Source organism: Paenibacillus sp. NPDC056579, from assembly GCF_042793215.1.
GTDB lineage: Bacteria > Bacillota > Bacilli > Paenibacillales > NBRC-103111 > Paenibacillus_S.
The window spans coordinates 173,015-288,357 of sequence record NZ_JBHTVD010000008.1 but is presented as its reverse complement, the minus strand read 5'-3'; the positions used below and the strand labels follow the sequence as shown (position 1 = coordinate 288,357).

Annotated in this window: 107 protein-coding genes and 4 riboswitches (2 of these 111 running past the window's edge); of the genes, 52 read left to right on the top strand and 55 right to left on the bottom strand. The window is 54.0% G+C overall.

The window, feature by feature from the left end; genetic code table 11:
- Positions 1–419: the 5' portion of a sulfurtransferase gene (locus ACFQ88_RS28070; protein ID WP_239630818.1), read on the bottom strand. The gene continues 418 nt to the left of window position 1, outside the view; 419 of the gene's 837 nt are visible here — the first part of the coding sequence; the start codon lies at positions 417–419; its stop codon lies off the left edge, out of view.
- Between the two features lie 167 nt (positions 420–586).
- Here ACFQ88_RS28070 and ACFQ88_RS28065 point away from each other — a divergent pair, with 167 nt between their 5' ends.
- Entirely contained in the window at positions 587–1,090 is a 504-nt protein-coding gene (locus ACFQ88_RS28065) for a GNAT family N-acetyltransferase (protein ID WP_379459383.1), read from the top strand.
- Here ACFQ88_RS28065 and ACFQ88_RS28060 read toward each other — a convergent pair.
- Together ACFQ88_RS28060 and ACFQ88_RS28055 are read right to left on the bottom strand one after the other, a co-directional pair.
- On the bottom strand, positions 1,087–1,392 hold the full coding sequence (locus ACFQ88_RS28060; RefSeq protein ID WP_239630816.1) for a 4a-hydroxytetrahydrobiopterin dehydratase: 306 nt from the start codon (positions 1,390–1,392) through the stop codon (positions 1,087–1,089). The two genes, ACFQ88_RS28065 and ACFQ88_RS28060, sit on opposite strands and share 4 nt — an antisense overlap.
- Before the next feature lie 21 nt (positions 1,393–1,413).
- Entirely contained in the window at positions 1,414–1,707 is a 294-nt protein-coding gene (locus tag ACFQ88_RS28055) for a hypothetical protein (protein WP_239630815.1), read from the bottom strand.
- A 162-nt stretch (positions 1,708–1,869) separates the two neighbouring features.
- Here ACFQ88_RS28055 and ACFQ88_RS28050 point away from each other — a divergent pair, with 162 nt between their 5' ends.
- The 3 genes from ACFQ88_RS28050 (at position 1,870) to ACFQ88_RS28040 (ending at position 7,011) form a co-directional block, all read left to right on the top strand.
- Positions 1,870–3,468: an SWIM zinc finger family protein gene (locus ACFQ88_RS28050; protein ID WP_379459380.1), complete on the top strand. Its 1,599-nt coding sequence runs from the start codon at positions 1,870–1,872 to the stop codon at positions 3,466–3,468.
- Complete coding sequence (locus ACFQ88_RS28045; protein WP_483875135.1) at positions 3,456–6,497, top strand: DEAD/DEAH box helicase; 3,042 nt, start codon at positions 3,456–3,458, stop codon at positions 6,495–6,497. Before ACFQ88_RS28050 ends, ACFQ88_RS28045 begins: the two co-directional genes overlap by 13 nt.
- A gap of 178 nt (positions 6,498–6,675) precedes the next feature.
- Positions 6,676–7,011, top strand: coding sequence for a winged helix-turn-helix transcriptional regulator (locus ACFQ88_RS28040; RefSeq protein WP_379459376.1), 336 nt, complete (start codon positions 6,676–6,678; stop codon positions 7,009–7,011).
- A 14-nt stretch (positions 7,012–7,025) separates the two neighbouring features.
- On the opposite strand, the gene ACFQ88_RS28035 is transcribed toward ACFQ88_RS28040, so the two are convergent.
- Positions 7,026–8,219: an EAL domain-containing protein gene (locus ACFQ88_RS28035; RefSeq protein ID WP_239630811.1), complete on the bottom strand. Its 1,194-nt coding sequence runs from the start codon at positions 8,217–8,219 to the stop codon at positions 7,026–7,028.
- Between the two features lie 290 nt (positions 8,220–8,509).
- On the opposite strand from ACFQ88_RS28035, the gene ACFQ88_RS28030 reads away from it, so the two are divergent.
- From ACFQ88_RS28030 to bluB, 4 genes are all read left to right on the top strand, one after another.
- Positions 8,510–8,926, top strand: coding sequence for an Lrp/AsnC family transcriptional regulator (locus ACFQ88_RS28030; protein WP_379459374.1), 417 nt, complete (start codon positions 8,510–8,512; stop codon positions 8,924–8,926).
- 125 nt (positions 8,927–9,051) lie between these two features.
- Positions 9,052–11,994 (top strand): ATP-binding protein, encoded by a 2,943-nt coding sequence (locus ACFQ88_RS28025; protein ID WP_379459372.1) that lies wholly within the window; start codon positions 9,052–9,054, stop codon positions 11,992–11,994.
- Between the two features lie 137 nt (positions 11,995–12,131).
- On the top strand, positions 12,132–13,550 hold the full coding sequence (locus ACFQ88_RS28020) for an MATE family efflux transporter (protein WP_379459370.1): 1,419 nt from the start codon (positions 12,132–12,134) through the stop codon (positions 13,548–13,550).
- Between the two features lie 51 nt (positions 13,551–13,601).
- Positions 13,602–14,252, top strand: a complete 651-nt coding sequence (gene bluB / locus ACFQ88_RS28015) for a 5,6-dimethylbenzimidazole synthase (protein ID WP_379459368.1) — start codon at positions 13,602–13,604, stop codon at positions 14,250–14,252.
- A 67-nt stretch (positions 14,253–14,319) separates the two neighbouring features.
- Here bluB and ACFQ88_RS28010 read toward each other — a convergent pair whose 3' ends face one another.
- From ACFQ88_RS28010 to ACFQ88_RS27995, 4 genes are all read right to left on the bottom strand, one after another.
- Complete coding sequence (locus ACFQ88_RS28010) at positions 14,320–16,533, bottom strand: methyl-accepting chemotaxis protein (protein WP_379459366.1); 2,214 nt, start codon at positions 16,531–16,533, stop codon at positions 14,320–14,322.
- A 175-nt stretch (positions 16,534–16,708) separates the two neighbouring features.
- Entirely contained in the window at positions 16,709–18,289 is a 1,581-nt protein-coding gene (locus tag ACFQ88_RS28005) for a UDP-glucose--hexose-1-phosphate uridylyltransferase (RefSeq protein WP_379459364.1), read from the bottom strand.
- Positions 18,290–18,346: 57 nt separating this feature from the next.
- Entirely contained in the window at positions 18,347–19,333 is a 987-nt protein-coding gene (gene galE, locus ACFQ88_RS28000) for a UDP-glucose 4-epimerase GalE (RefSeq protein ID WP_379459362.1), read from the bottom strand.
- Positions 19,334–19,398: 65 nt separating this feature from the next.
- Positions 19,399–20,571 (bottom strand): galactokinase, encoded by a 1,173-nt coding sequence (locus ACFQ88_RS27995; RefSeq protein WP_379459360.1) that lies wholly within the window; start codon positions 20,569–20,571, stop codon positions 19,399–19,401.
- Between the two features lie 239 nt (positions 20,572–20,810).
- Here ACFQ88_RS27995 and ACFQ88_RS27990 point away from each other — a divergent pair, with 239 nt between their 5' ends.
- Positions 20,811–21,680: an AraC family transcriptional regulator gene (locus ACFQ88_RS27990; RefSeq protein WP_379459358.1), complete on the top strand. Its 870-nt coding sequence runs from the start codon at positions 20,811–20,813 to the stop codon at positions 21,678–21,680.
- Here ACFQ88_RS27990 and ACFQ88_RS27985 read toward each other — a convergent pair.
- A complete protein-coding gene (locus tag ACFQ88_RS27985; RefSeq protein WP_239630801.1) occupies positions 21,677–23,815 on the bottom strand; it encodes a sensor histidine kinase in 2,139 nt (712 codons plus the stop codon). The two genes, ACFQ88_RS27990 and ACFQ88_RS27985, sit on opposite strands and share 4 nt — an antisense overlap.
- Positions 23,816–23,880: 65 nt before the next feature.
- Between ACFQ88_RS27985 and ACFQ88_RS27980 the strand changes: the two genes are divergently transcribed.
- A complete protein-coding gene (locus ACFQ88_RS27980) occupies positions 23,881–24,579 on the top strand; it encodes a response regulator transcription factor (RefSeq protein ID WP_239630800.1) in 699 nt (232 codons plus the stop codon).
- 58 nt (positions 24,580–24,637) lie between these two features.
- Here ACFQ88_RS27980 and ACFQ88_RS27975 read toward each other — a convergent pair whose 3' ends face one another.
- Positions 24,638–25,942, bottom strand: coding sequence for a hemolysin family protein (locus tag ACFQ88_RS27975; RefSeq protein WP_379459355.1), 1,305 nt, complete (start codon positions 25,940–25,942; stop codon positions 24,638–24,640).
- 385 nt (positions 25,943–26,327) lie between these two features.
- Here ACFQ88_RS27975 and ACFQ88_RS27970 point away from each other — a divergent pair, with 385 nt between their 5' ends.
- A complete protein-coding gene (locus tag ACFQ88_RS27970; RefSeq protein ID WP_379459353.1) occupies positions 26,328–27,314 on the top strand; it encodes a cation diffusion facilitator family transporter in 987 nt (328 codons plus the stop codon).
- A 35-nt stretch (positions 27,315–27,349) separates the two neighbouring features.
- Here the strand turns inward: ACFQ88_RS27970 and rluF are convergent, their stop codons facing one another.
- Positions 27,350–28,051 carry a 23S rRNA pseudouridine(2604) synthase RluF gene (rluF, locus tag ACFQ88_RS27965; RefSeq protein WP_239630798.1) on the bottom strand — a complete coding sequence of 234 codons (702 nt, stop codon included), beginning with the start codon at positions 28,049–28,051 and terminating at the stop codon, positions 27,350–27,352.
- A 181-nt stretch (positions 28,052–28,232) separates the two neighbouring features.
- Here rluF and ACFQ88_RS27960 point away from each other — a divergent pair, with 181 nt between their 5' ends.
- From ACFQ88_RS27960 to ACFQ88_RS27950, 3 genes are all read left to right on the top strand, one after another.
- A complete protein-coding gene (locus ACFQ88_RS27960; protein ID WP_379459351.1) occupies positions 28,233–28,643 on the top strand; it encodes a hypothetical protein in 411 nt (136 codons plus the stop codon).
- A gap of 133 nt (positions 28,644–28,776) precedes the next feature.
- Entirely contained in the window at positions 28,777–29,235 is a 459-nt protein-coding gene (locus ACFQ88_RS27955) for a hypothetical protein (protein WP_239630796.1), read from the top strand.
- 237 nt (positions 29,236–29,472) lie between these two features.
- Positions 29,473–31,647 carry a transglycosylase domain-containing protein gene (locus tag ACFQ88_RS27950; RefSeq protein ID WP_379459348.1) on the top strand — a complete coding sequence of 725 codons (2,175 nt, stop codon included), beginning with the start codon at positions 29,473–29,475 and terminating at the stop codon, positions 31,645–31,647.
- Between the two features lie 343 nt (positions 31,648–31,990).
- Here ACFQ88_RS27950 and ACFQ88_RS27945 read toward each other — a convergent pair whose 3' ends face one another.
- A complete protein-coding gene (locus ACFQ88_RS27945) occupies positions 31,991–32,995 on the bottom strand; it encodes a hypothetical protein (RefSeq protein ID WP_379459346.1) in 1,005 nt (334 codons plus the stop codon).
- Between the two features lie 137 nt (positions 32,996–33,132).
- On the bottom strand, positions 33,133–33,729 hold the full coding sequence (locus ACFQ88_RS27940) for a hypothetical protein (RefSeq protein ID WP_379459344.1): 597 nt from the start codon (positions 33,727–33,729) through the stop codon (positions 33,133–33,135).
- 205 nt (positions 33,730–33,934) lie between these two features.
- Between ACFQ88_RS27940 and ACFQ88_RS27935 the strand changes: the two genes are divergently transcribed.
- A complete protein-coding gene (locus tag ACFQ88_RS27935) occupies positions 33,935–34,084 on the top strand; it encodes a hypothetical protein (RefSeq protein ID WP_379459342.1) in 150 nt (49 codons plus the stop codon).
- Between the two features lie 242 nt (positions 34,085–34,326).
- Complete coding sequence (locus ACFQ88_RS27930; protein WP_379459340.1) at positions 34,327–34,563, top strand: hypothetical protein; 237 nt, start codon at positions 34,327–34,329, stop codon at positions 34,561–34,563.
- Positions 34,564–34,582: 19 nt separating this feature from the next.
- On the opposite strand, the gene ACFQ88_RS27925 is transcribed toward ACFQ88_RS27930, so the two are convergent.
- The 14 genes from ACFQ88_RS27925 to ACFQ88_RS27860 form a co-directional block, all read right to left on the bottom strand.
- A complete protein-coding gene (locus tag ACFQ88_RS27925) occupies positions 34,583–35,146 on the bottom strand; it encodes a DNA-deoxyinosine glycosylase (protein WP_379459451.1) in 564 nt (187 codons plus the stop codon).
- A 57-nt stretch (positions 35,147–35,203) separates the two neighbouring features.
- Positions 35,204–36,097 carry a DMT family transporter gene (locus tag ACFQ88_RS27920; RefSeq protein WP_379459338.1) on the bottom strand — a complete coding sequence of 298 codons (894 nt, stop codon included), beginning with the start codon at positions 36,095–36,097 and terminating at the stop codon, positions 35,204–35,206.
- A 470-nt stretch (positions 36,098–36,567) separates the two neighbouring features.
- The gene (locus ACFQ88_RS27915; RefSeq protein WP_379459336.1) at positions 36,568–38,550 is read right to left on the bottom strand and encodes a methyl-accepting chemotaxis protein; all 1,983 of its coding nucleotides are present in this window, start codon (positions 38,548–38,550) and stop codon (positions 36,568–36,570) included.
- Positions 38,551–38,751: 201 nt separating this feature from the next.
- Positions 38,752–39,123, bottom strand: coding sequence for a hypothetical protein (locus ACFQ88_RS27910; RefSeq protein ID WP_379459334.1), 372 nt, complete (start codon positions 39,121–39,123; stop codon positions 38,752–38,754).
- Between the two features lie 176 nt (positions 39,124–39,299).
- Complete coding sequence (locus tag ACFQ88_RS27905; protein WP_239630787.1) at positions 39,300–40,496, bottom strand: class I SAM-dependent methyltransferase; 1,197 nt, start codon at positions 40,494–40,496, stop codon at positions 39,300–39,302.
- Positions 40,497–40,537: 41 nt separating this feature from the next.
- Positions 40,538–41,743 carry a PQQ-dependent sugar dehydrogenase gene (locus ACFQ88_RS27900; protein ID WP_379459332.1) on the bottom strand — a complete coding sequence of 402 codons (1,206 nt, stop codon included), beginning with the start codon at positions 41,741–41,743 and terminating at the stop codon, positions 40,538–40,540.
- A 204-nt stretch (positions 41,744–41,947) separates the two neighbouring features.
- Positions 41,948–42,400: a Dps family protein gene (locus ACFQ88_RS27895; RefSeq protein WP_239630785.1), complete on the bottom strand. Its 453-nt coding sequence runs from the start codon at positions 42,398–42,400 to the stop codon at positions 41,948–41,950.
- Positions 42,401–42,600: 200 nt separating this feature from the next.
- Positions 42,601–42,846 carry a hypothetical protein gene (locus tag ACFQ88_RS27890; RefSeq protein WP_239630784.1) on the bottom strand — a complete coding sequence of 82 codons (246 nt, stop codon included), beginning with the start codon at positions 42,844–42,846 and terminating at the stop codon, positions 42,601–42,603.
- Positions 42,847–42,994: 148 nt separating this feature from the next.
- Positions 42,995–43,771: a sporulation protein gene (locus tag ACFQ88_RS27885; protein WP_379459330.1), complete on the bottom strand. Its 777-nt coding sequence runs from the start codon at positions 43,769–43,771 to the stop codon at positions 42,995–42,997.
- Positions 43,772–43,840: 69 nt separating this feature from the next.
- Positions 43,841–44,488, bottom strand: coding sequence for a serine/threonine-protein kinase (locus ACFQ88_RS27880; protein ID WP_239630782.1), 648 nt, complete (start codon positions 44,486–44,488; stop codon positions 43,841–43,843).
- 28 nt (positions 44,489–44,516) lie between these two features.
- Positions 44,517–45,398, bottom strand: coding sequence for an SMP-30/gluconolactonase/LRE family protein (locus ACFQ88_RS27875; RefSeq protein WP_379459327.1), 882 nt, complete (start codon positions 45,396–45,398; stop codon positions 44,517–44,519).
- Positions 45,399–45,646: 248 nt separating this feature from the next.
- Positions 45,647–45,934 carry a hypothetical protein gene (locus ACFQ88_RS27870; protein WP_239630780.1) on the bottom strand — a complete coding sequence of 96 codons (288 nt, stop codon included), beginning with the start codon at positions 45,932–45,934 and terminating at the stop codon, positions 45,647–45,649.
- An 83-nt stretch (positions 45,935–46,017) separates the two neighbouring features.
- Positions 46,018–46,824, bottom strand: a complete 807-nt coding sequence (locus ACFQ88_RS27865) for a M48 family metallopeptidase (RefSeq protein WP_379459325.1) — start codon at positions 46,822–46,824, stop codon at positions 46,018–46,020.
- A 405-nt stretch (positions 46,825–47,229) separates the two neighbouring features.
- On the bottom strand, positions 47,230–47,688 hold the full coding sequence (locus ACFQ88_RS27860) for a hypothetical protein (RefSeq protein WP_379459323.1): 459 nt from the start codon (positions 47,686–47,688) through the stop codon (positions 47,230–47,232).
- Between the two features lie 112 nt (positions 47,689–47,800).
- Positions 47,801–47,969: riboswitch (cyclic di-AMP (ydaO/yuaA leader) on the bottom strand.
- Positions 47,970–48,305: 336 nt separating this feature from the next.
- A riboswitch (cyclic di-AMP (ydaO/yuaA leader) is annotated at positions 48,306–48,521 on the top strand.
- A gap of 143 nt (positions 48,522–48,664) precedes the next feature.
- Positions 48,665–48,848, top strand: a riboswitch (cyclic di-AMP (ydaO/yuaA leader).
- Between the two features lie 124 nt (positions 48,849–48,972).
- On the opposite strand from ACFQ88_RS27860, the gene ACFQ88_RS27855 reads away from it, so the two are divergent.
- The 6 genes from ACFQ88_RS27855 (at position 48,973) to ACFQ88_RS27830 (ending at position 54,460) form a co-directional block, all read left to right on the top strand.
- Positions 48,973–49,386 (top strand): hypothetical protein, encoded by a 414-nt coding sequence (locus ACFQ88_RS27855; RefSeq protein ID WP_379459321.1) that lies wholly within the window; start codon positions 48,973–48,975, stop codon positions 49,384–49,386.
- A 184-nt stretch (positions 49,387–49,570) separates the two neighbouring features.
- Positions 49,571–49,648: a potassium-transporting ATPase subunit F gene (locus ACFQ88_RS27850; protein ID WP_379459449.1), complete on the top strand. Its 78-nt coding sequence runs from the start codon at positions 49,571–49,573 to the stop codon at positions 49,646–49,648.
- A 28-nt stretch (positions 49,649–49,676) separates the two neighbouring features.
- On the top strand, positions 49,677–51,356 hold the full coding sequence (gene kdpA, locus ACFQ88_RS27845; RefSeq protein WP_379459319.1) for a potassium-transporting ATPase subunit KdpA: 1,680 nt from the start codon (positions 49,677–49,679) through the stop codon (positions 51,354–51,356).
- A 21-nt stretch (positions 51,357–51,377) separates the two neighbouring features.
- The gene (gene kdpB / locus ACFQ88_RS27840) at positions 51,378–53,405 is read left to right on the top strand and encodes a potassium-transporting ATPase subunit KdpB (RefSeq protein WP_379459317.1); all 2,028 of its coding nucleotides are present in this window, start codon (positions 51,378–51,380) and stop codon (positions 53,403–53,405) included.
- A gap of 64 nt (positions 53,406–53,469) precedes the next feature.
- The gene (kdpC, locus tag ACFQ88_RS27835; RefSeq protein ID WP_239635246.1) at positions 53,470–54,078 is read left to right on the top strand and encodes a potassium-transporting ATPase subunit KdpC; all 609 of its coding nucleotides are present in this window, start codon (positions 53,470–53,472) and stop codon (positions 54,076–54,078) included.
- Positions 54,079–54,289: 211 nt separating this feature from the next.
- Positions 54,290–54,460 (top strand): hypothetical protein, encoded by a 171-nt coding sequence (locus tag ACFQ88_RS27830; protein WP_379459315.1) that lies wholly within the window; start codon positions 54,290–54,292, stop codon positions 54,458–54,460.
- A gap of 142 nt (positions 54,461–54,602) precedes the next feature.
- Here ACFQ88_RS27830 and ACFQ88_RS27825 read toward each other — a convergent pair whose 3' ends face one another.
- Complete coding sequence (locus ACFQ88_RS27825) at positions 54,603–55,451, bottom strand: DUF72 domain-containing protein (RefSeq protein WP_239630773.1); 849 nt, start codon at positions 55,449–55,451, stop codon at positions 54,603–54,605.
- A gap of 36 nt (positions 55,452–55,487) precedes the next feature.
- Positions 55,488–56,948, bottom strand: coding sequence for a cardiolipin synthase (gene cls, locus ACFQ88_RS27820; protein WP_239630772.1), 1,461 nt, complete (start codon positions 56,946–56,948; stop codon positions 55,488–55,490).
- 174 nt (positions 56,949–57,122) lie between these two features.
- Between cls and ACFQ88_RS27815 the strand changes: the two genes are divergently transcribed.
- Complete coding sequence (locus ACFQ88_RS27815) at positions 57,123–57,470, top strand: DUF3889 domain-containing protein (protein ID WP_239630771.1); 348 nt, start codon at positions 57,123–57,125, stop codon at positions 57,468–57,470.
- Here ACFQ88_RS27815 and ACFQ88_RS27810 read toward each other — a convergent pair.
- Positions 57,437–58,072 (bottom strand): DsbA family oxidoreductase, encoded by a 636-nt coding sequence (locus ACFQ88_RS27810; protein WP_379459312.1) that lies wholly within the window; start codon positions 58,070–58,072, stop codon positions 57,437–57,439. The two genes, ACFQ88_RS27815 and ACFQ88_RS27810, sit on opposite strands and share 34 nt — an antisense overlap.
- A 280-nt stretch (positions 58,073–58,352) precedes the next feature.
- On the opposite strand from ACFQ88_RS27810, the gene ACFQ88_RS27805 reads away from it, so the two are divergent.
- On the top strand, positions 58,353–59,039 hold the full coding sequence (locus ACFQ88_RS27805) for a 3D domain-containing protein (RefSeq protein ID WP_239630769.1): 687 nt from the start codon (positions 58,353–58,355) through the stop codon (positions 59,037–59,039).
- Between the two features lie 213 nt (positions 59,040–59,252).
- Positions 59,253–60,914, top strand: a complete 1,662-nt coding sequence (locus ACFQ88_RS27800) for a glutamine--tRNA ligase/YqeY domain fusion protein (protein WP_379459309.1) — start codon at positions 59,253–59,255, stop codon at positions 60,912–60,914.
- A gap of 368 nt (positions 60,915–61,282) precedes the next feature.
- Here ACFQ88_RS27800 and ACFQ88_RS27795 read toward each other — a convergent pair whose 3' ends face one another.
- Entirely contained in the window at positions 61,283–63,169 is a 1,887-nt protein-coding gene (locus ACFQ88_RS27795) for an FAD-dependent oxidoreductase (RefSeq protein ID WP_379459307.1), read from the bottom strand.
- 239 nt (positions 63,170–63,408) lie between these two features.
- On the opposite strand from ACFQ88_RS27795, the gene ACFQ88_RS27790 reads away from it, so the two are divergent.
- Together ACFQ88_RS27790 and ACFQ88_RS27785 are read left to right on the top strand one after the other, a co-directional pair.
- Positions 63,409–65,187 carry a 5'-nucleotidase C-terminal domain-containing protein gene (locus ACFQ88_RS27790; protein ID WP_379459305.1) on the top strand — a complete coding sequence of 593 codons (1,779 nt, stop codon included), beginning with the start codon at positions 63,409–63,411 and terminating at the stop codon, positions 65,185–65,187.
- A gap of 223 nt (positions 65,188–65,410) precedes the next feature.
- Positions 65,411–66,076 carry an MgtC/SapB family protein gene (locus tag ACFQ88_RS27785; RefSeq protein ID WP_239630765.1) on the top strand — a complete coding sequence of 222 codons (666 nt, stop codon included), beginning with the start codon at positions 65,411–65,413 and terminating at the stop codon, positions 66,074–66,076.
- A gap of 55 nt (positions 66,077–66,131) precedes the next feature.
- On the opposite strand, the gene ACFQ88_RS27780 is transcribed toward ACFQ88_RS27785, so the two are convergent.
- Complete coding sequence (locus ACFQ88_RS27780) at positions 66,132–66,587, bottom strand: hypothetical protein (RefSeq protein WP_379459302.1); 456 nt, start codon at positions 66,585–66,587, stop codon at positions 66,132–66,134.
- 11 nt (positions 66,588–66,598) lie between these two features.
- Positions 66,599–67,150: an NAD(P)H-dependent oxidoreductase gene (locus ACFQ88_RS27775; protein WP_239630763.1), complete on the bottom strand. Its 552-nt coding sequence runs from the start codon at positions 67,148–67,150 to the stop codon at positions 66,599–66,601.
- A gap of 157 nt (positions 67,151–67,307) precedes the next feature.
- Here ACFQ88_RS27775 and ACFQ88_RS27770 point away from each other — a divergent pair, with 157 nt between their 5' ends.
- From ACFQ88_RS27770 to ACFQ88_RS27690, 17 genes are all read left to right on the top strand, one after another.
- Positions 67,308–67,946 carry an HlyD family secretion protein gene (locus tag ACFQ88_RS27770; RefSeq protein WP_239630762.1) on the top strand — a complete coding sequence of 213 codons (639 nt, stop codon included), beginning with the start codon at positions 67,308–67,310 and terminating at the stop codon, positions 67,944–67,946.
- Between the two features lie 11 nt (positions 67,947–67,957).
- On the top strand, positions 67,958–69,511 hold the full coding sequence (locus ACFQ88_RS27765; protein ID WP_379459299.1) for a DHA2 family efflux MFS transporter permease subunit: 1,554 nt from the start codon (positions 67,958–67,960) through the stop codon (positions 69,509–69,511).
- 118 nt (positions 69,512–69,629) lie between these two features.
- Positions 69,630–70,163, top strand: coding sequence for a helix-turn-helix domain-containing protein (locus ACFQ88_RS27760; RefSeq protein ID WP_239630760.1), 534 nt, complete (start codon positions 69,630–69,632; stop codon positions 70,161–70,163).
- Between the two features lie 234 nt (positions 70,164–70,397).
- Entirely contained in the window at positions 70,398–71,168 is a 771-nt protein-coding gene (locus ACFQ88_RS27755) for an IclR family transcriptional regulator (protein WP_379459296.1), read from the top strand.
- Between the two features lie 183 nt (positions 71,169–71,351).
- Complete coding sequence (locus ACFQ88_RS27750) at positions 71,352–72,287, top strand: nucleoside hydrolase (RefSeq protein WP_379459294.1); 936 nt, start codon at positions 71,352–71,354, stop codon at positions 72,285–72,287.
- 17 nt (positions 72,288–72,304) lie between these two features.
- On the top strand, positions 72,305–73,231 hold the full coding sequence (locus ACFQ88_RS27745; protein WP_379459292.1) for a carbohydrate ABC transporter permease: 927 nt from the start codon (positions 72,305–72,307) through the stop codon (positions 73,229–73,231).
- 18 nt (positions 73,232–73,249) lie between these two features.
- Positions 73,250–74,524 (top strand): ABC transporter substrate-binding protein, encoded by a 1,275-nt coding sequence (locus ACFQ88_RS27740; RefSeq protein WP_239630756.1) that lies wholly within the window; start codon positions 73,250–73,252, stop codon positions 74,522–74,524.
- 37 nt (positions 74,525–74,561) lie between these two features.
- The gene (locus ACFQ88_RS27735; RefSeq protein WP_239630755.1) at positions 74,562–75,380 is read left to right on the top strand and encodes a carbohydrate ABC transporter permease; all 819 of its coding nucleotides are present in this window, start codon (positions 74,562–74,564) and stop codon (positions 75,378–75,380) included.
- A 28-nt stretch (positions 75,381–75,408) separates the two neighbouring features.
- The gene (locus ACFQ88_RS27730) at positions 75,409–76,746 is read left to right on the top strand and encodes an amidohydrolase family protein (RefSeq protein ID WP_379459288.1); all 1,338 of its coding nucleotides are present in this window, start codon (positions 75,409–75,411) and stop codon (positions 76,744–76,746) included.
- Between the two features lie 1,191 nt (positions 76,747–77,937).
- Positions 77,938–78,345 (top strand): DoxX family protein, encoded by a 408-nt coding sequence (locus ACFQ88_RS27725; protein ID WP_239630753.1) that lies wholly within the window; start codon positions 77,938–77,940, stop codon positions 78,343–78,345.
- Positions 78,346–78,371: 26 nt separating this feature from the next.
- Entirely contained in the window at positions 78,372–79,148 is a 777-nt protein-coding gene (locus tag ACFQ88_RS27720) for a DODA-type extradiol aromatic ring-opening family dioxygenase (RefSeq protein ID WP_379459285.1), read from the top strand.
- Positions 79,149–79,365: 217 nt separating this feature from the next.
- Entirely contained in the window at positions 79,366–79,542 is a 177-nt protein-coding gene (locus ACFQ88_RS27715) for a hypothetical protein (RefSeq protein WP_239630751.1), read from the top strand.
- A gap of 189 nt (positions 79,543–79,731) precedes the next feature.
- Positions 79,732–79,971 (top strand): hypothetical protein, encoded by a 240-nt coding sequence (locus ACFQ88_RS27710; RefSeq protein WP_379459282.1) that lies wholly within the window; start codon positions 79,732–79,734, stop codon positions 79,969–79,971.
- Positions 79,972–80,284: 313 nt separating this feature from the next.
- A complete protein-coding gene (locus tag ACFQ88_RS27705; RefSeq protein ID WP_379459280.1) occupies positions 80,285–80,827 on the top strand; it encodes a DoxX family protein in 543 nt (180 codons plus the stop codon).
- Between the two features lie 223 nt (positions 80,828–81,050).
- Positions 81,051–82,664 carry an MDR family MFS transporter gene (locus ACFQ88_RS27700; RefSeq protein ID WP_379459278.1) on the top strand — a complete coding sequence of 538 codons (1,614 nt, stop codon included), beginning with the start codon at positions 81,051–81,053 and terminating at the stop codon, positions 82,662–82,664.
- 91 nt (positions 82,665–82,755) lie between these two features.
- Positions 82,756–83,430: a response regulator transcription factor gene (locus ACFQ88_RS27695; protein WP_379459276.1), complete on the top strand. Its 675-nt coding sequence runs from the start codon at positions 82,756–82,758 to the stop codon at positions 83,428–83,430.
- Complete coding sequence (locus ACFQ88_RS27690) at positions 83,427–84,815, top strand: HAMP domain-containing sensor histidine kinase (protein WP_379459273.1); 1,389 nt, start codon at positions 83,427–83,429, stop codon at positions 84,813–84,815. The genes ACFQ88_RS27695 and ACFQ88_RS27690 overlap by 4 nt, the downstream gene beginning before the upstream one ends.
- Positions 84,816–84,877: 62 nt before the next feature.
- Here ACFQ88_RS27690 and ACFQ88_RS27685 read toward each other — a convergent pair whose 3' ends face one another.
- The 9 genes from ACFQ88_RS27685 to ACFQ88_RS27645 form a co-directional block, all read right to left on the bottom strand.
- On the bottom strand, positions 84,878–85,099 hold the full coding sequence (locus ACFQ88_RS27685; protein WP_379459271.1) for a hypothetical protein: 222 nt from the start codon (positions 85,097–85,099) through the stop codon (positions 84,878–84,880).
- Positions 85,096–86,289, bottom strand: coding sequence for a Ger(x)C family spore germination protein (locus ACFQ88_RS27680; RefSeq protein ID WP_379459269.1), 1,194 nt, complete (start codon positions 86,287–86,289; stop codon positions 85,096–85,098). Before ACFQ88_RS27680 ends, ACFQ88_RS27685 begins: the two co-directional genes overlap by 4 nt.
- The gene (locus ACFQ88_RS27675) at positions 86,286–87,389 is read right to left on the bottom strand and encodes a GerAB/ArcD/ProY family transporter (protein ID WP_379459267.1); all 1,104 of its coding nucleotides are present in this window, start codon (positions 87,387–87,389) and stop codon (positions 86,286–86,288) included. The genes ACFQ88_RS27680 and ACFQ88_RS27675 overlap by 4 nt, the downstream gene beginning before the upstream one ends.
- Before the next feature lie 61 nt (positions 87,390–87,450).
- Positions 87,451–88,557, bottom strand: a complete 1,107-nt coding sequence (locus ACFQ88_RS27670; RefSeq protein ID WP_379459265.1) for a GerAB/ArcD/ProY family transporter — start codon at positions 88,555–88,557, stop codon at positions 87,451–87,453.
- A 14-nt stretch (positions 88,558–88,571) separates the two neighbouring features.
- Positions 88,572–90,146, bottom strand: coding sequence for a spore germination protein (locus tag ACFQ88_RS27665; protein WP_379459263.1), 1,575 nt, complete (start codon positions 90,144–90,146; stop codon positions 88,572–88,574).
- On the bottom strand, positions 90,143–90,331 hold the full coding sequence (locus ACFQ88_RS27660; protein ID WP_379459261.1) for a hypothetical protein: 189 nt from the start codon (positions 90,329–90,331) through the stop codon (positions 90,143–90,145). Before ACFQ88_RS27660 ends, ACFQ88_RS27665 begins: the two co-directional genes overlap by 4 nt.
- Positions 90,332–90,339: 8 nt before the next feature.
- Positions 90,340–91,221 carry a carbohydrate ABC transporter permease gene (locus tag ACFQ88_RS27655; RefSeq protein WP_239630742.1) on the bottom strand — a complete coding sequence of 294 codons (882 nt, stop codon included), beginning with the start codon at positions 91,219–91,221 and terminating at the stop codon, positions 90,340–90,342.
- Between the two features lie 21 nt (positions 91,222–91,242).
- Entirely contained in the window at positions 91,243–92,142 is a 900-nt protein-coding gene (locus ACFQ88_RS27650; protein ID WP_239630741.1) for a carbohydrate ABC transporter permease, read from the bottom strand.
- A gap of 203 nt (positions 92,143–92,345) precedes the next feature.
- Positions 92,346–93,707, bottom strand: a complete 1,362-nt coding sequence (locus ACFQ88_RS27645) for an ABC transporter substrate-binding protein (RefSeq protein ID WP_379459225.1) — start codon at positions 93,705–93,707, stop codon at positions 92,346–92,348.
- A gap of 310 nt (positions 93,708–94,017) precedes the next feature.
- On the opposite strand from ACFQ88_RS27645, the gene ACFQ88_RS27640 reads away from it, so the two are divergent.
- Complete coding sequence (locus ACFQ88_RS27640) at positions 94,018–97,332, top strand: DEAD/DEAH box helicase (RefSeq protein ID WP_379459223.1); 3,315 nt, start codon at positions 94,018–94,020, stop codon at positions 97,330–97,332.
- Between the two features lie 262 nt (positions 97,333–97,594).
- Here the strand turns inward: ACFQ88_RS27640 and ACFQ88_RS27635 are convergent, their stop codons facing one another.
- The 9 genes from ACFQ88_RS27635 to ACFQ88_RS27595 all read right to left on the bottom strand — a co-directional run bounded on the left by ACFQ88_RS27635 (position 97,595) and on the right by ACFQ88_RS27595 (position 105,252).
- Complete coding sequence (locus ACFQ88_RS27635) at positions 97,595–99,214, bottom strand: response regulator transcription factor (protein WP_379459221.1); 1,620 nt, start codon at positions 99,212–99,214, stop codon at positions 97,595–97,597.
- Positions 99,195–100,973 carry a sensor histidine kinase gene (locus ACFQ88_RS27630; protein ID WP_379459219.1) on the bottom strand — a complete coding sequence of 593 codons (1,779 nt, stop codon included), beginning with the start codon at positions 100,971–100,973 and terminating at the stop codon, positions 99,195–99,197. The genes ACFQ88_RS27635 and ACFQ88_RS27630 overlap by 20 nt, the downstream gene beginning before the upstream one ends.
- Positions 100,974–101,123: 150 nt before the next feature.
- On the bottom strand, positions 101,124–101,672 hold the full coding sequence (locus tag ACFQ88_RS27625) for a glutathione peroxidase (RefSeq protein WP_379459217.1): 549 nt from the start codon (positions 101,670–101,672) through the stop codon (positions 101,124–101,126).
- A gap of 3 nt (positions 101,673–101,675) precedes the next feature.
- Positions 101,676–102,125 carry a MarR family winged helix-turn-helix transcriptional regulator gene (locus ACFQ88_RS27620; protein WP_379459215.1) on the bottom strand — a complete coding sequence of 150 codons (450 nt, stop codon included), beginning with the start codon at positions 102,123–102,125 and terminating at the stop codon, positions 101,676–101,678.
- 477 nt (positions 102,126–102,602) lie between these two features.
- Positions 102,603–103,577, bottom strand: coding sequence for an aldo/keto reductase (locus tag ACFQ88_RS27615; protein WP_379459213.1), 975 nt, complete (start codon positions 103,575–103,577; stop codon positions 102,603–102,605).
- Between the two features lie 35 nt (positions 103,578–103,612).
- Entirely contained in the window at positions 103,613–103,999 is a 387-nt protein-coding gene (locus tag ACFQ88_RS27610) for a ribosomal maturation YjgA family protein (protein ID WP_239630733.1), read from the bottom strand.
- Positions 104,000–104,077: 78 nt separating this feature from the next.
- Positions 104,078–104,506 carry a hypothetical protein gene (locus ACFQ88_RS27605; RefSeq protein ID WP_379459211.1) on the bottom strand — a complete coding sequence of 143 codons (429 nt, stop codon included), beginning with the start codon at positions 104,504–104,506 and terminating at the stop codon, positions 104,078–104,080.
- Positions 104,507–104,546: 40 nt separating this feature from the next.
- Entirely contained in the window at positions 104,547–104,702 is a 156-nt protein-coding gene (locus ACFQ88_RS27600) for a hypothetical protein (protein WP_379459209.1), read from the bottom strand.
- A gap of 196 nt (positions 104,703–104,898) precedes the next feature.
- The gene (locus tag ACFQ88_RS27595; protein WP_239630730.1) at positions 104,899–105,252 is read right to left on the bottom strand and encodes a hypothetical protein; all 354 of its coding nucleotides are present in this window, start codon (positions 105,250–105,252) and stop codon (positions 104,899–104,901) included.
- 80 nt (positions 105,253–105,332) lie between these two features.
- Here ACFQ88_RS27595 and ACFQ88_RS27590 point away from each other — a divergent pair, with 80 nt between their 5' ends.
- On the top strand, positions 105,333–105,893 hold the full coding sequence (locus ACFQ88_RS27590) for a GNAT family N-acetyltransferase (RefSeq protein ID WP_379459206.1): 561 nt from the start codon (positions 105,333–105,335) through the stop codon (positions 105,891–105,893).
- Positions 105,894–106,016: 123 nt separating this feature from the next.
- Here the strand turns inward: ACFQ88_RS27590 and ACFQ88_RS27585 are convergent, their stop codons facing one another.
- On the bottom strand, positions 106,017–106,436 hold the full coding sequence (locus tag ACFQ88_RS27585; RefSeq protein WP_379459204.1) for an Rrf2 family transcriptional regulator: 420 nt from the start codon (positions 106,434–106,436) through the stop codon (positions 106,017–106,019).
- Positions 106,437–106,576: 140 nt separating this feature from the next.
- Positions 106,577–107,575 (bottom strand): hypothetical protein, encoded by a 999-nt coding sequence (locus ACFQ88_RS27580; RefSeq protein ID WP_379459202.1) that lies wholly within the window; start codon positions 107,573–107,575, stop codon positions 106,577–106,579.
- 104 nt (positions 107,576–107,679) lie between these two features.
- Here ACFQ88_RS27580 and ACFQ88_RS27575 point away from each other — a divergent pair, with 104 nt between their 5' ends.
- The 3 genes from ACFQ88_RS27575 to ACFQ88_RS27565 are packed head-to-tail and all read left to right on the top strand — an operon-like array spanning position 107,680 to position 111,795.
- Positions 107,680–108,129: a MarR family winged helix-turn-helix transcriptional regulator gene (locus ACFQ88_RS27575; RefSeq protein ID WP_379459200.1), complete on the top strand. Its 450-nt coding sequence runs from the start codon at positions 107,680–107,682 to the stop codon at positions 108,127–108,129.
- 29 nt (positions 108,130–108,158) lie between these two features.
- Entirely contained in the window at positions 108,159–109,925 is a 1,767-nt protein-coding gene (locus ACFQ88_RS27570; protein WP_379459198.1) for an ABC transporter ATP-binding protein, read from the top strand.
- Complete coding sequence (locus ACFQ88_RS27565; protein ID WP_379459196.1) at positions 109,918–111,795, top strand: ABC transporter ATP-binding protein; 1,878 nt, start codon at positions 109,918–109,920, stop codon at positions 111,793–111,795. Before ACFQ88_RS27570 ends, ACFQ88_RS27565 begins: the two co-directional genes overlap by 8 nt.
- Here the strand turns inward: ACFQ88_RS27565 and ACFQ88_RS27560 are convergent.
- A complete protein-coding gene (locus ACFQ88_RS27560; RefSeq protein ID WP_379459194.1) occupies positions 111,763–111,975 on the bottom strand; it encodes a hypothetical protein in 213 nt (70 codons plus the stop codon). The two genes, ACFQ88_RS27565 and ACFQ88_RS27560, sit on opposite strands and share 33 nt — an antisense overlap.
- Positions 111,976–112,273: 298 nt before the next feature.
- Between ACFQ88_RS27560 and ACFQ88_RS27555 the strand changes: the two genes are divergently transcribed.
- Both ACFQ88_RS27555 and ACFQ88_RS27550 read left to right on the top strand, forming a co-directional pair.
- Positions 112,274–112,597 (top strand): hypothetical protein, encoded by a 324-nt coding sequence (locus ACFQ88_RS27555; protein ID WP_379459192.1) that lies wholly within the window; start codon positions 112,274–112,276, stop codon positions 112,595–112,597.
- Positions 112,598–112,754: 157 nt separating this feature from the next.
- On the top strand, positions 112,755–113,132 hold the full coding sequence (locus ACFQ88_RS27550; protein WP_379459447.1) for a VOC family protein: 378 nt from the start codon (positions 112,755–112,757) through the stop codon (positions 113,130–113,132).
- Between the two features lie 288 nt (positions 113,133–113,420).
- Here ACFQ88_RS27550 and ACFQ88_RS27545 read toward each other — a convergent pair whose 3' ends face one another.
- On the bottom strand, positions 113,421–114,860 hold the full coding sequence (locus tag ACFQ88_RS27545; protein ID WP_379459190.1) for an NAD(P)/FAD-dependent oxidoreductase: 1,440 nt from the start codon (positions 114,858–114,860) through the stop codon (positions 113,421–113,423).
- 80 nt (positions 114,861–114,940) lie between these two features.
- Positions 114,941–115,040, bottom strand: a riboswitch (purine riboswitch).
- A gap of 287 nt (positions 115,041–115,327) precedes the next feature.
- Here ACFQ88_RS27545 and ACFQ88_RS27540 point away from each other — a divergent pair.
- On the top strand, positions 115,328–115,343 hold the beginning of the coding sequence (locus ACFQ88_RS27540) for a DHH family phosphoesterase (RefSeq protein WP_379459188.1). It continues 1,193 nt past the right edge of the window; only the first 16 of its 1,209 coding nucleotides appear in the window; its start codon is at positions 115,328–115,330; its stop codon lies off the right edge, out of view.

Genomic DNA, 115,343 nt, shown 5'->3' with positions numbered 1-115,343 from the left:
TGAACGGCAGCCGGTTCATCCGTAACCGGATAGCCCGCCGCCTTCCACTTGGAGTAGCCGCCGTCCAGAACATAAACCTTCGGATGCCCGAGATAGCGCAGCATCCACCACAAGCGCGAAGCCATGGCTCCCCCTTGATCGTCGTAAGCGACGACAGTCGATTCGCTGCTGATTCCCGCCTCTCCCAGCCTGCGGGCGAACGACTGCCAATCCGGCATTGGATGGCGTCCCCCGTGCGCGCCTTTCGGAGCCGACATGTCCTGCTCCAGATCGAAATAAATAGCGCCCGGAATATGATCCGCCGCATACTCGCCTTGACCCGATTTCGGGCTTCCAAGCGCAAAGCGGCAATCTACAATGACGATATTCTCGTCGGTGCCGTGCTCGAACAACCATTCCTGATTTACAATATGCTGCATCTGCATTCACTTCCCTTGCTGGAATTAATGGCCTTTTCTTATAGTATACAACGGAACGCAGCGCGAGCAAACCGCAGGAATCGATAGCGACAGCCGGTTCGGGTCGACAAACGCCCGGTCTCTGGGTACAATAGGCATGGAAATCAATTGGAAAGAGGTGCTTCTCGATGGAGAATTCATGGGGATTGCGCATCGTCCCTTTAACGGAAGAGCACTGCAAGGAAATTTGCTCGTGGACCTATCCCGTCCCTTATCATATATACAATTGGCCGTCGTGGGAAAAGATGGTGGCGGATCAAGAGGAATTCGCCGACGAAACGCTGCGGGAGCAGCAGTATCGCGCCGTAGTGGACGCCGATGGCGAGATGGTGGGCTTCGCCCAATATTTCCCTATGACCGGGGTGACGCGTCTAGGCTTGGGCATGCGGCCCGACCTGTGCGGCCAAGGTCTGGGAGTGGAGTTCGTTCGAACGATTGCCGCCGAGGCCAAACAAAAAGCACCTTCCAACGAAATCGATTTGGAGGTGCTGGTCTGGAATATTCGTGCTTTCCGCGTGTATCAAAAGGCCGGCTTTGTCCATACCGACACGTATGAGCGTATGACGCCTACAGGCATGGAGACGTTCCACTGCATGGTGTGGAAACGGCTCATGGATAAGGGCCGCAGCTAACGGTCGGTGCGCCGCCGTTCGAAAGCTTCGTCGAACCGTGCAGCCGCTTCGAAATCAAGCGCTGTCAAGCCTCCTGCCCGCCAGGAGGTAAGACGAACTTTGATCAGCTTGTAGTCGATGGCGATCATCGGATGGTGATTCAGCTCCAGCTCGGCGATTCCGGCAATGTCCCGAACAAACTCGATCCCGTCCAAATAGGCGGCAAACCGGTACGATTTCACAATCCATTTGCCGTCTTCCCTGCTCCAGCCCTCCGCATCCTCCAGCTTGCGCGACAGCTCTTCCTCCGTCAGCTTCGTCAACCGGGGTCCCTCCTTAAATCCTTACACCAAATAAACGACGCTGATCAGCGTACCTTCGTGGTGAATGACGATCACGTGCTTTTCCCTGTCGTGTGTGACGGTACAGCCGCCGACGCGCATTTTGGGCTCGCTGCCAAGTCCGTAGAACAGATCGTCAGCCAATGTCTTGATGCATTCCTGACGCTCCTCTGCCTCCAGCTCGTTCCAATCGTCCGGGGTCATATCCAAAAATGTGTAGCATTCGTCGATACTGTGTAAAGCTTGGGTGAAATCGTCAATAATGTCATTATATTCACGGCCGAATTTAATCCCCATGACACCGTCAGTCCTTCCGGATGGAAATGGATGAAATTGCTTATTAAGCATTTTAACCCGAAAAAAGCTTCTCATGCAACCGCTTCGAAATAAAGCATTTGCTTGCAAAATCTGTTACACTGTAAGGATACACACAATAAGTTCGGAGGCGGAACGTTTCCTATGCTGAAGCTGCAAATCCCCAAAAACCGAATGAATTATTTGATCGAACGGATGCAGCATGATTTCGAGCTGGCGGAGCTTACGCAGGGCTGGGAGTATTACCACAAAGGCCGCGTTGCAGGGATCGAGCTGGTTCACGGAGTGGAAATTCATGCGCTCGTCAACGGCACTCGTTCATATGAGGTCATTCTGGATATGGACCGTTTCGAAAAAAGCGAATGCAGCTGTCCGTACGAAGGCTGCTGCAAGCATATGGCTGCCGTCATCTTCACATTATATGCATCGTTCGCACGCCCGGAACTGCTGTTGGCACAGCTGAAGCAGGCCATTATGGTAAAAAACCGCCAGCAGCTGACCCGTACGGGAACCGCCAAGCCGGAGAAAAAGCAGGAGCGGCTGGAAGCACCGAAGGCCGAGCAGATGCCTTCCGTCTGGCACCGTTTTTTCGATCAGCAGTTTTACGGATATTCCTTATCCCAGCAGCACTCGATCGAGCTGTTCTACAGCACTGCGCAGGAGTCTCTCCTGCCTCTCGCCGATTCGTGGAACGAAGACCTTCGCCCGCTCTTCCAGCTGCACGTGCTGCTGTTCGTCATGCGCAAGATCGAACAGTTTTACTCGGATACGAAGACATCGTATATGTCCTATTATATAGAAACGGGCTGTAAAGCGGTCGCCAAGCAGTGCATGGAGCAATTCAGCGCTTTGGTGCCAAAGCTGCATATGAAGGAGCTGGCCCGGCGCCATACCGCCGCATTGGACGACACGCTCGCGATGCTTGGAGAGGCCGCGCTGAGCGGCAAAGACTCCCCTCTCGATTGGCTGCTGGCCTATCGCAGCATATGGTGGAGGCTGGCGGAGTTTCCCGAGCGTATTGCGAAAGAGAAGAAGCGTCTACAGCTGCTGTCCTCCAAGACGGGGCTTCTCCCGCGACGAAGAGACGCGCTGCTCGTAGCGCAAGCGCATTTCGATGTGATCGAGGGCGAGGACGACCGCGCACGCTCGCTTTTGGAGGAGCTCTCGAAGCGGGAAGCCCGGGATACGTTCTTGTATTTGAACCGGTGCTACGAAGACCAGCAGTGGGACCGAATGCTCACCTGGCTGCGCTGGATGCTGCCGGCCATGCAACGGGCGCAGCAGGATGAGCTGCGCACCTTCTGCACGTACTGGATGGAGGCGGTCAGCCGGCAGCCGGACGACGGCGAATGGGTCGAGGTGATGATCGCGCTGCTGCCTCGGACGTACTATTTCTACACCGCCTATTTGCTGAAGGCGAACCGGTTTAAAGCGTGGGTCGATCTGCAGCTGGCCAACCGCGTTTCCCCGGTCAATCTGTATGCGATGGACTTGAAAACCGTCGAAAGCCACGATCCTTCCCTGCTGCTGCCGCTGTACCACCAAGCGGTGGAGAGGTGCATCGAGGAGAAAAACCGCAACGCTTACAAGACGGCGATCAAGCTGCTTAAGAAGCTGCACGCCTATTACAAGAAGCTGAACCGGTTGAACACATGGGAGGAATACGTCTACCGCCTGGCTACGCGGTATTCCCGCCTGCGGGCGCTGCAAGAAGAGCTTCGGAAAGGGAAGTGGATTCCATGATCGACACAACTGCGATTACCGTTCATGCCAAATGGACCGCCCCGGGCCGCTTCTTTCTGTGGGGCACCCGCTACAACGGCGGCATCAGCGATGCCTACGACCTGAAGAGCCTGTTGTTCGCCTGGCACGAACCGTCGTTTTACGGCACGTTCATCGAGGTCGCAGAGTCGATGAACGTGGAGGGGCTGCAGCTGTCCGCGCTCGAAGCGCTGGACTACTTCTGCAGCCCGAGCGCCGTCCAGCACCTGAAGCTGGACTGGAGCGGCGAGCTCCGCGAGCTGATCCGGCTCGCGCCGCACGTCAAGGAGGCGCTCGTGCAGGGCCGCTGCATGCCCGACTTCGCGAAGTGGAAGGCGGGCGAGCTCGGCTGGAAGCTGCAGCTGCCCGAGCACGCGGCAGCCGACGGGCTGTCACCGCTCGCGCAGCAGTGGATGGATAAGCTCATCCCCGAGTGGAGCGAGGAAGACAGCATGCTGGCGCAAAGCATCCGCCAGCTGGAGGCGGCGTATCCGCTGCTCCAGCGGGGGAAGCTGCCGGCCGACCTGTGGATGGACGAGGAAGACTGGCTCGTCTCCATCGGCTGGCAGACCGACGGCACGCCGTTTAGGACGTGCCTGCAGCTGAGCGAGCCGCCGCAAGGCCGCGGCGACATCTGGCCGCTGCGCGTCGTGCTGCAGGACCGCGCCGACAAGACGCTCATGCGCGAAGTCGATCCGCATGCGCTGGCCGCGTTCGCGGTCGGCTCGGGCGCCGAGACGGTCGACGCAGCACAGCAGGCAGCTGCGGACGCAGCCGGTCCGGCGGCTCATGCCGGCGCCGACGCCACGGCGAGCGCGGCCGATGCCGCCGAGCCCCTGCCAGCACCAGCACCGCAAGCATCGCCGGCGCTGGCAGAACTGCCCGATGCGTGGCAGGCTGAGCTGCCCCGCGCGGCGCGCGATCTTGCCAAATGGCAGCGTATCCTGCCATGGCTCGAGCAGAGCTCGGAGCCCGGCGTGCTTCGCTCCGAGCTCTCGCAGGACGAGGCTTGGCAGCTGCTGACCGACGGCAGCCTGCGCCTCATGGAGGCGGGCTATTCGGTCTTCCTGCCCGCCTGGTGGGAGCGGATCCGGCGCTGGCGTCCCCGCCTGAAGGCGAAGATCAAATCGTCGGTCGGCTCCGGACCGCAATCGATGTTCGGGCTCGAACAGCTGATGCAGTTCGACTGGAAAATCGCGCTCGGCGATATCGAGCTGACGGAAGAAGAGTTCCGCGCCCTGCTGGAGGAGAACCGCAAGCTCGTGCAAGTTCGCGGCCAGTGGATCCAGCTCGATCCCGACCAGCTGCTTCAGCTCCAGCAGGTCATGAAGCAGGTGCAGAAGAAGCAGGGACTCTCGCTGCGCGACGTGCTTGAGCTTCATCTCCTCGGCTCATCGGAAGGCGAGGAGGAGCTTGGCTTCCAGCGCTCCCTGCAGATGGAGGTGGAGCTGAACGGCCAGCTTCAAGAGATGGTCGATCTGCTCAACCATGCCAAGCGCCCGCCGCTCGTCGAGCCCCCTGCATCGTTTCGCGGCACGCTGCGTCCTTATCAGGTCGAAGGCATATCGTGGCTCTTGTTTTTGCGCCGATTCGGCTTGGGCGGCTGTCTCGCCGACGACATGGGTCTCGGCAAGACGATCCAGATGATTACGTACCTGCTGCATTTGCGTGAGCAGCAGGCGACCGCCGCTAAGGAGACGGGAGCTCCCGCCGCCCCTTCTCTCCTGATTTGCCCTACTTCGGTGCTGGGCAACTGGCAGAAGGAGCTGCAGCGGTTTGCGCCCGAATTGAACGTTCATCTTCATTACGGCCCGGGCCGGGCCAAAGGCGAAGCCTTCAAGGAGACATGCGAAGGCTACGATCTCGTATTGACTACGTACACCTTGTCTCATCTGGACGAAGCGGAGCTTGCCCAGCTCGAATGGAGCTGCATTTGTCTCGATGAGGCTCAAAATATAAAGAATGCTTACACCAAGCAAGCCACGTCCATCCGCGGCCTGAAAGGAAAGCATAAGATCGCCATGACCGGCACGCCGATAGAAAACCGGCTTACCGAGCTGTGGTCGATCTTCGACTTCCTCAATCCCGGATACCTGGGGACGCTGCGCGAGTTCTCTCACCGCTTCGTGAGCGCGATCGAGCGGACGAACGATGCAGAGCTCGTGTCCAAGGTACAGCGGCTCATCCGCCCGTTCCTGCTGCGCAGAGTGAAGAAGGACCCTGCCATCCAGCTCGATCTGCCGGATAAGTACGAGTACAAAACCTTCGTCTCCTTGACGGCCGAGCAAGGGACGCTGTACGAAAATTACATTAAAGACATGTTCGACAGGCTGGACCGCCTAAGCGCCATGGAGCGGAGAGGCCTCATCTTGTCCGCCCTGACCAAGCTGAAGCAAATATGCAACCATCCGGCGCTCATGCTGAAGGAGCCCGCAGGCGTCCCTTGGCAGCAGCGCTCCAACAAGGTGGAGCGGCTGCTGGAGATGGTGCAGGAGCTTCGCCAGGAAGGCGACAAGTGCCTGATCTTCACGCAATTTGTGGAAACCGGCCATTTGCTGCAGCGCATTTTGGAGCAGGAGCTGAGCACTGCGGTCATGTTCCTGCACGGCGGAACGCCGAAAGCGGCTCGCGACCGCATGATTACGGAGTTTCAGGACGATTCGCTCCCTCCTGAGCGGCAGCCCGGCATTTTCCTGCTGTCGCTGAAAGCGGGCGGCACGGGGCTTAACCTGACCGCCGCCAACCATGTGTTCCACTTCGACCGCTGGTGGAATCCGGCTGTTGAGAACCAGGCTACCGACCGGGCGTTCCGCATCGGCCAAACCCGGCACGTTCAAGTGCACAAATTCGTTACGCTCGGAACGCTCGAGGAACGAATCGACGATATGATCGAGAAAAAGCAAGGCTTGAGCCAACAAATTGTAGGCAGCGGCGAACAGTGGATTACCGAAATGTCGACCGACGATTTGAAGGAGCTCTTCACGCTGCGCAAAGAGTGGGTGGAGCTGTAACATAGGTGCGGGCCGCGGGAGGTCCGCTATCCTTTTTTTTGCTGCAAGCGCCTGCCCGGGGCCGGCGAGGTAACCGCCCCTATACGCTGCCTAACGGGAGAAGCTCGGACTCGTTAGGCTTTTTCTTGGAATCGGCCGCCTTAGGATGATATCCGCTTTACCATGAAGGAGGATCTATATGACGGATGAGCCCCGTTACCCGGAGCTGAAGGATAAGCAAGCCCCTTTTGACTATACGCTATCGGTCATTGGAGGCAAATGGAAAATGAAAATCATGTATCAATTGGCTTGCCAAGGAGTGATGCGGTACGGGGAGCTGAAGCGCGGCATTCCGGGCATTACCCACAAGGTGTTAAGCTCCCAGCTAAGCGAGCTGGAGGGCAGCGGGATCATAAGGCGGCAGGAGTACGAGCAAATTCCGCCTAAGGTGGAATATTCCTTAACCCCGAAAGGCAGAACCTTGATGCCGATATTGAACGGGATGTGCTTGTGGGGATTGGAGCATCAATCATAATCAACGAGCCTTCCTCAGACCTGCAAATCGAGAAACAAATAATGCGAATCGCCGGCGGGACATGAATAGGTCTGCATGAGCAAAGACGTGTCCAGATCCGTATATACTTGCGACAATATGCCTTGTCTCTGGTTGTTCATCCGCAGCATATTCGGTATGAAGTACGGGCGCCATATCCAATTGGCCCCCTGGTAGCGGGCATCCCGCTTCCACCCCCCATCCGTTTCCCTTATAAAGTTGGAGGAAACCTGACACCCGTCCTCCCGGCATATATAAATTCTCACAACATTCGGCTCGACATTAGCCAGCAGGCTTTCGATCATAGTATCGGCGTCCTGCGCCCCGGACAGATGCACATCGGACGTCACCAGCTCGTTCAAATTGTTCTGCACGGCAAACAGTGCGCGGTATCGCGCCATCTCCTGCTCGGTATACAGCCGGATCTGCTCTTTTAATAAAGGCTCGTATGCCCGCTCCTGCTGAAACTCCGCCCTGGCTTCCGAGAACAGAAAGCCCTGCACATACCTCGCCCCCGCCTTCAGCGCGTGGTACAAATCCTGCTTCGTCTCCACCCCTTCGATCAGCAGGGACGACCCCATTTGCGAGGACAAAATGGAAAAAGAGTTCAGCAGCGCCTTGTACCCGTCGTGCAGCGTGCTTTTTTTCAACAGCTTCAGGTCGATTTTCAATATATTCGGCTTGATGGAAGCAATTCTATCATAATTACTGTACCCGCTCCCAATGTCGTCAATCGCAATAAGGCAGCCGTGCTCCCGGTAGACGTCGACGATAGCGGACAATTCGTCCAATCTTCCATGAAACTCTTCCTCCGTCACCTCAATGACGACCCGGCCCGGGTCGAGCCCGTGCTTTTCCACGAACTGCAGCGTCGGCAAAGCCCCGGTTTCCTTATAGACGCGATAAATCCAGGAAGGCTTTAAATTCAAGAAAAGCATAGCCTCGCTGCCCGATTGAGCCATTTGCGAAATGGCTTTTTCCCGCAGAATGCGGTCTACATGGAGATGCTGCTCATCGCTAATTGCAGGATTTTGAAAAAAAGCGCCCAAGCTTCGAGCTTCATTCCCCGTCACACTCCGTCCCAGCGCCTCGTATGCTATGATTTTTTGAGTTTGAAGCGATAAGATAGGCTGAAAATAAGGGGTCAGCTCCCGTTCTTGAACCTGCAATACACGATGCTCCTCTGTCATGCCTGCTTGCCTCCTACCGACCAACGCACGTTAGTTTCGTGATATGTTATCTTACACAATAAATCTTAACGATATTGTAAAGGAGAATGAAGAAACTGGCAAATGGTAATGGAAACTAAAGGATTTTGTCGATTGTTTGTCGAATAATCTACGTTAGAAGGAAAGGACGGTGTATAAATCATCAAAGCATCCCAAAACCGCCTTTTCTGATAATATGACGTCTTCTTTAGCGCTTCGAATGCGCTATCGCCGTACGATGATTTCAAACCGAACGGGAAAGGATGACCGTTATGCTCGACGCGACCGATCTGAAAATACTGGAATGCTTGCTCAACGACACGCGCCGGGCGCACAAGGAAATCGGGGAACGCGTACATTTAACCGGTCAGGCTGTAGGTTCTCGTATCCGCAAGATGGAGGATGCCGGAATTATTGAAGGGGTTACCGTAACCCTCAATTACGAAAAGCTGGGGCACCATCTCATGGCCCATATCACCGTGACTATAAACGCGGCCGGCTCGGTTGCGCAGTTTCAAACATTTTTGCAGGAGCATCCCGATGTACGTGAAGCTTACCGGATCAGCGGCGAAGGCTGCTATATGCTCAGGCTGCTCGCGACGTCAGACACCGAGCTCAATGATTTTCTCGAACAGCTTCAGCAGTACGCCCATTACGAGGTACATCTATGTCTGAATCGGATCAAATGATTCAATATATAACACGGCGGCTGCCTAACGGTACTTCCGTATCCGATGCGGCTAGGATTCTGCACAAGCCCGTTTCCTCCGGAGGCGAACATTCATTTCTCTATAGCTAAGGTGGTACAAATTCTATGAAGGTTACCCGTTCGAACGTTTCGCTCGTTTATGTCATTATCATCATCTTCCTGCTTATGTTTGTGAGCATCTCCAGCTACATAGCCTCTACTAACATGGAAGCGGAAATGAATCGGATTACTAAGGAAGGCATTCCATTATCCACAGCAGCCTCCAATATTCTAGAGGATGTCATCAATCAGGAAACAGGCGTCCGCGGCTATGTGGCGACGAGCGACGCCAAGTATTTGGAGGCTTATGAGCTCGGCAAAACGCAGCTGGTCACCGATCTGGAGCTTCTCGCCGAATACGAGAAAAAATATCCCAGCCTGAGAGGCTTGATGGAAGCGGATATCCTCCCGCAGATCAAACGGCTGCAGGAGCATTACCAAATGCAAATCGACCTGGTGCGGTCCGGCAAGGTGGATGAAGCGAGGGATCGCATTAACAACGGCAAAACGGTGATGGACCGCTTCCGCCAGCTTCATCTGAAGCTTCGCGCCGATATTGAATCTCTGAGCTCGGAGGCGTATGCCGATGCGCAGCGGGCAGGTCATGCCGCCCGGGTCATTATCGCTATCGGAGGGGCCGTAGCCCTCGTTATCGGCGCCTTCTCCGCCTTCATCTTCAATCGTGCGAACCGGGCCGAAGCGGCTCTGCGCCGAAGCGAGGAAACGTACCGCTATATGGCGGAGAGCCTGGAAGCGCAAAACGAAGAGATCATCGCCCAGCAGGAAGAGCAGGAGCAGACGTTGGAGAAGCTGTCGCAGCGTGAGCTGGAGCTGGAAACGGTTACGACGTATCAGGAGAAGCTGTCCGGCGCATTGAATATGCAGCAATTTCTGCAATCGTCTATCCCTGCCCTTCTCAGCTCGCTGCAGATGGATGCCGCCCTTCTTGTGGTCAAATCGCGAATGGACGGCCGTTCGGTTGATGTCGGAGGACTCCCGGACGCTTCCTATATCCCGGAACAGTACGACATTTTATATGCCATCGGCTATCCGAAGCAGCTTCCGTCCCATATCGAGCATGAGCTGTTCGGCCCTGCGCTGCGCGTGTTTACCGAAAAGGCTCCGATCGAGTGCAAGCGCGAGCTGTCTCTTGAAGAATCGGGCGTTCACCAGACGATGTCGCATGCAGTTGATCAATATCATCCGCTGTTCGACGATCGCCAGGAGGTCATCGGCTTCCTTCTCTTGACCGGCTACTTGTCGTCGCGAAGCGAACAGACCGCCCGGGCCGGCAAAGGACTCGTTCAGCAATTCGAGCTGGCCTTCCTGGCCCAGCAAATGAACGAAGAGCGCCGCCGTCAATCGGCTTATCTAGAGGAGCTGAACGAGCAGCTCCAGCAGGAGAAAGTACTGATCGAGGAGCAGCGCGATTTGATCGAAAGCATCCTTGAGTCGACTCATGAAGGCATGGTCTTGTGCGACGCATCCGGCAAGCTGTTGTTCGCCAATCACCGGATGGAGGACTTTTTCGCACTGAACGACCATATCGGCGAAAGCTGGATCGATCTGGGCTTCCGGATCGAGAAGTCGACACCTTCCTTCTCCACCGTGAGATTGTCTATCGATCGCCTGCTGAACGGGACGCTCGATAAGCTGACCGAGCGCTTCACGCTGATGGATAACGAGGAGCAGCGGTATATCGAGCTGTACGCCACCAAGGTCGGCGACCGCAAAAAACAGGTGGACCGCGGCTTCCTGTTCGTCTTCCGCGACCGGACTGAAGAAGAAAAAGTCGATGAAATGAAGAACGAATTCATCAGCATCGTCTCCCACGAGCTGCGCACTCCGCTTGCGAGCGTGCTTGGATTTATTGAAATCCTGCTGCACCGCCAGCTGACGCCGGACAAGCAGCAGCGGTACCTGGGGACGATCTACAAGGAAGCGAACCGTCTGTCGACGCTGATCAACGATTTCCTTGATTTGCAGCGGATGGAGTCCGGCAAGCAGGTGTACCATTATGCTCCGGTCGAGCTGACCGGCCTCATCGGGGACATCGTCGAGCAATGGAACGAGAAGCACAGCCACACCATCGAGCTCCAGTCCCCCGGCGGCGAAATTTGGGTTCGCGCCGATGCCGACAGGCTCAAGCAGGTGGCACATAATTTGCTTAGCAACGCGATCAAGTATTCTCCGCAGGCCGACAAGGTGGATGTGGCCATTGAGGTGGAGCATAACGATGTCCGCCTGCTCGTTACGGATTACGGACTTGGAATACCGGAGGAAGCCCGAGGTAAGCTGTTCTCCAAGTTTTACCGCGTCGACAATTCCGACCGCCGCCAAATCGGCGGGACCGGGCTCGGACTCGCCATTGTCAAGGAAATCGTGGATGCCCACCACGGGACCATCTCCTTCGATTCCGTCATGGGCGAAGGTACTACGTTTACCGTTGCAATGAAGACGTATGAGCTGCCGTCCGTCGACGGAAGCATCATCATTCTGGAAGACGACGATAATTTGGCCAAGCTGGTTCAAATCGCTCTCGGCAAGCTGGAGATCCCGACCGTTCATCTGCGCTCCGCCGAAGAAGGCATCGTAGCGTTAGCCCGCGTTCGCCAGCAGCCGCCGAAGCTGTGCATCGTCGATATTCATCTCGAGGGCTCGAAGAACGGCTGGGATTTCATGGCCGCGCTGTACGATCACCCGGTATTTTTCCGGACACCGGTTATCGTATCGACGGCATTGGAGCCGCCTCTGCATTATCACGAGAAGGATATCGAGAAATTTTTGCGCAAGCCGTTCTCGATGGAGAAGCTGCTGCAGGTAGCCGAACAGCTGCTCTTCCATACTCCGAACTACCCGGCGTACATTTTCCCGGAGCAGGACGAGAATCTTATCACCGCCCCACTGAAGCAAAAGGGGATCGAGGTCAACGAAATTACGCACGATCGGGATACGATTCATGTGGAGCTGAAACGCAAGCCGTCTTCCGACATCCCGAAAGAAGGATGATTACTCCCGGATCGCTCTGCTGCAGGCCAGGATTCAGTTCGGGCGCACAAACAAATAAAACGTTTTCAACTTAACGTCCCTTTTTCCATCGTTTGTGTTATGATGAAAGAACATCATAATCGGATGAAGGTGATCATTTGAACACCCCGTTACCACCGAAAGCGGAGCAGCAGCCTGCAGACGTTCGAAGCCTCGGCTCCGAAGCGGTCACGGCCGACCCGAACGACCTTCGCCATGTCCGTAAAATGATTCTTCAGCTGGCAGGGCCGTCGCTTGTAGAGATGCTCTTGATTAACTTTATGCAAATGTTGAATATGATTTTGGTAGGGCGAGTGGGACCTGATGCCGTGGCGACGGTAGGGTTAACCAGTCAGCCCTATTTCCTTCTTCTGGCCATTTTTATGACCTTGAACGTAGGGACCACCGTCATCGTCGCCCGATCGGTCGGGGCGGGACAGCTTGCGGATGCGAACAAAGCCGCGAGCCAGGCATTTGCACTCAACATCGGGCTATCCTTCATCGTCGTGGCCTTCGGCTATTGGTACGCCGCCGATTTGCTGCGCATGATGGGCGCGAGCGAGGAAGTCGTTGCGGAAGGTCTGCTTTATGCGAAAATCATCTTTTTATCGATCGGCTTCAATACGATTTCCATGGCTTTGACGGCCATCCTGCGAGGAGCAGGAGATACCCGGACGCCGATGAAGATCAACGTGCTCTCGAACGTGTTGATCGTCCTGATCGGCTTTCCGCTCATTTACGGCTTGTTCGGTTTGCCTGAGCTTGGCGTAACGGGCGCCGCCGTGGCGACCATCACGTCCCAGCTCGTATCGATGATCTGGGTGATCATCGTTATGTTCAGCGGGAAATATACGATCCGCCTGACCGTCAGAGGGCTGCTTCAGCTGGACCGGGACATGATCGGGCGCATCTTAAAAATCGGGCTGCCTACCGCCGTCGAACAAATCGTCATGCGTCTCGGCATGCTCGTTTTCGTCAAAATCGCCGCCAGCCTCGGCACTATCGCATTGGCAGCGACTCAAATCGCCTTCAACGTGTTCGGACTGACGTTCATGCCCGGGATGGCGTTCTCGATTGCGGCCTCCACTCTGGTTGGCCAATGCTTGGGCGCGGGAAACCCCGACCTTGCGGAAAAGTACGGATGGCAGGTGCGCAAAATCGGCATGATCGTGGCGGGAGCGATGGGCGTCGTCTTCATCCTGTTCGCCAAATACATGATGATGCTCTATACTACCGACCCGGAGGTTATTGAAAAAGGCGCGGTCGGCCTGACCATCATGGGATTTATTCAAGTGTCGCAGGCGACCCAGTTCATTCTTGGCGGAGCGCTGAGAGGAGCCGGAGATACGCGGTATCCGCTCTACTCCACCGTCATCGGCGTCTGGGGCTTCCGGGTCGTATTAAGCCTCTTGTTCGTCTACGGGCTGAATTGGGATATAGCCGGGATTTGGGCTGCCGCCGCAGCGGATCAGTTTGTCCGCTCCATCCTCATCTTCCGAAGGTTCAAAAAAGGCGCCTGGAAAACCGTTCGCGTATGAAAGCTTCGTCCTCCGGCAACGTATACTAGAAAAAAAGAGGTGCTATCCGACATGAATCAATTTCGCGATGAAGAAAAAGAAGCGGTGTACAAAGCTATCTATACTCGCAGGGACGTCCGCACCTTCCTTCCCGATCCGATTGAAGAGGATATCATCATGAGGCTTTTGGATGCGGCGCATCACGGCCCTTCCGTTGGATTCATGCAGCCTTGGAACTTTATTTTGGTCCGGTCCGCAGACGTGAAGAAGAAGCTGGCCTGGGCGGCGGACAAGGAGCGCAGAGCGCTTGCCATCCATTACGAGGGTGAGCGGGAAACGAAATTCATGTCGCTCAAAATCGAAGGCCTGGAGCAAGCACCATTGACCATCTGTGTAACGTGCGATCCGACCCGGGGCGGTTCTCACGTGCTCGGGCGCAACTCGATTCCGGAAACGGACATGATGTCGACCGCCTGCGCCATTCAGAACATGTGGCTGGCCGCCTGTGTCGAGGGACTGGCTATGGGCTGGGTAAGCTTTTATAAGAAAAACGATATCCGCGATATCCTCTCCATCCCGCCGCATATCGACCCTGTCGCGCTGCTGTCGGTAGGCTATACGGATCAGTATCCGTCGATGCCTATTTTGGAGTCGGCCAACTGGGAGAAACGAAGATCGCTCGAGCCGCTTATATTCAATGAGGCCTGGGGGGCGCAAGCGTAAAATAAACGGAAAACCGGCTCGAATCCTTCAAGGAAGCGAGCCGGTTTTGTGCATTTATGCAAGATAGCTATCTTCTGCGTGTTTCCGTGAGCTGGAACTGATTGACCAGCTGCTGCAGGAAATCGGTTATTCCTTCTACGTGTCGCGACGTATAGCGCACGTTCACGATGTCGGACAGCAGCTCGTGCACTTTGCCCTCCACCTCGGTCGATATTTTACGGTTTTCCATGCTGACCGCCGCAATTTTCTCCATCAGCCCTACAACCTCGTTGACGACCTGGGTCTTCTGCGAATCCATGCCCGCATCATTCAATAGCTCGGAAGCCGCTGCAGCCAGCTGCGTCCCTTCCTCTACGACCTGCGTCCCCTCTTCCATAGACGAGAAGGCTTCCTTGGCGTTTTTATAAATCAGCTGAACCGTTTCATGAATTTCCTCGGTCGATTTGCGCGTCATGTCGGCCAGCTTGCGTATTTCTCCGGCAACGACGGCGAATCCTTTGCCATGCTCGCCAACCCTCGCCGCTTCAATCGACGCATTAAGCGACAGCAAATTCGTTTGATTGGAAATTTCCTCAATGACCTGCAGCACGTTCTTGATCTGCTGCGTCGTCTCCATGAACGTCAAGATCGTATGATTCGTCTCGGCCACCTTGCTCGAGATTTGCCTCATCTTATCGCCGATCCGCTCCACTTCCGTCTGAGCCACCGCTATTTGGCCGGCCGCTTTATCCTCAAGTACCCGCAGCGTCCCCTGCATATCGCCTACCGCATCCTTCGCTACGTCGATATCCTTCAGCTGACTGCGTATGCTGCGGATCATATCGTGGATTCTGCCGCTCATCCGCTCTGTAGATACGGCCGTGCTGGCGGTCGAATCGTTCAGCAGCCGCTGGCTGTCGAGCACATCGGATGCCGCCTGCTTCACCTGCAGCATAATGCCCTCGAGCGAATCGATCATGTTATTGATCCACTTCGCGAGCTCTCTTGTCTCATCCTGTTCAAAACGGGCTGGATCCAGACGCTGGGTCAAATCGCCCTTGCCTTCGGCATTGATGCGGATGAACCGGTTAATCCGGTGCAGGCTGCCGACAATCGGCTGCGAGCCCCGCTTATGAACCGACCATGCTTGGACGACGCCGTACAGCACATTGAGCAGCGCTATGCCGCAAGCGGCAGCAAGCGGCGATACGGCATGCCAGTTCAGCATGAAGTAGACCAACAGCGCCGATAGGACGGCGAAGGCGCCGATCAGGGGCAGCTGCAGCTTCGTCAGCTTCCACCCGATACCCCGTATCCGGTATACTTCCTCCAGATCGCCTTCGCACATCATCCCCCATACATCGGGGCAGTGCGGAAGCTGGAATGTCACCCCTTTGCCTATAACCGGGATGTGCCGGTAGTCGGAGTAGCCCGGGAAGGCGACGAACAGGTTGCTCCCGTTAGCGATCGTATTGTCCACGCCCGGATGGAGCTTGCCTGTCGCCGGGTCGGTGAACATCAGCTCCAGCTCCGTATGCTCCTTGACCGACACCGTGCCCCAGTCGGTTGTAACGCCGTCCTTTAAATTTTCGCCGTGCGTAAACGTCCGGTCCTCGAAGCGGCTGCGGGAGAGCGCCGTTCCCGGTGCAATATGGCTGTTCATGTGTGCCCGGGCCATGAAAATATAGTTATCGCCGGAATCCGGGTACACGTGCCCCGATTCCCGTTGGATCAGGTCGCCTATTACGTCGTTCGGCACCCTGCCGCATAACGCTCCCCTCCACTTCCCTTCCACCATAATTGGAACGATGAACAGCAGCGTCATTTTATCATGAAAGGCGGAGGTCGATGGTCCGATCTCCAGTGTCAGCGGATCGGCATAGGGACCGAACAAGCATTTGTTTCCTTTATACGTATATTCAAGCCCTTTGGCTATCAGGCTGCGCCCTGCATAGCCGGTGCTTATATGGCGTTGGTACGACGAAAAGACAACGTCCGACCGCTCGTTTAACACAAACAATTCGGAAAAATCGGACGCCCGGTTGCGCACCGCCGTAAACAGCTTATCCCATTCGGCAGAATGCCCCCCGCCAGAAGACTCTTCTTCCCCGGAAACGGAGCCCATCTGTGCAAGCAGACGATCGAGATGAGACCAATACTCGTTGGTCCAGCTTCTTAAAAGCTCCATTCTCGTGTTAGCAATTCCTTCGAAAATGTCCTCTACATCTTCTTTCAATCCGCGATTCAAACGGTAAGACCACCAGAGAGGAAGCCCCTTTCTAACGCCTAACCAGTCAAACATATGTCTTTCCTCCCATCCAATGAATCTTATGTCATCTTATGTGAAATACTATAACATAAAATGGTAATGAATGTGAGCATTTTTTCCTAATTTCCGTATATAATTTTCCATCAGCCAATGAAACGTAGTCAAAAAAGCCCACCGATATGCCGGTGGGCCCTTAACTGTTGCCGTATTAAGCTTTAAACCCGAACGATCCCAAGAAACGAATGAATCCTTCGCGCCCCTGCTCCGTCCGTTTGTACACTCCGGCGTCCCTTAGCACGTCGGCGAACTTTTGCCCTATGGCGGAGCGCAGCATCGCTTCGGCCTCCGGTGCCTTCATCGCAGTTCCGTGCTCGGCGATCAGCTCGCGGATCCAGCTTGTATGCTTGTGCAGCGGGTGATCCGCCTGCTCCGTAATGGATGCATCCAAAGGCAGCGTGCCGGTCATCACTTGAGCCAGCAGCTCCATCTCGTCCTTGAGCCGGCCTGGCAGCACAGCAAGACCCATCACTTCAATCAGGCCGATATTTTCCTTCTTGATATGATGGAGCTGCTGATGCGGATGGAAAATACCGTCCGGATGCTCTTCGCTCGTCCGGTTGTTCCGGAGCACCAGATCAAGCTCGTACTCGCCGTTCGCATTGTTGCGTGCGATAGGAGTAATGGTGTTATGAGGAACCTGCACACCGTTTCGCTCCGTGTAAGCATAGATATCATTGTCCGGATCGCTGTAGCTTTTCCACTCGTTCAAAATCGTATCGGCCAGCTTGAGCAGCTGCATCTTGTTATGGCTCGATATGCGGATGACGGACATCGGCCATTTGACGATGCCGAGCTTCACATTCGGATAATCGGAATGGGTCAGGCTAAGCTCAACCGGCGATTTTTCCATTGGAAACTGATGCTTGCCGCCCTGGAAATGGTCGTGGTTGAGAATCGATCCGCCCACAATCGGCAGATCGGCATTCGAACCGATGAAGTAATGCGGAAACTGGTCGATGAAATCAAGCAGCCGGTAGAACGTCTGCTTCGACGTCTTCATCGGGCGATGCTCCCGGTCGAAAATGATGCTGTGCTCATTGTAGTACACATAAGGGGAATATTGGAAATACCATGGCTCCCCGTCCAGCTCCAGCGGAATGACCCGCAGATTTTGCCGTGCCGGATGATTCAGCCGGCCTGCGTAGCCGACATTTTCGATGCACAGCAGGCATTTCGGATAATGGCTCTGCGGCGCGTTCTTGAGCATCGCAATTTCCTTGGGATCCTTCTCCGGCTTCGACAAGTTGACGGTGATCTCCATATCGCCGTATTCTGTCGGCGCCAGCCAATATTGATTTTTGCCAATCCGGTCGACGCGGATATAGTTGGAATCAATACAAAGCCGGTAAAACTCATCGGTCGCCTGCTCTACGCTGTCCTGCTTCGCCGTAGTCCAGAAGCGGCGGGCAACCTCCGACTGCCGCGGCATAAGGCAGCCCATAATTTTGGCGTCCAGCAGATCGCGAAGCGTCGTGTTATTGTCTTCGAGAATGCCGGTTTCCGCCGCATAATCGAGCAGCGATTCCAGCAGCGGAACCGGGCTGTCCGCTTCCGCTCCGTCCGTCTCGCCGCCGTACGGCTCGCTGACAGACAGCAGCTCAAGCAATGCATTGCGGGCGGCGTAAGCGTCAATCGGCTCCAGCAGCTTATGCCGGATGCCGAACTGCAGCAGCTGCTCTATCGTGTAAGCCGCTGCTTCCTGGCGGTTGTTGCCGGTTGCGTCGTTCATTGCGCAAGCCTCCTTCATGTAAGTAAATCATAAGAAGTGATAGAACCATCAATGCTATTAGCTTTTATATCCATTCGGGTGGCTCTTGTGCCAAGCCCACGCCGTTTCAATAATTTGCTCCAGACTGTCGCGCTGCGGCTTCCAGCCAAGCTCCGCTTTCGTCCGCTCCGAGGAAGCGATCAGTACCGCCGGATCGCCGGCACGACGGGCTTCGATAACGGCAGGAATCTCGTGTCCCGTCACTTTGCGTGCGATCTCGACGACTTCTTTAACGGAGAAGCCTTTGCCGTTGCCCAGATTGTATACGCTGCTGTCTCCGCCGCCGCGCAGCTTTTCGACTGCAAGGATATGCGCGTCGGACAAGTCCGTCACGTGAATATAGTCGCGGATGCAAGTTCCGTCCGGCGTAGCGTAATCGTCGCCGAAGATCGAGATGTGCGGCCGTTGGCCCAGCGCAACCTGAAGAATGATGGGGATGAGATGCGTCTCCGGCGAATGATCCTCACCGATGCGTCCGCTCTCGTGAGCTCCCGCCGCGTTAAAGTAGCGGAGCGACACATATTTGATCCCGTGCGCGGTATCAAACCAGCGCATCATTTTTTCCATCGCCAGCTTGGTTTCGCCGTATGCGTTCGTCGGCAGAGTGCGGTCGCTCTCCATGATCGGCACGTTTTCCGGCTCTCCGTAGGTTGCCGCGGTGGAAGAGAATACGATTTTCTTCACGCCGTACTCGTTCATCTTCTCCAGCAGGCACAGCGTTCCGTACACGTTGTTATGATAATATTTGCCCGGATTTTGCATGCTCTCTCCGACGAGAGAGTTGGCGGCGAAGTGAATGACCGCTTCGATCTCGTTTTCCTTGAACACCGTATCCAAAAAGTCCGCGTCGCGAAGATCGCCGACATACAGCTTACCGCCAAGCACCGCTTCACGGTGTCCTTGCTGAAGGTTATCGACCACGACAACCTCTTCGTTTCTAGCCAGCAGCTCCGCAACCGTATGCGAGCCGATATAGCCCGCACCGCCCGTTACCATGATTGCCATCTAAAACCCTCCCTTTTTTATAGACGATATCACTTACATCTCTTATATCACTTACAGTTTACAGCTTACGCCAGTTCCTTGACTCCGTCACCGATGTCGCATACATAGAAATCCGCAGTCAAGCCGGTTCTTTCTTTGTACGCCTGACCTACCTGCTCGATAAATACTGCAACGCTCTCCTCATGCACCAGCGATACCGTGCAGCCTCCAAAGCCTGCGCCTGTCATGCGGGAACCAAGCACGCCTTGAACCTTCAGCGCTTCCTCCACCATAACGTCCAGCTCCAGACCCGTCACTTCGTACAGATCGCGAAGCGAATCGTGGGACGCAATCATCAGCTTGCCGAAGGCTGCCAGATCGCCTTGCTCCAGAACCCTCATCGACTGCAGGACACGATCGATCTCTTCAACTACATGCTTCGCCCGCTTGCGGACCGTTTCGTCCTTGATCAAATGCCGGTACTCATTGAACTGCTCCAGGCTCAGCTGTCCGAGCAGCGTCAGCTCAGGGAATTGCGCCTGCAAATCTTTAACCGCTTGCTCGCATTGAGCTCTTCTCTCGTTGTAGGCTGAATCGACCAGCCCGCGTTTTTTGTTCGTATTGCCGATGACGAGCTTGTACGCGCCGCTCTCGAACGGCACATGCTTATATTCCAGCGTATCGCACATCAGCAGGATCGCATGGTCTTGCTTCCCGTTGGCGACCGCAAACTGATCCATAATGCCGCATTTGACACCTATAAATTCGTTTTCCACCTTTTGCGACAGCAGGGCGATCTCCACCTTGTCCGTCGGTTGGCCTTCCATGGTCAGCAAGCCGAAGGCTGTAACCACTTCGATCGAAGCGGAGGAGGAGAGACCCGAACCGTTAGGAATCGCTCCGCTGAACAGGATGTCATACCCGCTGACGGCTATTCCGCGCTGCTGCAGCTCGGCGATGATGCCCTTCGGATAGTTCATCCATTCGTCGGCCGGATCGAACGCCACGTTAGTAATGGAAATATGTTTGTGCAGCGGGAAGTTCGTGGAAGCAAATCCTACCTGCCCGTCGCCGCGCTTGCGGATCAGCATCGTCGTTCCGAACGTCAGAGCCGCCGGGAATACGTAGCCTCCGTTGTAATCCGTATGCTCGCCGATCAGATTCACCCTGCCCGGAGCGTGGAACACATGAAGCTCTCCCGCTCCGTCATTGCCGTATAATTCAATAAACCGTTCTTTCAATGCCTGTAAGTCTGCCATAGAAATACACCGCCTGATTCAAATTGGATTATGGATGAAGAATGGTTTTCTTGTCTGAATTCAGTATACTGCCTGAGCGCTCTCCCGCACTATGGAACGATGTCAGCTTCACATGGAAAAATGTTAGATTCGTTTCTTGCTGCACCCTCTCCCATGATATACTGAAACAAAACGAACCACAACTTCGGGCTGTGCCATACAATGTGCCATTCAAGGAGAAGGAGAGGTGCTATCGCTTTATGAACGCCAAAAGAACGGACAGCTACTACGTCGTGTCCAATCCGCAGCCGCCGACCGATGACGAGCTGGCCGTGCTCTTCACCGGCAACAGCCAAACGAAGCCCGGGCACAAGCCCGGGCCTAAAGTCGTCGACTACTATTTGCTTCACCATATCCAATCGGGATCGGGAACGTACACGTGTCAAGGGATCACCTACCGGCTCGGAGCCGGCGACAGCTTCCTGATCGAGCCGGGCAAGCTCATCAGCTATAAGGCCGATGATGAGGATCCTTGGTTTTACCGCTGGATCGCCTTCGAGGGTCCTCAGGCGGCCCGCATTTTGCACGAGATCGGGCTCTCTTCGAGTCAACCCGTCGTTCATACAGGCCGCAAGCGCAGCGTAGGCGTGCTGTACCATCAGGTGCAGACGGTGTTCCAGGCGCGGCTGCCTCATGCCAACTTGAAGGCAAGCGGCTATCTGCAGCTTCTGCTTGCCGAATATGCCGAGGCGCTTCAGCCGGAAGCGGCAGCCTCTCCTCAGCTGGCCGGCGGCAGCGATCAGATCGTGCAGCAGGCCGTCCACTACTTGTCGTCGCAATATGCCGAGCCGATAACGATCGAGCTGATGGCCGAAGCGCTCGGTTATAACCGCGCCTATTTGTCTACGCTGTTCCGGAAGCACACGGGAGTCACTCCGGTCTCGTTCCTGCTCAAGCTGCGCACCGACAAGGCGCGCCTGCTTTTGCGCGAGCGGCCGGAGCTGACGGTAGAGCAGATCGCCTCCTCCGTCGGCTTCCAGGACCCGCTTTACTTCTCGAAGCAGTTCAAGCGGCTCTACGGCACTTCTCCTACCGAATACCGCCATGCCATGCAGCGGCTTCAGCTTTAGGAGTGGAGCAATTGCCGCGACATCTGCAGCGGCAGGGCGAAGCAAATGCACGCTCCCTGCCCCAGGCGGCTTTCGGCCCAGATCCGTCCGCCATGAAACTCCACGATCTCCTTGGCGATAGCAAGCCCAAGCCCGCTGCCGCCTCCTGCGGAATTACGGGACTTATCCTTTTTGTAGAACCGGTCGAAAATATACGGCAGATCGTCGGGATCGATTCCGCTTCCGTTATCCTGCACCCGCATTACGATCGAGGAGCCGTCCACCGCGATCTGCAGCTGAATAAAGCCGCCTACCGGCGTATGCTTGATGGCATTGTAAATAAGGTTGGTCAGCACCTGGTCGATCCGGTCGATATCGATAAACACGCTGCCCCCGTAAGGTGCAGCGGGAGCGTGAACGCTGAAGCGCAATCCCGCATTGTTCACCTCCAGATCGTACCGGTCGGTGTAGTAGGCCGCCACGTCCTCCACCATCATTTCCTGCATCGAGAAATCGATCTGCCGCGCCTCCAGCTTCGACAGCTGGAACAAATCGGCTATGAGCCGGTTCAAGCCGGTAATTCGGCCGAGAATGAGCCGCAAATATTTCTCCTGCTGGTCCGGCTCCACCACAACGCGGTCGATTAAAGCCTCCACGTACCCTTGGATCAGCGTCATCGGCGTGCCTAGATCGTGCGATATGTTGCTCAGCAGGTGGCGCCGCGAATTTTCCAGCCTTCCCAGCTCTTCGTTCATCTTCTCCAGGCTCCGGTTCGAGCGCTCCAGCTCCGCGGTACGCTCCTTGATCCGATGCTCGAGCCCCATGTTCAGCTCTCGCAGCTGGCGGGAGAGCGTCTCCACGGATGCGAACGCCTTGAACGATTTCAGGCTGATGATGAACGAAGTCATAAAGATAAAGAAAAATAACCCGATCGACGATACGTTGCCTATTTGAATCCATTCGTTATAGTACAGAATATCGATGGTCACCGTGATGATAAAAAACATGCCGCCGAACATGGCGAAGCCTGCGCCTTCCTTGCCTTTGGCCAGCGCTTTTACAATACCCGACATCACGTAAGCGCATACGAGCAGCGTAATGGCCTGGTACCACTGCGTCGTATAAGAAAACGCATACGGAGAAAGCAGCAGAACCGTGAGCGAGAACAAACCTCCCGCCGCCTGCAGGCCCAGCACGAACAACGGGCTGATTTCCTGCGGAAACAGCGTCCGGCAAAACATGACGGCCAACGGCAGGGCGATGTAATAGCATAAATATTCCACCCGCAGCCCGGTATCGTAAGAAATGAACGGAAGCAGCTGATATGCGGCTCCCTCCCCGACCAGCATGGCGCGTATGCCGATGGCGAGGCAAAACAGCGCAAAGTAAAGCGAGCCCTTATCCTTAAACCGGATTAAGAACAGCCCCAGATGGTACAGCCCCATCACCAGCAAGCTGCCCACAAGCGTCAGCTCCACGCCCAGATGGAATTGATGATGCGATGTCAGCTGCCGGGCTTCGCCCAGCTTCAGATCGTTCCAGATGCCGCCGAGCCTATGGTCGTAATTGGACACTTGCAGCATAATATCGAGCACCGGGCTGTCCGGACTGAAGTAGACGAGCTGAGGCAAATAACGGGCTTGCGCAGTCTCCGGACTCGTGCCTACGGTCCCCGCCCCGCCCAGCTGTTCGCCGTTGATCCATATGGAATAAGAAGACCGGATGGTCGGCAGCTCCAGAGCGAGCACATCGCCGGTCAAATCCGTCGTTACCTTCAAATGATATGTAGCGTACCCTTTGCCCGGAATCGGCTGCCCGTCGACGACGTGCCCGTTCCATGAGCGGGACAGCCTGAGCCAGTCCGCTGCCGGCGAACCGGAGCCATGACCAGCGGAAGCAGCCTGATCTGCAGTCAACAGCTGATTCCAGTAAAAATCCCACTCGCCTTCCAGCTCCACCGCCCCGTCCTTGACGAAATCCCAGCCTCTCAAATCCAGCACTCCCTGAACCGCCGACGGACTTACCCGATCCTCCCGGTCCGAATTATAGCTGCAGCCGCCTAACAAAAGGATGGCAAAAATAGCTGGAATCCATATATAATAGAGATAGATTCTGGAAACGGGAACCACATACTTTCTTTCTATGTTTTCTCTCATCGTAACGCAAATTTTGCCATTTGGAAACAGCTTTGTGATTTCAATAGGAGGAGTAGGGAGAACCAATGTCAGCGGAAAAAATATTGATTGTCGATGACGAGCCGGAGATTACGGAGCTTATCCGACTGTACCTGGCTAAGGAAGGTTATGAAGTGATCAGCACGGACAACGGCCCGGGCGCTTTGGAATATATGGAGCAATACAAACCGGACATGGTCATTCTGGACATTTTGCTGCCCGGTATGGACGGCATTGAAATATGCAGACAAATCAGGCGCAATTATGATATCCCCATCCTGTTCATCAGCTGCAAAAGCGAGGATATGGACATTATTCTAGGGCTCAGCATCGGCGGCGACGATTACGTGACCAAGCCGTTCAGCCCGAGCCAGCTCGTAGCCCGCGTAAAGGCTCACCTGCGGCGCAAGCAGCTGCACGACCAGCATAAGGAGGATTCGCAGCAGCTCTCGTTCCCGGGGCTCGAAATCGACTTGCTGAGCCGCAACGTCTGGGTTAACGGCAGCATCGCCCCGTTATCCTCCAAGGAGTTCGACCTGTTGGCGCTCATGGCCAAAAAGCCGAACAAGGTCGTGCCGATCGAGCAGCTGTATAAGATGGCCTGGGGCGTCGACAGCAATGGCGATACGCGAACGCTGCTCGTACATATAAGCAATCTGCGCAAAAAAATCGAGCCGAATCCGACCGAGCCCGTCTTTGTGCAAACGGTCCGCGGAGTCGGGTATAAATTCAACAGCCTTGTATAGCGTCTAGCGACAAAAAAAGCGGTGCCGTCCTGAGGATGGCACCGCTTCTTTATTTGATTTAAGCCGTCAATGTTTCTTCCGATTCCGGTGTTGCTTCGGAAACCAGCTTTTTGACAATAATTCTGGAAATTCTAAGCTCGTCGGTTTCTTCGACAATGAACTCGAATTCTTCGTTGTAGGCGATCTTCTGCCCTTTTTTAGGCGGAATCTCAATGTGGGAGTACACCCAACCGCCGATCGTGTCGTAATCCTCCGTATCGATCTCCAGTCCGAAACGGTCGTTCACTTCGTCGATCAGCATCCGGCCGTCGATCGAGAACGTTCTCTCGTCCTTTTGCTCCAGAACCGGCCGCTCGTCGCCGTCGAATTCGTCCTGAATTTCTCCGACGATTTCTTCAATGATATCCTCAAGCGTGACCATACCTGATGTGCCACCGTATTCGTCGATCAACAGCGCGATTTGCGCGCTCTTCTTCTGCATCAGCTTCAGCAGGTTGCTGATCGGCATCGATTCCGGCACTTTCGTAATGGGACGAATCACTTTGCGAATGTCCGTGCTGTTCGCGTTCGCCTTCATCAAATCTTTTATATGGACAAACCCGATAATGTTATCTTTATCCGGATCACACACCGGGTAGCGTGTTCGCATTTCATCCAGCGCAATTTTCATGTTCTCTTCAAACGAAAGCTGGACATACAAGCAGCCCATGTCGGTACGAGGAATCATGATTTCGCGTGCGTTCGTTTCTGCAAATTCAAATATATTATCAACCAGCGTAAGCTCGGTATTGTCGATCAGACCGCTTTTGTGGCTCTCTTTCATCAGTACCCGAATCTCTTCCTCGGTGTGGGCGGAATCATGCTCGGAGGCAACCTCGATCCCCGCTTTGCTCAGCATCCAGTTGGAGATGGTATTCAACAGCCAGTTAAAGGGAAACATGATTTTATAAAAAATAATCATGGGCACTGCAGACATCAGAGTAATTTGCTCCGGCTTGCGGATCGCGTACGTCTTAGGAAACTGCTCCCCAAGCGTAATGTGCAATGTCGTAATAACGGAAAAAGCAATAATGAATGATACCGTATGAATAACCGCATCGCCGAAGCCCATATCCTTGAGCACGGGATCAATGATCCGCGAGATGGTCGGTTCGCCGACCCAGCCCAATGCCAGTGACGCCAATGTGATACCTAGCTGGCAAGCCGACAGATACGCGTTCAAGTTGCTTGTAATATGCTGGGCAAACTTGGCGCTTGCATTCCCTTCCTTCACTAACGTTTCAATCCTGCTGTTACGAACCTTAACCATCGCAAATTCTACTGCGACAAAAAATCCATTCAATAAGATCAAAACAAGAATCAATACTAGACTCCACAATAAAGGTAACGGGTCACTACTCAATAACTCCCTATCGCCTCGGTGAGACGGATAGGTACACCTCCCTCAAAGACTCAAAATGTGAGACGCCTCTTCAGGCAGCCTCGATTAAAGTATACATTTGCAACCAGTATATTTATTATATCCTAATTAAGAAGAGCGTCCAAGGAACGGCTTGCTTATTTACAGCGCCGAAATGAAAGCTTTAACGGTTAAAATATAGGTATACAAACTATTTTTCCCCGTTTTTGAGCTGTTTTGAACCGTATTCGGCTTCTGGGGGTATTGAGCATACATATTTGAAATGCGGATGAAGCATAGTAAGCAAAAATAAGACCGCGCTGCCCAATACGGACAACAGGAGGCACGAATGAGCACCAACTGGATGGAGCTGATAAAAAAAGGGAATACATCGTCAGCCGCGGCGGCTTTGGGAAATACGGGGATTGCCGTACTGAAGGGGATTGCGGCGGCTTTCAGCGGCAGCGGGGCCATGTTCGCTTCGGCTATGCATTCGATAGCGGATGCGATCAATCAGGGATTCGTGTTTCTCGGAAGCGTGCTGGCCGAACGAAAGCCGACTCCGCGCTTCCCGACCGGGTTCGGACGGTTAATCAATCTGTTCTGCATGATTGCTGTTATTGTAGTTACCATTATGGCGTACGAGACGGTAAAAGAAGGCATCCACCTGCTTAGCCATCCTTCGGCCGCGCATCATTTTTGGCTCAATTTCATCGTGCTCGCCATTTCCATCGCCGTCGACAGCTTCGTCCTCGTGAAGGCTATGAAGGAAATCGTGCACGAAACGAAAGCTCAAGCGACCGGGCTCGGCGTCGTCCCCGCGGCTATCCGAAATGTTGGGCGGGCTGCGCCTCCGACAAGACTCGTCTTTTACGAGGATATCGTAGCCACATTAGGCGCTCTGCTCGCGCTGATTGCGGTACTCGTCACTCAATTTACGGCCATTACCTTATTCGACGGGCTGGCCACCATCTTCATCGGCCTGATGATGGTCGGCGTCGCCTTCAAGGTGGGCTATGACAATATGGTCGGGCTGATCGGCGTGGCCGCACCGACCGAAATCGAAACCAACGTAGCCCGAGTCATTCTGGCCGACCGCGATGTGACTGACATCAACAAGCTGCGCGTCGTACAGGAAGGACGAACATATCATGTCGAGAGCTATATCGAGCTGCGCAAAGGGCTGTCGTTGGCCGACGCCGACGACATCAAGTTCCGCGTCCGCGACAGCCTGCTGACGGATACGAACATTTCCGACGTAACGCTCGGTATCATTGAAGATAACGGAGTTGCCGATTGGATGGAGCCTGGCAATGAAGAAGCCGTCAGACAGTAAGCTTGAGTTAAGCTTGCGTCCGGCGGCTTCTTTTCTCATTTTCCCTCATGCGAAATGTTCGTAAACAGCTCGTCGAGCTCCTGCGGGCTTAAATCGCGCCAGCGGCCGACCGCAAGTCCCCCGAGACGGATGTTCATTATGCGCACCCGCTTGAGCCTCCGTACTTCATACCCGAATGCTGCGCACATTCTGCGGATTTGACGGTTCAGCCCCTGCGTAAGAATAATGCGGAATACCTTCTCCTCCTGCTTGAACACCTCGCACGGCTTCGTCATGGTCCCGAGAATCCGTACGCCGCTTGCCATCCCCTGCAAAAACATCGGCGTGACCGGCTTGTCCACCGTCACGATATATTCTTTTTCATGATTGTTTTCCGCCCGCAAAATTTTGTTGACGATGTCGCCGTCGTTGGTCAGCAAAATCAGCCCTTCGGAATCTTTATCCAACCGGCCGATCGGAAAGATCCGCTCTTTGTGACCGACAAAATCGACAATGTTGCCGCGCACCTGCTGCTCCGTCGTGCTTGTGATCCCTACCGGCTTGTTCAGCGCAATGTAGACGCCCTTCTTCCTCGTGCTGATCGGCTTGCCGTCCACCCGCACATCGTCGCCTTCCTCCGCCTGGCTGCCGAGCTCGGCCTTCTTCCCGTTAATCGTAACGCGTCCCGCCTCCACCAGCTTATCTACCTCGCGCCGGGAGCAGAACCCCGTCTCGCTTATGAACTTGTTAATTCTCATGTCCGTCACTCCACCTCGTATCATCCTGTGCACATTATACCACGCGGGAAATAACTAACAAAAAAATAAGATCGAAACCTCATATCGCTATTTACATAAAATCCCTTGTCCGGTACGATAGACCTATGTCGAAAATTGGGTGAATTAGGAATATAGACCCGTATTAGAAAGAGGTGTATGTATGCTGCGCTCCATGTCTTATCCGGCTAAAACGGTATTTTACTTCAGCTTGTACATGTTCGCACTCAGTCTGACGCTATTGATCGTGCCGGGGGTATTGGCCCAGCTGCTCGGCTATACCGCCGTAAGCGAGATCTGGATTCGCGTCATCGGGATGTTTCTTTTGTTTCTGGCGTTTGATTACGCGGCGTCCGCTATCGAAGGCATGTACCGGTTTTACTATTTAACGGTCTACACGCGGGCGTCCATTATTTTGTTCATGACCACGTTTGTGCTGCTCGGCATGCTGAAGCCGATTTTTATTGCACTCAGCCTGATTGATTTGAGCGGGGCTATATGGACCTATATCGCCTTGAAATCACACAAGCGAAAGCACAGGAAAACAAGCGACTCTTCGGCCGTTCAGGCGTAAGGGGTTTCAAAATCATCGGACAAGGGTAATAGAAGGTATCCGAGCTATGGGGATGACCGGATGTGCCCGGATTTCCGGATGCTTGATTGCCGTCTGGCGTTCCATACCACAACTCTGAAGGAGAGTGATGGAGATGACACGCAAGAAGCAAATGCATTTGATTACACGTCCCTTTGCCCACGTTCATAATACATTGACCACATTAGGATTTGCCGAAAAACCTACGCGGGACGGCTGCGTTTATGAGCTGATTTTCCGCGACCCCGTTACATTGAGAGAATATTTGTACCAGCTGCCTACCCAAACCGCAAGCAACGGCCTGACTATCGTCCATTTGCACGAGGCGTGCTTCGTGGACAAGGTGGAGGTTCCGTTTGGCGCCGTGGAAGCGGCGGTCCAGATGATGGCCGAGGTGGAGCAGTATTTGTCCAATCATGAGCCCAAATTAGCCAGCACCCCGATCGAAGAAGCGATGAACGGACGGATGGCGAACAATGAGGCCGAGGTGAGGCGGCTGGGTAAGGAAATGGCCAATATGCCTACCAATTCTCAGCTGCTGGAAAACGGAATGGTCCCCGACCCGATTCAGTAAAGGTCCGTTTGGGGCAATTCCATCGGATGGACGGGCCGAGCCCCGAGCTTTTGGCGGGAGAATGAATGCCCCGAGCTTCGCTAATACAAGTTTCGCTAATGCAACTGGAAGAACCCCTCTGCGACTTATGCAGCGGGGTTCTTGGACGTTTGCCTCAAATCGGCCGGACGCTGCGAATAGTTTAAATAGGTATGGCTACAGAGAGTAACATATGCAAAATTGGGGATGAAGGTTTTTATGGCAAAACAACAGTCACTATGGTCATTATTGCGTAAAAGATTGCGCAAAAAGCTCGCGAAGTCCGCTTCGGCCCGCATGGCTGCAGCGGCAGCGGCTCAAGAACCGCCGTTGGCAGATAAAGGGGCAGGAAAGCCTTCCGGTCACGCCAGCCGAAAACCGCGGAAGCGAAACCGTTGGAAGCGGACTTTGCTGTGGTTCGCAGGCATTGCCGTGCTAGGGAGCTGTGCTATGGCAGGCTTCGCCGCGCTATGGATTCGCGGGCTCGATATAAGCAAGCTGGAGCATCCGCTGCCTGAGCCGACGATCATCATGGATAAGAACGGCAAGCCCGCTTCCCAGCTCTCCTCCTCGCGCATCGTTCCCGTGCCGCTGGATCAGATTCCTCTTGAACTGCGCAACGCGGTGATCGCCGTTGAGGACCGGCGCTTTTACGAACATGTCGGGATCGACCTATGGTCTACGGCCCGGGCTCTGCTGCGCGACTTGAAATCAGGGTCGATGAAGGAAGGCGGCAGCACGCTTACACAACAGCTGGCCAAGAACCTGTTCCTTCAGTCCGACAAGACGTTAAGCCGGAAGCTGAAGGAAGCCGGATATGCGCTGAAAATCAGCACCGTCTACAGCAAGGACGAAATTTTGGAGCTGTACTTGAACAGCATCTACTTCGGCGAAGGACGCTGGGGCGTCGAGGGAGCGGCGCAGGAATATTTCGCGAAGCCGGTTCAGCAGCTGACGCTGGAGGAATCGGCGATGCTCGCCGCGCTGCCCAAAGCGCCTACAAGCTACTCTCCGGCCAAAAATATGGAGAAGGCGCTGGAGCGGCGCAATCTCGTCCTGTCGCTGATGAAGGAGCAAAGCTTCATTAGCGACGCCGCCTACCAGCAGGCCATCGCGAAGCCGATCGTTCTGAAGCAGCATAATGAAGAGACGCTCAAAGGAAAGTATCCGTCCTATGTCGACTATGTGATCCAGGAAGCCGCCGACCTCTACGGCTTTACCGAGGAGCAGGTGCTGACGACCGGGCTGCGCATTTATACCGAGCTGGACCCGCAAATACAGCAGGCGGCCCAAGACGTGTACGCCGACAACGCCGCGTTTCCGGAGAGCAAGCCGGATCAGCTTATTCAGAGCGGCACCGTCCTCCTCGACCACAAGACGGGAGCGATCCGGGCGCTTGTCGGCACAAGGGGACCGCAGGTGTACCGCGGCTTCAATCACGCGACCCAGCTGAAGCGCCAGCCGGGCTCGTCGTTCAAGCCGCTTGTCGTGTACGGTCCTGCGCTCGAGCGGGGCTATACGCCTAACTCCCCGCTGTACGACGGGGAGCTCGACATCGCGGGCTACCGTCCCAAGGACTGGGACGGTCAGACCCGCGGGCAGGTGACGATGCGCGAGGCCATCATGCGCTCGTGGAACATCCCGGCGGTGTGGCTGCTGAACGAGATCGGCATCGACGCCGGGATGAACTTCGCGCGGAGGTCGGGGATCCCGCTCGGGGCCCCCGACCGCACGCTCAGCATCGCCCTCGGCGGCTTGTCCGAGGGCGTGTCGCCCCTGCAGATGGCGCAAGCGTTCGGCGCCATCGCCAACCTCGGCGTGCGGCAGCAGGCGCACGCCATCGTGAAGGTAACGACCAAGGACGGCATCCCCTTGGTCGAGGCGAAGCCGCAGCCGGCGACGGTGACGGAGCCGGCCGTGGCGTACACCCTGACTTTACTGCTGCAGGATGCAGTAAAGTCAGGGACCGGGCAGGCCGCCGCGCTGGGGCGGCCGACGGCGGGCAAGACGGGCACGACGCAGCTGCCCGCCACGAAGGAGTTCGCCGACATTGGAGCCAACGGCATCAAAGATGCCTGGTTCGTCGGATTCACGCCGGAGCTGACCGCAGCCGTCTGGCTCGGCTACGATCAGACGGACAAGAACCATTACTTAACCACGGGAGGCGTCGCACCTGCCACCGTGTTCAAGGAGATCATGAGCCGGGCGCTCCGCGATGTCCCGGTAGTACCGTTCACGGTTCCGCCCGACTATAAGCCCGAGCCTCCTCCGGAATCGGAACAGCCGAAGAACGAGCAGCCTCAGTGGATGCAGCAGCTGCAGGAACGTCTCGGTATCGGTCCATCCGACTCCAAAAAGAACGAAAATAAGCCCCGTGGGCCCAAAGGGAGATAACGGAACGACGATTAGTCAGCGTGCCGTCCGTTCCTTCCCAATACACGGGATATCGCATGAGCTGACACAAGAAAAAGCCAGTCACTTCCGCCTTCAACTAGACGGGTAGTGACTGGCTTTTTTCTGTACTTCTGGCGCGGCTCCCGCAGCTCCAGTATTTCCGGCAGCCGGAGGCAGCGCAGGTCCTGCTGGTTTATCCCCCTGGGCCGCCGTCGTGGTGTCTGCAGCATTACCGCGCAACCGGATAGCGCGACGCTTTTTGAATTCGATGAAGCAGTCCGCCCAGCGCTGTTTGGACAGAGCCTCCCCAGCGTTGCTGCTTCAACCGCCTATCGGCTCCAGCTTAATCATCGTCATCATGATCGTCGTGCTTCTCTTTGCCTTTGCCCTGCTCTTTCTCCTTGCTGTCCTTCGATTTCTCGTTTCCTTTGCCCTTCGGCTCCTGGGGATGCGATGGAGGTTGAGGCTTGTCGGCCCACTTCACATCCAGCTTCCAATCGGCCGAACGGTTGGCAAGCTGAAATTCGGAGGCAATCTTCTGCTTGAGCGCTTGCTCGAACGTTTTTTGCTCCGCAGGCAGTCCTTTGACCAGCTGCTGGATGAAGGATTCCGCGGCTACACCGTCAAGATGAATGACCGAGCGGTCCTGTGTTTTCAAATACAGCTCTGTGTCCGCCGGCTTCTTGGGATCCTGCTTCACCTTCAATTCGAACTCGCGGCTTTTCCACTCGAATTCGAGCTTTTCCCAGCCTGGAGAGCCGGCAGCAGCAGAGGAAGCAGTCCCTGAGCTCGCAGAGGATTTTCCCGCGGAACCAGCCGGCTTCTGTACCGACCCTTGCGATCCGGTAGCCCCTGCTGCTCCCGAGGCTCCGGAATTTCCGGCAGCCGGAGGCAGAACAGGTCCGGCCGCTTTCTCGTCACCGGCTGCCGCCGTCGTGCTGTCTGTTGCGGCTCCGCTCGGCGCCGCCGTACTACTGCCGGCTGCGGACTGGGATGGAGTCTGCTCAGGTTGAGCCGGTGCGGGCTCAGCAGCGCTGAACGCCTTAATATAGGCGGCTTGGTCTTTGTTGTTAAGAATCAGCTCCAGCGAATCTCCTGCCTTTAGATCGGCCAAGGATGACTTTTGATTGTTCCGGTAAACCCATACCGTTGACGATATCGGGTAAGACGCCTCCTGTCCGCCGACGGAAACGACAATCCGCTTCCCTCCATCATCTACCCGCACATATTGTCCCTTCGCTTCCTGCGACATTTCCGCAGAAGCCGGGGTGTCGGCAGCACCCAGCACTCCATAGGACAGCAAGCCGATGCCAATACATCCGATAACGATCCATATAATCTTCTTCATAGTCCCCTCCTGTGAATCTCGGTTTCCTTCCATCAGGCACTATAAAGATTCGTACTTCCCATCGGATTTGAGGGCTCCGGCCGCCATATTCATCCATAGAGCGGATCCGCGTTGTCTACGGCAAAGGGGTAAACGGCTCAATCGGACGGATGAGCGGCCGATTCGAGCCATTGTTGCTGAGATTCCTCGTCCACGGGGTCCCAGCGGCTTGCGGCGGCATGTAACCGCGGATGAAGTTCGGCTTCCCGGTTCTTGCTGCTCCCTTCCATATCGATCCAGAGGCGGATTTTTTTAATCCATCCTTCGAAAGAATCATATCCGGCCAGCTTGTTGGCCGTCTCCAGCGTCACCCATACGAAGTGGGGGCCGGCATACTTTTCCGCCAAGTAACGGAAGGCCGTATCGACAGGCGTATATTTTTTGCGCCGCCCCTCCCAGTGATCGATTGTCATATCAAGCGGCGTCTCGGCTTGCTCCAGTAGCTCTTCCAGCGCTTCGGTCCGCCGGTAATACGGCTCTGCATTTCGCTCGCCCATGCGGCGGAGCGTCTCTTCATGCAGCGGGTAAAACACGAGCTTTTTTAACGATTTCCGCTCCCCCATACCGATTAAAGGAGCCAGCTGCTGCATCCCGAACGATTCAAAGCTGTCGTATATCCATAACGTCCCGCGCGGGCTTTTGCTCCTATCCTCCGGCTCATACCCGTACGGAACCGAACTCGTCTGTCTTGCCATGCGATTCAACTCCCTTCAAAACCTTTGGATATATCATCCAATGCGATTAGTATGCCATACGTTCCGGTAAACCATCCCCGGACAGGAATAATGTTCCGCCACTTTAGGCAACCTTAAGAAGGGCTGCACATAAACGTGCCTAGACTTAGGCCAGACCCGGTGCTATGTAAGGCGCGTATTTATAAGACAAAAGGAGAGATTCGTCATGTCCGAAAACAAGAAGCATCAAGGAAATTATGAAGGAACCGCCTCCATGGAAGCGGAAAATCAAGACATGGAGTTCGTCAACGATACCGTGGAAGGCGCCAAAACGACGAAAAACTTGAACGGTGCCATTACGAAAGAAAAAGACTGATATCATCAGCATTTGCCGGCAGTGTAACCATAGTTCATATCGACACCGTTGTTTTTTATAACCTTCACGAGCGCTGCGTTATGCTTGCCGGAAGCAGCTTTAAAAAGCCGATATTCACCTCGAGGTGAAAGATCGGCTTTTTTTCATGAATCACTGGTATAACTAAACGCGGATTTGAGGCCAGGTCCAAGCAACTATCCGGAGCCGCTCGCGTCTCATATAGCAAGGAAGGAGGGATACCAATGAGCAAAAAAAGATGGGGTTACTCTATCGGGATCTGCACCTCGGCCATTTACCTTATCGTAACGATCGTCAGCTTTTGGTTCTCTGAAGTGATCCTTATCAACCGTGTCGGTCCTGTAGGTAACGGTCCGAGCTTGACGACCGGCGAGCTCATTATGTTCTTAATCCACTTGATCCTTGGGGTTAGCATCCTTCTGCTTAACTGCATCGCACTTGTTAAAGACAAACAGAAATGAATCACGCCCTTGATCGAACCTAGGCCTGCTCTACTTCCTGGCTCCCGTCTCCTGTGCGCCCCAGCATGCGCCATGACTCGAGCTTCGCCTCCAATGACATGGCTCGGGCCGGGCTTGAGGAAGGAAGCGTCTGATACAAGATAGTTTCGCCTAATCCAAGCTTCTGCAGCTGCGGCAGCACCTGCTTGCGGTACAGCTCGCTTGCCGCCTGCCCGTTAAAGTATACCCGCCCGATACCGGGATAGGTCCGGAAAAACGTCCCGAAATCATTCGCCTCCGGCTTGCGGATAGCCGTATCAAGGCTCCCTTCGCGCTCGCACTCCGCGAGCACATCCCATAAAGCGATGCCGTTTTGCAGGGCAAAAGCGAGCCTCTCGTCATACAAACCGCTAGGATCGGCATAGCCTCCGACCGCGTCCCTGCTGCCAAAAACCGCATAAAGCAGCTTCCAGAAATGGTTGCGCGGATGGCCGTAATACTCCTGCTTCTCCAGAGACAACGCCCCGGGCATGGACCCGAGGATGAGAATGCGGCACGAAGCATCCGCTATCGGCGGCAATCCTTGCAGTCGTCCGTCCTCCATGCTCACGGCAATCCGCCTCCTATACTCTCCATTTGAATTCCGTAAGCGCATGTTCCTCTACGCCTCAAGCTGCCGCTTCTTGGCCAGTCTCGCTTCCTGCTTTACAGGCCAGTTCAACAGCAGCAGTCCCGCAACGAAGACCCCCGCTCCGCCGATAATATAGATCGTGATCGGATCATGAAAAAACAAGTACGACCACGCTATCGTGAACAGCACGCCGGTATTGCTGACAATGACCGCTACGGCGAAGCTGACCTTCTTGAGCGCTTGCGCGAACCAGTTGAAGCTGAGACCCGTGATCAGTCCGAGACCTATCAGTGCAGCGATCCCCCATCCGTTGACAGGACCGGTCGCATGAGCCTGGAACGGCAAGGGCACCGCCATCAGCAGCGAGCACCAGAAAAAGACGGAGAAATTCATATTCTCCGCATCCATCGTGCGGATCAGCATCTTTTGACTCAGCACATGAAACGTCGTTCCGATGGCCGACAGCACGAACAAGAACGTCGTCAGCCCGTTGCTTGCCAGCATTTCGTGCAGCGGAAGCCCGTTCCAGCTTATGAGCAGCACGCCGCCTATGCACATCGCCGCCGCAGCCCAGCCGCGGGCGGAGACATGCTCCTTGAAATAAAAAGCCGAGATGAAAAGCAAAATGACCGTTTGAATCGGTCCCACCAATATGTTGCCGTAGGAGAATCCGATCGACAGCGCCAAATTTTCAAAAAAATAGTTGCAGCTCTTCCCGAGCGCACCGATCCAAATCCATTTCATTCTCGTGCGCAAATCGATCTTGCCGCGCTTCCAGAGCAGCAGCAAGCCAAGAAACGCGATCCCTATCGCGAACCGCGCAAACGTAATCGTCGTGCTGTCCACCATCGTGGAAGCCGTCTTGACCAAAATCCCGACAAAGCTCCAAGACAATGTCGCCAATAAAAGCAGTACATAGCCCACGCTGCCACACCTCATCCGCCGCTTTGGCCCGCTATGCGTGCGGGCTCTCTAATACGTCTCCTATTCTACCACAGCTTCATGGCCAGCAATACGGCGAATGATAGAATCGGCGGAAGCTGGTTGTGATTCGGACCGCAGATCCGTTATTTTACCAAAAGTAGCACTATTTGCGGAGTGATCGGACACTAGATCCGTTATTCGGTTCAAATGCATTATTTTTGCTGGAAAAATCACCAAATAGCGGCCTCTGTGTCCGATAACGATGCAAAATCGGCCTATTTCAGGGGAATAACGGATTTCCTGTCCGATCGCCTACCCTCCGGTGTCGACAGGCTTTTTTTCGTTTCCGTTTTTCCGTAATCCGGCACAATAACATCCTCGACCAAACGAAAAAAGGGGGATCCCGTCTCCAGGTCCCCCCCTTTAACAATATCACGAGATTCTCAACAAGCTCACCCGTTCCCCCCGGGTTACACTTTGAACCGGTCAACGGCCTCCTGCAGCTTGCGTCCCGCTTCGCGAAGCGTATCCGACTGCTCCTTCGCCTCCTCCGAGACACGGAGTTGAACGCCGGATGCTTCAGCCACCTGGTTCGCGTGATCGGAGGCGGAGCCGGCGATTCGGGCCATTTCTTCGATGCCTGCCGTCACTTCCTCGGTACCGGCGGTCATTTGCTCCGCTGCAGAGGAGATTTCCTCCATCTGCTCGGAAATGCGGTGTACCATGCCGACCATTAGGTCCAGCGCTTCCTTCACTCGTTCGACTTGGTTCACGCCCGACTCGACTTCCGTTCTGCCCTGCTTCATGGCCTGTACAGCCGCTCTCATCGACGACTGGAGCCCTTCGACCCTGTCATGGATCTGCCCAGCCGATGCCACCGATTGATCGGCCAGCTTCCGGACCTCGCTCGCCACGACGGCAAAGCCTTTGCCGTGCTCCCCGGCCCGAGCCGCTTCAATCGCGGCGTTAAGCGCTAGCAAGCCTGTTTGCGACGCGATGCCCGAGATGACATCCGCCATTTCGCCGACCGTCTGCATCCCTTCGTCCAAATGGCGAATGGCTTCACCGACCTGGAACGCGGACTCGCTCATGACGTTCATTTGACGCATCGCCTGCTCCGACGACGCCCCGCCCAGCTCGGCCTGCTGAACGAGCTGCTGCGTCCCGACATTCACCTGCGCCGAAGCCTCCGCAATGCGCAGAATGCCCGCAGCCATCTCCTCCATCGCTTTGGCACTGTCTTCAGCGCCGGAGGCTTGGTTCTCCGCTCCCGCCGCCATCTCGCGGACGGTTCGCGTCATGTCTGAAGCCATCGCCGACGATTGGGCGGCGCTTTGCGTAAGACTCCCCGATATGGTGCCGACCTGATGGGACATTCCTCTTACGGTTCCGATCATATCTTGAAGATGCGCCAGGAAATGATTCACTTCCGCCCCAAGCTGCGCCATCTCGTCCTTACCCTTGACCGGAATGCGGTATGTCAAATCGGCCTCGTGCGAGTTCAGGTTAGCCGCCGCCCGAAGCACGAATTGCAGTCTGCGGGCGACAATGAGCCGGGACAGGACGAACAGCAGCGCCAGCACGACAACATACTGCAGGGCGAAGGCAAGCCCCATCAGCAGCCGCTGCTTGGCCACCAGGGCATCAGAGCCTTCCTTGGACAAGGCGATCCGCACGCCGCCCCAATGCTTCCCGTCAATCGTAAGCGGATAAGAGACGTTCCACGTCTCGACGACTTTCCCTTCCAGCGAACGCGGGTATTTTTGCAGCAGCGCCTTTGACGCATCCTTCACCGTCGCCGAACGATACCCTGTTTCGTCGTTGAAGACACGGTTGGCGCGGTATTTTTGGCTGAGCAGCCCCTCCTGCCCCCATTTGTCCCTGGAGGCTTCACCTTGCGGGCTGTAGGCGCTGTTGTGCGTCGGTATATATCCTGCATATTCCGGATTGTCCGAATTCATGGCAGCTACGGCGAATAACACATTCTCATCCGTCAAAAATCCGTCGATAACCGACTGCCACCGCTCATCCGTATATTCATCAAATGCGCTTGTATATTTCAATTCGTACTGTGCGAGCGGAACGACCCTGCCGTCATACAGCGTCTGCTTGCCATCCGCGTAAGCCGCTTCCTGCGACCGTTTGCGCGCTTCCTGCTCGCTTTCCGGCACGACCTTCAAGGTCTGGTCGAACAAACGGCGCTTCAGCTCTTCTCCCGACAACCGAGTGCCGTTGTTCAGCACGAGCCCTTTGCGGATATCGTCCTCGGTAATGCTCTGCAGCGTACGGGACAGCGAGACCGCCATGCTGTTTCCTTTTTCCAGAAGCTGAGCTTCGGCATCCCGATTAATTACCTGCCACTCATAAGCGTAAATCACTCCCATGAGTACCAATAGAATTACGCCGGTGAACGTCATAAATTTGCCTGTTAACGAGGCGAAACGGTTCAACATATGGCCACCTCCGCTTTTGCTGTGCTGCTATAAACCGCGGATGCTCCGGACCCCATCGTTAATGTACCGATAGTCCCGGCGACAAGGTACGGTTTATATTCCACCCATTATACAACGCGGGATAGGAAAATAGACCCAATAGTTTCGCCAAAATATGACATTTTAAAAAACAAACTTATAGAACGCTCCGGCTGCTTGCGGCTATACGAACTTTCTCCATAAAGAAGCGGCGAGCAGCAGAACGATGATGCAGCCAAGCACGATCAGAAACGATTTCAAGAAGCCTCCCCAAAACGATGGCCCCTCTTGCTCCTGCTTATCGCGGCGCATCCACTCGTGGAACCATACTCCCGCAACGGCTGCCAAGGAGAAGCCGCTCGCAACACGCAGCAGCTTGACTATGTATTCTCTCATAGGATACTGCACGGCTCCCGCCAGCGCTCCGCTCCGGTATACGAACTCGTCGGAAACAAACAGAATCGCGATAAGCAACCCGATAATGAAGCCGTAAATGCCGCCTTTAAGCAATTTTTTCTCCATCGTCCCCATTCGTCCCATCCCTTCCTCTCTCATGCTTTCGGTTACTTCCATTAAGACCGGCCAAGTATATAAAAAGAAAGAGCCCGGAGGCGTACTTCGGCTCATCCGGACTCTGTTCATGCTGACTAATGCCTTGGAAAGAAGCAAATACGGTTACGGATTCGGGAGATCCCCTCACTCCGCTCCGCAAGGTTCCATTTTCCCGTTTATCACATCGAATGAGCCTCAAGCAGCGGCCGAAGCTCCGGCTCCAGCGCCCGCTCGAGATACGGCTTCGCGTTCAAGAAGCGGCGGAATTCCGCATAGCCGGCAAACAAAGCAGCCCGCTCCGCTGCCGTAGGCTGTTTTCCTTTTACCGCCCGGATCAATACGTTCTTCGGCGTATGCTCCATATCGATGAACTCGAGCAGCTGCGTCTTGTAGCCCATGATATCGAGCAGCTTGGCCCGGATCGCGTCCGTGGCTAATGCGGAGAACCGTTCCTTCAAAATACCGTGCTGAAGCAGCGGCTCCATCACATCGCTCTCCAGTTGGCGGAACAGCTCATGCTGGCAGCACGGCACGGACAAGATGACGTCGGCCTGCCAGCGGATCGCTTTTTCCAGCGCCGCATCGGTAGCCGTATCGCAAGCGTGCAGTGTAACGACCATGTCCACGCGGTCGAGGCCCTGATACTGTGCGATATCGCCGATGAGAAACTCCAGCCGGTCGTACCCGAACTTCTCGGCCAGCTGGCTGCAATGGCGGATCACGTCTTCCTTCAGATCAAGTCCGATCACCCGGATGTCCAGGCCCTGCACTTCTTTAAGATAATGATACAGTGCAAACGTAAGATACGACTTGCCGCAGCCGAAATCGACGATATGAAGCGTCCGGTCCTTCGCCAAATGCGGTACCACATCGGCAATCATCTCTACGAACCGGTTAATCTGGCGGAACTTATCGTATTTCTTCGCCAGCACCTTCCCTTCGCTATTCATAATGCCGAGCTCGACCAGAAACGGAATCGGCGTTCCTTCCTCCAGCACGTAATTTTTTTTGCGGTTATGCGCGTGCTGCCCGGGGAGCTTCTTCGTCGGGGGCTTCTTCAGAATGCCCGCCTTCCCCTTCTTGCTGATCAGCACCTGATAGTCGGCTTCCGCCGCCTGCAGCAGCGCCTGGCGGAACGTATCCGTAAGCAGACCGTTCATTCGTTCGGCCGCCTCTTCAGGCAGCAGATTATCGTGCAGCACCTTGCTGCCGCAGAAGGAGCTGAATTGGTAATGCAGCTGGCCTTTTAGCTCGACAGGCTTCACCGTCACCTTGCTGCAGCCCTGCGGATCGTTAACGCGCACCTGGCTGAGCGTCGCTTGAATGAGAGAGCGATTCCCTGTCAGCTCGTTCAGTAATGAAGCTATGGATTGCATGAATGTCATTCTCCGTTCCGATCAATCTAGTCCCTGATGTTTTAAAATGCCGGCTTCAGCCGGATCAGCTGATCGTCATCCGCCGTCGGCTTGCCGCGTCCATCGCGGTTGTTGGTTATAATGTACAGCGATCCGTCCGGCGCTTCTGCGACATTGCGAATACGGCCGAGCTCGTTCTTGAACAGCTCCTCGACCTTGGCGACCGATGTCCCGTCGCTGCCCAGGATCATGCGCTGCAGCTGTGTCCCTCGCAGATTCGCGACCATAAGGTTGCCCTTCCACGGGCCTTTGGTGACGAACGTAATACCCGACGGCGCCCATGTCGTTGTCCCGCTATGCAGGATCGGCACCTTGAGAGGGCCTGGCCCCAGCTTCCCTGCATCCTTCGCCGGAACCTGAGACACGTCGCCCTCGATCAGCGGCCAGCCGTAGTTGGTCCCCGGCTCGATCAGATTCACCTCGTCGTGCGCGGTCTGCCCATGCTCCGTACTGTACAGCTTGCCCGTCTCCGGATGCCATGACAAGCCTTGCGGATTGCGGTGGCCCAGGCTATAGACCGGAGAGCCGGGGAACGGATTGTCCTGCGGAATCGTGCCGTCCGGGCGAATCCGCAATATTTTGCCGCCAAGCTGCGTCACATCCTGTGCAATCGACGGCTTGCTCGCGTCCCCGTTCGTTATGTACAAAAGGCCGTCCGGCCCTACCTTGATTCTGCCGCCATTATGAATATTTTCTCCGGGCAAATTGTCGAGCAGCACTTTATCCGGCTTTACTTTGCCGCCGCTCTCGATCATGCGAATCACCCGGTTGCGGGTTTGGCCGCCCTCCTGATACGTATAGTATACATACAGGTAATGGTTCGTCTTAAAGTCTTTATCGAGCGCCATGCCCAGAAGGCCGCCCTCCCCCTTGCTCTGCATCGGGGCATCGAAGCGGTACGCCGGCTCATCCTGCAGCTTGCCCTTGTCGATGACGCGGATCGTTCCTCCGCGCTCGGTCAGGAAGATGCGCCCATCCGGGGCGAAGTCCATGTCCCACGGTACATTGAGCTTCGTGGCGACCACTTCCTTAGTGTACGGCATCGGGGCTTCCTTCCCAGAATCAGCGGGCTTACCGAGTGCAGGTGTCGGAGCTGCCGCCGGCGCGGCAGGCTTACTTTCCTTCGTGCCTTCACATGCGGACAAGGCCAGCAGCATGCACGCCAGGCTGAACGCCGCCAAGCTGTTGCTGCGAAATCGATTGCTCATTTGCTTGCCTCCCTTGGTTAAAATGAGCTGCAACCATCTGGAGTCTTCATCTTTCCTTATTATACCTAAAGGTTGGGCAGGAAAGCGAATCGCCGCAGCCTTGCCACCGCCATCATAAGCCTAGCATGGTTACAAAATAAAAAACGGCAGAACAAACCTATCGTTTGTCCTGCCGTTTTTATCATCAAGCCCGTAATTGGCTTCTTATCCCAGGAACGATCTAAGCATCCAGTTATGCTTCTCCAGGCTGCCATGGATAGCAAGCAGCATGTCGCCGGTCGTTTCGTCTCCCGCTTTTTCGGCAATTTCCATGCCTTCCTTCAGCTCATCGATTAATTTATTAAAATCGTCGACCAGCGTGCGAACCATGTCTTCCGCCTTTTCTTTGCCTGTCGCTTCCTTGACGGTGGATTCCTGCAGCATCTCCTGCATCGTGGCCACAGGGCTGCCCTTCAACGTTAGCAGTCGCTCGGCGATAGCATCCAAGTGTATGGTTGCTTCATTGTACAGTTCCTCGAACTTGGTGTGCAGCGTGAAAAACTGCTGGCCTTTTACATACCAATGAAAGTTATGCAGCTTAATATATAGTACACCAAAGTTAGCGACCTGCTTGTTCAACACTTTTTCAATCGACGCTGTTGCTGTTGCTGTAGACATAGGGCTCACACTCCTCAAACGGTATTTTGATTTTTTATGGACAAGCTCTACAACCATCTGCTGTACAAGATATTTACCCGGTTCTCACCCGGTTGAATCTGCGATATCGTTCTGCATAGGAAAAGCATCCACAGCTCCCATAGCCTGCAGATGCCATTTCATCTCTTATTCCAGTAGCCCCGCTAGGCTGAGTCAGCGTATTACTTATCGCTTTGATCGATGTGAAGTCTCGATTTCGTATTTCCTTTGGTATCCTTGTACATTTCCTCTTCCTGGCTCTCGAGCGGAAGACTGACGAGCTCCCATTCGGTTTGTCCCATCGCCGGATCGTACGGAAACTCGTCGCCGCGTTTCAGCGTCTCTTCACGTCCCCATTCGTTCTCGTAGATGCCGTCCGTCTCCACTTCGTCGCTCGAGACCGGCTTCATGCTTTTATCTTTCGCCATAAGCGCCAGAACCCTCCTTGATGTTGAATTCGGCGTTAGTATGCCCGTTATTCCGATAATGTATGATGGCTGCTCTTCTTAAGAAGGCCATATGGAAAAAGGCCCGCAGGTCGTCATGACCCGCGAGCCTAACAGGCTTCAGCCTTGGTTACGTATATCTTCGAATCAATTCCTGAAGCTGATCCGCTATATAACCGGATCCTCTCCGCAGCTGATCCCCGGGGATCGTAAAGCGGATGAAGCTCTCATCGGCGCCCATCGCCTCTGAGAAGAACCCGCCCAGTCCTCTTGCCCGGCGGTCGATTTGCAGGAACAGCTCCAGATCGTCGCCCTTCAGGAAGAACAGCGCCTCCAGCTCATCCAGCAATCCGCGGAACGGGCCGGCATTCGGCACGAATTCGAACTCCTGCACGAAAGGCAGCCCTTGTCCGAGCCGCGGGGAATAATCATTCGTTATTTCCCGCAGCCGGAAGCCGAGATCCTCCAGCGCATCCAGCACCGTGCCCATATGGGAATGCGGCAGCACTTCGATCAGATCGCGGTCCGTCGGGTCGACGGCCATTTTGATGTCCAGCCCCGTTTCAATCCACACCGGAGTCCGGCGCAGCGTGATCGGCGTTTGCTCAGACAACACAAAGCGGAACGGAATTTCGCGTCTTTCATTAGCGCCCAGCGTGAACGCGCTTGAGATTAAAATTTTATCGATAATGGCTTCTTTCGTTACTTTGCGATCATTTTCTTCTTTGATGTATTGGGTTTTGACGAATAAATACAGACTGTCGATCTGCTGCTCCAGCTCGCCCCCGGTCAGAACGGCGACGCCCCGTACTTCTTCACCTGCAGCCAAACGCTCCGTATGCAGCTGCGTATCCACCTTAGCGGAACCAATTCCTACACTAGCCAACATTTTTTTGAAAAATGACATCGCGGCACCATCTTTCATTTATTGTTTTATCGGGTTTTACTAGTTATACGGAATCGTCTACCCCTGGTTTCAGGAATCCGAGCCGGTGCGGGCATGATCGTTCAGCCACCGGTACCCTTTTCTAACCGCGGTCAGCAAAAACTCGGGCACGGGAAGCCTTCTTATGACCGGGAAATAGAAGCGGTCGTACGCCGCCTTCAAATCGTCCCACATCGAGCACGGCTCCTCCTTCAAAAAGTCGGACACGTCCACGACGATACCGCGTCCGTCTTTGAGCATGACATTTTTGCCGTGCACGTCATGCGGGTTCAACCCCTTCCTTCTGGCGTAATCCAGCGCCTCGTCCACATCGTGGATGACCCTTCGCGGTATCGGGATGCCCCTAAGGATGCAGTTATACAGCGTCACGCCGGTCAGCCGCCGTAGAATCAAATACGAGCCGCCAGCATGGAGGCATTCCGAGAATGCCGGATGGCTGCCGAGCCGCCGGTACACCTCCGCCTCGTCCTCCAGTCCGGGCCGGCCGGGAGCGTATACTTTGACTGCAAAATTGGCGAAATCCGGGTGAGTGACGACTGCCGCGTAATTCCCTGCGCCCAGCAGCTTCCATGGCTTCGGAAGATGGTGCACGACGACTGGATCGTGAGGATGTATGCTTTCAATTTGCAATTGCGGCAGCAGCTGCCCTTCCACCAGATCGATAAGTTGTTGTATCATTCCCGCTCCAGCTCCCTGATCCTATCAATTAACCGCCGTACCGGTACGTCGGAAGCCCGGCAACGCCCGGCTTCACGCGGAACAATCCGCCGGCAAGGGGTTGCCCTGCCAACGACTCCTCCGATAAGCCCGTACGCGCCGTCGTTATATATAATTCATCGTTGTTCGGTCCGCCGAATGCGCAGGAGGTCACGCGGGCGGCCGGGACACGTATCGCGCCGATCTGCTCGCCGGTCGACGGATTCCAGCGCGATACCTGCCAGCCGTCCCATTGGGCTACCCACAGCATGCCTTCCTCGTCGACGGCCATGCCGTCCGGGAAGCCTCCGCCTTCAGGGATGGTCACGATCGTCCGTCTGCCGCTTAGCCGTCCCGTCTCCACCTCGAAATCGAAGGCGGACACCTTGCGGGTCATGGAATCGACGTAGTACATCGTCCGCCCGTCGGGACTCCAGCCAAGCCCGTTGGAGACAATTACCCCGTCCAGCGCCTGACGGACCGTTCCGTCAGTCTCAAGACAATAGAGCGCAGCTACCGGTTCCTTCTCCTCAAAGCTTAGCGTTCCCGCCCAGAACCGCCCCGCGGCATCGCATTTGCCATCGTTAAATCGGTTGTCGGTAAGCTCCTTCTCGGGATCGGCTAGGAAGGTCAGCTGCTCCGTTGTCATATCCAGCAGGTGAAAGCCATGCTGAAGCGCCAGTACAAGACCTCCGGACTCCCGCGCTACCGCCGCTCCTACCATCTGATCCAGATGAACCGTCCGGTTCGTTCCTTGATGCGGATCATAGGCATGAACCGCGTTTTCCTTAATATCGACCCAGTACAGCAAGCCGCTCCGTTGATCCCAGCACGGCCCTTCCCCTAACGTTGCCTTCGCATCGAGAACAAGCTCCAATGGAGGATTCGACATGTTTCCTTCACCATCCCGCAGTCAGAATCGGTTTTTATTCTCTCATTGTAGCACATGCCCCGCGGGAAAAGCATTTCTTAGCCGTCTGCTTGCAAGTAACGTTTTTTTTGCCATAGCCATCTGTTTCGGCAGTTGGCGCGGCTTTGCCGTTAATGCAAAAAAGACCTGCCAGCCGGCGAATCACACCGGCCTTACAGGTCTCATGCTGCAGCTATATGGGGAAACCCCTTATTGATTTCAACCGCCGCTCAATACGTTTCGGTTTCTTCCGGGCTCTCCATAGGAGTCAAGCTTTGCAAAGCTGCCTGGTCCTCCGCCAGATCAGCCCTTGCTTCGTCCACTGCCTTCTGGTTATGGCTGAAGCTGGCCTGTTCGATCGCACGCTCTGCACGTTCTACGGCCGTTTCGGCTTGCTCAATCAGCTGCTCGCTCGGATGGCTTTGCGCTTGCGTCACCGCGTTGTGAGCCGTATTGACGGAATTTTGCGCCTGGGAAATCGGGTTTTGCGATTGCAGGCTGGAGTCATATTTCGCCATGGTCGTGTACCTCCTCATGTCTTCATAACCTTCCTGCTTACTATGAGACAAAAGGAGGTGTTTTATGCCGGAGACGAATCCCTTTACAAGGTTATGGAAGAAGGCGGTTCCATCGCCTCAAAGCGGCTGGTCTCGTATCCAAACAGCTGAGGATGGGCATGGAACTGCCATATTTCCGTAATCCGCTTCGGAAGCGGAGGATGCGTCGACAGCAGCTCGTACCATGCGATGAAAAACCCTCGCTCCCGGCGGCTTTCCTCCAAATAATCCGGGATGTTGATCCGGTTAAACAGCTGCTTGCCGACCGCGAGCACCGTCAATGCGCGAATGGCCGCATTCGCATTGCCTGTGTAAGCCGTCGCAATACGGTCGCACGTATACTCGCATGCTCTGGAATAGGCGTTGCCCAGGAATGGGATCCACATTGCGGGAAAAATCAGCATCTGCTTCGACACATGCTTGCGCTGCAGATGAGCCAGCTCATGGGCTATGACGAAGGTTAATTCCTCGTCGTTGCCCTGCTCGATCAGCTCGAAAATATCGGAATAAAGCACGACAAAGCTGCGTCCGAAAAACCGCGTCGCAAACGCGTTTAAGATCCCGCCGGACTGGACGATGAACACGTCCGGAGCGTTTTTGAGACCCATACTGCTGCTTAGCTGCTGCACTTTCTCATAAACAATCGGAAACTGCCGCTCCGTTAATTTGACTCCTGAGCTGCGGATCCCCGCAACCATAAGCCCATGCAATAGAAGCGCGACAGCCAATCCGATCAAGATGTACACAATGCCTATAATGGATACGATCAAACTGACATAAATTAAGATACTGATGATTACACAAACCGTGTACAATGTAGTTTCATTTTCATGCACCAAGCGAGATTTCATCGGCTTTCCCTACGCCCCCCGTAATATAAATCCGACTGATCGGAAAGGCGGAGCCCTTCTTTCCTCGCAATCGGGTTCTACGGAGCTTCTATATATAGAAACATCCGCAAACACCGCTATTTTATCACAGGGAATTTCCAAATTAAAACAGAATTTTATGGACACGTCTTACTTCTTCTCTGCTTTCATCCGCTTGATGCAGTTGACCCTGGAGCAATATTGCTTAATTCCGTCCCACCTTCCCCAAACGCAGCCTGCGCATTTTTTCGGCTGATGCGGTCGTACATCCGTGACAATTGCTTTTATCATATATACCTCCAGTCAATTCTTTCCCAATGAACACCGATAAGCAAAGTGCTGCGAACAGAAGGCTCATTGAGGCGGATTCCTCCGGTTTCTCAAGCCTTAATATCCGAAATAAGCCTGCGAGCGTTCAATCAAGAAGGCGCGTTCCAGCGACCGGTCTTGCTGCTCGTGCAGCCTCGACGGATTGTGCAAGTGGTCCGCGAGATCGGATAAGGCGGTTTCCGCCAAAGCTCTTCTTATCGGTCCCCAGGACTCGTTCCTGCTCTGGATGTAGCGTAATGCTTCAGGAATGGTAAGGCCTTTCAGCATTGTAAATACGGAAGCCCACCGGGCGAAGTCGCCTGTAGCCCTCTCTGATGCCGGAACCATATATTCGGCCCAGCCGGATACACTGCCGCTGGACAGCTTGAGCAAGCCGCATGTACAGTCGCGGCAATCCGTCTGAATCCGGTTTTCAATCCATTTACAATCAAAGCGAAACAATTCCATATGGCCGATTTTGAACTCAGATACCTCTTGTTCACCCATACGGGGTAATGGATCCGATAATTTCATCATGACGGCATATCTCCTCTTATAGTTTTAGGATAGAACAGCACAAAAAAGCCTCAGGAGCAGAGAAACTCTGCTTCCGGGCTTCTTTACACAGTAAAATAAGCTTGCGGTCGCGGTTCTCTCTCAATCACGTTTACGAGGTTAGCTGTCGGATTCGGACTTGAGAGTGTCCTACTCAGGAACAATAGAAGCTAATGTCCCAAGATTCACCCCTTGAAGCTGCTTGCTGCGGCTTCGATTGGTTCCCCCGCTTCCCCTATTCGGGAGTTCAACGTTAAAGCTTGCATTATGCTGTTGTTGAAATGAATCTTACTCCCAAACCCAAGTAATGTAAAACCGGAATCCGGCGATTATTTCCAATATTTTGACGGGAATTGCACATGAAAACGAAATCATTGGGATAAGACAGCGAATATCGTTCCGAATGCTTCATTATTCGCTGATTCTCACATTTTTGGAGAAAACGCAAGATAAACGAAGCTATATGGAGAATTTTCGAGATCTGATTCTTGTTTGCCGCATGAATCCCCCTTAAGTTCCCCATTTCGCATGCAGGGTTTCTTTACAGTAACAAGCGTCCGGCGTATGATTCAACTCATGAATCGACATACAAAGTTTCCACTATCGAATCGCTGAGTTTCCTTTTGTCCTATATATTGTGACACAAGGAAAGCGGGGGAACCAAAAATCGTGTTGCGTTAAGGCGGTGTGAGAGCTGCCGATACGTCGACACTGGGGTGAATCCTATGAGAATTTTTCACAAAATGCTCATGGGTAGGGCGACTCTCACCGCCCGAATCCGGCAGCTAACCTCGTAAGCGTTGGAAAGGCAGCTATCTTATCCTTTTAATAGGCATATGGGCTGTCAAAGAAGAGAGGATGATGAAGCTTGTGATCGGAACCGGCGACCACAGGGCTTAGACCTCTGTGGCTTTTTTCTGTCCGAAAGTACAAACATGATGTTTTCCAACCATATTTTGCATCTTTTTCGCTGAGTCCTTCATAGGAAGGAACGGGGGAACCACCGGAAGCTCGAAAGCTACTTTTCCATCGGGCTTCCATTGGGGTGAATCACAGGAGCAGGCTAGCGCATGCTCTCGTGTAGGGCGACTCTCACGCCCGAATCCGGCAGCTAACCTCGTAAGCGTATCGAGAGAGGCAACGATTGTCGTGCGATAAGACACGGTTCATTCACTGTGCCTTAAGAAGCCACGGGAAGAGTTCTTCTCTAGCCTGCAGGCTTCTTTTTTGTTGCCTTCTCTTTCTGACCGAAGTAGGAGGAGTCGTATGGAACAACGCCAGCAGTTCATTCTGGTTGCAGCCTCGAACAAAACAGGCGAAGCCTTCATCCGCAAATTAATGCTGCAGAAGCTTCCTTTCGCAGCACTTGTCAACAGCAAGTCGGAAGCAGCGAGGCTGGAGGAAATCGGAGTAAAGCATTTTATTCTGGTAGATACTACCGAGGAGAGAACATGGGCGATGCCCGAGCTTCCCGTAGGTAAAGTGTACTTGTTCGAAAGCAGCCTGAACTTGTGCTGCCGCTATATCCGGGTGTGCCATATGTGGACCTCGGAGCCGATTTACGTCATTACGCATTCCGTCAATCCCAGGCTGATTTATAGAGCTCTTGGAGCCAGCTTTGTGATTCATACGAATAGTCACGATGTATCTTTCTTGCTAGCCTCGCAGCGGCCGGAATAGTAGAGCCTTAACTGGAGGCTGAGACCGGAATGCGGGGAATGCCTTACCTTACTATTGAAAGCTTTGGAGGGATACCGATGTTGGATCTGTATATGGTATTGACGCTGGCCGTCACTTACGCACTGTTCAGCGGTTTTTTATCCTGGTGCGGCAGAGTGATTCAGGAACCGGAGAGTGAGCGAAAATGATAGTCGTTGCGATTTTTACTTTGTTTATCTTTCTATATCTTGTGTATGCGCTGATCTATCCTGAAAAATTTTAGGAGCAACCTAAGGAGGCTTTTTTGAGCTATGGGCATCTTGCAAATTGCCGTCGTGATAGTAATCCTGGTACTGCTTGTTAAGCCTTTGGGCACGTACCTGTATAACGTATTTCGGAATGAAGCGAACGGAACCGATAAATGGTTCTCCTTCATTGAAAAGCCGATATTCGCCCTGATCGGTCTGAAAGACCCTAAAGGGATGACCTGGAAGACGTACGGATTCAGCTTCATTGCGACCAATATCGTTCTTGTGGCTATAAGCTACCTGATATTGCGGATCCAAAAATTTCTCCCGATGAATCCGAACGGGATCGACAATATGGAGGAGACACTCTCCTTCAACACGGTCATCAGCTTCATGACCAATACGAATTTGCAGCATTACAGCGGTGAGACCGGACTATCCTATTTCTCGCAAATGGCCGTCATCATGATGATGATGTTTACCTCGGCGGCGACCGGACTGTGCGTAGCGATAGCGTTTGTCCGCGCGATTACGAGCAAAGGAACGACGATCGGCAACTTTTTCGAGGATTTCGTGAAGGCTCATACGCGCGTCTTCCTACCGTTTGCATTTGTCATTACGCTGGCGCTGGTGGCGCTTCAAGTTCCGCAAACACTGCAGCCTACCATCACCGTCACCGGTCTCGGGGGTCAGGAGCAGCAAATCGCTATCGGTCCTGTCGCATCCTTAGAATCGATCAAGCATTTGGGCACGAACGGCGGAGGATTCTTCGGAGTCAACTCGGCTCATCCTTTCGAGAATCCGCGTCCGCTGACCAATGTCATTGAAATATTGTCCATGTGGTCGCTGGCCGCCGCCTTGCCTTACACGTACGGGTTGTTCGCCAAAAACCGCAAGCAGGGCTGGGTTATTTTCTCAGCGATGATGATTTTGTTCCTGCTGTTCTTATCGCTTGTTTACGTATCGGAATCGAACGGCAATCCGGTCATGAACCGGCTTGGCATCGACGCGTCGCAAGGCAGCATGGAGGGCAAAGAGGTCCGGTTCGGCATCGCGCAGTCCGCGCTCTTTACTACCGTTACTACTGCTGCGACAACAGGCTCCGTCAATAACATGCACGATACGCTGACACCGCTTGGCGGCATTACTCCGCTGGCTCTGATGATGCTCAACTGCGTATTCGGCGGCAAGGGCGTCGGACTGGTGAACATGCTGATGTATGCGATATTGGCCGTCTTCCTGGCCGGTTTGATGGTCGGGCGCACGCCGGAGTTTTTGGGACGCAAAATCGAAGCGCGCGAGATGAAGCTGATCGCCATCGCCATCCTGGCGCACCCGTTCATTATCCTTGCACCTACGGCTCTCGCTCTTGTTACCGAGGTTGGAAAAGCAGCGATCACCAATCCTACGTTCCATGGCATCTCGCAGGTGCTGTATGAATATGTTTCATCCGCTGCCAACAACGGCTCGGGCTTTGAAGGTCTTGGCGACAATACGCCGTTCTGGAATATTTCAACGGGGCTTGTCATGCTGTTCGGCCGCTACATTTCCATGATCGCGCTGCTCGCCGCCGCAGGCTCCATGCTTCGCAAGCAATGGGTTCCGGAGACGATCGGCACGTTCCGTACGGATAACGGCCTGTTTGTTGGAATTCTCGTAGGTACGGTACTGATCATCGGCGCGCTGACCTTCCTGCCGGCGATTGTGCTTGGCCCTATTGCCGAGCATCTCACGATCCGTTAATAGAAAAGGTGGAACAACAATATGAGTGCGAATAGAAAAAAATTGCTAACCGGAGATATCGTCGCGAGCGCCATCAAAGACAGCTTCATCAAGCTGAACCCGCTCACAATGATGAAAAATCCCGTCATGTTCGTCGTCGAGGTCGGAACGTTCATCGTCTTGCTGATGGTCTTGTTCCCGGGCTACTTCGGCACGGATAGTATCGGCTTCAGTCTCACCGTCTTTTTCATCCTGCTGCTCACCGTCTTGTTCGCCAACTTCGCCGAAGCCTTGGCCGAGGGACGGGGCAAGGCCCAGGCAGATTCCTTGAAAAAGACGAAAAAAGATATTACGGCCAACAAAGTCGTTGGCGGCGGAGTAAAGCAGGTCTCCTCCGCGGAGCTTCGCAAAGGCGACATCGTCGTCATCGCTCAAGGCGAGATGATTCCTGGCGACGGCGAAGTGATCGAAGGCCTTGCCTCCGTCGACGAATCTGCCATTACCGGGGAATCGGCGCCGGTCATTAAAGAAGCCGGGGGCGACTTCAGCTCCGTCACCGGAGGGACCCGCGTCGTCAGCGACCGCATCAAGGTCAAAATTACGAGCGATCCCGGGGAATCGTTCCTGGACCGGATGATTTCTCTCGTAGAAGGGGCGTCGAGACAAAAAACGCCGAACGAGATCGCCTTGAACACACTGTTAACCAGCTTGACGCTTATTTTCCTGATCGTTGTAGTAACCTTGGCACCGATTGCTAAATTTCTGGAAATCGATCTATCGATTCCCGTTCTCATTTCACTGCTTGTTTGTCTGATTCCAACGACGATCGGCGGATTGCTGTCAGCCATCGGGATAGCCGGTATGGACCGTGTCACGCAGTTCAATGTACTGGCCATGTCCGGTAAAGCGGTGGAAGCCTCGGGTGACATCAATACGATGATTCTGGATAAGACCGGAACGATCACGTTCGGTAACCGGATGGCGAGCGAATTCACGCCGGTCGGCTCGGAAAAAGTAAGCACCGTGGCCGAATGGGCGGCCATCAGCTCGGTTAAGGACGAAACGCCGGAAGGCCGCTCCGTTCTGGAGCTGATGAAAAAACAGGGCTTGTCGTATTCCGAAGCGTTGGCTGACGGCGGAGAGTTCATCGAATTTAAAGCCGAAACCCGGATGAGCGGCATCGACTTGAAGGACGGCCGCCATGTTCGCAAAGGCGCCGTCGATGCGGTACGCAAATGGGTTGAGTCTCAAGGCGGTACGGTGCCTGCCGATCTGAGCGCCAAGAGCGACGCCATAGCCAAGGAAGGCGGAACGCCTCTTGCCGTGGCCGTCGACAATACGATCTACGGTTTGATTTATTTGAAGGATACCGTGAAGCCGGGGATGAAGGAGCGCTTCGACCAGCTGCGCAAAATGGGGATCAAAACGATTATGTGTACCGGTGATAACCCATTGACGGCGGCGACGATTGCTCGCGAGGCCGGTGTGGACGATTTCATCGCGGAAAGCAAGCCCGAGGATAAAATCGCCGTCATTCGCCGGGAGCAGGCCGAAGGAAAGCTGGTCGCCATGACCGGGGACGGAACGAACGACGCTCCGGCTCTAGCACAGGCTGACGTCGGCCTAGCCATGAACAGCGGTACAGTAGCCGCTAAGGAAGCGGCCAACATGGTCGATTTGGATTCCGACCCTTCGAAAATTATCGAGGTCGTAGCTATCGGCAAGCAGCTGCTTATGACGCGCGGCGCTCTGACCACGTTCAGTATCGCCAATGACGTAGCCAAATATTTCGCCATCATCCCGGCCATGTTCACACTGGCGATCCCGCAAATGGAAGCTCTCAACATCATGAAGCTGGGATCTCCGATGTCGGCTATATTATCGGCGCTGGTCTTCAACGCCATTATTATACCGCTGCTGATTCCGCTCGCTATGCGTGGCGTGGCTTACAAGCCGATGAGCTCTACCAAGCTTCTGCAGCGCAACATTTTTATTTACGGCCTTGGCGGCGTTGTTGTACCGTTCATCGGAATCAAGCTGATTGACTTAATCGTCCATCTGTGGATTTAACCGGCTGCTGTCGGACATAGAATCCGGCAGGCACCCTATTATAGAGAAGAAAGGTATGAAAAGGATGAATAAATCGGCCCATCACAGTGCGGATTCCGCCCGATTCTCTCTCGGGACAGCTATTCGCAGCAGCCTTGTATTCATAGTCTTATGCGGTGTCGTATATCCGCTTGTTTCTACAGGAGTAGCTCAGGTTCTGATGCCCGGCCGTGCCAATGGCAGCATGCTCAAGAACGGCAGCGGCCAAGTCGTAGGCTCTGAACTGATCGGTCAAAACTTTACCGATCCAAAATATTTTCAGGGCCGGGTATCCAGTATCGAATACAAAGCGGAAGCTTCCGGGACGAACAACTATGCTCCTTCCAATCCGGATATGCTGAAGCGGACCGAGGAATCTATCGAGGCGTGGAAGCAAAATAATCCGGACGTCCCTGTCAGCCAACTTCCTATCGACCTGGTAACGAACTCCGGATCCGGACTCGATCCGCACATCACTCCGGCATCGGCCCAAGTGCAAATTCCGCGGATCAGCAAGCTGACCGGATTGTCCGTCAACCAGCTGAATACGCTCGTTCAAGCGAATACGGAAGGCCGGGATTTGGGCCTATTCGGCGAACCGCGAGTGAATGTGTTGAAGCTGAATATCGCTTTGAGTGAGCTATTGAAGAAATAAGTCGGCTGATGATAGCCTATAGTGAAATGGATTTTTGGTAAAAAAGTGGTTGGCAGATTTGTAAATCTGCTGCCGCTTTTTTGCTATGTCAGGGGAACCTCATAAAGTGGAATTGAATGAACACAGTGGACTAGTAAGAACGCGTAAAATCATTCGAAGCTAACGGAAGGTGCTTGTCAGGTGAAGGTTTGGAAAGCAGCTATGGTAGGAAGTGCGAAAAAGCAGGAAGCTGGTTATAGAAAAGGGCCGGGTAACGGCGGTCAAGGCATCCACGAGAACCAAGGCCCGGGTAGCGGCGGGAACGGCAACGGACAACGGAGGCAGCAATAACCAAGGGCCAAACGGCGACGGTCAGACGGAAAACGCGCCGAAACCGGATTAACTCTGCATCGCAGCCGCGATTGCTCGAATGGTCCCTTCTCCGAGCTTTGCTTGGACAAAGACACACAAGGATAAATACTAAGGGGAGGAACATTACCTCCCAGCCCCTTTCTATTGTCCCGCACAAGCAGCCGGCACGCCGGCTAATCGAACAAATCGAGCTGCTTCGGCGCCAGCTCCCCCGGCTCCTGTCCCAGGAGCTTCATAAATTCCACGGCATTCTCGGCCGCGTCGCCGCCCGAGTTATTGTTGAAAATGACGCATAGCTCCTCGGTTTCCCGCTCCAGCAGGCGCAAGTGCTCGCACCATTCCAGCAGCTCCTCCCGGTTATACCGGTACAAATACCGCACCTCGCGCCAGTTCGAGCCTCCGCCCGAGCTCCATCCCGCTGCATTCCGTCCGTGAAACCGGACGACGGTCAGCTTCTTGTCCGTAGGCTGCAGCACCGTCGGCACGGAGCCCGGCTCCACCTGCGGCTCGTCGCAAATGCTGTGGATCCATCCTTCCTCCCGCATGAAGGACAGCGTCTTGTCCCTCATCTCCGGGGTGAACCAGCTTTGATGGCGGAACTCCAGCGCGAGCGGAATGCCGTCCATCCGGTCTTTGGCCGCCCGCAGCAGCGCCACGTTATTGCGGTCGCACTCGAACCACGGCGGGTATTGAAACAATACCGCCTTAAGCTTGCCCGCTTCCCTGAGCGGCTCTATCGACTCCTTGAACGCACTGAACATGGAGTCGTTATCGGAGAACGGATTGGCTCCGCGCAAATGTCCGGTCATTCCTTGATAGGCTTTGACAAGGAAGGCGAACCCGGCCGGCGTTTCGGCCGCCCACCTTTCGTAGAGCTCGGCTTTTTGCACCGCGTAAAACGAGCTGTCCACCTCTACGACAGGAAAATGCTTGCTGTACACCTTCAGCTTGTCCCGCGCCGGGGTTCCCTGTACATACAGGTCGTCGTGATCTCCCCAGCCGGCGAGTCCGATGCGTATCATTTTCTCACCTCTTGCTCTTGAAAAGGGTTGATTAGGTTACAAGATCGGCGAAAGCAGCCTCGCCATCGATTCCGCCATCCGCTTGTGCAGCCGACGTTTGCTGTACAGCTCCCAAGTCAGCAGCTTGCAGTGCCGGATATCCTGCTCGAAAATATGCTCCAGACGCGAAGCCACATCCGGATCAAACAAAAAGGCGTTTACTTCAAAGTTCAGCTCCAGGCTTCGGCGGTCCATATTCGCCGTCCCTACGGAAGCGGCCTGGCCGTCGACAACCATCGTCTTCGCATGGAGAAAGCCGTTGTCATACAGGTAGCAGCTGGCGCCGGCGCGCAGCAGCTCGCCCAAATAAGCAAGTGACGCCCAGTGGACGAGCCGGTGGTCGCCCTTTTTCGGAATCATGATCCGTACATCGATCCCCGACAGCGTGGCAATTTTCAACGCGTTCAGCACACTGTCGTCCGGAATGAAATACGGCGTCTGAATATAAATTCGCTTTTGCGCCTCGAAAATAAACTTGATATAGCCGTTCTTGATCTGCTGCGTCTCCGAGCTCGGTCCGCTCGATACGATTTGTACCGCGGTCGTAGCGGTTTCCCTAATATCCGGGAACAAGACCGGCTCTACGGTCGAATATTCGTTGGAGGCAATCCCCCAATCGAGCAGAAACTGCACCTGCAGCCGGTGAACGGCGTCCCCGTGCAGCATTAGATGCGTATCGCGCCAATAGCCGATATGTCGGTCTTTGCCCAAGTATTCGTCCCCGATGTTGAAGCCCCCGACGAACCCGACCTTCCCGTCGATGACGGCGATTTTCCGGTGATTACGGTAGTTGAGGCGGAAATTCAAGTAAGGGATTTTGGCCGGGAAAAAGGGAAACACCGCACCACCTGCAGCCCGCAGCGCAGCGAACATTTTCTGGTTGACGCCAAGCGACCCTATATCGTCATACAAAAGGCGGATCTTCACGCCCTCTCTCGCCTTGACCGTCAGCGCATGGATGAGTCGCCGCCCGGTCTCGTCGTTGCCCAGCTTATAGTAGAGCAAGTGTACGTGGCGCTTGGCTTGGCCGATTTCGCGCAGCAGCGCTTCGAACTTCTCGACCCCGTCGGTGAACAGCGTCACTTCGTTATTCTGCGTAAGAGGCGAATAGCCGCTGACCAGGTTCATATAAATCAGCCGGCGGTATTCCTGCACCGAAGGATCGTGGAAGGCAAACGTATTGCGCTGAAGGCTTTGGGCTTGCTCCTCCATCTCCTCTCTGACGCGCCTTTCCATCCGGGGTCGGATCCGGTACACCTTCTGCCGCGCTAAGTTTTGCCCAAGGAAAATATATAAAATAAAGCCCAAGATCGGCAGCAGCAGCAGCACCATGAGCCAAGCCCATGTGACGCCCACATTGCGCCTCTCCAAAAAAATAATCGCTACAGCGAAAACCAGGTTAATGACAGGAATCCAGTCATTAATGGTTTTCCATAAGCCTACCATCCACACAGGCATGAACCGCTCACTCCGATTCGATCGACTTCATCATTTATTTATGCTGACAACAACGCCTGAAAAAAGACAGAACTGCATGGTTCATGGTTCCTCATCAGGACATACGCAACATTTGGCTGCCGATGTGGCATACTAAACTATCTTTCTGTTCTCAAATAAGGGGGCTTTGATACTATGCGTATCCTTGTATGCCTGTTCATGATGCTGCTTGCTTTCAGTATGCCTGTCCGGCTGCACGCCGAACCGGCTTATGCCAAATGGGGCGCGCTAGCCGTACAAGAAACGAAGAAGAGGTACAACGCGGATATCATCGATTATTTGCATCTCGGGCGCAAGCCGATCAGTCCCGATATTTCCGAGGAGTCATTCCGGCTATGGCTGAAGGACCCCAGCGGAGAATTCGGCGTCATCGTCCGCATCCGCTTCCGCAACGATACGGAGGAAGTGCTCTCCATCCGCATGAACAAATTGAACCTGCCGTCGTTCTATCAGCCGTTCGATTTCTCTTCTGCGATTTTTTGAAGCACTTGCGTAAATACGCTCGGCGGCTGCGCTCCCGTCAGCGCATATTTGCCGTCGATAATAAAGAACGGCACGCCGGTTATTCCTACGTCGTGTCCATATGCCAGGTCCTGGGCAACCTCTTCCTCGCCCTCTCCGCCGGTCAATCTTTCACGAAGCCCCGCCGTCTCGATACCGGTTTCTTGCGCCAGTTCAAGCAGCACCTCCAGGCTTCCGATATCCCGGCCGTCTTCGAAATACGCTTTATTGATTGCTTCCAGCATGGACAGCTTGCTTTCCTGCGGCACGATTGCGATCAGACGGTGCGACATGCGGGTGTTGGGCATAAAGCCAACCTTGTCGAAATCAAACGCTAGTCCAGCGCCTTTTCCCGCTTCCGTCACCTGCGAGAACACCTGGCTCAGATCAACCTGACCGCCGAATTTCTTTTGCATCGTTTCCTTGAACGGAAGACCTTCGACCGGTATCGAAGCGTCCAGCATATACGCGCGGATGCTCAATTCAACCGGCTCCCCTGTCCATTCGCTCAAAGCCGTCAACATATTTTGCTTGCCTATTCGGCACCAAGGGCACACCGTATCGTGAAACAGCTCTATTCTCATTCAACTTATCCTCCCTGAGTTCGGACAGCCTGTTCGTGACGAATCGTCAACCCTCATCCCGATCCCATGCTGTGCTATCTACTCGTACTATACCGCATGGAAAGCTGCAGAACAACTTCCCGCGCCATCCTCCTCCCGTCTCCGGTTTCCCCGCCCTCTTTTAATGAATCGAACGATTGTTTTTCGTACCTAGGGTTTAGAATCTATCAAAATCGGTAAGTCTAGTACTAGCAATCGCGATTCTACTATTTTTTACGCAAGGTAAGGAGGTTACCGATCCATGTTCCGTAAACGTTTGAACATCGTTCTGCTTCTCCCTTCCATTTTGTTCGCAAGCCTGATGATGACTGCGGGGAAAGCGGAAGCCTACCACGTAATGGATGATTACGCCGACATGTCCGAATATTACTCGACAACGTACTATCCTGAGCAGGAGCCTGTGGTTCCGGAGACGGTGGAAGCCCCGCAGCCGATAGTCTATCAGGTCAACTCCGGGGACACTTTATACAAAATCGCCCGCGACTTCGGCATCTCCATAGCGGCTATTATGGCAGAAAACGGCATCACCGAAGCGCGTTATCTGTCCGTTGGCCAGCAGTTGACGATTCCATCGTCCGAAGCGGTTATTCCATTGCCCGACGGGCAGCAAAAGGTCGTCAAGCAGGTGCTCAGCTCCACTCTAACCGCCTATACGGCTGGCAAGGAATCTACGGGAAAAACCCCGTCCAGCCCCGCCTACGGCATTACCTACAGCGGCAGCAAGGCCGAGGAAGGCCGCACGATAGCCGTCGATCCTTCCGTTATCCCTATCGGCACGACCGTGTTTATTGACGGCATCGGCATCCGTACCGCTGAAGATACCGGTTCCGCCGTTAAAGGCGCGCGAATCGACGTGTTTATGGACGATCTGAAGCAAGCCGTCAACTTCGGGGTGAAAAAGAACGTGAAAGTCTACGTGCTATCCTAGCCCGCGTTCCGCAGCGCACTAATTGGTTATGTCCCCTGTCCGGTGTATATGAGCCGTACGGGGGATTTTTTTGCGCTGGGCACTTGCATCCCTCCCCTCCAGACCGCCGAAATCCTGCCGGTACTCAAAAAAATCATAGTTTAAGAGGCGGAACCATTATATTTCCATGCAATTTTGTGTATTATATTAAGATAAACTATAACGAAAGAAAGGTTGATTCTGTTGGAAACCTCGTCTGCATCATCTCATTTCATCAAAAACATTGTCATTGAAGACTTAAAATCCGGCAAAGTCGACCAGATTGTTACCCGCTTTCCTCCGGAACCGAACGGCTACCTGCACATCGGCCATGCCAAATCGATCCTGCTGAACTTTGAATTGGCGGACGAATTTAAAGGCAGAACCAATCTCCGTTTCGACGATACGAATCCGTTAAAAGAAGATACCGAGTACGTGGAAGCGATCAAAGAAGACGTCGCCTGGCTCGGCTACGAATGGGACGGGCTGTTCTTTGCTTCGAACTATTTCGAGGAAATGTACAGCCGCGCCGTGCTGCTGATCAAGAAGGGCCTGGCGTTCGTAGACGATTTGTCCGCCGACGAAATCCGCTTGACCCGCGGTACGCTGACCCAGCCGGGACAAGACAGCCCTCACCGCAACCGCTCCATTGAGGAGAACCTCGATCTGTTCGCGCGGATGCGCAACGGCGAGTTCAAGGACGGGGAAAAGGTGCTGCGCGCCAAAATCGACATGAGCTCCCCTAACATCAATATGCGTGACCCTGTCATTTACCGTATCTCCCACGCGACGCATCACAACACCGGCGACAAATGGTGTATCTATCCGATGTACGCGTTCGCTCACCCGTTGGAGGATGCTATCGAAGGCGTGACCCATTCCATCTGTACGCTGGAGTTCGAAGACCAGCGTCCGTTCTACGATTGGGTGGTAGCCGAATGCGAAATGGAGCATCAGCCTAGACAATACGAGTTCGCCCGTTTGAATATTACGAATACCGTCATGAGCAAGCGCTTCTTGAAGCAGCTGGTTGACAATAAAATCGTTGATGCTTGGGACGATCCGCGGATGCCGACGATCAGCGGGTTGCGCCGCAAAGGCTATACGCCGGAAGCGATTCGCAACTTCGTGCGCGAAACCGGCGTCGCCAAGAGCTACAGCGTTGCCGATGAGCGGATGCTGGAGCATTTTATCCGTGAAGATTTGAAGCTGAAGGCTCCTCGTACGATGGCCGTATTGCGCCCGCTTAAGGTCGTCATTACGAACTATCCTGAGGATCAAGTGGAAATGCTCGATGCAGAGATCAATCCGGAAAATCCGGAGATGGGCAACCGTCAAATTCCGTTCTCCCGCGAAATCTATATCGAGCAGGACGACTTCATGGAAAATCCGCCGAACAAATATTTCCGTTTGTTCCCCGGCAATGAAGTGCGCCTGAAGAACGCGTATTTCATCAAGTGCAACGATTTCATCAAAGATGCCGACGGCAACGTGGTGGAAATCCACTGCACCTACGATCCGGAGACGAAGAGCGGCAGCGGCTTCACCGGACGCAAGGTCAAAGGAACGATCCACTGGGTCGATGCCAAGCATGCGCTCCCGGCGGAATTCCGCTTGTTCGAGCCGCTCATCCTCGATGAGGAGAAAGGCGACAGCGACAACTTCCTGGAGCATATCAACCCGAATTCTCTCGAAGTCGTTCACGGCTTCGTCGAGCCGAACATGAAGGATGCGCAAGCGCAGGACAAGTACCAAATATTCCGCCACGGCTACTTTAATGTGGATTCCCGACTGAGCAAGCCGGACCGTCTTGTATACAATCGAATCGTCTCGCTGAAAAGCTCGTTTGAGCTGTAAGGCTCGGGCGGCAAGAAAAGAAAAAAATCCAGTACCTTCACGGTACTGGATTTTTTTGTCCTGCAAGAAGACCCTTGCGTTCAGTAGGCTAGTGCAGTGACCCGCCTCCTGTTCATGGACTCGGAGGAGATCTATCGGATCGAAGATCCGCTTTTCCTTGGAATGATGCTGCTTTTGCAGTGCGATTGGACTGAGAGTCCGCTATTTGCCTATTTTTCATACGAAAATCGCGTATTGGGGCGAAATAAAGGATCTACGGTCCGATCACTCTCGAAAAAGCACTGTTTTTGGTAGAATAACGGAACTACGGTCCGAATCGACACAACAGCGCTTATATTTTGAGCAACACAAGCGATCGCCTATAGCCTCTAGGGACGGAACGCTTTATGAGCCGTCAGCACATGGTCCGCTTCGTTCCACTGCCACTGGTACCCGAGCGCATCGGCTACCCAAGCCCATTCCGTCAGCACAAAATTGTTCAATATGTGCACCGGCGGCTGCTCAATTACCCTCATACGCCCTTCCTCCGTATACGTGATCCGCTTCGCTACCGGGTCATATTTCGCATCCTCTATCCCGAGCGCTCGAAAGGTTTGGGTGAGCGGAACCCAAGGCATCCCGCGGATGACCAGCGGCTTGATTCCCCGGAAAGGAAGCTCCCTGCCGTCCGCATAAATCCGGGTAAAAGGCAGATGCTTCGCTACCGTATTTCCCGGCAGCAGCGTCAATGCACCCGCATCGAGGCTCCGCTTCTCCTCCTCGGACAAGTGGGCGATTTTGTTGGCGGCCTTCTGCGGCTTGAGCTGCACGCCGTATCGGCTCTCCATCCGGTTATGAAGCCGCTCCATATCTTCCTTGTCCGCAGACTTCAGGCTTCTCCCCTGCATCTGAGCCATCAGCACGCCGATGGATTCGGCCGCGATAGCGCCGTTCGGCTGGATCCTCGTGCTGCCGTAAGCAACCGCGGAGGAGCCGACCAGCTTGCCGGCCGTCACGACATTGTCGTACGGCTTCAGCAGGTAGCTGCCGAGCGGGATGCCGTATTTGTCCGGACGCCCGATGGCAAGCCCTTCCCGATTCGAGCGGGAGCCCTGAATATCGAGGAAATAACCGCCGATACTGACGTTATCCCAGAACATCCGCCCGCTCATAATATCGGACGCCTGCATGACGTATTCCGTCGGGTAATGGTTGTACTCTCTTATATATAGGTAGGCCGGTTCCCCGTTCAGTTCCAAATTCTCGAAGCCGACGATATGCTTGCGCAAATGATCGCGGATATACGGCATTTCTTCTCTCGTCAGCCGCATTCCCCGCTGGACCGTGTCCTCTTGGCTCGGATCGACGCCGTAAACCTGCAAGGCGTTGATGACAATCTCTCCATTGCCTTGATTCAAAATATTAAGTCCCCGCAAATTCAGCCATTCCTTGTTTCTTAGCTCGTAAGCCGACACAATCGGCGGAAAACCGTAAGCAATATTCGCATCAACGTACGTTTCCGGCCCGTACAGGTGCTCCCGCTGCGCCTTGCCTATACTCCAGAAGTGGCTGTAAAACTTATGCCAATCGACGCCTTTGAACTTCATCATGTAGGTCGCGCTCATATATTCCCGTTCCTTCGACCCGTAAAGCGCTTCCAATCCTTGGAAGGGTTCTACCTTCAAAGTGCGGATAAGGGAGGCGTCATCCGAGTTATCGACGACGTAATCCGGTCGTACGGATCGTTTCTTCCCGTTCCGGTTCACATATTGAAGCTCCACGACTTTTCCGCTCTCGGTCTGCACATCCTCCAGAACGACGGACTTCTCCAGCGGAATCCGGTCGACCAGCCGATGAAAATATCCGGCGAAATCGGCCTTTCTCCGAATATCCCCGCGCTCGTATTGCCGGAACAGCTCCTTCATCCCGCCTTGAGCCAACGGTTGTCCCTGATCGTCGTAAGTCCCGTCCAGGTAAAGCATCTCTCCCTGCAGCAGCTGGCCGCCGAGGCCCGCTTTCGTCTCCAGGATGAGCACGTCAAGACCTTCCTGCTTCGCTCTTTGCGCCAAATACATCCCTTCCAGCTCCGTGCCGACAACGACGACCTCCGGGGTATAGCTGAAATTCGGATTCAACGTAAAGCTTCCGTCGCTGTCCCGATGCAGCCCGAAATAGCCCAGCACAGCGATGGCTCCTCCCGCAACTCCGAGCGCAGCGCCCATTCCTAGCATGTGCTTAATGTTTCTGGGTGTCTCTATCCATCTTTTCAGATTCAAATTGGCTGTCACCGTTCCCCCGGATTTCGTGTGAAATACAATCAAATCCTAACGGATTTTCGGCTGGATTTCAATCGTTTTCTTAAGCTCAGCCCGCCCCCCGCCTAGCTCGGCAGCCTTGAGCGCGAATGCGCCGCCCTTTTCATATTTTATGAATGTTTACCGTATTTTAATACAAGAAGGTCTGTCCCTTAACACTCCCTTGATACAATGCAATGGATATTGAACAAGGAGGGATTATGTCAAGTATGCTTAAAAGAAGCGCATGGCTTTCTACGATGTTGGGGCTGCTGCTTGGAGCGGCGACAGTAATGCCCGCGGCGGCTGCCGATACGACCGGTACGACGGCCGGAACAACGAAAACCATCACGATCCTGCACACCAATGACATCCACAGCCGGGTAGAGGAAAGCACAGATTCCATCGGCTACGCCAAGCTGGCCACGATCATCCGTGAGCAAAAGGCAGCCAACCCGAACACCCTTGTACTCGACGCCGGAGATACGTTCCACGGCCAGACGATCGCCAATCTCGTACGTGGGGAAAGCATCGTCAAAATTATGAATACCATCGGCTACGACGCCATGGCTCCGGGCAATCATGATTTCAATTACGGCAGCGACCGGCTGGTCGAACTGAGCGGAATGACCAAATTTCCCGTCCTCAGCGCCAACGTAAAGAAAGCGGACGGCTCTCGCCTGCTTAAACCGTACATCATTAAGGAAGTGGGCGGCGTTAAGGTAGGCATCTTCGGCTTGACGACGCCGGAGACCGCTTACAAGACGCACCCGAACAATGTCAAAGGCATTACGTTCGCCGATCCGGCGGCAGAGGCGAAAGCCGTAGTGGCCGAGCTGAAGGACAAGGCCGATATCGTCATAGCCCTCGCTCATCTCGGAGTCGACAAGTCCAGCGTAGATACGAGCATTAAGGTAGCCGAGCAGGTTCCCGGCATCGACGTTATTATTGACGGACACAGCCACACCGTGCTGGAAAAAGGCATGAACGTAGGCAGCGTGCTTATTGCGCAGACAGGCGAGTACAGCAAAAATATCGGCAAGGTGGAGCTAACGCTTGACGGAACCAAGCTGAAAAGCAAGACGGCCAGCCTTACGATGAGACCGGCAGCCAATACGATCCAGGCCGACCCGGCCGTCCTGTCCATTATCGATGAGGTGAAAAAGAGCCAGGATACCGTTCTGTCGCAGGTTGTCGGCTCTACATCCGTGAAGCTCATAGGTGAACGTGAGGTCGTTCGCGTCGGAGAATCGAATTTGGGCAACCTGATTACCGATGCGATGCTCGATGAGACGGGGGCCGATGTCGCCTTAACGAACGGCGGAGGCATTCGCGCTTCCATTGAAGCCGGTCCGATCACCAAAGGACAGGTCATCACCGTACTTCCGTTCGGGAACTACATCCAGACGAAGAAGGTGAAGGGGTCCGATATCGTCGCCGCTCTCGAGCTCGGCGTATCCAGCTATCCGGAGCCGCTTGGGGGCTTTCCTCATGTAGGCGGCCTCACCTTCGTCTTGGATCCGAGCGAGGCAAAAGGACAGCGTGTCAGCGAAGTCATGGTAAAGGGAGCTCCTCTTGACCCTCAAAAAGAATATTTGCTTGCCACTAACGACTTCATGGCCGCCGGAGGCGACCAATATACGATGTTCCAAAATTACCCTATCGCCAACGATTTCTCTTCGCTGGAAGAATCGGTGATCGCGTATTTGCAGAAAAAAGGCGCTGTGGAGCCAAAAACGGAAGGCCGCATTACCGTTAAGACAGGCACAGCTGCGGCTCCTACGCCATCCGCTCCGGCTCCAGCACCGGCTCAAACACCTGCACCTGCACCGGCCGTGACTGCCCCTGCATCCTCCGTCTATGTCGTGAAAAGCGGCGATTCCTTGTGGAAGATCGCCAAGCAATATCGCACTACATGGCAGCACCTGCAGCAGCTGAACCGGTTGGCGAATCCTAATCTTATTTTCCCGGGACAGGAACTAATCGTTCCCGTTAGCTAACGTACTCGTATCCCCCACCCCGCTACTACTATGAACAGTCTTACCGGAGATCCCCTCTTCGGTTAAGACTGTTTTTATTATTTGTAAATATTTACCTGTTATTGCCCGCCTGCTATGGTACTATAATGAAACACCATTTACCCCTATCCCATGCATTACCACTACACACTGTTGGTAACGCATTCATTATATGGACACTATAACTGGCAAGGAAGGTGGTCTTATGGAATTTGATTATTTGATTCGGGTTTTGCTGGCGGGCATCTGCGGCGCACTTATCGGCTATGAGCGTAAAAACCGGATGAAGGAGGCAGGAATCCGTACCCATTTTGTCGTAGCCGTCGGTGCATCCATGATGATGATCGTCTCCAAATACGGATTTCAGGATCAGATCGGTTGGCACAACTTATCGCTCGACCCGTCCCGGATCGCGGCACAGGTAGTTAGCGGGGTCGGTTTCCTTGGTGCTGGAATGATCTTTATGCAGAAGCAAACGGTAAAAGGACTGACTACGGCTGCCGGCATCTGGGCTACCGCAGGAATGGGAATGGCCATAGGCTCCGGACTGTACTGGCTCGGGGGCGGCGTCACGCTGATCATTTTGCTGGCGCAAATGGTGCTGCACGGCCGTTTCAACTGGCTTGCCTCGCCCAAAACCGAGCAGGTGACGATTCGGATCACCGATGAGCCCGGCAGCATCGAGCAGGTTCTTCAGCGCCTCAAGGAGAAGAACATCACCATGCTTCGGTTTCACGCCGAAGGTACGGACAAAGAAGCGTCCGACATCGTGCTGGAGCTGGTCGTTAAGCTTCCGGCTGCCATGGGAGCAGACTCGCTCGCCTCCATCATTCAGGATATTCCTGCTATTAAATCCGTTGAAGTTCAATAGAGTATCCAACGCAAAAACCCGGCTTGCTGGCGTCTCGCCCTGCAAGCCGGGTTTTTCAATCCTTGTTTTGGATGGACCGCAGCGCATCCCGGAATTGCTGATCCTTCGACAGGTTCGGCGGAGGCTCCTCCAGCTTCTCTTCTTCTTGATCCGGATTGGCGCTGCCGAAGTTTCGCAAGGCCTCACGATAATCATGGTCGCTGTGCCTTCTGGCTTCTTTTCCCGTAGTCCGGGTACGGGAGACGGTCTCCTCCGCTGCACTTTCTTTAGTCGGAGCAGCGGCCAGCGATTCGGAGGCGTTCGCCTCAATCGCGGGTCTAGCTTCCGCTTCTGCCATGCCGTCCGGACCGGCTGCTGCCTCCGTCTTATCCTTTACTGCCGCCGGGTTGTCCGCCGGCTGCGAAGCGGCCGCCCGCTCCGCCTTCTTCCGGCTGGAATCGACCCGGATATTATAAATAATGAGAAACGCGAGCCCGACAACAGCAATAGCTGCAAAGATGATATATTGCATAAGAGATCGTCCTATCTCTGGTTATTTGACTGCATTTTGCCGGCAATCGTCGCGACCCGAAGGCCAAGCGCCCTTCCGAGAGCCAAATCGTTCTCCGATGGAAGGTTCGGCGGATCCTCGCGCGAGGCTTCTACAGGGCAGGTGACTCCGACGCCGTAGTACGAGCCGTACAGCGCATTTTCCGGGATATTGCCCGGCAATCCGACAATAATCATCCCTTGATGCAGCATCGGCGTAATCAGGTTCAGCATCGTCGCCTCAATCCCGCCGTGAACCGTTGCCGTCGTGCAAAATACGGCCCCTATTTTATCCATCAGCTTGCCCTGAGCCCACAAATAGCCCAGCTGGTCGATCCAGCTTTTCATCCCGGCGCTGATTGTTCCAAAGTGACCGGGACATCCCCATATGATGGCATCCATCCCGACGGTATCGTTAGGATTCGCCTCGCTGACATGATGATAATGAACTTCAGCTTGGGGGTGGCTTTTGGCTCCCTCATAAATGGACCGGGCCAGCGCCTCCGTATGCCCGTTCTCGCTGTCGTAAACGATGTAAATTTTCATGGCGGGTCCTCCTGTCCTTTCTTTCTTCATCAATTTTCCCCATTAAGCGCCAAAGTATGATTCCGGGGCAGCATCGCAGCCGATAGAAATTGTTGCATAAACGGCTAACCAACAGGAGAAAATGTGTACAGAAAATAGGACACTTGGAGGAATTGCCATGAGCAAAGTCATTTTGATCAACATCATCGTTCTGGTTCTTATCCTGGGAGGCGCCGGGGCTGCCATTTACTACTACAATCTGTCGATCAACTATGTGTCGACCGAGAACGCCAAGTTCGAAGGCCAGCCCGTCACCGTTGCCGCCGTGGCCTCAGGCCAGCTCGTCGAATGGAACGGACAAGTGGGCAAAGCTTACCGCTCCGGTGACCGGGTAGGCAGCATCCAGCCTGCGGGCGGAGCAGCCAAGGTCGACCTGACCGTGCCGATTGACGCTACCATCGTACAGCAGTCGATCGTTCCGAACTCGTTCGTCGCAACCGGAACTACGCTGGCGCGGGCTTTTGACCTGAATCATTTATGGGTCACTGCTAATATAGAGGAAACCAAAATCAACAACATCAAAGTCGGCCAAACTGTGGACGTTTATGCGGACGCCTTTCCCGGGACTACGCTGACGGGCCGTGTGGACAAAGTCGGACTTGCCACCGCAAGCTCCTTCTCTCTCTTGCCCAGCTCCAACACGAACGCGAACTATACGAAGGTGACCCAGGTCATTCCCGTAACCATAACTTTGGATGGATATAACGGTTTGGCTATCGTTCCCGGAATGAACGTTTCCGTACGAATTCATCTATAAAGGGGGCCGTCATGGAGAACATATCCGTTGGCAAGACGCTCACGGTGCTCATGGCCGGGGCGTTCGTGGCCATTTTGAATCAAACGCTCATCAATGTGGCGATCCCTCATATGATGAACGATTTCAATGTCTCCGCCACAACGATTCAATGGCTGTCGACCGCTTATATGCTAGTCAACGGCGTCCTGATTCCGATTACAGCCTATCTCATTGAAAGCTACGGGACCCGGTCGCTGTTCCTATTCGCCATGCTTTCGTTCACCGTCGGGGCACTCATCTGCGGCATTGCGCCGAACTTCTCCATCATGCTCCTCGGCCGGATTATCCAGGCGATCGGAGCCGGCGTGCTGATGCCTATGATCACGAATGTGTTTCTCGCTGTCTTTCCCCCGGAAAAACGCGGTGCCGCGATGGGAACGATGGGAATCGTCATGATCTTCGCTCCCGCCATCGGCCCGACGGTTGCCGGCTGGGTCGTGCAAAATTACACCTGGCGCATCCTGTTCTATGCGATGATTCCCTTAGGTGTGATCGATATTTTACTCGCCATCAAATGGCTGCGTAACGTTACGAAGCTGACGTACCCTTCCCTGGATACGTCGGGGGCCATTTTCTCCACCATCGGCTTCGGCGCCCTGCTCTTCGGCTTCAGCGAGGCGGGCAGCAGAGGCTGGTCGGACCTTCTAGTCGTCTGCAGCTTCATCATCGGAGTGCTGTTCCTCCTCCTCTTTATCTGGAGAGAACTGACCGCGAAGCAGCCGCTGCTGAATCTAAGCGTGTTTAAATATGACGTATTCACGATGAGCACGATTATCGGCGCCGCCGTCAATATGGCGATGCTCGGGGCGATGATTTTGCTGCCGATCTACCTGCAAAATATCCGCGGCTTCACGCCGCTGCAATCCGGCCTCCTGCTCTTGCCGGGCGCGCTGGTCATGGGCGTCATGTCGCCGATCTCCGGCGCCTTGTTCGACCGGATTGGAGCTCGGCCCCTCGCCATTGCCGGGCTGATTATCACTGCTATCACTACGCTCGAATTCAGCAAGCTGACGAGCGATTCCACTTACAATCACATCATGCTGCTATACACCGTGCGCATGTTCGGCATGTCCCTGCTGATGATGACCGTGCAGACGGCAGGCTTGAACCAGCTGCCGAGAACCCTGGGCAGCCATGGAACGGCGATGTCCAATACGACGCGGCAGGTCGCCGGCTCCATCGGTACGGCGCTCCTCGTCACCGTCATGTCGAGCCGCACGACTATTCATATGGCCGACTATTCGACCCAGCTTACGGCGGCGAACACGCTAGTTGCCGACAATATCAATCAGTTCGGCTTGCAGCTGGCTGAAGCCTCGGGCCAAGCGGCTCAGGCAGGCGGTACTCTGGCCATCCAGACGCTGTTCTCGTTGGCCACGGTGCAATCGACCATTAACGGCATCAACGACTCCTTTTTGGTCGCTACGCTAATTACTTTGATCGGGTTGTTCTTCGCTTTCTTCCTGAGAAGGGCCAAGCCCGCCGAATCTCCGCAAGAAAAGCCGGTCGAAATTCTGCAGGAATAAAGGCTATCTTTGCTTTGCAAATCCGCCCCCGATTCGATAAGATGAGAGCAGCACTTTAACTCGATTCGGGGGTCTGCATCCGCATTCTCCTTGGTCGCGAACAAATGGAGTTGGAATCATGGAGATTGGAGCAACGATACGGACCATACGCAAAAAGAGAGGCATCACGATCGGACAGCTATGCGAAGCGACCGGACTGTCCCAAGGATTTATGAGCCTCGTCGAAAACAACAAAACGTCGCCCTCGCTGGCCACGCTGGATTCTATAGCTAATGTTTTGCAGGTTCCGCTCGCCTTTCTCTTGCTGAAGCAGGAGGAGCGCATGAAAGTGGTGCGCAAGGACGAGAGATCGTTCAGCATGTACAAGGATCAGCTGAAGGTCGAGCATTTGAGCGAAGAAGGCGGCCTACGGCTGATGATGATCGAGATTCCGGCCGGCATGCCGGACAACGGTGAGAGCGTCCACGAAGGCGTGGAGTGCCATATGGTGCTGAAAGGAAAAGTCAGCGTCTCTCAAGGGGAAGACGAATATACGCTGGAGGAAGGGGACACCTTTTCGTGGCAGGCGTGCGTCCCCCATAAAGTTACCAATATCGGGGAAGAATCGGCGGTTATTCTCATTGCGAGCTTCAATGAAAGCAGGACATTATAAAGCTTCTTGTGGACTAAAAGCTACAGCCTCCCTATGCGAGGCAACAGCCCTAAAAGAAACGTGCTTGGCTTACCATCCGACTACGGTCTCCTTTAGAAGGAGCGCCGTAGTTTTTTTCTTGATGAAAATTTCCATGAAAGTGATTGCGTTCGACATAAAATGAGATATAATGAAATTGAGTTTTTACAATAAAAGAACACCGTTCTTATTTGCGGAACGAAAGGTAACATTTCGATGGAAAATAACGTGAAGAAAACCGCTGTATTAGAAACCGGGGACCGCATTTTACGATTGCTCGAATGCTTCACCGCAGACAAGCCCGAATGGGGGGTTACCGAGCTTAGCGAGCAATTGGGCTTGTACAAAAGCGTCGTTCACCGGATGCTGGTCACCTTAGAGCATCGCGGCTTTGTCAGCAAGAGTCCGGTCACGCAAAAATACTCGCTCGGCATCAAGCTGTTCGAGCTGGGAACGATCGTCGCCAACCGGATGAGTCTGCGAACGGTCGCCAAGCCGATCATGGAGGATTTGTGCGCAAGCACCGGCGAAACCGTCATGCTCATGATCGTCGACGGACTCGAGGGCATATGTATTGAAAAGGTCGAAAGTCCGCAGAGTGTGCGATACACGTCGCCTCTCGGTAAAAGAGTGTCCTTGCATGCAGGGGCCACTACCAAGATATTACTCGCTAACCTTTCGCCCGACAAGATTAACAAAATTATATCCAGTGGTTTGCAAAAGTATACGGAATATACCATCGTAGACCCGTCGGAGCTGCTCGATCATCTGCAGACGATTAGAGAGCAGGGGTACTGTATCTCCTCGAACGACTTCTCGCTCGGTGGCATGGGGATCGCCGTTCCTATTAGAGACCATACAGGCGAAGTGATAGCCGGCTTGTCGATATCGGGACTCGAGTTCCGGATGAGCAAAATTACGGATCAGCTGCTGCAGCAATGCCAGAACGCGGCGGAGCTTATATCCAATAGACTCGGCGGAGTCTAATTTTTTTAATCATCTAAGAGAACGATGTCCCGCATATAAGAACACAACTCTCGTCATGTAATGCAAAAGGAACATCTCTATGCATTTGCATTCGGATTCGGATGGAACACTATTCATACCGTACAAAAAGGATGCCGGTATCTACTCTACAACTATAAGACGGCAGCGAAGGAGGATATCTTGGTGGGCAAAGTGATTTTGGATATGGATACGGGCATCGACGATGCCTTGGCAATCGCCTATGCTGCGGCATCGCCTGAGCTCGAGCTGCTTGGCGTCACGACGACATACGGCATGGCTCCGGTCGATGACTCCGTACGTAACACGCTGCTCGTACTGGAGCAGCTGAAGTGCGACGCGCCGGTATTCCGCGGTGCGGAACAGCCGCTCGTGCGAAGCCGCGCCTACAGCGGCAAGTTCCACGGCAACGACGGGCTCGGTGACGTCCCCCGCCGCGAGCCGAAGCGGACCGCCGACGGCACGCACGCCGTCGACTTCATTATCGAGCAATCGCGCAAGTACGGCCGCGATTTGACGCTCGTGACCACAGCGCCGCTCACGAACCTGGCGCTGGCGATCCGGAAGGCGCCCGACATTGTCGGCAAGCTCGGGCGCGTCGTAACGATGGGCGGCGCGGTCGCCACGCCCGGCAACGTCACGAAGTTCGCAGAGGCGAACATCATCATCGACCCTCATGCGGCCCACATCGTCTTCTCCTCCGAGCTGCCGATCACACTGGTCGGGCTCGATGTGACGAGAAAGACCGTGCTGCGGCAAGAGGCCGTAGCGATGTGGCGGGAGAAGAACACGGAGAGCAGCGTCTTCTTCGCAAGCTTTACGGAGTACTACATGCAGGCTTACAAGCAATACCATCCGTATTTGCAAGGCTGTGCGCTGCACGATCCTCTGGCCGTCGGCGTAGCCGCTCATCCGGATCTGGTGGCGACCGTGCCGATGCATATTACCGTCGATCTGGACGACGATGCGTTAGGCCGCACGGTCGAGGATATTCGCCGGGTATCTCCCGGCGGTCCGAACACGCAGGTGTGCATGGAAGTGGATGCAGACCGGTTTGTCTCCGAATTTCTCGATCGGGTCGACCAAGCATTCAGCAGATAAAAGGAGGACAACCCCGCATGAGCAAGCATGGCAAGACCCCCGGGCATACGGGCTGGGTGAATCGCTTTGACCGGCTGTCGGATTCGGCTGCGGCCGGCATTTATTTAACGCCGACGTATATTTTGCTGGCCATGACCATCTTGTTTCCGATGGCGTACGCCTTGTTTCTTTCATTTACGAAAATGGATTTCGCCGCAGGCCGCGCCCATTTCACCTTCATCGGCCTCGATAATTATGCGTTGCTGCTGCAGGATTTGCGCATTCCGAACGTGCTGCTGCAAACGTTTCTTTTTACGGCGGCTAAAGTCGTTGGAACGCTGGTTATCGCCTTTGGCATCGCTCTCACTATTTTTCACGGCATATGGGGCGGCGAATTTTTCAAAAAAATATTTCTCATCCCGTGGGCATTGTCGAATGTCGTCAACGGCCTCATGTGGAAATGGATGTACAACGGCAACAACGGGATCATTAACGAGCTGATGCTGAAGCTGGGTCTGATCGACGAGTATAAATCGTGGCTGGCCGAAGGCTCGACGGCGCTCGGTGCGGTCATTGTCGCGGACATTTGGAAAAGCGTTCCTTTCGCGGCGCTCATCCTGCTGGCCGGTCTGCAGACGATCTCGAAGGAGCTGTATGACGCGGGCCAAGTGGACGGCGCAGGAACGATCCAGCGTTTTTTCCATATTACCCTCCCTTCTCTTCGGCCGGTCCTGATGGTGCTGTTCGTCATGGAGACGATGTGGGCTTTGCGCGCCTTCGACATCATTTGGGTGCTGACGCAAGGCGGTCCGCTGGATAAGACGATGGTGATCAACGTGTATGCATACGAGCAGGCCTTCCGCAATTTCGACATGGGCTACGGCTCGGCGCTGGCGTTTTTCATAACGCTTTGTACGCTGCTTTTTACGGCAGTTTACTTAAAAACCATAGGCAAAAACGATTAATCCAAGGGGGAAAGATTCATGGAAAAAAAACATGTGAGATGGATGAAAATGGGGGTTGTCGGCGCACTGTCCGCTTCGATGCTGGCGGCTTGTGGAGCGCCTGCCGATCAAGGCGGCCAAGCGGCTGGAGGAGCCGATAAGGAGAACAAGGAAATCACCGTCCTGTACTTGGACGAGCCGTTCTGGAAGCAGCAAAACGAAGAGTTTACGAAAGCTACGGGCATCAAGGTCAAGTACGAAACTGTGCCTTTCATGCAGCTGCACGATAAGGTGTTCGTGTCGTTCACGGCCGGCAGCAGCGAATACGATGTCGTGCACGTACGCGACGACTGGGCGACCGAATTTGCCTCCAAGGGCTTTCTGGAGCCATTGGACTCCTACGTCACCGACGATATGAAAAAACGGCTGAATCCGCAAACGATGGAAGCGATGTCCTACAAAGGGAAGCAGTATGCGATTCCCCGCTACGTGTGGCTGTGGCAGTTCTACTATAACAAGACGCTGATCCAAGATCCGCCGAAAACGTGGGATGAGCTGATCACGGCAGCCAAAAAAATCAATGCCGATAAAGTGTCCCCTTATGCGGAATCTTTGGGCGGGATCTTGTCCTACTCCAGCTTCATCGTGCATTTGCGCTCCAACGGCGGCGAATTCTGGGATTACCAGAACGACCGTCCGACCTTCAACAGTCCGGAAGGCGTAGCCGCTCTGCAACTGATGGCCGATATGAACTTAAAGCACAACATTATGAGCCCGCAATCGAAGGAATTTACGAGCTCCGGCGCCATGGCGGAAGTATTGACCCAAGGTACCATCGCCATGAACATGAACACTCCTCAGACGCTGCCGATGGCTAACGACAAGGAGAAATCAAAGGTCGTTGACCAAATGGGTGTAGCCCTTATTCCGGGCGCGAAGCTGAAAACCGCCTCCTACGGCGAAACCGGCGGTCTCGCGATTCCGTCTTCCTCGAAGAAAAAAGAGTGGGCCATGGAATACATCAAATTCGTAACCAATGCCGAGCAGCAGAAGAAAATGTCTCTCGCTAACGGCAAAATTCCAAGCGACGCCGAAGTCGTGAAGGATGCCGACTTGCAGGCCAAATACCCGCACTACAAACTGCTTCCGGAGCAAATGCAATATCCGTTCGGCTTGTTCCGTCATGAGCAGGCGACGAAAATTACGGACGAGCTGTCCCGCAATGTCTTGGCCGCCGTCCTCGGCAAAGTGACGCCAGAGCAGGCGCTGAAAGATGCCGAGCAAAAAATATTGGCCATGATCGGCAAAAAGTAATTTTGCCCAATTCTTACACGAGGGGATGTTTTTGAGCGTGAAGTACGCAAAAAAAGCGGTTCAGGTCCTGATCTCGATTGCTCTGATGATCTTTATCCTGTTTCCCATACTATGGCTGCTGCTATCGAGCTTCAAGCTGCCGCTTGATTTGTTCAGCAACCCTCCGAAGCTTTGGCCCAGCGAATGGACGTTCAAGTATTACCTTCAGCTGCTGCAGGAAAAATCGTTCACTTCCGCTATGCTGAACAGCTTGATCGTCTCGGGCTTTACGACCGCCATCTCCTTGTCGATAGGATCGCTTGGCGCTTATGCGTTCGCCCGGTTTCAGTTTCCGCGCAAAAACGCATTCTTTTTGACCGTGCTCGCATCGCAAATGCTTCCGCATATGGCTCTGCTTATTCCGCTGTTTATGATTATGCGGCTGACAGGCTTGCTGTATACGCATCAGGGCTTAATTTTGACTTATATCAGTTTTTCGCTTCCTTACGTCGTGTGGATGTTCCGCGCCTTTATCATCTCGATTCCTTACGAGATCGAAGAAGCCGCCAAGCTGGACGGCTGCTCCCGCATGCAGGTCATCCGTAAAATCGTACTGCCGCTCTCGATGGGCGGCCTGGTTACGACAGGCATTTTCGTGTTCATGGGAGCATGGAACGAATTTTTGTTTGCTAGCGCCATGACGAATATGAATGTGAAGACGTTGTCCGTCCGGATGGCCGAGTTTATAGGAGAAGACCGGGTCGCCTACGAGATCATGTTCCCGGCCGGAATTGTCGGCAGCTTGCCGGTGTTGCTTCTGGTTTTGTTCTTTCAGAAGTTTATCGTCAGGGGCTTGACCGAAGGCGGCGTAAAATGATGCAACCAGAGAGAAAAAAGGTGATAACATGAAATGCGATTTGCTGATTAAAAACTGCAGCGTCATGACCCCCGACTTTGAAATCGTTGACCACCGCGCCATAGCGGTCGACGGGACGCGCATTATCGAAATCGGGCCGAATGATGAGCTGACAGCCAAATATGAACCTGCCGAAACGCTGTCCGGCAAAGGAAAGCTGTGTATGCCCGGGCTCGTGGACGCGCATACGCATACGTGCCAGCAGCTGCTAAAAGGCCGCACGATGGACGAGCTCCCGATGATCTGGTCGCGTATCCTCGTCCCGTTCGAAAGCAACCTGAACGAAGACGACGTCCGCGTCAGTGCGGAAATGAGCTGTCTCGAGATGATCAAATCGGGGACGACTTCTTTTGCCGACGCCGGCGGCGTGCATATGCACCAGGTCGCCGAAGCGGCGGTGCAGTCCGGAATGAGGGCGGCGATTACGCGGTCTTGTATCGATATCGGCGATTTTTTGCCGGATGCGATGAAGCAGCCGCCGGAGACGATCCTCGATAACAATGAGTGGCTGCACCGTGAATACAATGGTGCAGGAGATGGCCGAATCCAGATCTGGTTCGGCATCCGTCAGGTCATGTCGTGCTCGCCCGAGCTGATTCAAGCGGCGGCGGAGAAAGCCCGTGAATACGGCACGGGGCTGCACATGCATTTGGCCGAGCACCGCGACGAGGTGCGGTACTGCCTGGAGCGGTACAAGAAGCGGCCGGTCGAATACCTGGAGTCGCTCGGCGCGCTCGGGCCGAATTTACTGACCGCGCACAACGTCGTCTACTCCGAACGGGAGCTGGAGATGCTTAGGCAGTACGGCGTGAAAATTGTCCACTGCCCGCGCGCCAACTTCAACTCGCACGGCTTCCCGAAAACGCCGCGCATGATCGAAATGGGCATGCCGATCGGCATGGGCAGCGACGGCGCGTCCGGGTCGAACCTGAGCTTGTTCGACGAAATGCGCATCTTCCGCTCCGGTTTGCACGCTTACTGGGGTCTCCCCGTGTTCGATCCGCTCGTCGTTCCCGTGCAGGAGCTGCTTAAGATGATCACAACGGGCGGGGCCAGCGCGCTTCAGCTTGCGAATGAGATCGGGACCGTCGAGGCCGGCAAGAAAGCCGACCTGATCCTGATCGATATCGATCAGCCGCACATTACCCCTTCGCGCATACTGATCAACACGATCGTGGAATCGGTCACGCCGCGGGATGTCGAGGATGTCATCATCGACGGCAAGCTCGTGATGAAGAACCGCGAGGTGTTGACGCTCGACCAAGAGCGCATCATGCATGAGAGCAAGACGCGAATGGATGAGATCGCTCGCAGAGCAGGTATATGATACAAAGCCGTGAATCCGGTTGGGTGGATTCGCGGCTTTTTGTTGTTGGTACGGCCGCCAACGGATGCCTAGTTGGGTCCGTTGAGCTTGGCGGAATCGCCGTAGCTCCTTCGATGCGGTGGGTAGTAGCTCCTCCCGTTCTGTAACGCGGAATTTCCTTCTTACTGCTTCTTTCCTACCTGCTCCACCTCCCTGTAACGCGGTTTTCCGCTTTACAGACGCTCCTTCACCTCTCATGACCCACCCTCCCGCTCTGTAACGCGGAATTTTCTTCTTACAGCCGCCCTCCTTCCCCCTACACCTCCCCGTAACGCGGTTTTTCCGCTTTACAGACGCTCCGTCACCTCTCATGACCCGCTCCTCCCGCTCTGTAACGCAGAAATTCCTTCTTACAGCCACCCTCCTTCCCCCTACACCTCCCTGTAACGCGGTTTTTCCGCTTTACAGACGCTCCGTCACCTCTCATGACCCGCTCTCACGATCTGTAACGCGGGATTTCCTTCTTACAGCCGCCTTCCTTCCCACTTCACCTCCCTGTAACGCGGTTTTTCCGCTTTACAGACGCTCCGTCACCTCTCATGACCCGCTCTCCCGCTCTGTAACGCGGAAATTCCTTCTTACAGCCACCCTCCTTCCCCCTACACCTCCCTGTAACGCGGTTTTTCCGCTTTACAGACGCTCCGTCACCTCTCATGATCCCCCCTCCCGCTCTGTAACGCGGAATTTCCTTCTTACTGCTGCCTTCCTTCCCCCTACACCTCCCCGTAACGCGGTTTTTCCGCCTTACAGACGCTCCGTCACCTCTCATGACCCGCTCTCTCGCTCTGTAACGCGGAAATTCCTTCTTACAACCGCCTTCATACCCGCTACACCTCCCTGTAATGCGGTTTTTCCGCTTTACAGACGCTCACACTCTCTCTCCACCAGCTCCTCCCGCTCTGTAACGCGGGATTTCCTTCTTACAGCCGCCTTCCTTCCCACTTCACCTCCCTGTAACGCGGTTTTTCCGCTTTACAGACGCTCAACGCCAACTCACGCTCGGATCGACCGACCTTCAACACCTCAAAAGTTTAATTATACATACTTTATATTTATATGATAAATATTTCTATTGACGCCTTTACTGAAACGTGCTAACTTTAATGTATAAGTTACTTACTTAATTATAGTTAATGAAAGGAAGTCGGTACAGTGCCTAAAGCAAGTATTATTTACACGGTAGTACGCATCCTATTCGGAGTGTTATTTTTAATTCATGGGATCGCCAAGCTGCAGATGGGTCTTGGCAATGTGGCGAGCTGGTTCAACAGCATCGGTTTGCCGGGAGGGCTCGGTTACGTAGTCGCATGGCTCGAGCTAATCGGAGGAGTGCTGCTCATCGTCGGATTCGCCACTCGTTATATCTCGATTGTCTACATTGTCCTGATGGCAGGCGCCATTATCAGCGTCAAGCTGCCGTTGGGCTTACTCGGAGATGGCAAAGCCGCAGGCTTCGAGCTTGAGATCGCCTATTTGCTCATTGCTTTGTTCCTCACTGTAGAACCGAAAAAAGGCTGGGGCATCGACCGGTTGTTCGGAGCTTCGCCTAACGCATCCTAATCTTGCATTCATAAGGAGGTAGTATTATGGGAACTTCGTTGTTTATCGGTCATGGCTCCCCTATGCTGGCGATTCAGGATCTCCCTTACACCAGAGAGCTGCGTCAGCTGGGCGATCAACTGGGCAAGCCTGAAGCGGTTATCGTGTTCTCGGCTCACTGGGTGAGCCGCGGTCAAGCCGTAACGTCAACAGACGGCGTGTACGAAACAATTTATGATTTCGGCGGCTTCCCCGACGAGCTGTTCCAGGTTGTGTATCCAGCACGCGGTTCGGTTAGCATCGCTGACGAAATCAATGCTCTGTTCGAAGCAGCAGGCATTCCGGCTCAAAGCAATACGGTTCGCGGACTCGACCACGGCGTATGGGTGCTGCTGCGTCATATGTACCCTGATGCCGATGTCCCGGTCATCGCTCTTTCCGTCAACCCTACTCTGCCGCCTGAGCAGCAATACCGAATCGGGCAGGCGCTTGCCGAGCTAAGCGAACGAAGAAACGTCGTGATCATCGGCAGCGGCGCGACGGTTCATAACTTCCGCGCCATGAATTTCGCCGCACCGGAGCAAGCCGATGCCTGGGCGAAGGAGTTCGATGATTGGCTGATCGAGCATATGGAAAAATGGGATACGGCAGAGCTGTTCAATTATTTGCAGCTCGCACCTCATGCCAAACAAGCTACGCCGGATTACGAGCATTTCTTGCCGCTCTTTCTTGCGATGGGCGCCGGAGACAGCCGCAAAAAAGCGGAGCTCCTCCACCAAAGCTACCAATATGCGTCGCTAAGCCATTTGATCGTGAAATTTTAAACTGCTTAACTATTTGACAGACGGCGGCTCCTACTTAGGGGAGCCGTCTTTTTTCCACAATAAAGTACATAAGATTCCGAGGTCATCGGATGAAAAATTGTGTTTTGGCGATAAAGGAGAGGCCTCGATAGAGGTTTTCTCATGCAAAGGATTGAAACTGACATTTCATGGCAACAATACAATGTAAATGTGAATATTGTGTAAAGGGGCTATGCGAATGCAGTATAATCTCACAACCAAAAACGATCTGAAGGAAATTATCCAGTCTGCTATCGAACAGGAAAAATGGAACGCAGCGATCAAGCTGATTCAAACCGTTCTGGATATGGAGAGAAACGGCCGCGACACGATACTCATAGAAGTGAGGCATGCTCCACCCGCTACAGGAGATTAATAACGCTATCATTTTTGTCACCTTTATACCAATGGCTCGAAGCAGGCTGTGTCGTGTAATCTCGAGCTTCTATGCAACCTGCTTTCCTGACTGGCTTAACAATCAGTCTTGCTCGCCCGACGGAAGTCTTGGGCCGGTAACCTCCCCTCCTCCCTCTACATACAGTAGTGCATGAGGGGGAATCCGCACATGTCATGGAATCAAAGCATCCCGTATTTAATCGGCAAGCCGGTAGGCGTCTCTTTGACGAACGGGCAAGGAGTATCCGGCGTTTTGTGCAGCGTACAGGGCGGAGAAATCTATTTGCTCGAATATTTGTACCACACGCAGTTCGCGACCAAGCACTACCCGCTGAGCCAAATTCAAAGCATTCTTCCATTCCCGGGCTGTTCTAGGCCGCAAGCATATCAGCCGCCACCTTTGTACTGAAGCATCCTGATGCATGGGCTTAAGAAGGCCGTCTACCGTAAGGATCGTCATCCGCGGGAGGCGGTCTTTTCATTTCTTTTGATAAAAGAACAAACTTTTTTGAGTATGTGATTTTAATCACATACAATGTTATCCAAATTGAGTACACTAAAAGTGTAGAAAGGAAGCAAACAAAAAAGAAAGGAACATGAGTCATGAAACCAAAACTACAAACCAAACGATCCCGACGATCCGGCACAAAATAAACCAACGAACTTGTTTTTTACCCAGGATTGTGAAATATTTCACCAATAAACTTGAGGAGTGACTGATCATGGTACAATGGCTTAGAGAAAACAGATATGCGGCGATGCTTCTTCTTTTCGTAAGATTGTATGTCGGTTATGAGTGGTTAACAGCAGGATGGCATAAGCTGACAGGAGGCTTCGACGCTGGAGGATTCCTGAAAAATGCGGTCACCAAGCCTATCGCGGACAAAGCGACCGGCGAGCTGGTCTACCCTACCTTCACCGCTTTCGTGAACAACTTCGCACTGCCGAACGTGAAGCTCATTAACATCCTTATCCCGATCGGCGAATTCCTGGTAGGCCTTGGCTTGATCCTCGGCTGCTTGACTGCCGCGGCAGCGTTCTTCGGACTCATGATGAACTTCATGTTCATGTTCGCCGGTACGGTAAGCACTAACCCATGGCTAGTCCTGGTAGGCGGTATCGTATTCATCGCAGGCACTAACGCAGGTAAATACGGTTTGGACTACTACCTGATGCCAATGCTCCGCAAATGGTTCGCTCATAAAAAAGACGGCGCCAACCACACAGCAGGCAAAGGCACGAAGCCTACCGCAGCTCACGCTTAAAGCATCAAGATAACGAAAAGCGATAACTACAGCCAAAATAGTTCCTTCCCCCGCACCTTCCCGGTGCGGTTTTTTTTATTTCTGTAAGATTCCCTACGCGTTCCTAGCCTCAATTTCTCGCAAGGTCTTCCGCTTCCGCTTCCATAAACTTCCGTTTACATTCAGTTTAAAAAAGTATCGTATTCTGCTCTCACAAGAAAAAAATAAAGGAGAGATCGAAACCATGTCTTCCGACAAACCGAATCTGAAGCTTATTCTAACCGGCCTTCTGCTGGGACTGCTCCTGGCGTCGCTGGATCAGACGATTATGTCGACGGCCATGCCGACCATCATCAAAGATCTGGGAGGTCTGTCGCTGTACAGCTGGGTGTTCTCCGTCTATATGCTCACCTCGACGACCAGCATGCCCATCTTCGGCAAGCTCGCCGACCTGTACGGGCGCAAGCGCATTTATTTAATCGGAATGTCGCTATTCATGATAGGCTCGGCATTGTGCGGCTTGGCCGGCAATATGACGGAGCTCATCGTCTTCCGCGGCATTCAAGGCATCGGCGGCGGTGCTCTGATGCCGATTGCAATGACCATCATTGGAGATGTCGTAACGCTGGAGCAGCGGGGCAAAATGCAGGGCCTGTTCGGCGGCGTATTCGCCCTCTCGAGCATTATCGGTCCGGCAATCGGCGGTTTTATCGTTGAGCATGCCAGCTGGAACTGGATCTTTTACATCAATCTGCCCTTCGGCATTGCCGCCATGCTGATTATGGCTGCCGCGCTGAAGGAGAGTAAAAGCAGCGAGAAGCGGACGATCGACTGGCTCGGTGCGGTTACTTTGAGCGGATCGATTATTTCGCTGCTGCTTGCCCTTGTGCTCGGAGGCAGCGGAGAAGGCGGCGGTACCGTCCATTATGCTTGGAGCTCGCCGCAAATCATCGGCCTTCTAGCCGTTAGCGCCGCCTTGCTGGCCGTATTCCTATGGATCGAGTCCAAAGTGAAGGAGCCTATCCTGCCCTTGAAGCTGTTCAAAAACCGCGTCATCGCCGTATCGTATTTGACCGGTTTTCTAATGAGCGCGGCCATGTTTGGTGCGATCACCTACATTCCGCTGTTCGTACAGGGCGTTATCGGCGTCAAGCCTTCGATGGCGGGTTACATTTTGACGCCGCTCATGCTGTCCGTCTTCGCTGCGGCTATGATCGGCGGACGCCTCCTTAACAAGGTGCCTTACAGAGCGATCATTGTTGCCAGCATGACGATTATCGGCATCGGATTCGCGCTGCTCGCGCAAATGGACGTTTATACTACGAGCGGGACCATCATTCTGTATATGATCATTGCCGGACTGGGCATGGGCCCGCTTATGCCGACCATCAATACGGCCGTGCAAAGCGAAGTCGGCCGTCAGCTGCGCGGAGTCGCTACGTCCTCCGTCCAATTTTTCCGCTCCATCGGCGGGACGATCGGCGTCAGCGTTATGGGAGCGCTCATGGCGGGCCGGATGACCGAGGGCCTGAGCGGCATCGGCGCCAAGCTCCCTCAGCTGCCGGCAGAGCAGCTGCAGCAGCTCGCCAATCCGCGCGTCCTGCTCGATCCTGCAGCGCTGGCAGCCATCCCGCGAGACGTGCTGCTCGAGCTGCAGCAGGTGTTCACCTCCGCAGTCGACCAAGTGTTTATCGCCGGTTTTATTATTATCGTCCTGGGCTTTATCGCCGGCTTCTTCATGGGCAACGCCCGCTTGACCAATCAGGACGGCGAAGGCGGGGGAGCCCGCAAGGCACCCGCACCCGCGCCGGCGACGGCTGGCGCCCCGGAAACGGCAGCCAAGCCGGAACTCGTATAAAGGAAGTAACTGGTGTATGCTATTTCTATTACCGATGATGATTCCGTTCCATCCGTTGGAGGATATTGCAGCAAGGAGGCCGGGTACAACCATGACAAAACTGATGATCGTGGACGACGATCCCCATATTCGCGAGCTGGTTCGGGTGTTCTTAAGCAATGAGGGCTTTGAAGTGTACGAGGCCGTGGATGGCGAGGATGCACTGAATAAGCTGGCGTCGCTAACTGTCGATATGGTCATTCTCGATATTATGATGCCGAACATGGACGGCTGGGAGCTGTGCAAGGAGCTGAGGGAGCATTATGAGCTCCCCCTGCTCATGCTCACGGCCAAGGGTGAAACGGCCCAGAAGGTAAAAGGCTTCGAGCTCGGTACGGACGATTACCTCGTCAAGCCGTTCGATCCGCCCGAGCTGGTCGCCCGGGTGAAGGCGCTCCTGAAGCGGTACCGGATCGCCGCGTCCCAGACGGTTCAAGTCGGTGAGCTGGCCATGAACCGCAAAACGTATGAGCTCACCGTCGCAGGAGAAAGCATGACCATCCCTTTAAAGGAGTTCGAGCTGCTGTTCAAGCTGGCGAGCTACCCCGGCAAAACGTTTTCGCGCGAGCAGCTGATCGAGCAAATATGGGGTTACGATTTCGAAGGAAACGAGAGAACGGTCGATGTTCATGTGAACCGTCTCCGCGAGCGGTTTCCCGAAGACCGGTGCTCTTTTAAAATCAACACGATCCGGGGCTTGGGCTACCGTCTGGAGGTTTTCCCATGAAGCTGCGCTTCGCTGCCAGCGTAGTCGGCTTTCTGGTCGTCACCATCCTGTTTTGGACCATTGCGTTTCTAATCACCGCCTATATGTACGATGCGCGGGACAGAGAGGCACTGTGGGCCGACATGCTCGAAAGCGGCAGCAAAATCGCCTTATTGTCCGGCCCCGACTCAGGCGAGATGAACGCGGAAATGCTGATGAAGCAGCTGGCGCTTCTTAAGAAAGAACGCATCGTGCTTATAGACACGACGGGCCGCAAGCTCGACTCGGGAGGAGCGGACGCTTCGGCGTTCGCCCAAAGCATCGATCCGGCCGACGTCGCTCAGGTGCTGTCGGGGGATATCCTCCAGCGCGTGGACCGTCCGAACCTGTTCATGGCCGGCTTTGCCGTTACAGGCCAAACTCTTATGCTAGGCGGGCGCCCTTATGCCCTATTCATTCAAGCGGAAGCGTTAAGCCTGTTTCACGATTACGGCAAGCAGCTTCTCACGGTCGTAGTGGATCTGCTCCTGTTTTACATCGTCATTCTCTGCGCTACTCCGGCAAGGAAAAAACAAATGCAAGCTCTGAAAAACATGGTCGCCGCCATCCGCAAAATTGCACGTGGGGATTTCAACGTCACCTTCACGGCGCTTCATAACCGCGGGCCTTGGGGCGAGCTGTCGCAAAGCTTGAATCATATGGCGGTAGAACTGAACCAGATGGAGCAAATGCGGCAGGAGTTCATCTCCAACGTGTCCCACGAGATTCAGTCTCCGCTGACATCGATCAGCGGATTTGCCCGCGCCCTGCGCAACGAGCAGTTGAACCCGGAGGAGCGGCTTCACTATCTCGACATTATTGAAACGGAGAGCAAGCGGCTGTCGAAGCTGAGCGACAACCTGCTCAAGCTGACGTCGCTCGAATCGAATCATCACCCGTACGAGCCGAAGCCGTATCGGCTGGATAAGCAGCTGCGCCGCATCGTGCTGGCATGCGAGCCGCAATGGCTGGACAAAGCGATTGACATGGACGTCGACCTCGAAGAAGTAACTGTCCATGCAGACGAAGATATGTTGAGTCAGGTATGGGTCAACCTGATTAACAACTGTATCAAGTTCACACCGGACAAAGGAACGATAGGCATCCACCTGCAGCGGCTGGCCGATTCGGCCGTCATCCGGATTACCGATACCGGAATCGGCATTGCACAGGAGGATTTGGAGCATATCTTCGAGCGCTTCTACAAAGCGGATAAATCGCGCAACCGCAGCGGCAAGAGTAACGGCAGCGGGCTCGGGCTGTCGATCGTGAAAAAAATCGTCGAGATGCACCACGGCAGCATCCAAGTGCAAAGCCGCCTCGGTGAGGGGACGACGTTTACCGTTACCCTGCCGATTTCATCGTAATGGGTCAGGTGAAGGGAGTATCCTTCACCTCCCCCCCATGCGAATTGCATCTCCCAGCCTTCTCATGGCTCCAACAATGGCCATAACGGCTTGAAGATGGCCTCTAGGACCATCGGAGGGCCGGGAGTATTCGGCAAGTCCAGCATGGACAAGCCCCAGCCCAGGAGAAGAAGCGAAACGAATACCACCCGGTCTCGCTTCGGCTTTTTTTTGAGCTGCGGCCATTCAACCCATGCAATAACCAACACAGAGACCGTAACGATGTAAAAGAAGGTCCATCTCATTGTTTCGTCACCTCTTCCTCAGGCATTCCTCCCGGGGTGTTAATAAGTCCGGGTCTAAGAATATGTGCTTCCACTTCAACCTTCACTTTCACATCCGGAAATGTGTCATCCCAATGATCTTTTACCGCCTCCCATTGTTTAGGGTACTTACGGTAATATTCCGTCGCGAAGCCGAACATATCCACTTTTAACCGCTCCTGCGCCTCGCGAAGCGCTAGGCGGATTCGTTCTGCCACGTCGTTCGCAAACGACTCCTCCATGCTCTTTAACAAGTTCGGATCCATCGGATCGAGAACGGTTCCGTTCTGAACCAAATCCCCCTCCGTATACACCTTGATGGTCATCCTCCACTGATTTCCATCCATTTCAGGAATCATCCTTACCCTTGCTTTTACCGGTTTTAACGATACGAATCCTTCCTCCTTGCCGATTTTATAGGTCACGGTATATTCTTTGATCTCATTTTTGATCCACATGACGCCGCGCGTTACTTTTTCCGATATTTCGCCAACCATCTTGTCTTTTTTGAATATGGCCGTACCGAAGATGTACGGTATCGTTTGATACGGCTCGGCCGATACCGCTTTCGGAAGAATGTAGATCAGCGGGAGCATAGCCGATCGGGCTTCCCCTTTCAGCATCTGGCTCAGTTGCTCCAGCGTCACACGAATGCCGATTTGCAAATCGGATAATTTCCTCATCACTTCCGCCGAGGACCGTTCGATAGGCGGAAACAATTCAAGCGCTTCGGCGGCTAGCCCTTTACTGACAAACATATAAGCTCTCTCGCGCGGCTGAGGATGACGAACCAAAAAATCGAATTGCTCCCGGATTCCTGCTTTAGCCAACGTTTCGCTGAAAACAAATATTTTGCATTGCCCCCAAAACAGCTTCCGCGGCATCTTCCGCTGCAGCTTGGATAATGCATCCGCGATATTGGACCCTTGCTCTGACCGTATAGTGGTGCGCCGCGCCGCGCCTCCGCCGGTTCCTCCCCCTCCCATCATCCCCCCTGCGCCCTGGTTCTGCGGAATAATGACTTGGATGGTCGTTCGGATCTGGTTGTTCTCTCCCATATCGAGGGCTAAAGCCGTCACCACCGCCAAATCGTTCAGCTCGGTACGGTCCCAGCAGCCTCCAAGCAAGATCAGAAGCAGAACGGCGACGGCCGGTTTCCCGATACGTTTCATTGCTCCGCCCCTCCTTTGCCCAATGCTTTTCTTTTGAAAATGGCTGTCAAAAGCAGCAGTAATGGAATGACCGTCAGCATAAGCGGCAATTCGAACGGAATGATGAATCTGTTATATATGGCAGTCGCAGCAAAAGTCGGCAGCCCCCACAAGCTGCAAGCCATAATCAGGAGTCCCACGGGAAAGACAACCGGACGGTAATCGGACAGACTTAAGCACTGTGCGAGCGAAAGAGCCGCTGTATAGTAAAATCCTCCGATTTTGACAAAGTTTCCGAGCACCCACATGGCCAAAAGCAGTGATTCCAAATTTTCGAAAAAATTGCCTAAGCTGATATAACGGAAAGCAACCAAAATCGGATACATTTTATTGCTTGAGTCCACACCAAGCAGGAACAAAGTAATGATATTGACGTATGTCAAGCTCATTATGGCGGCGCTCAAGGAAAGGACCCCCCACTTTCTTCCTTTTTGCGGATCGGTCAGGTACGGGAGAAAAAACGAAATCAGGAAATATTCGCTGAACCATGCTTGCGGCATAGCTGCCCCCTTGAGTACAGGTACCCACCCATGATGAAGGACCGGAAACAGATTCCGCACATCCAAGTCAGGAATCAGAAACAGGAGAAAAAAGGTCGGAAGAATAAAGAAGGGCGTGAAGATCGTTGCGCTCCTTGCGATCATTTCCACTCCGCCGCGTACGGCGAAGGCCGCGAGCAGAAGGATGGAGAAAATAACTAACAGGATCGGTGTTTTGAATAAAAAGTTGCCGGTCACAAAATCCGCATATTGACGGGTAACCGTTCCTGAAATAGAGGTGATCAAAAGAAAGTATGCTATTCCGAGTATTTTACCAGGTATTTTCCCTGCGATACGAGTGCTGTACTGGATTGGGGTTTGCTTCGGGTACAGCTCATGTAACCGGATCGCTGTAAGGACGCTTATCAATCCGCATATGGAGGCAACAAGGGGTGTCATCCATAAATCATTTTTTGCGTACTCTCCGGCAGTGACCGGTAACGTTATAAAGCCTGTAGCCAAAATAAGAGGGTACATAAGAAGTCCCATTTGATAGGCGGACATTTTTCCCTTCTCCAGCATGTTCCGTTCACCCGCTTTAGGTTAAGATTTATTCCAGTCCCTGTTCTTATTTCGCCGACTTTCATCGGGTCGCTTTTTCACCGCCATTCGTTTTCTTGGCGCGCAAAGCCCGGATAATCAGCAAGATCATCGGAATGATCAAGAGAATCGTAGTAATTTCGAAAGGGGCTACCAGTTTCAAATACAGCTTGACCTTCGGTAAATCGGGCAGCCCCCACATGCTGCATATGACGGCCAAAATTCCGATTGGAAACACAATAGACCGGTAATCGGACAGTTGACAGGTATGTGCTAATGAGAGCACGGTCGCATAATAGAAGACTGCAATTTTGACGAAGTTTCCGACGATCCACATGGCTAACAGACCTGCCTCCAAATTCTCGACAAAATTAGCGACGCTGATATAGCGGAAAGCCGTCAAGACAGGATACGACTTATTCTCGATATCCGGCCCGAGTAGAAATAAAGTGATCAGATTGACATAAGTCAAGCTGAGAACGACCGCGATTAGCGAAACCGTGCCCCATTGTTTTCCTTTTCCCGGATCCTGCAGGCAAGGCAAGAAAAACGTCATTAAAAAAAATTCGCTCATCCAGGCTTGAGGCGATGCTGTTCCCCTAAGGACAGGGACGAGTCCGTGATTCAGGATGGGAAATATATTTCCCAAGTCCAGCTGGCCGATCAGAAACAGCAGAAGAAATAATGGAATAATAAAGATGGGTGTGAAAATGACGGCACTTCTGGCCAACATCTCCACACCGCCGCGTACAGCCACAGCAGCAAGTACAATCATTAAGGCAATAACAAGTAAAATCGGTGTTTTGAACAAAAAGTTGCCTTTGACGAATTCGGCATATTCCCGGGTAATGATCCCTGTGGCACGCACTAAATACAGGAAGTAAATGACGCCCAATATTTTACCCGGTATTGTTCCGACAATGTTTTCGCTGTACTGAACGATACTCTGTTTAGGATAATGATCGTGCAAGCGGCATGCAGCATATATGGCGATGACGCCCGTCAAAGAAGCCAACATACTAGTCAGCCAGAGATCGTTGCCTGCATATCGGGAAGATAGGGTCGGAAGTACGAGAAACCCCGTACCCAATACCGTGGGATACAGCATAAGCCCCATTTGTACCGCCGAAATCTTTCCTTTCTCCAGCATCCGACCCACCCCTTTTACTTTTCGTCACCTCTCTCCGGCCCCGGCTTTTGACTGGCAGACTGCCGGTATTGATCATAGTCCCCGGTAAGATGAGGACGCGTATTCATCATCCACCAAGGCGCTCTCACAAAGATATCTTTCAACTCGCCCCCCTTTGGAATCGCGACGGAAGCCAAATAAGGAATGCCGAAGGATCGCAATCCGCACAGGTGGAGAACGATAGCGATAATCCCCATCATAATGCCAAGCAGCCCTAACGTCCCCGCCAGAAAAATTAATGGAAACCGCAGCATCCGTATGGCAATCCCGACGATGTAACGCGGAACCATAAAGGACGAGATGCCGGTAATGGCAACCACGATAACCATAGGCGCAGAGACAAGGCCGGCCTGAACCGCTGCCTGGCCGATAACGAGCGCCCCGACGATGCTGACGGCAGCGCCTATCTGCTTGGGCAGCCGCACTCCCGCTTCACGAAGCGCTTCGAACGTAACCTCCATAATCAGCGCCTCAATAAAAGCCGGAAAAGGTACCGCTTCCCTTGAGCTTGCCATACTGATCAACAGCGAGCCCGGCACCATCTCTTGGTGAAAGGTAAGCACCGCAACATAAATCGATGGAAGCAGCAGCGATATTAATGTAAACATATATCTCAGCCATCGCGTAATCGTAGCGATCCAAAACCGTTGATAATAATCTTCTGAAGACTGCAATAAGGAAAACAAGGTTACAGGTGCAATAAGAACAAATGGAGTCCCCTCCGACAAAATCGCTACCCGCCCCTCCATCAGGTTGCCGCAGGTAACGTCGGGACGTTCCGTGCTAAGCAGCTGAGGAAACGGGGAGTAAGGCATATCCTCTATCATTTCCTCGATATACCCGCTTTCCAGAATTCCGTCGATGCGAATGCGATGGAGCCGGTTTTTCACTTCCTCTATCAGTGTCTTGTCCGCAAGCCCCTCGATATAAGCCAAAGTGACATTCGTCTGGGTATAATCGCCGATTTTCATCGTTTCCATTTTGAGCCGGGGACTCTTAATGATACGCCGGATTTGGGAAGTGTTGACCCGCAGCGTCTCGGTAAACCCTTCACGCGGCCCCCGGATCCCTACTTCGGCCGAAGGCTCTTCAATCCCCCGCTTCTCCCATTTGCTCAGCCCTAATGCCAGTCCCTGGGCTTCATTCTCGCACAATAGAACCGGATATCCGTTGGCGGCATACCAGACACAATCTTCAATCGTCGCAATCGGTTTGGCATCCGATACGGAGATGATCCTTTCCGCCAGCTGCTTCATATCTGCAAACCCGGCGATGTCCTCCTTCAACAGAGGAGTAATCACATACATATCGATAGAATCGCAGTTCGATAACCCTTCGACAAACAATAAATTGGCCTTAATCGTTCCCCCGATATAAAAAGTCCTAAACACGACGTCCGAGCAATTGGCATAAATGGAATGAAGCAAGTTCAGATTGCTTTGCAGATCCGGGACAAGGAGGTGTTGAGTATTTTGAGCGTGCTGCTGCTCTTGAACCGGAGGCGCAGGTTGTCTTTTTTTCAATAACTTCAGCAGCAGGTTTCTGTTCAAGCTTGCTCCTCCTCAGGGGCTGGCTGTTTTCCCATAAATTGTTTAGTTGTAATATGCGCAGTAACAGCCACTTTCATGCCAATATTTTCTGCAAAGGATCCCGCTGTCCTCCGCTTCTTGCGGCCATGACAAAAAACCGCTCTCCCCGTAAGGGAAAAGCGGTTTTCCTGTTGATAAGCTTCCATCCGTTGGATTAGCCCTTCAAAGATCCTGCGGACATTTGCATGAACGATTTGTTAGCCAATACGTATACGACCAAAATCGGCAGGATGGACAAGCATGCGCCGGCCAGCATCAGGTTGAGCTGCGCCGCGTCGCCCGTACCGTAGCGCAGGTTCGCGAGACCGACGGTCAGCGGCTGCAGCTTCGGTGAGCTCATCGTAAAGACGAGCGGCAAAATATACTCGTTCCAGCCGTGGCGGAAGGCGAACAAAGCCGATACGCCAAGCCCCGGTGCGACCAGAGGCAGCACGATTCGCCAGTAGATGCGGAAATAGCCGCAGCCGTCCAGCATTGCCGCTTCATCCAATTCCTTCGGTATCCCTTGGAAGAAGCCGAGCAAAATGAAGAACGTGGAAGCATGACCCGCGATGAGGATGATGACGACACCCCACAGCGTTTTGTTCAGGCCAAGCTGCACCATAATATCGTATTGCGGACGAAGCACTACCGCGCCGATCGAGATAAACATTGTAGCGGACTGGATGAAGACGAACAGCTTTTTGCCCGGAAAATCGAGCCGGTTGGCTGCGAACGCCGCCATGGAAGCGACGATCAGCGTGCCGATCGTAGATACGATACTAATAAACAAGCTGTTCCACGTAAAAGTGCTGAAGTTCCCTTTTTGCCATGCATTCAAATAGTTGCTGAACTGCCACGACTTCGGAAAAAACGTGTCGCCCAAGTTAATCTCAATATTCGTTTTAAACGAATTGATGATAGCCATAATGACCGGAAAGACCGTGATGACCAGAACGGCAATCAAAAACGCCCACAGAATGACGCTGCCCGTATATCTGCTTGCCTTGGACCGGCTTTTTTGCCCCGCGTGTACGGTTGCAGGTGCGTTGCTCATAGTATCCGCTCCTTTCCCCTATTAATACACCTTGTTCAGGCGTTTCGAGATATAGAAGTATGCTGCCGTGATGATACCGACGATCAATGCGGTTACGAAACCGACCGCGCTGCCGTAGCCGAACTGCGGCTGAACGCCGGAGCCAGTGGAAACCGGGAAGAACAGCTTGTACACGTACAGGAACATAACTTCGGTCTTGCCGACAGGTCCGCCCTCGGTGAGGACCATGATGCTCTCATAGCCCTTCAGGGAGTTGATGATCGCGTACATGATAATGATTTGCAGCACCGGTCCCAGCATCGGAATTGTGATATACCAGAACTTCTGCGCTTCGTTCGCCCCGTCCAGCGAAGCACTTTCATACACATCGTTAGGAATGCTTTGCAAGCCGGCGATGAACAGGAGCATATAGTTACCGAACGCTCCCCATGCGGCGATCAGAATGACCGTAAGCATTGAGTACTTCTGCCCCAACCAATCGATAGGCTGGTCAATGATGTGGAATTGTACCAGCATTTTGTTCAAAATCCCGTTATACGAGTTAAAAATAATGAAGAAAACGACGGCCATTACGGCCGAGCTGATAACCGTAGGCATGAAGTAGACGGCCCGGAAAAATTGACGCCCGCGCAGCGCCCGGTTCAAAATCACCGCCAGAATCAACGATAGCGGAAGCGTAATAATTAATTTGCCTCCGGCGTAGATGAACGTGTTCCAAACCGAATCCCAGTACAGCTCGTCGTGGAACAGCTGTTTGAAGTTGTCGAGGCCGATGAAAATTTCCTTGCCGTATCCTTTATAGTCGTAGAACATGTACCGGATCGCCCACAGGATCGGGTACACGGAGAAGACCAGCGTCAGGAACAGGCTCGGGACGACGAAAACGGCGGATACCCCGTAGGACCTGAGTTTTTTTACCATGGTGTTTCCCCTCCTAAAAGTTTTGCCGCAGGCAAAACTGGCTTCGTTAGCAGTACTAAGTCTCGTAAGCAAAGCTATTTGGCAAAAAGAAGGGGACCGTCTATTGGAAGGTCCCTCCTCTTCTTGCATAACACTACAATCCAATCACTGCTTCAGCTTTCATCCACAGCTTAAACAGTAAATCTTACTTCAGCTTCAAATCCTTACTTCAGCTTCATCGGATCGAAGTTCGGATCCGGAGTTACCTTCACGTCGCCTGCTTTGATTGCTTTATCCAGCGCATCGTTGTAACGCTTGGTCAGATCGGCGATGATCGTATCTAAGTTTCCGCTGCCGTCCAGGATGTATTTCCAGAACGCATCCGCATACTTCAAGCCTTGCAGCGAGCTGTCTACGTTAGGCTTAACCGGCCAGATCGCATCGGATTTCGTAGGAACGAAATCTTTGTAGCCGTAGATGTCCGGTGTTTTCATTTTCTCGGCAACCGATTGAAGCACCGGCATACCAAGACCCGTTTCTGCATATTTCACGAGGTTTTCCTCGCTGTACATGTACTCTACGAATTTCCATGCCGCTTCTTTGTTTTTGGAGCTGCTGCTGATAGCCATCCATTGTGCGCCGTTCATTCCGTTCAAGCCTTTCACCGTACCGTCAATGGAAGGCACGTCAGCTGCAGCCCATTGAACTTTGGTAGGGAACTGCGTTTGGTAAACGCCGATTTCCGCGGAGTAGGACAAGTACATCCCGATTTTACCTGCCGCGAATTGAGCGCGCAGAGGGTCGATATCCATCGATTCTACGCCCGGCAGCATGCTGCCGTCGTCTTTCATTTGCTTAAGGGCGGTAATGACTTCTTTGTAACCGGCGAAATCGTATTTTCCGGTCTTGAAGTTGTAACCGTCGACTCCATAGCCGCTCACCTGCAATATGTTGCGGACGGAACGCTCCATCGCGCTTGTAGGGTTTTTGAAGTTTTCGGCAAAACCGTAGATGCCGTCTTTTTTGCCGACCTCGGTAATTTTTTTCGCGGCGTCCACCATTTCCTGCAGCGTTTTCGGAGGGTTGGCAATGCCCGCTTTTTCGAACAATTCTTTGTTGTATACGAGACGAATCGTCGTTCCATAGTTAGGGAGCGTGTAGATTTTGCCGTCGTACGTGTTCGCGCTGTCTCTCAAAGTGCCTTCAAAGCGCTTCTTCATGTCGTCCTTCATATAGCCGTCCAGCGGCTCGAAGTACTGCTTGCGCGCCATGTTGACGAAATCGAATTTGGCGTTAAGAATGTCAGGAGCTTGTCCGCTTGCATAAGCAAGGTCAACCGACTGAACGTAGTTCTCGGACATAACGCTCATTTCCACTTCAATGTCCTGGTGGTCCGCATTGAATTTCTCTATGAGTCCTTTAATATGATCGACGTCATGACGGTCGGCCGTCCAATAAGTCAATTTCGTTTTGCCGTTGGCACCGCCTGCCGCGCCCGCGTTCGAACCGTCTTCCTGGTTGCCGCATGCCGCAGCTGTAAAGGCAAGGGACAGACACAGTACCGCTGCCATTGATTTTTTAACCATCGTATAGTACCTCCCTGTTTCGTACTTAACTTGTTCTTATGTATATAGATTATGCGATTTTTGTCGAAATTGGAGTGCGGTGAAACAATCACAAAGGGATAAAATCCGACGATAGTCCCAAAATCGTTTTTTCCGCCCGTCTGAAAAAGCTGATCGCTGCCTTGGATTTGCCTATCATTGCCCGCCAATAGAATCGTCTCCTAGCCAGTCCGGCATGTGGAGCCGCTCTCCGGGACACAGACCTGTCACTCGTATTGTGTTACTATATGATTATCGGAATTTGAGAACACCGGAAAGAAAGGATTACGCCATGAGCTTGCTGTTAACCCGCAAGACCATTAAATCGCTGTGCGACCGGCTTTCTTACGAGAAAGGTTTAGCCTATTATCGTGCAGGCAAAGTCACATTTCAGCAGTACGATACCGAAATGTCTTCCTATGAAGCTATCGTGAAAGCGGACAAAAGCTCCAGCTACCGCGTTCAAGTCCAATTCGACGAGCTGGGTGAGGTGAAGGCCGAATGCGAATGCCTAACCCTGCAATCGTATCAAAAATATTGCGGCCATATCGGTGCCGTCCTGCTTCATATACAAGATGCCCAACCAAGCGGACATCAGCCTCCGCCGCTTAACCGTGCCGCCTTGAGTGCGGATTCCGGTCCCCTTCTGCATTCTAATACTGCCCAAGAGGAGCGCGAAGGAGGCGGAATCTCGCTCAAGGACCGCCGCCTCGCCGGCGATCTGCTCGGCCTGTTCGAGCCCAGGCAGCCGCTCCGTCCCGGCCGGAACCGGCTGGTCACGGACCCCCGGACCGTGCTGGAGGTGGAAATCACACTCAAGCCGGTTCCCTATGGTTACAGGAAAACAATGTTCGGGATTGAGCTCAAACTAGGGCTGCAGCGGTTATATATTGTCCACGATATAAGGGAAGCTCTGGAGCGGATTTACCGGCGCGAGACCATTGCGTTCTCCAAGCATTTTACTTACGACCCGGAGGTCCACTGCTTTCAGGCGGAGCATGACGATATCATCCGCCAGCTCATCCAGCTGTGCCACAATGAGTCGATCCTGCAGGAGCCAACGGCTGCGAAGCCGCTGCGCATCGGCAGCGACCGGATGATGCTGATTCCGCCTGCCCAATGGGAGTCGCTCTATCCTCTGTTGGTCTCGGCCCCTACGGTCCGGCTCGAAGCGGACGGCCATGTGTACGACGGCCTTCGTCTCACCGATGAAGCCCTTCCGCTGCGATATACGTTCGATCAGAACGGGAATGAAGGCTACCGGCTGAGCGTCGAGGGCTTGGAGAAGCTGACGATGCTGGAATCGTACGGCATGGCACTCGCTGACGGAAAGCTGCTGAAGCTGAAGGACGACCAATGCGTGCGGCTGTCAGGGCTTAAGCAAATGCTCGATGCGTCCGGGACAAGCGAAATGGTCATTCCGCCGGAGCAGATTGAGCCATTTATGGAAAAAGTCGTTCCCGGGCTCATGAAGCTGGGGACGGTCCATATCGCACAGTCCGTGTCCGACCGCGTTCTTCAGACCGAGCTCAAGGCCAAGCTGTATTTGGACCGGGTAAGGGACCGTCTGCTTGCAGGGCTCGAATTCCAGTACGGCGACATGGTGTTCAATCCGTTGGAGAGCGCGAGACAAAGCCGCAGTACGGACCGCATTCTCATGAGGGATGGGGACAAGGAACGGCGCATTTTGGAGCTGTTGGAGCAAAGCACCTTCGTCATGACGGAGGAAGGCTTTTATATGGATGACGAGGAAGGCGAATACGAGTTTTTGTACCATACGGTTCCCGAGCTGGAGAAGCTGGCCCAGGTGTATGCGACTTCCGCCGTCAAGGCCCGAATCATCGCCAAGCATGCGCCTCCGACTATTACCGTTGACGTCAATGAACGGACCGATTGGCTCGAGATCAAGTTCGATATGGCGGGAATTGCCGAGGCGGAGCTGCGCGGTCTGCTGCAGTCGCTGGAGGAGAAGCGCAAATATTACAAGCTGCCGAACGGCGCGCTGCTGCCGCTGGAGAGTGCTGCGTTTCAGGAGATTGTCCGCTTCATGAATGAGGTCGGGGTCCGCAGTATCGATGTCAAACAAGCACAATTCCGGCTCCCGGCGGTCCGCGGGCTCCGGCTCATGGACGCGCAGCTGCAAGGCCGGGCCGTGCAGCTCTCCAAGTCGTTCCGCCGTCTCCTCGAAAACATGAGGAACCCGGATCACCTGGACTTCCCTGTTCCCGAAACGCTAGCCCCTATCATGCGGGATTATCAGAAATACGGGTATCAATGGCTGAAGACGCTCGCCCATTATCATTTCGGCGGTATTTTGGCGGATGATATGGGGCTCGGCAAAACGCTGCAAAGCATAGCCTATCTCGTCTCCATCCTTCCCGACATCCGGGATAAGAACCTCCCGGCGCTCATCGTCGCTCCCGCTTCGCTGATGTACCATTGGCACGCGGAGCTGCAGTCGTTCGCCCCTCATCTGCGAGCGGTCGTCGTGGACGGAAGCAAGCCCGAGCGGACGGCGGCCCTCAAGAGATCGGAGGAAGCGGACGTGCTCATCACCTCCTACCCTCTCCTTCGCAGAGACATGGAGCTGTACGTCAAGCATTTGTTCCATACACTGATTTTGGACGAAGCCCAGGCTTTCAAAAATCACACAACGCAGACGGCCCAGGCGGTGAAGGAGCTGCAGGCGACCTACCGGTTCGCGCTCACCGGCACACCGGTCGAAAACTCGCTCGAGGAGCTATGGTCCATCTTCGATGCGGTATTTCCGGAGCTGTTCCAGAGCCGTCAAGCCTTCGCCGATATGACCCGGGACGCTATCGCCCGCCGGGCCCGCCCGTTTCTGCTGCGCCGGCTCAAAACCGACGTGCTGAAGGAGCTGCCTGACAAGATCGAGTCGGTCCACACGTCCGAGCTGCTGCCCGAACAGAAGAAGCTGTATTTGGCCTATTTGGCCAAATTGCAGAAGGAGGCGTTGAAGCATTTGAACGACGACACCTTTCAGAGAAGCCGGATCAAAATATTGGCCGGCTTGACCCGGCTGCGCCAGCTGTGCTGCCATCCGGCTCTGTTCGTCGAGGATTACGCAGGCAGCTCGGCCAAATTCGAGCAGCTGCTGGAGATTATCGAGGAATGCCGGAGCTCGGGGAAACGAATGCTCGTGTTCTCGCAATTTACCGAGATGCTCGGCATTATCCGGCGCGAGCTCGGCCTGCAGGGCGTGCCGCACTTCTACCTCGACGGCAGCACGCCTGCTGCCGAACGGGTCGAGCTGTGCCGCAGGTTCAACGACGGCGAGAGAGACTTGTTCCTCGTCTCGATGAAAGCAGGCGGCACCGGCCTCAATCTGACCGGAGCGGATACGGTCATCCTCTACGACTTGTGGTGGAACCCGGCCGTAGAGGAGCAGGCCGCGGACCGGGCTCACCGCATCGGCCAGCAGCAGGTCGTTCAGGTGATCCGCCTGGTCTCCCGTGGAACCGTCGAAGATAAGATGGTCGAGCTTCAGCAGAAGAAGAAGCGTCTGATCGATGAAGTGATCCAGCCGGGCGAGGAATCGCTGTCCTCCATGACCGAGCAGGATATCCGTGATCTGCTGATGATTTAGCTGTATACTCAACCCGGTAACAACTAAAAAGCCTTGATCAGTACTATGGGTCAGCTCCGTGAACCCCATAGTCTCAGATCAAGGCTTTTTACTATGGCACTGATTCGGGGAAATGCCTGCAGATCACCGCTCGTTGCCTTCCCTTCTTCATGCCGGTTAAATCCTTATCTGTCACTTGCATGCCCTCATTGCGGCATCTTCACCGTGAAACTGCTGATGCGTATCGTCTTTTGGAGCTGGCCTTACTCCACGATGCCTTCCCCTACTCCGCCAAGCCGGCGCTCTGCCTGAACTCGGACGGAGTCATGCCCGTGACCTTCTTGAACACGTCGCTGAAATAGCGGCGCTCCTCATAGCCAAGCGCGGAGGCAATCTCCTGGATCTGCTTGTTTTGCAGCAGCATCTCCTTCGCTTTCTCCATCCGTGTTGCGGTCACGTACTGGTTGAAGCTCATGCCGGTCACCTTCTTGAACAGGTTGGCAAAGTAGCTGCCGCTCAAGTGCACCTGCGACGCGCAATGCGCCACCGTCAGCTCCGCAGACAAATGCTGCTTGATGTAGGCAATCGCCCGCTCAATGACCAGATGCGCCTGCGAGGCGCTCCGCTCCTCAACGATGGTGCAGCCGTGCTCGCAAATTTGCTTCAGCAGCTCGTAAATGTCGTGCACCGAGCCGCCGCTGCTTGTCTCCATCTCCTGCAGCAGCTCCTCCAGCGGCCCGATGTCTTCGTAGCTGAGCTTCTCCAGCAGAACGCGGACGAGCATGTTGGCGAAGCCGTGCAGCAGAAGCGCGAGATAACGCGGCTGCGGCCGCGGCTGGAAGTGAATCAGCTCCTCGTATACTTCCTCGAGGATTTCGAGCGTCCTCTCCCGGTTGCCCGACTGCAGCGCAAAGGCGATATCCTGCACCCGGTCGGCAGGGTATTTGGGCAGCTGCTGCTTGTCCTCGATCACGTCGCTATAGCAGACGACGCCGTTGCCGCCTGTATAGAAATGATAGGACATCGCCGTGACGGCCTGCTGATACGAGACCGGCAGTTCATCGGTCGTCTCCGCCCGGTTCCCTACGCCTACAGACACCGTATATTTCGCATAGGTGGCCAGATGCTCGCAGCAGCGCTCCGCCAGAGCGGCATGGCTGTCCGCCTCGTATTCATTGTAAATAATGACGAAGCGGCCGTCCGAATCGCGGAAGACGACGCCTTTTGTATACGCGTGTATCGTTTCCTCCAAAATGTTTTGCAGCGTAAAGCGCAGCAGCTCGATCTCATTGACCGGCCAATCCTTGCTGATCTCCTGGAACCGGTCGATTTCGAGCACCATAACGACAAACCGGCTCCGGTCGAGACCGATTTGCAGGAAGTCCCACCGGTCGCTAATTTTGCTCTCGTTCGCCTTGTGCCGGATCAGCAGATTGAAGAACTCCTGCCTCAGCACCGGCAAGCTTTCCTTGACTCTCCGCTCCATCTCGCGAATGTTTGATTGCTGCCTCTTGGTCTCCAGCACGGCATTCCGCGCCTTCTGCACCGTGTCCGTAATATCCTCCAGCGAGAACGGCTTCGTCACGAAGTCGAACGCCCCGAGCCGGATCGCCTCCTGCGCATATTCGAAATCACTGTAGCCGCTGATCAGAATGATTTTGCAAAAAGGCAGCTTATCGACAATCGCCCGTGTCATCGTAAGCCCGTCCATCTTCGGCATCCGTATGTCTGTGATGATAATATCGGGTCTTTCGCGTAATGCGAGCTCCAGTCCTTCTTCTCCATTCAAGCAGGCGCCGGCGATCGTAATTCCGTATTCATCCCATTCGATTCCGTTTACGATCCCGTCAACCACATCTCTAATATCGTCGATGACGATCATATTAATTGCCGATGACTCCATCCTCTTCCCCTCCTCCATGCCATGGTATCGTTAGCGTTACCGTAGTTCCTTCCCCCGGAACGCTGTCTATCGACAAAGCAGCTTCATTTTCGTAATAGAGCTTCAATCGTTCCACAATATTATGCAGCGCGTAGCTGTCGGACGATTCGGCGGCCCGGTGTATATTCTGAAGCGTCTCCTTATCCATCCCGTGTCCATTGTCGGAAATGGTGAAGACAAGCCGGTCGTCGTCCTGTTCCAGCCGAATGACAATCAAGCCGCCGGCCTGCTTGTTCTTGAACCCGTGAAGAATGGCGTTCTCCACCAACGGCTGCAGCAGTACCTTAAGGATCGGATGCTGTTGAATCGACTCGTCATTTGGCGCTTCGATCCGATATTCAAACAAATTCTCGTAGCATCTCTGTTGAAGCGACAAATATTGCTCCACGTGGAACAGTTCTTTCTTGATTGTTGTCAGTTCTTTGCCGCCGTTTAAGCCCAATTGAAACATTCGGGACAACGACATGACCATCTCCCCGACCTCGTCGGACTTTTTCAGCTTCGTCTTCCAATAGATCGTGTTCAATGTGTTATATAGAAAGTGCGGGTCGATCTGCGCCTGCAGCGCCTTGATCTCCGCCTTATGCTTATCCTTCTCGACACGGCGGTTCACTTCGATCAGCTGCCCGATTTGCTCCAGCATCCGGTTAAACTGCCGGCCCACCTGGGTCACTTCGTCATTGCCGTCGGTCTCGAACCGGACCGTCAGGTCATTCTCCCCTGCGCGGCGCATCAGCAGTTGGAGCTTTGTCAGCGGCTTGGCGAGCAGCGTGCTCAGCCCGTTGGAGATGAAGAAGCCGAGCACAATGCAAAGCACGGTTACGATCAGCGTGGCCCACTTGATTCCCGTAGCTTGACTCAGCAGCTCATCGGTCGGTTTGACGCTAATGTATGTCCATTTGTCATCGACAGATGATTTTACAAAATTTGACAAATAGGTGTTTCCATTCCAATCGTAATCGAATGCGCCCTGTTCCCCCGACTTGAGCTGCTCCTGAAACTCCGGCTCCTTGAGCATATCCGCATATTTATACGGCTTCTGCACGAACAATGGTGAGCCGTCTTCTTTCAGCATCGTGACACCTTCGCGCCAGTCGCTGATATTATCGGTCAAAAAGTGCCATAATCCGTCTTCCTTCAAATTAACGATGATGTACGAATCGGGAATGTAGAGGCTGGAAATCGCCGAAATAACTAAAGATACGACAGGTACCTCACCAGCAAAAAAAGGATCCTTATGCCCTTCGATCCAGATGGCATGCCGTTCCTCCCGAATTCTGTCGTACATAGAGGTGTCCTTAAACCGGAATTCGGTCCGCGGCACATCCGCGGGGTAGAAATCGCCAATCGGCGTCGTTAGCAGAACCGAGTGCAGCAGCTGTTCATTGAGCTTGAGCTGCATGAACGGCGTCTGAAGCGCCCCGAAATGAGTGAAGTAGTTGGAGCTGTCCCCGGTCACGACATCCTTCATCGTATTTTCATAGGAGGTGCTGATTACGAGCGTCATAAGCGATACGGCCACGTGCTTCAGCTTCTCGTCGAACGCCTGGGATGACTTGTTCAGCGTATCCTGACTCAGCTTCAGCGCGTTATTTTGCACTACCTGGGCGGATATGTAATAGGTTGTCCAGCCGACCGTCAGCACCGAGACAATGATCATGACGGCAAAGGCAATGCGCAGCCGGTGCCTTAACGGATATTTCTGCAAAGTACGGAACACTTGCGTTTTCTTCCTCTCTTCTGGTGCCGTTCCTACAATTCTCTTCCTTAAATCATACCATGCCCGCGAACGATTTGAAAAAAACCAAAAAGGACTGCACCGAAACGATCGTCGCCGATCGCCCGGACAGCCCTTGCTTCCAAAGATGAATTATTTTAATAATGCCTCGATCGTCGGTTCCATATCCAGCGGCTCTGCCGTCGGCTCGAACCGTCCGACAACGTTGCCCTCCCGGTCGATGACGAACTTGGTGAAGTTCCATTTCACATCGTCTCCGAGCAGCAGCTCCGGATGCTTCTCTTGCAAGAAGGCATGAAGAAGCTTGCCGCTGGAATTTGTAAGATCAAACCCTTCGAACGGAGCCTGCTCCGTCAAGTAGCGGAATACGGGATGGGCGTCCCGGCCGCGTACATCGGTTTTTTCGAACAAAGGGAACTTCACGCCGTAGTTGATTTGGCAGAACGACTCTACCTCTTCATGGCTGCCCGGCTCCTGCTCGTTGAACTGGTTGCACGGGAAGCCGAGAATTTCCAGGCCTTGTTCCTTGTATCGGTCGTACAGCTTTTGCAGGTCGCTGTATTGCGGCGTAAATCCGCATTTGCTCGCGGTGTTAACAATGACCAGCACCTTCCCTTTATAGTCGTCGAGCTGCACTTCTTTGCCTTGAATCGTCGTTGCTTGGATATCATAAATAGACATAGTTCATTCCTCCGTATTTTTGTGATGGATGTTGTGCAGCAGACCGGTCAGCTTCTCCCGCCACTCAGCCAGCTCCTCTGTGTTCAGACCCATATTGCAAAATACTTTGCGCGGGATATCGTAGGCCTGCTCCTTCAATTGCGAGCCCTGCTCCGTCAATTCGATCAATACATTGCGCTCATCCTTGCTGTCGCGTACCCTGCGGATCAGCTGCATTTGCTCCAACCGCTTCAGCAGCGGCGTCAATGTGCCTGAATCCAGGTACAGACGGCTTCCGAGCTCCTTCACCGTTACGCGGTCCGTCTCCCAAAGCACCAGCAGCGTTACATATTGGGTATACGTAAGGCCCAGCTCCTCCAGATGCGGGCGATACATCTTCGTAATCTCCCGGGAGCAGGCATATACGGCAAAGCACAGCTGATTGTCCAGCTTTAACAGTTCGTCCTTGTCCATCTGCACCTCCGTTATTAATTTTGCAAAATTTAATTGTGCACAATTTATTTATGGGTTAACAATATCACTATTGATATGACGTGTCAACAGCTGCTTCACATTGCCGCTCTGCAACGCTGGAAGGAGCCTGGCAAGCTCAGCGTTTACTGATCTATCGCTCTTCTTGAGCTCTTCTGTTTATGTTTGATCCTCTGATAGCCTGGTCATACGAGAAAACCTCTATCAAGGCCTTTCAAAGGTAGGCACGGCAGGTTTTATTGCCAAATAGAATTTTGCATCATGACCGCGGAATTTTATCAATTCTATTGTGGTTAAAAAAACCGCCCGGGTTCCTTCCCGGACGGTCTCTATACTAAGGCTGTATGCTTCAGGAATGCGGGTCGGGAAATGCAAATACGAACCGCAAAGCGGCTGTTATCTATCAGCACGCCTCTTTGAAGGCAAGCTCCATCTCCGCTCGCTATCTCCGCTAGTTGATCAAGGCAGCCGGTACACTGCGAACGGCTCGCCATACCGGTACGGCCGGCTCAGCTCGTCCAGCGCTTGCCATTGCTGCGGCTCCAGCGTAACGGACAAGCTCTGCAGGTTGTCCGTCAGCTGCTCCACCCGCGTCGCGCCGACGATGACCGTCGACACGACCGGCTGCTGCAGGAGCCACGCCAGCGACAGAGCGCTCGGCGTGCAGCCGGCCTGCTCGGCCATGGAGCCCACGGCCCGGGCCAAGGCAAGCTTGTCTTCAGCGATGAATCGGCTGAAGCTGGGATCCGTTGCGGCCCGCGAGCCCTCCGGGGCCGCATCCGCAGAGCCGTATTTTCCGGTCAATATGCCACCGGCCAACGGAAAATACGGGATGATCCCTACCCCCTGGTCCAGGCACATCGGGACCAGCTCCTGCTCCGGCGTCCGGTCGGCGAGCGAATAGCTGGTTTGTGTGGACACAAACCGGTTCAGCCCGAGCCGGTCGCTGATGCCAAGAGCTTTCATCAGCTCCCAAGCGGCGTAATTGGAAGCGCCGATATACCGCACCTTGCCCGCTCGGACCATATCGTCGAGCGTCCGAAGCGTCTCTTCAATCGGCGTATCCGGGTCGAACGTATGGATCTGGTACAGATCCACATAGTCCGTCTTGAGCCGCCGCAAGCTGTCCTCCAGCTCCCGCTGAAGATGATAGCGGGACGAGCCCCGCTCGTTCGGTCCTTTGCCGCGGACCAGCCCCGCCTTGGTGGCCAGCACGACCTCATGCCGCCTTCCTTCCAGCGCCAGCCCGATGATCCGCTCCGATTCCGTCTGGGCGTAAATATTCGCCGTATCGATGAAATTAATGCCTTGCTCTATCGCATGATGAACGATCCAGATCGAAGTATCCTGATCGGCCCGCTTGCCGAATGCGTTCGTGCCGAGCCCCATCTCGCTCACTTTCAATCCGCTGTTTCCTAATCGGCGAAATTGCATTGATTCGGTCTCCTCTCGATTCAATTGATTGATTCTCATTGCCGGTTTCGAGCGATCCACCGCTTGTCTATGAGGAACGCGACGGCAATTCCAACGGCATAGCGGGCCAGATCGATCCATAAAAAGCCTCTGCCCAAGATGAGGGAGCCTAGCAACGACGATCTTACCTCTTGGATCCATTCGGCCTGGTACAGCTGGCTGAACTCGATGGCGAAGCTGAATAGCAAGCTCCATCCCGCCGCCTTGCTGAGACTGCTTTTAACAAGCAGAACCCGGAAGCCGAAATAGACCATAGCCGCCCATAGCATATCGCCGGCGTGCTCCGCTATCCAATGCGGCAGCAAGGCCGCTCCCTTTCGCGATCCCAGCCCTAGCGCCATTGTAATTACGACGGCAGCGGCATAGCGTAGTCTGCTGTGCATTAGCATCATCCCAAATCCATAAATTCAACCCATCTTGACGAAGGGAATCGCTTTGTCCATCTCTATTTTCCAAGAATCTCAAGGCTCTTGCAAACTGAGCCTGCTTTCCGTATGGAGAATAAACTCTTTTACCGTCGGCTGAAGCTTGCGGATGTCTTCCTTGCTCATCCCCTGCGTACGGAATCGGAACGAACCGTTAATCGGCTCGACGGTGCCCCCTTTAATCTCCGTGTTGCATAGAACGGGAGGCTTTTCTATGACTCTGGCTTTTAAAGGCTCCTCAATGACCGGTTCGACCGAGCGGATGACGATAGGCTTGGCGGTCTTATTCCACAGGCTAACCGTATAGGTCAGCTCGGTCTCCTCCGGCGTCCCTCCCAAGGCTGATGTTACCGATGCAATGACTAGCCCGTCCTCGACCGGCTTTGCCGGGTGCTTATCGCTGCTGCAGCTCATCAAGACTAAAAGAAACAAGCCGCAGACAAAGGTCATACTCCTGATTGCCATGGTCCACCCTAATCCGTCTCTTCTCTCTATCATTTGGTCTTTAGCTGCATACCGCGACGATAAGTACGTTTCCGAACCCCCGTCCGCGCACTCTTTCTTCATACAATCGGCAGGAATCCTCCGGAAGCCCGCCGTATCGGATCCGGCGTTCGAAGCTTTTGGCATTAGGGTGGCCCAGTGTGGCGGAAATGGTCATCGTGGCATCCTCCTTTTATAGCCTCCGCATCCTCGCAGAGGCTGAAAGCTGACCTATGATTTTGTCCTTGTTACATTTCGATACATGGCAGGAAATTCCTTTTCCATTCGATTCCCGATTGCTTGGGCATGAAGGCGGAAAGTCTGCGCACAGCAAAAAAAGCAGAGCTAATCCTCTGCTTTCTCTCATACCCTCGCTATTTGGGCCAGAACAGCCGCTGCTTCACAATGGCGTCGGCCAGCTCCGAATCCTTTATCACAATATCCATATCCGGCGCCCTGACGATAAAGCGGCGCTTCCCATGGTCATAGATGACCTCTCCCGACGGAGCAATCTCGTATAGAGGCATTTCACGGCCCGGCACTTTCTTCATCTGATGCAGCAGCACAAACACCTCTCCCCAAAAAGGCAGATCGGGATTGCGGCTGCACTCGGCTATCGTTTGCTTGAACTGCCCGACGAGCGATTCTTTATTGACAAACACAAGGCACCTCATCTCTCCCGGAACATCCATATACAGGGCTTTCCCGCCGCTGTTCTCCGTCTCCATTTCCGAGTTCGTCCCATTTAGTATACAATGAAAGGAGAGTTTATCAAAATACATGACATGAAGAACGAACCGGAGGAGCTATGACCATACGACAAGCGCAGCCTGCAGACGCCCCTTCCGTAGTACGGCTGCTGTTCGATGCCATCAATGACATCGGCTTTCAGCTCACAGGAGCGGCAACCGAGCAGGAAGTCATCGATCGGCTCACGAATTTTTTCGTGCAGGAAGGGAATCGGTTTAGCAGCAATCATTTTTTAGTGAAAATAGCGGACGGCGAGACAGCCGGCATGATCTTATGCTACCACGGCTCCGATGCCGAAACGATAGACCGCCCGATACTCGATGTGCTGCGGCGCATAACGAACAATCCTACGCTAACCATCGACAAAGAAGCGGACGAGGACGAATATTACATTGACGCTCTCGCCGTATCGCCTGAGTGGGGAGGACGAGGCATCGGCACCGAGCTGATTCAGGCGGCGGAGCATCATGCACAGCAGCGGGGCTACGGCAAAATCGCCTTAAACGTCGAGCAGTATAACGAGCGGGCTTACTCGCTTTACAAGAAGCTCGGCTACATGACGGATAAGGAAACGATTATTAACAAAAAAACGTATTTTCATATGATAAAAAGCCTCTAAAGGCTGTGGAAACTGCCTTCGGGCTCGCATTTTGCGGGACGGAGGTTTTTTCTCTGCATGCCGCCAGCCCACCGCAGCTCCAGACAAAAATAAAGGGCGCTCCTCCTGTGAGAAAGCCCCCTTTTACTCCGTCATTTGATCGATGATCTGCGCCAAAGTCACTTTATCGAGTTCCTGCTCCATGGCTTGCTGCGCCCGGTGGAACGTGGTTTCCAATGCGCCTTGAATATTGCGTCCTACATGGCATTGGGGATTCGGCTGTTCGTGAATGGCAAACAGCTCTTCCTGCTGATCCGATTGCACCGCACGGTACACTTCGAGCAGTGTAATCCGTTCTTTATCCCGGGCTAACGACGCACCCGCAACGCCGGGATTCGTTATGACGAGTCCCGCCCTGTTCAGCATGCCCATAATCCGGCGGATGACCACAGGATTCGTATTGACGCTTCCGGCTATGAAATCCGACGTAGTGCGCCCATCTTTATTAATCTCAAGCAGAGACAATATGTGTATGGCAACGGCAAAACGGCTGCTTATCGTCATGAGGCTCATCTTCCTTCGTTAGCTTTAACTTGTAATGATTGTAGTTACAAACAACTGTTTTGTCAACATGGCTCCATGCCCGGTACTGCGCCTTGTTCCCCCTTGAACAGACATCGTATTGCTCCACCAGCGCCTCTTGTTTACTGCAGGCCGGTAATAAACTGATTGAAGCTATCCGTTTGCTCATTCGGGTCGTACCATACTCCATCAAAGTTTAACCCTGTGGAGTAGCGGATCTTGTGCCCGCCGGTATAAATATCCATATAAAACAAATAACCGCTCATCGGTTCTTGATGAAAAGACTTCGCCAGCTTCATCTCCCTCAGCTTATCGGTAATAGCCCGAATCCGTGTTTCCTCCCGCACCTCGAGCAGCATTGCAGGTCCGTAACGGATTTCGATTCGGGATACGCTGCGCAGATCATCCTTCACTATTTCCGTCAAAGGAACCCGCGGCTCATCTGTGACAAGACGGCCGTTCATTGAATGAACCCGCAGCTCCACACTGGCATACCGCCTCAGGTCGCCATAGACGACCGTCTCGAACTTGTGTGTCCCAAGCAGCCGGTAGTCGCCATCCAACGGCACCTCGCCAAGCAGCTCATGCTTATCGTTGTAAAAGGAAAGACTTGCTTTTACCTCCACTTGCTCCGAGTCCGCTATCCCCACTTTTAACTGCCCGGTAACCCGGGTCCGTTCGATCCCCGAAACCGTCGTATCCCGGCTGAGCAGCAAATTGCCTGTTTTGAAGCCCCTAACCCGCGGATCGGTAATATCCAGCTTGCCAAAGCTGAAGTAAACGGTGCGGTTCTCGCCCTCGGATTCGATGTGGAATCCCATTCTCTCGCTCATCCATCGAACCGGCTCGTTCAATTCTCCATCGTAGCGTATAGGCTGATTATCGTTTCCCAAACCGCTGCTTTCCCCGCCATATTGAAACTTGGCCGGCGTTACCATAGCCTGAACAGGCTGTGCCGCGCTGACCTGTGCCGCCGTCAGGACCGTCATCATCCCGCAAACGAGTACAATAAGACACGCTTTCACCGTGCAGCCCTCCTCTACCGTTTCCAGCATCATACGATTTGACGATTGCCACGGCTTTACCGTTACATGGCCGAAGGATTTTTTTACAGGGAACAACCGTTTTGCCCCTTTACCCATATTTCAAGAAACGGGTTGACGGTATTGTTGTCACTGTTTTACAATTTATATTAGCCGACTAATTAAATAAAGGAGGAGACCCGGTGCATCGCAGCCAGTTCGAATCGCTCACCCATATGATGTCCCACACCATGAGACTCCACCGCCATACGCTGCACCTGCTGCTTCAGGAGAAAGGGATCGAAGTGTATCCCGGACAGCCTCCTCTCCTGTTCCGCTTGTCGGAGGAGGACGGCCAGAGCCAGAAGGAGCTCGCCAAGAAGCTGCGGATCAAGCCGGCAACCTTGACCGTAATGCTGACGCGCATGGAGAAGACCGGTCTGGTCCAGCGCAAGCCGGACGAACGGGACCAGCGCATTTCCCGCGTCTACTTGACGGAGCAGGGCAATGAAACGATCCAGGCTGTCAAGGATACGATGCAGGACCTGGAGCTTCGCTGCTTCGAAGATTTCACGCCGGAGGAGAAGCTGCTTCTGCGCCGCTTCCTGCTCCATATGCACGATAACTTGAAAAAGATCGAAGAAACTGTTTAGCCGACAAAATAATTGCGAGGTGCAAGGCTGTGTGGAAATTGATCCGTTTTATAAAGCCTTACTGGAAATCCGCTCTGTTAGCTCCGTTATTGATGCTCATCGAGGTCTACATGGATTTGCTTCAGCCTAAGCTGATGGCGAGCATCGTGAATGAAGGCGTCATGCAGCGGGATTTGGCCCACATTCAACAAACCGGCCTGATCATGATAGGCTTGACGCTTATCGGGCTGCTGGGCGGACTCGGATGTACGGTATTTTCCAGTATCGCTTCCCAGCATTTCGGAGCCGATCTGCGGCAGGAGCTGTTTCAGAAAGTGCAATCGTTTTCTTTTGGCAATCTTGATCAGTTCAAAGCAGGCTCTCTCGTCACAAGGCTGACGAACGATGTGGTGCAAATGCAAACGCTGGTCCAAATGACACTGCGCATTCTGGTCCGCGCCCCGTTTCTCGCTCTCGGGAGCTTGATTATGGCCGTAACGATCAGTTACCGGCTGGCGGCGGTGTTGGCCGTCGTCATTCCGATTTTGTTCCTCGTGCTGTATTTGCTCGTGCGCTATGCCTTTCCTTTGTTCTCCAAGGTGCAGAGCAAGCTGGACAACGTCAATAATGTCATGCAGGAAAATTTGGCCGGCATTCGGGTCGTCAAGGCATTCGTCCGCGCCCGGTTCGAGAACAGCAGGTTCCGCAAGGCTAACGACGACTATACCGATTTCGCGATGAAGGCTACCCGGATTGTCGCGCTGAACATGCCGGTGATGACCTTGATCTTGAACGCAAGCATCGTGGCCGTCCTGTGGTACGGCGGCAATCTCACCTGGGGCGGGTCGCTCGCGGTCGGCGATTTGATCGCGTTCGTCAACTATGTGACGCAGGTGCTGTTCTCCCTGCTCATGGTAGGCATGATGCTGATGTTCGTCTCTCGTGCCAAAGCTTCCGCCGACCGGATCAACGAGGTGCTTGACGTAGAGTCGGAAATTGCCGACGCCGGCAACGCGAAGACCGGCGCCATAAAGGCCGGCGAGGTTGTGTTCGACCGGGTATCGTTCGCATATAACGCCGATGCAGCTACCGGCACCGATACGCTGACCGAGCAAAAGGAGCTTGTTCTCAAGACGATAAACTTCACCGCCAAGCCAGGGCAAACCGTCGCCATTCTCGGCGCTACAGGCTCGGGCAAATCGTCGCTGGTCAGCCTCATCCCCCGTCTATACGATCCGACGAAGGGAAAAATTCTTATTGACGGAACCGACATCCGTCAAATTCCGCTTGACGATCTGCGAAGCCATATCGGCATGGTGCTTCAACAGGCGATCCTATTCACGGGAACGATTCGCGACAACATCCGCTTCGGCAAGCCGGACGCCACTCAGGAGGAGGTCGAAGCGGCGGCGAAGGCCGCTCAGGCGCACGATTTCATCGCCGGAATGCCGGACGGCTACGATACGGTGCTCGGGCAGCGGGGCGTTAACTTGTCCGGCGGGCAAAAGCAGCGGATCTCCATTGCGCGCGCTTTGCTTCTCAGGCCCCCTATTCTTATTCTCGACGACAGCACGAGCGCCGTCGATCTGGGCACCGAATCGCGCATTCAGGCTGCGATCAAGTCGCTCATGCAGGAGAGCACTTGCTTCGTCATCGCCCAGCGGATCTCATCCGTGATGGATGCCGATACGATCATCGTATTGGAAGAAGGCGCCATCGTCGCCGAAGGGACGCACGACCAATTGATCCAGAGCAGTCCGGAATACCGGGACATTTATCATTCCCAGCTAGGAAAGGGGGCGTTGGCCCATGGCTGAGCATAACCGCAATGAATCGCATAGCCAACCGAATGCCGGGATGAGACCGATGGGTCCTCCTATGGGTATGGGTGGCCCGATGGGCGGCGGTCCGGGAGGTCCTGGCCGCGGCATGATGGCCAAGGTGCGCCCCAAGAACACATGGGCGACCCTGAAACGAATGTGGGCCTACTTGAGCCGGCAGCGCGCAGGACTTATATTCGTAGTCCTATTGGCGATACTGAGCTCCGGCTTGGCGCTCATCGGCCCTTATTTAATCGGGCTATCCTTCGACCGGTATATTATCCCGCGCGATTATAACGGGCTTGTAGGGCTGTGTTTGTTACTGCTTGGCGTATATGTCGCCAGTGCCGTGATGAGCTGGATTCAAGCCTACGTGATGACAGGCGTCTCTCAGCGCACCGTCCGGATAATGAGGGAGGATATGTTCTCGCAGATCCAGAAGCTGCCGCTCCGCTTCTTCGACAGCAAGACTCACGGAGAGCTGATGAGCCGGACGACCAACGACATCGAGAACGTATCCAATACGCTCAATCAGAGCGTTACACAGCTGATTTCCAGCGTCATTACGGTCGTAGGCGCCTTGATTTTTATGCTCGGGCTGAACCTGTGGCTGACGCTGCTCAGTCTGGTCACCATCCCGCTCGTTATGTTCATTACGGGCAAAATCGCGAGTAATACCCGGGGCTACTTTTCCGGCCAGCAAAAGCATTTGGGCGAAATCAACGGGTTTATCGAAGAAACCGTATCCGGCCAAAAGGTGGTCAAAGCGTTTCGGCGCGAGCGCAAATCGATCGAGCAGTTCAGCGATATTAATAACAAGCTGCGGGACGTTGGGACGAAAGCGCAAATTTTCAGCGGGATGATCGGGCCGGTCATGAACGTCATCAACAACCTGAGCTTCGCACTGCTTGCCGCCGTCGGGGGCTGGATGGTTATCAACGACATGACGACGATAGGGATCATCGTCAGCTTCCTGAACTACTCCAAGCAGTTCGGCCGTCCGATCAATGAGCTGGCCAACCAGTTCAATATGATTCAATCCGGCGTGGCCGGGGCTGAGCGTGTGTTTGAGATTATGGATACGAAAACCGAGTACGAAGACCGCTCGGAGCAAAAGGCGATTCCCCAGGTCAGAGGGGAAGTCATTTTGGATCGGGTCCATTTTCATTACAATGAAGATGTGCCCGTGTTGAAAAACGTGTCGCTCACGGCCAAGCCGGGCGAAACGATCGCGCTGGTCGGGCCTACCGGTGCCGGCAAAACGACGATCATCAACCTGCTGACCCGCTTTTACGATATTCAGCAGGGGACGATTACGATAGACGGGCAGCCAATCGACCGGCTGGACAAAGACGAGCTGCGCCAACAGCTCGGAATCGTGCTTCAGGACGCCTACCTGTTCTCCGATACGATCCGCGAGAACATCCGGTACGGCCGGCTGGACGCCACCGACGAGGAGATCGAAGCCGCCGCCAAGCTGGCGAATGCGGACAGCTTTATCCGCAAGCTGCCGCAAGGCTACGAAACTGTGCTGTCGGCGGAGGGCAGCAACCTGAGTCAAGGGCAGCGGCAGCTGATCACGATAGCGCGGGCGATTCTCGCCGATCCCGCGATCCTTATTCTCGACGAAGCGACCAGCAGCGTCGATACGCGGACCGAGATGCACATTCAGGAAGCGATGAATTCCTTGATGAAGGGACGCACGAGCTTCGTTATCGCACATAGGCTGAGCACGATCCGCGAGGCTGATCAAATTCTCGTCATCAACGGCGGCGAAATCATCGAACGCGGAACGCATCAGCAGCTTCTCGATCAAGGCGGCTTCTATTGCGACTTATACAACAGCCAGTTCAAGCGCGTCGGCTAACGGGCTGCCCGCCCTCCCGCTTGGGAAGTTCTTGCGGCAGGCAGCGCAGAGCATAAGCAGCGGTACTTTTGAACCGGCATACAGGTAATCAACAATGGAAACATAAGCGGCCAACCCTTCACCGTCACTGATAACAGTGCAGCGGAGGGTTTTTTCAATTTTTCCGGCATTCGATTGCACAAGCTTGAATCCCTTTCCCAGGCCCCCACTGATAACTATTGTTCATAACCTCTGCTCAAAAGCGGAATGCGCTGGGCAGCCCAACCGGGAAAGGCTAATTGTCATGACTGCCCATGCATGTGTGCCCTTTGCATATGTTTACGCTCAAAATGGCCGCACCGCCGAAGCCGTTTTCCTCTCCGTAGTCGTCACCACACCGCATTCTCCCCATAAGATGGAATGAATGCTTCCGGAGCTGTGCCCTATGATTTAGCTGATCAAGGAGACACAGTGTGGCCGGATGGAGAGAAGGTATCACATGAGCAGCATTCCGGTTGTTATTTTCCCCCACTGCAGTTGGGAGCAGTTTCCTTATCAAAAGCTGGCGGCCGTGTTACAAACCGTTCGCCCCGTTTATTATGTAACCGGATCGGCGCCGGAACCGGTATCATGGCCGGAGGCTTTGCAAGCTGTCACTGTGGACGATGTGCCCGCCATCTTCAACCAACCTGCATTGGTTATCGTCACTCACCCTTATTGGGTCAGGACCGTGGCGGCATTGCGGCCTCACCGTTCCGAAAACGAAGGGTATTCACAATCCGTTCCCGCCTCTACCGGTGTCCGTTTTTTACAATTCATTTGATTCCGAATTGTGTATGCTATAGGCGTGCCTTTTCCTGATGTCCGGCGGATGAACCTGGGAGCAAGTCCAGGGCATGCACGAAATAGTGCGGGACAAGCCCGCTCAATTATGGGAAAATAAGGATACGATGTTCAAATCCAATAATGGAGTGATACCAATGGGAGTTCATTTGGATATGGTCGGCATTGTTGTTAAAGACATGAAGCAAGCGTTGGACTTTTATCGCGCCTTGGGACTCGACATCCCCGAGAGCGCTAACGCCGAGCCGCATGTGGAGGTGGCACAAAACGGATTCCGTTTGGCCTTTGATACGCAATCGATGATCAAGGAAATTTACGGAGACTGGGTAGAGCCGGCCGGACACCGGATCGAGCTCGCCTTCCGATGCGATAGCCCGGATGCCGTGAATGAGCTGTACCATCGCATCGTAGACCGTGGCTACGACGTGCATCGCGAGCCTTGGGACGCGTTCTGGGGGCAGCGCTATGCCATCGTCAAAGATCCGGACGGCAATCTAATCAGTTTGTTCGCCTAAAAAAGAAGGAGCGGTCACACCGTGCCGGCCGCCAGCTGAGCAGCGTGTGAAGCACGTCAAAGGCGGCAGGAACCTCCTCCGGCCCGGCGCCTGGCTGCGCTCGCGCTGTAGCGCCAGCACCCCGGACGGCAGCAGGCAGGGACGGTCCAGCTCTGCGGCAGGTTAGCAGGTATTTTATGTCGCCAATATGACCTGGTTGGAGTTTGAATGAAGTCGCCCATAGAAAAAAGCCTGTATCCGCTCTACATAGCAGATACAGGCTTTTGAACCTTGATGATTACCTCTCTCTTACACAGACAACCGCTCGACGATAGAGCGTGCAATCCAGACTCCCGCCGCTCCGGCCTGGGCCAGACCCCGGGTAATGCCGGCTCCGTCGCCGCCGCAATACAATCCGTCGATCTCGCTTTCCAGCTGCGTGTTAAGCTTCGGTCTCGCGGAATAAAACTTCGCTTCCACGCCGTAAAACAGCGTATGCTCGGAAGCGATACCCGGCGTCACCTTGTCCAGCGCCTCCACCATTTCGATCAGGCTCTTCATCGTATTGTACGGCAGGACAAGCCCCAGATCTCCCGGCACGGCCTCCTTCAAGGTCGGCTCCAGGAAGCCCTCCTTGATGCGGCCCTCGGTCGATCGGCGTCCGCGGATAATGTCGCCGTACTTTTGCACTATGACGCCGCCGCCCGACAGGTCGTTCGCTCTTTTGCATATTTCCCGCGCATATTCGTTGGGCTTATCGAACGGCTCGGTGAACCGGTGCGATACGAGCAGCGCAAAGTTCGTGTTCGACGAGCCGAGCTTAGGATCCTTGTAGGCGTGGCCGTTAGCCGCCATAACGCCGCTGTGATTCTCGACTACGACATGGCCCGAAGGGTTGCTGCAGAACGTGCGCACCCGCGTCCCTACCGACGTGTTAAAAATAAATTTGCCCTCGTACAAATGCTCGTTAATTTCACGCATTACGACATCGGATGTCTCGACGCGCACGCCGACGTCGACTTGGTTGTTGAACATTTTGATCCGCCGTTTCTTCAGAACGTCGGTGAGCCATGCGGAGCCGTCCCTTCCCGGTACGGCGATCACACAGCCAGCTTCGATTTCCTCGCCGTTCTGGAGCACGACGCCGGCGGCCCGGTAGCTGCCGTTCTCCTTCACGGTCAAAATATCGGCGACCTCCGTCTTGTACATCATATCGATATGCTCTTTCAGACGGCGGTTGATCGATTGCAAAATTTGCAGGTTTTTCTCCGTGCCCAGATGGCGCACCTGAGCTCGCAGCAGCTTCAAGCCGGCCGCATAGCCACGCTGCTCAATCGAACGGACGACCTCGGTCATCGGGTCGGTGATCGTATCGGGAGCTCCATGGTCCAGATTGATGTGGTCCACATAGGAAATCAGATCGAGCACCTGGGACGGTGCGAGATATTCCGTCAGCCATCCGCCGAACTCCGTCGTAATGTTGAATTTGCCGTCGCTGTAAGCGCCCGCTCCCCCGAAGCCGCTCGTGATGGAACAGGCGGGCAGACAGCCCGCAAACTCTTTTTTCCCCGCCGGGGGCGGGCACAGCTTGATCTTTTCTTCAAGAATCGGACAGCGGCGGCTGTCAATGTCGTGTCCTTTATCAATGAGCAGCACCTTCAAGTGCGCTGCCTTCAGCATCAATTCATAAGCGGCAAAAATTCCTGCTGGTCCGGCTCCTACAATAATGACATCGTAACGTTTGTTCATCCCTGTTAGTCCCTCCGCTTGAAAGAAATGGTGTTTCCTTGTTGGACGGGCACAAAAAAAATTCCAGCTACCGAATGGTTGCGGGAAACCCGCCCACTCGTAGTCAGGAATTATCGGTTCCTTGTAGAGACCTCCGACCCGTATCGCCGAAGATATACGAACAGCTACTTGGTATGTCTTATTTAATTGCCATCTAGAATGGTAAACCAATTCCCTACTCATGTCAAGGGTTATATACTAATTTATTCGTATTTAGTCCATTATTCCTGCTCGTCGCTCCTCAATTCCATCAATAACACGCCCAAAATCCGAACATTAACAACAAACTCCGGCAAGACTTTCCCCTGCTCTCGCTCGAGCCGTCGGGTTGTTGATGGGTCCCTAACACGGAATAAAGCCGAACGGCAAAGGGAATGGTATGGTTTGTCATTCATGATGAATGTTAGAAGGCTGGGAGGGCTGTCGTTTTGTACGTTCTATATA

Bases quoted from the DNA above. Each gene is read 5' to 3' on its own strand.
- ACFQ88_RS28065 (WP_379459383.1), top strand. From the start codon at position 587: ATGGAGAATTCATGGGGATTGCGCATCGTCCCTTTAACGGAAGAGCAC.
- ACFQ88_RS28055 (WP_239630815.1), bottom strand. From the start codon at position 1,707: ATGGGGATTAAATTCGGCCGTGAATATAATGACATTATTGACGATTTC.
- ACFQ88_RS28050 (WP_379459380.1), top strand. From the start codon at position 1,870: ATGCTGAAGCTGCAAATCCCCAAAAACCGAATGAATTATTTGATCGAA.
- ACFQ88_RS28040 (WP_379459376.1), top strand. From the start codon at position 6,676: ATGACGGATGAGCCCCGTTACCCGGAGCTGAAGGATAAGCAAGCCCCT.
- ACFQ88_RS28035 (WP_239630811.1), bottom strand. From the start codon at position 8,219: ATGACAGAGGAGCATCGTGTATTGCAGGTTCAAGAACGGGAGCTGACC.
- ACFQ88_RS28030 (WP_379459374.1), top strand. From the start codon at position 8,510: ATGCTCGACGCGACCGATCTGAAAATACTGGAATGCTTGCTCAACGAC.
- ACFQ88_RS28025 (WP_379459372.1), top strand. From the start codon at position 9,052: ATGAAGGTTACCCGTTCGAACGTTTCGCTCGTTTATGTCATTATCATC.
- bluB (WP_379459368.1), top strand. From the start codon at position 13,602: ATGAATCAATTTCGCGATGAAGAAAAAGAAGCGGTGTACAAAGCTATC.
- ACFQ88_RS28010 (WP_379459366.1), bottom strand. From the start codon at position 16,533: ATGTTTGACTGGTTAGGCGTTAGAAAGGGGCTTCCTCTCTGGTGGTCT.
- ACFQ88_RS28005 (WP_379459364.1), bottom strand. From the start codon at position 18,289: ATGAACGACGCAACCGGCAACAACCGCCAGGAAGCAGCGGCTTACACG.
- galE (WP_379459362.1), bottom strand. From the start codon at position 19,333: ATGGCAATCATGGTAACGGGCGGTGCGGGCTATATCGGCTCGCATACG.
- ACFQ88_RS27995 (WP_379459360.1), bottom strand. From the start codon at position 20,571: ATGGCAGACTTACAGGCATTGAAAGAACGGTTTATTGAATTATACGGC.
- ACFQ88_RS27990 (WP_379459358.1), top strand. From the start codon at position 20,811: ATGAACGCCAAAAGAACGGACAGCTACTACGTCGTGTCCAATCCGCAG.
- ACFQ88_RS27985 (WP_239630801.1), bottom strand. From the start codon at position 23,815: ATGAGAGAAAACATAGAAAGAAAGTATGTGGTTCCCGTTTCCAGAATC.
- ACFQ88_RS27980 (WP_239630800.1), top strand. From the start codon at position 23,881: ATGTCAGCGGAAAAAATATTGATTGTCGATGACGAGCCGGAGATTACG.
- ACFQ88_RS27970 (WP_379459353.1), top strand. From the start codon at position 26,328: ATGAGCACCAACTGGATGGAGCTGATAAAAAAAGGGAATACATCGTCA.
- rluF (WP_239630798.1), bottom strand. From the start codon at position 28,051: ATGAGAATTAACAAGTTCATAAGCGAGACGGGGTTCTGCTCCCGGCGC.
- ACFQ88_RS27960 (WP_379459351.1), top strand. From the start codon at position 28,233: ATGCTGCGCTCCATGTCTTATCCGGCTAAAACGGTATTTTACTTCAGC.
- ACFQ88_RS27955 (WP_239630796.1), top strand. From the start codon at position 28,777: ATGACACGCAAGAAGCAAATGCATTTGATTACACGTCCCTTTGCCCAC.
- ACFQ88_RS27950 (WP_379459348.1), top strand. From the start codon at position 29,473: ATGGCAAAACAACAGTCACTATGGTCATTATTGCGTAAAAGATTGCGC.
- ACFQ88_RS27945 (WP_379459346.1), bottom strand. From the start codon at position 32,995: ATGAAGAAGATTATATGGATCGTTATCGGATGTATTGGCATCGGCTTG.
- ACFQ88_RS27940 (WP_379459344.1), bottom strand. From the start codon at position 33,729: ATGGCAAGACAGACGAGTTCGGTTCCGTACGGGTATGAGCCGGAGGAT.
- ACFQ88_RS27935 (WP_379459342.1), top strand. From the start codon at position 33,935: ATGTCCGAAAACAAGAAGCATCAAGGAAATTATGAAGGAACCGCCTCC.
- ACFQ88_RS27930 (WP_379459340.1), top strand. From the start codon at position 34,327: ATGAGCAAAAAAAGATGGGGTTACTCTATCGGGATCTGCACCTCGGCC.
- ACFQ88_RS27925 (WP_379459451.1), bottom strand. From the start codon at position 35,146: ATGGAGGACGGACGACTGCAAGGATTGCCGCCGATAGCGGATGCTTCG.
- ACFQ88_RS27915 (WP_379459336.1), bottom strand. From the start codon at position 38,550: ATGTTGAACCGTTTCGCCTCGTTAACAGGCAAATTTATGACGTTCACC.
- ACFQ88_RS27910 (WP_379459334.1), bottom strand. From the start codon at position 39,123: ATGAGAGAGGAAGGGATGGGACGAATGGGGACGATGGAGAAAAAATTG.
- ACFQ88_RS27905 (WP_239630787.1), bottom strand. From the start codon at position 40,496: ATGCAATCCATAGCTTCATTACTGAACGAGCTGACAGGGAATCGCTCT.
- ACFQ88_RS27900 (WP_379459332.1), bottom strand. From the start codon at position 41,743: ATGAGCAATCGATTTCGCAGCAACAGCTTGGCGGCGTTCAGCCTGGCG.
- ACFQ88_RS27895 (WP_239630785.1), bottom strand. From the start codon at position 42,400: ATGTCTACAGCAACAGCAACAGCGTCGATTGAAAAAGTGTTGAACAAG.
- ACFQ88_RS27890 (WP_239630784.1), bottom strand. From the start codon at position 42,846: ATGGCGAAAGATAAAAGCATGAAGCCGGTCTCGAGCGACGAAGTGGAG.
- ACFQ88_RS27885 (WP_379459330.1), bottom strand. From the start codon at position 43,771: ATGTCATTTTTCAAAAAAATGTTGGCTAGTGTAGGAATTGGTTCCGCT.
- ACFQ88_RS27880 (WP_239630782.1), bottom strand. From the start codon at position 44,488: ATGATACAACAACTTATCGATCTGGTGGAAGGGCAGCTGCTGCCGCAA.
- ACFQ88_RS27875 (WP_379459327.1), bottom strand. From the start codon at position 45,398: ATGTCGAATCCTCCATTGGAGCTTGTTCTCGATGCGAAGGCAACGTTA.
- ACFQ88_RS27870 (WP_239630780.1), bottom strand. From the start codon at position 45,934: ATGGCGAAATATGACTCCAGCCTGCAATCGCAAAACCCGATTTCCCAG.
- ACFQ88_RS27865 (WP_379459325.1), bottom strand. From the start codon at position 46,824: ATGAAATCTCGCTTGGTGCATGAAAATGAAACTACATTGTACACGGTT.
- ACFQ88_RS27860 (WP_379459323.1), bottom strand. From the start codon at position 47,688: ATGATGAAATTATCGGATCCATTACCCCGTATGGGTGAACAAGAGGTA.
- ACFQ88_RS27855 (WP_379459321.1), top strand. From the start codon at position 48,973: ATGGAACAACGCCAGCAGTTCATTCTGGTTGCAGCCTCGAACAAAACA.
- ACFQ88_RS27850 (WP_379459449.1), top strand. From the start codon at position 49,571: ATGATAGTCGTTGCGATTTTTACTTTGTTTATCTTTCTATATCTTGTG.
- kdpA (WP_379459319.1), top strand. From the start codon at position 49,677: ATGGGCATCTTGCAAATTGCCGTCGTGATAGTAATCCTGGTACTGCTT.
- kdpB (WP_379459317.1), top strand. From the start codon at position 51,378: ATGAGTGCGAATAGAAAAAAATTGCTAACCGGAGATATCGTCGCGAGC.
- kdpC (WP_239635246.1), top strand. From the start codon at position 53,470: ATGAATAAATCGGCCCATCACAGTGCGGATTCCGCCCGATTCTCTCTC.
- ACFQ88_RS27825 (WP_239630773.1), bottom strand. From the start codon at position 55,451: ATGATACGCATCGGACTCGCCGGCTGGGGAGATCACGACGACCTGTAT.
- cls (WP_239630772.1), bottom strand. From the start codon at position 56,948: ATGCCTGTGTGGATGGTAGGCTTATGGAAAACCATTAATGACTGGATT.
- ACFQ88_RS27815 (WP_239630771.1), top strand. From the start codon at position 57,123: ATGCGTATCCTTGTATGCCTGTTCATGATGCTGCTTGCTTTCAGTATG.
- ACFQ88_RS27810 (WP_379459312.1), bottom strand. From the start codon at position 58,072: ATGAGAATAGAGCTGTTTCACGATACGGTGTGCCCTTGGTGCCGAATA.
- ACFQ88_RS27805 (WP_239630769.1), top strand. From the start codon at position 58,353: ATGTTCCGTAAACGTTTGAACATCGTTCTGCTTCTCCCTTCCATTTTG.
- ACFQ88_RS27790 (WP_379459305.1), top strand. From the start codon at position 63,409: ATGTCAAGTATGCTTAAAAGAAGCGCATGGCTTTCTACGATGTTGGGG.
- ACFQ88_RS27785 (WP_239630765.1), top strand. From the start codon at position 65,411: ATGGAATTTGATTATTTGATTCGGGTTTTGCTGGCGGGCATCTGCGGC.
- ACFQ88_RS27780 (WP_379459302.1), bottom strand. From the start codon at position 66,587: ATGCAATATATCATCTTTGCAGCTATTGCTGTTGTCGGGCTCGCGTTT.
- ACFQ88_RS27775 (WP_239630763.1), bottom strand. From the start codon at position 67,150: ATGAAAATTTACATCGTTTACGACAGCGAGAACGGGCATACGGAGGCG.
- ACFQ88_RS27770 (WP_239630762.1), top strand. From the start codon at position 67,308: ATGAGCAAAGTCATTTTGATCAACATCATCGTTCTGGTTCTTATCCTG.
- ACFQ88_RS27765 (WP_379459299.1), top strand. From the start codon at position 67,958: ATGGAGAACATATCCGTTGGCAAGACGCTCACGGTGCTCATGGCCGGG.
- ACFQ88_RS27760 (WP_239630760.1), top strand. From the start codon at position 69,630: ATGGAGATTGGAGCAACGATACGGACCATACGCAAAAAGAGAGGCATC.
- ACFQ88_RS27755 (WP_379459296.1), top strand. From the start codon at position 70,398: ATGGAAAATAACGTGAAGAAAACCGCTGTATTAGAAACCGGGGACCGC.
- ACFQ88_RS27745 (WP_379459292.1), top strand. From the start codon at position 72,305: ATGAGCAAGCATGGCAAGACCCCCGGGCATACGGGCTGGGTGAATCGC.
- ACFQ88_RS27740 (WP_239630756.1), top strand. From the start codon at position 73,250: ATGGAAAAAAAACATGTGAGATGGATGAAAATGGGGGTTGTCGGCGCA.
- ACFQ88_RS27730 (WP_379459288.1), top strand. From the start codon at position 75,409: ATGAAATGCGATTTGCTGATTAAAAACTGCAGCGTCATGACCCCCGAC.
- ACFQ88_RS27720 (WP_379459285.1), top strand. From the start codon at position 78,372: ATGGGAACTTCGTTGTTTATCGGTCATGGCTCCCCTATGCTGGCGATT.
- ACFQ88_RS27715 (WP_239630751.1), top strand. From the start codon at position 79,366: ATGCAGTATAATCTCACAACCAAAAACGATCTGAAGGAAATTATCCAG.
- ACFQ88_RS27710 (WP_379459282.1), top strand. From the start codon at position 79,732: ATGTCATGGAATCAAAGCATCCCGTATTTAATCGGCAAGCCGGTAGGC.
- ACFQ88_RS27705 (WP_379459280.1), top strand. From the start codon at position 80,285: ATGGTACAATGGCTTAGAGAAAACAGATATGCGGCGATGCTTCTTCTT.
- ACFQ88_RS27700 (WP_379459278.1), top strand. From the start codon at position 81,051: ATGTCTTCCGACAAACCGAATCTGAAGCTTATTCTAACCGGCCTTCTG.
- ACFQ88_RS27695 (WP_379459276.1), top strand. From the start codon at position 82,756: ATGACAAAACTGATGATCGTGGACGACGATCCCCATATTCGCGAGCTG.
- ACFQ88_RS27690 (WP_379459273.1), top strand. From the start codon at position 83,427: ATGAAGCTGCGCTTCGCTGCCAGCGTAGTCGGCTTTCTGGTCGTCACC.
- ACFQ88_RS27685 (WP_379459271.1), bottom strand. From the start codon at position 85,099: ATGAGATGGACCTTCTTTTACATCGTTACGGTCTCTGTGTTGGTTATT.
- ACFQ88_RS27680 (WP_379459269.1), bottom strand. From the start codon at position 86,289: ATGAAACGTATCGGGAAACCGGCCGTCGCCGTTCTGCTTCTGATCTTG.
- ACFQ88_RS27675 (WP_379459267.1), bottom strand. From the start codon at position 87,389: ATGCTGGAGAAGGGAAAAATGTCCGCCTATCAAATGGGACTTCTTATG.
- ACFQ88_RS27670 (WP_379459265.1), bottom strand. From the start codon at position 88,557: ATGCTGGAGAAAGGAAAGATTTCGGCGGTACAAATGGGGCTTATGCTG.
- ACFQ88_RS27660 (WP_379459261.1), bottom strand. From the start codon at position 90,331: ATGGAAGCTTATCAACAGGAAAACCGCTTTTCCCTTACGGGGAGAGCG.
- ACFQ88_RS27655 (WP_239630742.1), bottom strand. From the start codon at position 91,221: ATGAGCAACGCACCTGCAACCGTACACGCGGGGCAAAAAAGCCGGTCC.
- ACFQ88_RS27650 (WP_239630741.1), bottom strand. From the start codon at position 92,142: ATGGTAAAAAAACTCAGGTCCTACGGGGTATCCGCCGTTTTCGTCGTC.
- ACFQ88_RS27645 (WP_379459225.1), bottom strand. From the start codon at position 93,707: ATGGTTAAAAAATCAATGGCAGCGGTACTGTGTCTGTCCCTTGCCTTT.
- ACFQ88_RS27640 (WP_379459223.1), top strand. From the start codon at position 94,018: ATGAGCTTGCTGTTAACCCGCAAGACCATTAAATCGCTGTGCGACCGG.
- ACFQ88_RS27635 (WP_379459221.1), bottom strand. From the start codon at position 99,214: ATGGAGTCATCGGCAATTAATATGATCGTCATCGACGATATTAGAGAT.
- ACFQ88_RS27625 (WP_379459217.1), bottom strand. From the start codon at position 101,672: ATGTCTATTTATGATATCCAAGCAACGACGATTCAAGGCAAAGAAGTG.
- ACFQ88_RS27620 (WP_379459215.1), bottom strand. From the start codon at position 102,125: ATGGACAAGGACGAACTGTTAAAGCTGGACAATCAGCTGTGCTTTGCC.
- ACFQ88_RS27615 (WP_379459213.1), bottom strand. From the start codon at position 103,577: ATGCAATTTCGCCGATTAGGAAACAGCGGATTGAAAGTGAGCGAGATG.
- ACFQ88_RS27610 (WP_239630733.1), bottom strand. From the start codon at position 103,999: ATGCACAGCAGACTACGCTATGCCGCTGCCGTCGTAATTACAATGGCG.
- ACFQ88_RS27605 (WP_379459211.1), bottom strand. From the start codon at position 104,506: ATGGCAATCAGGAGTATGACCTTTGTCTGCGGCTTGTTTCTTTTAGTC.
- ACFQ88_RS27600 (WP_379459209.1), bottom strand. From the start codon at position 104,702: ATGACCATTTCCGCCACACTGGGCCACCCTAATGCCAAAAGCTTCGAA.
- ACFQ88_RS27595 (WP_239630730.1), bottom strand. From the start codon at position 105,252: ATGGAGACGGAGAACAGCGGCGGGAAAGCCCTGTATATGGATGTTCCG.
- ACFQ88_RS27590 (WP_379459206.1), top strand. From the start codon at position 105,333: ATGACCATACGACAAGCGCAGCCTGCAGACGCCCCTTCCGTAGTACGG.
- ACFQ88_RS27585 (WP_379459204.1), bottom strand. From the start codon at position 106,436: ATGACGATAAGCAGCCGTTTTGCCGTTGCCATACACATATTGTCTCTG.
- ACFQ88_RS27565 (WP_379459196.1), top strand. From the start codon at position 109,918: ATGGCTGAGCATAACCGCAATGAATCGCATAGCCAACCGAATGCCGGG.
- ACFQ88_RS27555 (WP_379459192.1), top strand. From the start codon at position 112,274: ATGAGCAGCATTCCGGTTGTTATTTTCCCCCACTGCAGTTGGGAGCAG.
- ACFQ88_RS27550 (WP_379459447.1), top strand. From the start codon at position 112,755: ATGGGAGTTCATTTGGATATGGTCGGCATTGTTGTTAAAGACATGAAG.
- ACFQ88_RS27545 (WP_379459190.1), bottom strand. From the start codon at position 114,860: ATGAACAAACGTTACGATGTCATTATTGTAGGAGCCGGACCAGCAGGA.